The sequence below is a fragment of the Streptomyces sp. NPDC042100 genome (assembly GCF_055582325.1).
Genome location: NZ_JBVJDK010000021.1, coordinates 1 through 90,923 on the forward strand (window position 1 = coordinate 1; position 90,923 = coordinate 90,923).

A 90,923-nucleotide genomic window follows, 5' to 3' on the forward strand; every position below is an offset into this window, starting at 1 on the left:
CGCGGCGGGGGGGGCGGGGCCCGGGCCGGGGGGGGGCCGGGCCCCCCCCGCCCACACAAAAGCCCCCCGCCCGCGCGCCCCCCCCCCCCCCCCCCCCCCCCCCCCCCCCCCCCCCCCCCCCGGCCGGGGTTCAGCCGACGGTCTCGCGGGCGGCGGCCTCGATGAGGTCGCTGACCGCGCCGGGCTGGGAGGCCAGCGAGGCGTGGCTCGCGTCGAGCTCGATCGTCTTGACCGGGTTCATCCGCGCGGCCATCCGGCGCTCGTTGTCCGGGTCGATCATCCGGTCCCGCGTGGAGACCTGGTACCAGCAGGGCTTGGCGCGCCAGGCCGGTGCGGTCACGTTGTCGCCGAAGGTGGAGCCGAGCGGGGCCTTCTGCGTGACGGCCATGACGAGGGCCTCGTCGGCGTCGAGGTCCTGGCAGAAGCTCTCGTGGAACGTGTCCTGCTTGACCCACAGGTAGCCGTCGGAGTCCGGGACGATGTTCTCGAACGCCGCCGGCGGGTGCTCCTGGCTGATCTGCCCGGGGCTCTCGCCCGCGTCCGGCGCGAAGGCGGCGATGTAGACCAGGGCGGCGACGTTCGGCAGGTCCCCCGCCTCGGAGATGACGGCGCCGCCGTAGGAGTGGCCGACCAGCACGACGGGTCCGGCGGCCTGCCGGATCATCTTGCGGGTGCGCTCGGCGTCCTCGGCGAGCGAGGTCAGCGGGTTCTCGACGGCGTGCAGGTCGCCGTAGCCACGCCGGTGCAGTTCGGTGATGACGTGCGACCAGTGGGCCGCTCCGCCCCAGAACCCGTGGACCAGGACGATGGAGGGCTTGTCTGCCATGACAGTGGCACCGTTCTCGGGTGGGGTCCCCCCCTCGGGACCTCCCACGCTAGGCGGAGGGCGACGGGGCCGCCACCGCCCGCGCGGGCCGCGCCAGGGGCGGGCCGGGGCGGCGTTACGGCGTCCGTCCGTGTGACCGGGGGCGTGCGCCGACTGCGCGCCGTGCGCGGGCGACGGACACTTGAGGCGGGACGCACCGCCGCCCGGTCCGAGGAGGCCCGCCATGAGCACCGCCGCACCCAAGGTCAGCACCCTTCCGCCCGAGCACCGGGAACGGCTCATGGCCTTCGCCGAGGACGTGCGCTTCGAGTCGGGGCACCGGCTGTTCGAGGAGCAGGACCACGCGGACCGCTTCTGGATCGTGAAGACCGGCGCGGTCACCCTCGACGCCAAGGTCCCCGGCCGGGGCTCGCCGGTGATCGAGACCCTCCGGCACGGCGAACTGGTCGGTCTCTCCTGGCTGTTCCCGCCCTATCTGTGCCAGTCCGGCGCCGAGGCGATGACGCCGGTGCGGGCCTTCGAGTTCGACGCCACGGCCGTGCGGTCGATGTGCCGCACGGACACGGAGTTCGGCGCCTCGGTGACGTACTGGGTGGGCCGGATCCTCGCCCACCGCCTCCATGTGACGCGGGTCCGGCTGCTCGACCTGTACGCGCCCCACGGCAGCGGCATCCTCGCGTGACCGCTCGGCGCGGCGGCCGGCCGGACGTCAGTCGCGGTCCAGCTCCCGGACGTACCAGTCGACGAGGGTGCCGTCGCGGTGGCTGATCTGGCCCCGGCGGGCGAACCCGGCGCGGCGGGCGACCGCCCCGGCGGCCGGGTCGTCCGCCGGGCTGTGGACCACCGCGCGGCGGGCCCCGGCGCAGCGGGCGTGGGCGCACGCCAGCAGGACGGCGCGGGTGGCGAAGCCTCGGCCCCGGGCCCCCGGGTGGAGCTCGTAGGTCACGTCGACGTCGCCTCGGGCGAGTCCGGCGGCGGCGAACCGGAGGCCGACGCTCCCGACCGGCTGCCCGGCCCGGATGCCGAAGGTCCGGAACCCCTCCCGGGCCTCGGCGTCCGCGTCGTCGAGGGGAGGGTTCGGCACCAGGGTGACGACCCCGTCGGTGAGCTTGGCGGCCTTGGGCGGCTCTGCAGGCATCTGTTCACGCACTCCAGCGATACTTTCGCCTCCGCGCCCGTACCACAATCGGTATCCGGCCGGACCCGTGGACGTGGCCTGCCGAGGCATCACCCGATCGGACCTGTGGGTGCGGTGGGGCGCGGCACGGGGTACGAGGCTGTGATCGACACTTGGGGAGGCTGTGGTGAGTGAGTACGGTACGGGGAGACCTGAGCGGGCCCGGGAGCGCCTGTTCGCCCGCTGCGCGCTGCTGGCGGCGCTGGCGGCGGTCGTCGCGCTGTTCGTCCCGTTCGGGAGCGGCGGGCTGCTGATCGTCTTCAGCGGTCTGGTGGGGCTCGTGCTGTGCGCGGCGGGCACCTGGTGGTTCCTGGCGCACCGGGGGCCGGTGCGGTTCCTGGGCGCGCTGCTCGCGGCCGGGGCGCCGGTCGGGCTCGTCGCGCTCTACGTGGAGGGCGGCCTGTGGCCGACGGCGCTGCTCTCGATCGGGCTGTGGCTGACGGCCCTGCTGTGCGCGCGGGCGGCGCTGCCCCGGCCGCGCTCGCACCGCCCGGCGGCGCCCGCGGCCCGTCCGGCGCGGCCGGTGCTGCTGATGAACCCGAAGTCGGGCGGCGGGAAGGTCGAGCGCTTCCACCTGGTGGAGCGGGCCGAGGCGCTGGGCGCGCGGGTGGTGCTGCTCGGGCCGCCGGAGGAGGGCGGGCAGACCGATGTGGAGGCGCTGGCCCGGGAGGCCGTCGCGGACGGCGCCGACCTGCTCGGGGTCGCGGGCGGCGACGGCACGCAGGCGCTGGTGGCGGCGGTGGCGGCCGAGCACGACCTGCCGTTCCTGGTGATCAGCGCCGGGACCCGCAACCACTTCGCCATGGACCTGGGGCTCGACCGCACCGACCCGGCCCGTTGCCTGGACGCCCTGACGGACGGCGAGGAGCTGCGGGTGGACCTCGGCGACGTGGCCGGGCGCCCCTTCGTGAACACGGTCTCCTTCGGGGTGTACGCGGACGTGGTGCAGCGCCCGGAGTACCGGGACGCGAAGGCGGGCACGGCCCTGGAGGCGATGCCCGACCTGCTGACCGGCGACGAGGGCGCGCGCCTGGACGCCGACGCCGACGACACCGCGCTGCGGGACCAGCAGGCACTGCTGGTCAGCAACAACCCGTACGTCTCGCCCGATCCGCTCGGCGGCGGGCGGCGGCCGCGCCTCGACCGGGGCGAGCTGGGCGTCATCGCCGTGCGGGTGGAAGGCGCCGCGCAGGCCGCCGAGCTCGCGGTGCGCGGCTCCCAGGCGACCGGGCTCAACGTCCTGACCGCCCGGCGGGTCGAGGTCACCTCGGCTGCCGACACCCTGCCCGTGGCGGTGGACGGCGAGGCGCTGACCCTGCCGACGCCCGTCGTGTGCACCCTGCGGCCGCGCGCCCTGCGCGTCCTCGTCCCGCGCGACCGGCCCGGGACCCCGGCGCCCGTCCCCCCGCTGAACTGGGGCAGGATCGTCATCCTGGCCTTCGGCCCCCGAGGAGGAGAGAAACATGCCCGAGACAGACATGACGGCTGAGTCCACGGCGGCCGCCCCGCCGAGGTCCGGGCCGCGGGCCGTGCTCGCCGATCTGCGGGCGGTGGACGGCGCCCTGTACGCGGCGGTCGCCGCCACCCCGACCCCGGCCCTGGACCGGGGGCTGCGCCGGCTGTCGAGCGCGGCCGACCACTCGAAGATCTCGTTCGCCGTGGCCGGGGTGCTCGCCCTGGCCGGCGGCCGGGCCAGGACCGCCGCGTGGGCCGGGCTCGGTGCCATCGCGGTGGCCTCGGCCTCGGCGAACCTGCTCGGCAAGCGGCTGGTGCGGCGCCCGCGCCCGGACCGGGAGGCGGCCCGGGTGACCGTGGACCGGCACGTGCCGATGCCGAGTTCGGCCTCGTTCCCGTCCGGGCACACCGCCTCGGCGGTGGCCTTCGCGGCGGCGGTCGGCACGGCCCTGCCGCCGACGGCGGTCCCGCTGTCCCTGCTGGCCTCGGCGGTGGGCTACTCGCGCGTCCACACGGGCGTCCACTATCCGGGGGACGTGGCCGGGGGCGCGGTGCTCGGGCTGGTCAGCGCCGCCGTGTCGCTCGCGGGCACGCGGGCCTGGGAGCGGCGGCGGCAGGCGGCCAGGTAGCCGGCACAAGGCGATCAATCAGTTGCAGATTTTCGCAATTAACAGGATCGCCATCTACGATCGCGGGGTGAACGAGACGCTTCCCCCCTGCCCCGAGTGCTCCGGCGCCTACACGTACGAGATGGGCGCGCTGCTGGTGTGCCCCGAGTGCGGCCACGAGTGGCCGGCCGGTGCCGCCGACGCGACCGGGACGGCCGACGGCGGCGGTGCCGCCGGGGAGCGGGTGATCCGCGACGCCGTCGGCAACGTGCTCGCCGACGGCGACACGGTGACCGTGGCGAAGACCCTCAAGGTCAAGGGCAACCCGAGCGGCATCAAGGCCGGCACCAAGGTCCGCGGCATCCGGCTGGTGGACGGGGTGGACGGGCACGACATCGACTGCCGGATCGAGGGCTTCGGCCCCATGCAGCTCAAGTCGAGCGTCGTGAAGAAGGCCTGAACCCGGGGAGAGCCGGGAACAAAGCGCCCCCGCACGGGACTTGGAACGGTCATGACGACCACGCGTTTCGATGCCCGCGAGCTGCTCGCGAAGAGCCGGCTCGGTGTCCTGGCCACGATCAAGGCCGACGGCCGCCCCCAGCTCTCCCCCGTCATGCCCTTCTACGACCCCGCCACCGAGACGCTGTACGTGTCGATGACCGAGGGCCGGGCCAAGACGGTGAACCTGCGCCGCGACCCGCGCGCGGCCCTGGAGGTCACCAGCGCCGACGGCTGGTCCTGGGCGACCGCCGAGGGCACGGTCACCCTCACCGGCCCCGGCACCGACCCGCACGGGCCGGAGGTCGAGGCCCTGGTGGACTACTACCGGCTGGCCGCCGGGGAGCACCCCGACTGGGAGGAGTACCGGGCGGCGATGGTGGCCGACGGACGGGTGCTGATGCGCATGTCCGTCGACCACGTGTACGGCCAGAGCGTGCGCTGAGCGCTCAGCCCTTGCGGACCTGGCCCAGCCGCCCGGCGGGGCGCTCGACCGGCTCGTCACGGGCCTCGGCCCACAGCGAGCGCACATGCCCCAGATGGCGGTGCATGCAGTCCTCCGCGCCCCGCACGTCCCCGGCGATCATCAGGTCGAGGAGCTCCAGGTGCTCCTCGGCCGAGGAGACGAGCTTGCCGGCCTCGTCCAGGCCGGTCAGCCCGTAGAGCCGGGACCGCTTGCGCAGGTCGCTCACCGTCTCCACCAGTCTGTCGTTCCCGGCCAGGCCGAGGAGGGTGAGGTGGAAGAGCCGGTCCGCCTCCAGATAGCCGATGAGGTTGTGCTCTCGGGCCTTGGTGACGATCTCCTGCGCCAGCGGGCGCAGCTCCTCCAGCCGCTCGGGCGCGGCCAGCGCGGTGACCCGGCCGATCGTGGGCACCTCGATCAGCATGCGCAGTTCGGTGCACTGGTCGAGCTCGCGCTCGCTGACCTCGGTGATCCGGAAGCCCTTGTTGCGGACCGGCTCGACCAGGCCCTCACGGGCCAGGTCGAGCATGGCCTCGCGCACGGGCGTCGCCGAGACGCCGAGCTCGGCGGCGAGACCGGGCGCCGAATAGACGCTCCCCGGCCGTAGTTCGCCCGCTATCAAGGCGGCCCGCAGGGCATGACCTACCTGGTCACGCAGTCGTTCCTGGGCCTTGATGAGGCTGTGCTGCTTCAGGTCACCCACGCGCTTCCTCCGAGAACTCGCAGGAGGACAGCGTACAATGTCACGTTTCGCTGGCCGAGGCTCGGGGCACCTCCGGCTTCGGTTCCGGATTCGGTTCCGGAACCGGATCAGACTCCCGCTCCTTCTCCGTTCGAGCCGCCTTGTACAGGGCCACCGCGATCGCCAGGTCCTCCCAGGCCATGCCGACGCTCTTGAAGAAGCGCGGCGCCGCCGGGTCCGCCGGGGCGCCGCCCGCGACCAGGTCCGCGAGCGTGCCCGCGATGTGCCCGGGGCCGATCGCGCCCTCCGCCTCGGGGATCAGCAGGTCCCCCGCCTCGCGCAGCGCCGCCGTCCGCGACTCGACGTACACCTCGGCCCGGCGGACCAGGGCGGTGTCGACCTCCCGGGCGTCCGGCTCGTGCGAGCCGACCGCCACCACGGTGGCCCCGGGGCGCACCAGCCGCCCGTCGAACAGCGGCTCGCGGGCCGTGGTGCAGCAGACCACCAGGTCCGCCTCCGCCACGTCCCCCGCCGTGCCCGTGCGGACCTTCGGCACGCCCAGCGCCTCGGCGTGCCGGGCCAGCGCCTCCGCCCCCTCCGGGTTCCGGGCGACGACCACCACCTCGGCGAGCTCCCGCACCTCGGACAGCACGTCCAGGTGCGCGTACGCCTGCGGGCCCGAGCCGAACATGACGAGGCTCAGCGGCCGGTCCGCCGGGGTGAGGTGGCGGACCGCCAGGGCGGAGACCGCCGGGGTGCGCAGCGAGGTGAGCGCGATGCCGTCGAGCAGCGCGACCGGGAGCAGCGAGGCGCCGTCCAGGAGCAGATAGCCGCCGGTGATCCGGGGCAGCCCGAGGGCCGGGTTGCCGGGGGCGATGCCGACGACCTTCACCCCCGCCCAGGCGTCCGAGGCGGCCGGCATCAGCAGCACCTCGCCGGCGGGCACCGGCGTCGAGGTGCGTGGCGGGCCGGACTCCGGGTCGAGTCCCTCGCGGAGTACGTCCGCCAGCGCGTCGACCGCCGCGTTCGGCGACGCCAGCCGGGCCACGGCCCCGGCGTCGATCCAGAGCGGGGCGCCGGAGCCCCGCGGGGTGGCGGTCACAGGGCGAACCCCGAGCCGAGGAGGTCGTACGGGTCGAGCGTGAAGACGTGCTCGCCGGTGCGGTGCGCGGTGCCCGTCACGGTGGTGACCAGTCCTTCCGGTGTGGCTCCGCCGGGGGCGATCCGGCCGGTGAAGACCGTGCCCACGACGGATTCGTGGGTGAGCGTGTCGCCCTCCTTCAGCCGGCCCTCGTCGGCGAGGAGGGCGAGCCTCGCGGAGGTGCCGGAGCCGCAGGGCGAGCGGTCGATCTGGCCGTCGGCGAAGACGGTGACGTTCCGCTGGTGCGGCCCGGCCGGGGTGTCGGGGAGTTCCTCGTACATGATCACCCCATACACCCCGGAGAGCAAAGGCCGGCCCGGGTGGCGGGTCGCCGGGTGCCCGTCGAGCGCGGCGCGGATCTCCCGTCCCGCTGCCACCAGCGCGGGCAGCTCGGCGCGGTCCACCCGCAGGCCGAGCGCGGAGGCGGCGACCGAGGCGTAGCAGGCGCCCGCGTGCGCGATGTCGACCTCGACGGTGCCGAGGCCGGTGGCCACCTCGACGGCCCGGCCGGTCACCTGGGCCGGGACGTTGCGGAAGGTGACGCCCGTGGTGCGGCCTCCCGCGCGGTGGACGGTCGCGGCGACCCGGCCGGACGGGACGTCGATCCGCACTTCGACGTCCCGGCCGTCCCGGCCGTCCCGGCCGGCGCCCCGGTCCTCGGGGACGGGGACCAGGCCGGAGTCCACGGCCCAGGCGCCGAGCGCCATCGCGCCGTGGCCGCAGGCGGTGGAGTAGCCGTCCTTGTGCCAGAACAGGACGCCCAGGTGGGCCCCGTCGTCGTCCGGGGGCACGACGAAGCCGCCGTACATGCCCGCGTGGCCGCGCGGTTCCTGGACGAGCAGCCGGCGCAGCCCGTCCAGCGGGCCGGGCCGGGGCGCCGTGCCGTCGCCGCCGGGGCCGAGGAGGGTGGCCCGGCGCTCGGCGACGGTGTCGCCGGGCAACGGCGGCAGGCCGGCGGCGGCCAGGTCGACGATCCGGAAGGGTTCGCCGGCCGTGTGGTAGTCGGTGGTCCGCACCTCCGTGGAGCTCACAGCAGGAATCCCGCCGGGAAGGGGTCGGTCGGGTCGAGGAAGTACTGCCCGGTGCCGGTGATCCAGGCCCGGCCGGTGACGGTCGGCACGATCGCCGGGAGGCCGCCGACCGTGGTCTCGCCGACGATCCGGCCGGTGAACTCGGTGCCGATGAAGGACTCGTTGACGAAGTCCCGCTCCGGGGCGAGGAGTCCGCGCGCGTGCAGCTGGGCCATCCGCGCGCTGGTGCCCGTACCGCACGGGGAGCGGTCGAACCAGCCCGGGTGGATCGCCATCGCGTGCCGCGAGCGGCGGGCGTCCGAGCCGGGGGCGGCCAGGTAGACGTGCTTCACGCCGCCCTGCCGGGGGTCCTCCGGGTGGACCGGGCGGTCCGGGCCCGCGTTGATCGCGTCCATGAGGGCCAGGCCGAAGGCCAGCAGGTCCTCCTTGCGGTCGCGGTCGAAGGGCAGGCCGATCGCGTCGAGTTCCACGAAGGCGTAGAAGTTGCCGCCGTAGGCGAGGTCATAGGTGACCGTGCCGAAGCCGGGGACCTCGGTCTTGAGGTCGAGGCCGGCACTGAAGGCGGGGACGTTGGTGAGGGTGACGGAGCGGGCGGCGCCGTCCTCCACCCGTACGTCCACGCTGACGAGTCCCGCCGGGGTGTCCAGGCGGACCGTGGTCACCGGCTCGGTGACCGGGACCATGCCGGTCTCGACCAGGACGGTGGCCACGCCGATGGTGCCGTGGCCGCACATCGGGAGCAGGCCGGACACCTCGATGAACAGGACCCCGTAGTCGGCGTCCGGGCGGGTCGGGGGCTGGAGGATGGCGCCGCTCATCGCGGCGTGGCCGCGCGGTTCCAGCATGAGCAGGGTGCGCAGGTGGTCCAGGTGCTCGATGAAGTGGACGCGCTTCTCGGCCATGGTGGCGCCGGGGATCACCCCGACTCCCCCGGTGATCACGCGGGTCGGCATGCCCTCGGTGTGCGAGTTGACCGCGTGGTAGACGTGAGTGGTGCGCATTTTTCCCCTCGGTCGGTGGTGGGCCGGCGGTTGTGGTGTTGGCTTGGGCCGCTGCTCGGGCCGTTGCTCGGGCCGTTGCTCAGGCTTCCGCTTCGGCAGTCGCTTGGGCCGCTGTTTCAGCGGTGGCCTTCCGCGATCGCCTTCTCCGTCGCGGAGCGTACGGCCGCCAGCGTCTCGCCCGCGAGGGGGTGGCGGGGCGGGCGGGTGGCGCCGCCGGGGCGGCCCGCCAGGTCCATCGACAGCTTGATCGCCTGGACGAACTCGGTCTTCGAGTCCCAGCGGAGCAGCGAGTGCAGCGACTTGTAGAGCGGCAGCGCGGTCGTCAGGTCGCCCGCGACGGCGGCGTGGTAGAGCTCGGCGCAGGACGCCGGGAACGCGTTCGGGTAGCCGGCGATCCAGCCGACGGCGCCGGCCAGGGCCAGCTCCAGGAGCACGTCGTCGGCGCCGATCAGCAGGTCGAGCTCCGGGGCCAGTTCGGCGATCTCGTAGGCGCGGCGGACGTCGCCGCTGAACTCCTTGACGGCCACGATGGTGCCGTCGGCGTGCAGCCGCGAGAGCAGGCGGGGGGTCAGGTCCACCTTGGTGTCGATCGGGTTGTTGTACGCCACGATCGGCAGGCCCGCCTTCGCGACGTCCGCGTAGTGGGCGCGGACCGCGTCCTCGTCGGCGCGGAAGGCGTTCGGCGGGAGGAGCAGGACCGATCCGGCGCCCGCCTCGGCCGCCTGCTCGGCCCAGCGCCGGGACTCGGCGCTGCCGTACGCGGCGACGCCCGGCATCACCCGCGCGCCGTCGCCCGCCGCCTCGACGGCGGTGCGGACGACCTGGGCGCGCTCCACGTCGGTCAGGGTCTGGTACTCGCCGAGCGAGCCGTTGGGGACGACGCCGTCGCAGCCGTTGTCGATGAGCCAGCGGACGTGCGCGGCGTAGGCGTCGAAGTCGACGGAGCGGTCCTCACGCAGGGGGAGGGCGGTGGCGACCATGATGCCTCGCCAGGGGCGGGTGGGGGTCCAGGCGCCGATGCCGGGGGTAGACGTGGGGGTCGTCGGGGTCGTCTTGTTCTCGGTCATTTTCTCTCCTTTGTAGTGTGTGACATTTTACTGAGGGGTGTGGGGTGCCCACAAGAGGGTGCGGGCATTCCGTTCCGCCTGATCAGGCCGGGTCGGCGGGGAGTTCCGCCAGGTGGCGGAGCGGGACCGGGCACGCCAGCGGGCGCCGGTCCGGGCCCGCGGCCCCGCCGCACAGCGCCGCCACCGCCGGGCCGCACATCCTGCCCTGGCACCAGCCCATGCCGGCCCGGGTCAGGAGCTTGACCGTGCGGGGATCCGACGCGCCCAGCTCGGTGGTCGCCTCGTGGATCTCCCGCGCCGTCACCTCCTCGCAGCGGCACACGTCCGTGGTCTCGCGCAGCCACGCCGTCCAGCCCTCGCCGGGGCGGTGCGCCGCGCCCATCGCGTCCGCGAAGGACCGCAGGCGGTCCCTCGTGCGGTGCAGACGGGCCGTCGCCTCGCCGTCCGTCTTCCGGCCCAGGCTCGCCGCGATCGTGCGGGCCGCCAGCTCGCCCTCCGTCAGGGCCAGTTGGGCTCCGCCGACGCCGCCCGTCTCGCCTGCCGCCCACAGGCCCGGGACCGAGGTGCGCTGGTCCCGCGTCAGGGCCAGGGCCACCGTGCCGTCCGTCGCCGTCCGGGTCGCGCAGCCCAGGCTCGTCGCCAGCGACAGCTCCGGGACCAGGCCGTGGCCCACCGCGAGGGCGTCGCACGGGATGCGGCGCGCGGTGCCCGGGACGGGGCGCCAGTCGCGGTCCAGGCGGGCGACCGTGACCGCCTCCACGCGGGCCGTGCCGTGCGCCTCGACCACCGCGTGCCGGGTGAGCGGGCGTACGTGGTGACGGGCCAGGGCGGCGCCGTAGCGGGCGCCCTCGATCAGCTTCGCCGGGTTGCGCAGGAGGGTGCCGGTGCTGCGGGCGTAGCCCGTGTATCCGGCGGCCTCCACGACCGCCGGGACGCGGGCGCCCGCCGACGCGAGGGTGGCCGCCACCGCGAGCAGCAGCGGGCCGCTGCCCGCCACGACGACGCGGCGGCCCGGGAGCACCAGGCCGCTCTTCAGCATCGCCTGCGCGCCGCCCGCGCCGACGACGCCGGGCAGCGTCCAGCCGGGAAAGGGGAGTTGGCGCTCGTACGCGCCGGTGGCCAGCAGGACCGTGCGGGCGTGGACCGTGACCGGGGCGTCCGCCTGGGTGCGGGCGTGCAGCGTCCAGCCCTCGTTGTTCGGCAGGACCGTCCAGACGTGGGTCTCCGCCAGGTGCTCGACACCGGATTCCCGCAGGCGCCGCTCGCGGGTCGCGAACGCCTGCCAGTCGTGGTGCAGCGCCTGTGGGCGTTCCGCGCGCAGGCCCGGGGCGGGGCTGCGGTAGAACTGCCCGCCCGGGCGGCTCGCCGCGTCCAGGAGGACCACCGTCAGGCCCAGGTCCGCGGCGGTCACGGCGGCGGCGAGGCCCGCGGGGCCCGCTCCGACGATCGCCAGATCAGCAGCCGAGTTCGGCACGGCCGGTTCCCTCCTGGGTGGTGATCGAGTCGCCCGGGTTCGCCGGGGCGAGGCAGGCCCTGCGGTTGGGCTCGCCGTTGACGGTGACCAGGCAGTCGAAGCACTGGCCGATGCCGCAGAACACGCCCCTCGGCGCGTTCCTCCCCCGGGTCGTGCGCCAGGACATGATCCCCGCGGTCCAGAGGACCGCGGCGATGGACTGGCCTTCTTCCGCCGGGAGTTCGCGGCCGTCGAAGGTGACGGTGTGCGGGGTGGGGGGCGTGCCGCCCACCAGGTCGCGCGGGGTGGTCATCTCGGTGCTCCGTGGGTGGGGGCGTGGGGGCGGCTCACGCCTCGTCCGGGAAAGGGCGGTCCGGACGGAACGGTGCCGGGTCGAGTGGGAGTTGCCCGTCGGTGAGTTGCGCCGCCACCAGGCTTCCCGTCGCCGGGGCCAGGCCGATGCCCGCTCCCTCGTGGCCGCAGGCGTGGTAGAGGCCCGGGACCCTCGGGTCCGCGCCGATCGCCGGCAGGTGGTCCGGGAGGTACGGGCGGAAGCCGTGGTAGACGCGCTGGACGTCCACGTCCGCCAGGAACGGGAAGAGTGCCCGCGCCTGGGTCGCCAGGCGCCTGAGCGCCTCGGTGGACAGGGTGCGGTCGAAGCCCACCCGCTCCCTGGTCGCGCCGATCAGGACCGGGCCCGCCGGGGTGCCCTCGACCACCGCGGACGACTGGAGCGACGCCGCGTCGCTGGCCACGTCCGCCACGTAGTCCGCCGCGTACACCTTGTGGCGCACCACCCTCGGCAGCGGTTCCGTCACCAGGACGAAGCCCTTGCGGGGCAGGACCGGGAGCGTGGTGCCGGCCAGGGCCGCCACCTCACCGCCCCAGGTGCCCGCCGCGTTCACCACCGCCGGGGCCAGGAGGTCCCGGCGGGGTGTGCGGATGCCCCGGATGCCGCCGGCGGGGGTGAGGAGGATTTCCGTGACCTGCTCACCCAGGTACGCCGTCGCCTTCGATGCCTCCAGGAGGCGCGCCGCCGCCTTCGCCGGCTGGACCTGCGCGTCCTGGGGGTAGTGGAAGGCGCCCGCCAGGTCCGGGGCCAGGTGCGGCTCGTAGGCGTGGAGGGTGTCGGCGGGGACTTCGTCGGTCGCCACGCCCGCTGTTCGTTGCGCTTCCGCGTAGGTGCGGAGGGCCTTCAGGGTGGTCTCGTCGGGCGCCACGACGAGACCGCCCTTCGGCTCGTACTCGGTGTCCGGCAGTTCGCCGGCCAGCTCGTGCCACAGTCTTGTGGACAGCAGCGCGAGGTCGAGCTCGGGGCCCGCCTCCTTGTCGGAGACGAGCAGGTTTCCTTCCCCGGCACCCGTGGTGCCGCCCGCGACGGGACCGCGGTCGACTACGGCGACGGAGAGGCCGGCGCGGGCCGCGTAGTAGGCGCAGGCTGCTCCGACCACGCCGGCACCGATGATCACGACGTCCAGGGAGTGTCTCTTGGGCACGGCAGTAATATGTCACATTCTTTAGGCGCTGCCCAGGCCCCTCCGGGCCCGGGCAGCGGTCGGTTCCGTGATCAGGTGCGGAGCGGGCCTTCGCAGGTGAACGACGAGGTGCCCGCCACCCGGTTGGACCAGATGTCCACCGGGCCGAAGGAGCAGTTCATGTCGGCCATGTTGTTCGAGGCCGCGCCGGCGCGGTCGAGGATGAAGTAGTCGACCGTCTCCGACATGTCCTTGAAGACCTGGTCCGGGCTGCCCGCGTCCTTCAGGTTCGCCGTGATCCGGCCCGTACAGACGAAGCGCTTCTTGCCGGGGTCGCCGTTCTCCACGCAGTCCGGGTTGTTGTAGGTGGCGGTGGAGAACGCCGAGCGGACGGCGGCGGCGGACGTGTCGCGGAGCTGGTCGTTGGGGGTGAAGGCGGTGTTCGGCACGTACAACGTGTCGACCTGGGCGATCTGGGCGTCCAGGAAGCGGTCGTAGGCCGCCTGGAGGCCCGGGTCGGCGCTGAGGCGCTCGCGCCAGGCGTCGTAGCCGGCCACGTCGTTGGCCCGCAGGTTGGTGTACATCTCGCGCAGCAGGGACGGGCGCTCGGTCCACAGGAACTCGAAGAAGGTGCCCGCGTAGTTGTAGAAACGGAAGCCGTCGCCGTCGTAGGTGGCGTGCAGGAGCTGGCGGACGCTCATGCGGGGGCCGCCGCCCGCGGTGTCGTTGATGATGCCGCGCACCAGGGACTTGCGGACGGCGATGCCGTTGTCGCGGGTGGCCCCGTCGAAGAACTCGGCGGTGCCCTCGTCCATGGCGGTGGTGCGGTCGTTCTGGTACCAGGGGCCCTGGCCGAAGGTGCCGGGGACCGCCCAGCGGCCGTTCAGGTAGTGGGTGTACTCGTGCCGGAAGAGCTCTTCCAGGGTGAGGCTGGAGTCCTGCGGGACGCGGCGCTGGTACGTGTAGAAGGTGGCGCCGTTCTCGATGTAGATGCCGCCGTTGTTGGTGCTGTAGCCGGTCAGGACCGGGTGGTAGACCTCGTAGTCGGCGCGGGAGGCGTACAGGACGATGTTGAGGGTGCTGTTGGTGTCGCCCGCGAGCGGCTGGTCGGTGCCGAGCACCCGGTGGAACTGGGACTTGACCTGCTTGCTGGCGTAGTAGAGCTGGTCGACGGTGGCCCGGTCCAGGGCGGTGCGGACCTTGATGCCGCCGTTGTCGTACGTGTACGTGTAGGGGAAGAGCTTCTTCTCGATGTCCGCCTTGCAGACGCCGTAGGGCGCGCAGGCGTTGTAGTAGTTCAGCCAGGAGACGATCGAGGCCCACTGGGGGCTGCCGTAGCCGAAGGCGGACTCGACGGAGCCGAGGAGGCTTCCGAGGTCTGCGGAGACGGCGTCCTTCAGGCCGTCGATCTGGCCGAAGCGGCCGTACTCGCTGAGGGCGTCGCGGACCACCCAGGAGTTGGCCGTGCCCTTGAGGTGGGTGTAGCCGGCGAACGCCTTGAAGGCGGCGCGGTAGCCGGGGTCGGCCTTGGCGGCGGCCTGGAAGGCGGCGTCCTGGTTGCCCGGGTAGACGCCCAGGTAGTTGGTGGACAGGGCGGCGAGCGCGGCGCCCGCCCAGTTCGCGTCCTTGTTGGTCGCGGTGTGGGCGGCGTCCATGGTGGCGAGCACCCGGGTGATCAGGCCGAGCTGGTACTGGCGCAGCCCCGGGCCGCTGGCCGCGTAGAGGGCCTCGCGCAGGGTGCGGGCGTTCGCGGCGGTGACGTCGAAGGTGCGGGCGGCGTTGCCGAAGTCGGCTATCGCCCGGCGCATGGCGTCGACGGTCGGGGCGTCCGTCACGTCGATCTCGGAGCGCGAGAAGTCGTGGTACACGACCGCGTGGAGGTACGTGAACATCTCCTCCAGGTTCGAGGAGTTGGTGCCGTCGTGGTTCGCCGCGAGGGACGAGATGCGGCGGGAGACAGCCTGGACGTGGGCGTCCGACATGACGGGGGCCAGGCGGGCGTCCCAGGTCCAGATGAGGCCGCGCAGGCAGACGTCGGCGGTGACGGCCCTGTCGGCGAGGAAGTCCGCGAACTGCTCGGGCGACAGGCGGGTGATGCCGTCCAGGGTGCAGGGCACGCCGCCGGCGAGGGTGGGGGCCTCCGCGGTGCGGGCCGTGGCGGCGGTGGCCTTCGCGGCGCTCTTCGCCGGGCCCGGGACGCGGGCCTCGGGGGCGCCGCCCGGGGCGGGGGCCGGGGCGGGCTTGTGGGGCTTGGCGTCGGCGAGGTGGTCCACCTCGTCGAAGGGGTTCGACGAGGTGGCGGGGGCGGCGGCGAGGGAGGCGGGCACGGCCGCCGGGCGCTGCGGGGCCGGGCTGCCGACGGCCTGGCCGGCGGAGGCGACGAGGGTCACCGCGATCGCGGTGGCGAGGAGGGTGGAACGCACGGCCTTGTGCTGGTTCACCTGGGGACTCCAAGTCGGACGGAAAGTGGGGGTCACACGGCCGGAAAGCCCCTGGCTCACAGGAACTTGACGGAGTACCGTCACCATGTGAGCTGTAACATAGTAATGTGAAATTGCACTGACAAGACCTGTGCACCTGTGAGTTCCCACGAGTTCACGAAGGTGTCGGTCCGGGGCCGGCCGGCGGACGGCGCCTAGGCTCGGCGCGTGAGCGAGGGTGAGCGGTCCGGCGCGGAGCGCGCGATGCTGACGGCGGCCCTGTTCGCCGTCCCCGTACTGAAGCTGTCCTGGACGCTCGGCGGCGGCGAGGCCGCGCGCGAGGCGCTGGACACCATGGGGCCCAAGAACTGGCTCGACGTCATGAGCGGCATGTTCCTCTTCGAGCCGCTGCTCTCCACCGTGCTCGCGGTCACCGCCGCCCGCGCCTGGTACCTCTACCTCGGCGAGCACGGGCGGGGACCGGCCCACCCCGGGCGCGGCTTCAGGGCGACCGCCGCCTCCGCCGCCATCGTGCCGGCCGCGCTCGCCCTCGTGGTCGGCGCGCTCAGCGGCTGGAAGTGGGCCCTGGCGGCCGGGCTCCTCGCGTACGCGCTGCGGCTCGGCGTGCTGGTGGACCACCGGTCCGGACGGTACGCGGGCGGCCACCGGCGGACCCGTGCGGCCGGCCCACTGCACCGCACCGCCGACGCCGTCTGGGCCACCGGCCTGGTCCTCACCCTGCTCGTCCTGCCGCTGCTCGCGCTGGCCGCCGCGCTCGACGGGCGGTCCTGGGCCGGGACCGTGCGGTGCGACGTGGACACCGGTTCCGGCGTCTCGCGGGCGCGCCTGATCGAGTTCGAGCGGCAGGGCGACGGCGTGGTCGGCTGGGACGTCGCGGGCGGCGGGGTCGTCAACGGCTCGCGCTGCGCCTCCGACCCCGACGAGGTGGTCCGCGAGCCCTGGTGGCGCGCCTGAGCCCGAGCGGCGCGGCGGTTACCCTGTCCGCTCCGATCACGAGGAGGAACCATGGCGCGGATGCCGTCGGCGGAACGGCGCCGGCAGCTGGTCGAGGCGGCGGTGCGGGCGATGGCCAGGGACGGCGTCGCACGGACGACGACCCGGTCGATCTGCGCCGAGGCGGGCGTCTCGCTGAGCGTCTTCCACTACTGCTTCGACTCCAAGCAGGCCCTGCTGGAGGCGGCGATCGAGTCGATCACCGACCACTACGTGGCCCGGGTGATGTCGGCGGTCGAGCCTAAGGGGACCCTGCGCGAGACGGTCCGGGGCGCCCTCGGCACGTACTGGGAGCACGTCGCCGCCCATCCGGCCGAGCACATGCTGACGTACGAGCTCACCCAGTACGCGCTGCGCGAGGAGGGCTTCGAGCATCTGGCGCGGGCCCAGTACGAGCAGTACGTGGCCTCGGGAACCACCTTGATAGAGCAGGTCTGCGCGGTGTGCGAAGTCGAGCCGAGGGTGCCGATGCGGCTGCTCGCGCACCTGCTCGCGGCGATGATCGACGGGCTGACCCTGCAGTACCTGGTGCTGGGCGACGAGCGGACGGCGGCGGCGCTGCTGGACGCGACCGCCGACCAGCTGGTGACGCTGATCGGGGACTGATCTTCCGTCAACAGGTCATTTGACCCGGACTATTGACTCACTCGGCGATCCTCGCGATCCTCTGGCCAGTCGCTGTTACCGCAAGAAACATCCGGCGGCCCAGCCCGGTACACCCCCATGACCGAAGGCATCGCTGACCATGAATCGACCAACAAAGCGCAGAGCGGGCGGGCGGTTCGCCCTCGCCTCGCTGCTCATCGCCCTGGCCACCGTCGTCTTCGGTGCGGGGCCGGTCCCCGCGGCCGACGCCGGTTCGTGGTGGGAACCCACCGCGCGGCCCGCCCCCGACTCCCAGATCAACGTGACGGGCGCCCCCTTCAAGGGCACCGACGCCCAGGGCAAGGTGCGCGGCTTCATCGACGCGCACAACCACCTGATGTCCAACGAGGGCTTCGGCGGCCGGATGATCTGCGGCCAGACCTTCTCCGAGGCGGGCGTCGCGGACGCGCTCAAGGACTGTCCGGAGCACTACCCGGACGGTTCCGGCGCCCTCTTCGAGCACCTGACCGGCGGTGACAACGGCAAGCACGACCCGGTCGGCTGGCCCACCTTCAAGGACTGGCCCGCCAACAACTCGCTGAGCCACCAGCAGAACTACTACGCCTGGGTCGAGCGGGCCTGGCGCGGCGGCCAGCGGGTGCTCGTCAACGACCTGGTCACCAACGGGCTGATCTGCTCGCTGCTGCCCCGCGACCGCGGCTGCGACGAGATGGACGCGATCCGCCTGGAGGCCCGCAAGTCGTACGAGATGCAGGCGTACATCGACAAGATGTACGGCGGTCCCGGCAAGGGCTGGTTCCGCATCGTCCTGGACTCCGCCCAGGCCCGCTCGGTCATCGAGCAGGGCAAGCTGGCGGTCGTGCTCGGCGTCGAGACCTCCGAGCCCTTCGGCTGCAAGCAGATCCTGGACGTCGCCCAGTGCGGCAAGGCGGACATCGACAAGGGCCTGGACGAGCTGTACGGGCTCGGCGTGCGCAGCATGTTCCTCTGCCACAAGTTCGACAACGCGCTGTGCGGGGTGCGCTTCGACAGCGGCACCACGGGCGTGGCCGTGAACATCGGGCAGTTCCTGTCCACCGGCACCTTCTGGACCACCGAGAAGTGCGCGGGCCCGCAGCAGGACAACCCGATCGGCCTGGTGGCGCCCGCCGCGATGGCGGAGAAGCTGCCGGCCGGGGTGAGCGTCCCGTCGTACGCCTCGGACGCCAAGTGCAACACGCGCGGTCTGACCAGACTCGGCGAGTACGCGCTGAAGGGCATGATGCAGCGCGGCATGATGCTGGAGCTCGACCACATGAGCGTGAAGGCGGCCGGGCGGGCGCTGGACATGCTGGAGGCCGAGGAGTACCCGGGCGTCATCTCCAGCCACAGCTGGATGGACCTGGACTGGACCGAGCGGGTCTACCGGCTCGGCGGCTTCGTCGCCGAGTACATGCACAACGCCCAGGGCTTCATCGGCGAGGCCGCGCAGAAGGCGGCGCTGCGCCAGAAGTACGGGGTCGGCCTCGGCTACGGCACCGACATGAACGGCGTCGGCGGCTGGCCGGGCCCGGTCGGGGCGGACGCCCCGAACGCGGTGAAGTACCCCTTCCGCAGCTTCGACGGCGGCTCGGTCATCGACCGGCAGGTCACCGGCGAGCGCACCTGGGACCTCAACCTCGACGGCGCCGCGCACAACGGACTGGTGCCCGACTGGGTCGAGCAGATCCGGCTCACCCCGGGCGGTCCGGGGGTCGTGGACGAGCTGTCGCGCGGCGCGGAGACGTACCTGACCACCTGGAAGAAGACCGAGAAGCACGAGCTCGGCGTCAACCTGGCGGCGGGCCGGCCCGCCTCGGCCTCCACCACCCAGTGGTGGAACCCCTTCGTCAACTTCTCCCCCGCGCACACCGTCGACGGCGACACCGGGACCCGCTGGGCCAGCGAGTGGTCGGACGACCAGTGGCTCCAGGTGGACCTGGGCGAGGTGCGCCGGGTCGGCCGGGTCACCCTCGACTGGGAGGCCGCCTACGGGCGGGCGTACCGGATCGAGCTGTCCGAGGACGGGACGAACTGGAAGAGCGCCTGGTCCACGGAGGCCGGTGACGGCGGCTACGACACGGCCGAGTTCGCCTCCCAGCCGGCCCGCTACGTGCGGGTGCAGGGCGTCAAGCGCGGGACGCAGTGGGGCTATTCGCTCTACGAGCTGACCGTCAGCCGGTCGTAGACCGCGCGTCGCAGGGGAAGGGGCCCGCCGGACCGTCCGGCGGGCCCCTTCGCGTGCGGCCCCGGCCCCTCCCCGGGCCTCCGCACAGGGCTGCCCCAGCCTCTTCACCGTCCGCGCAAAACGGCCGGGGGGCGTCCTGTCGGCCGGTTCTCGCTCCGGCAGAATGCGGCCATAGGGCGAATTCGGGCGCGGGAGGGCGTGGTCGTGCAGGTGGGGTCCATGGTGGGGGATCGATTACGGGCGTTGCGGCACTCCACCGTGGCGGGATCCGGCCTCCAACGCGCGCAGTCCTTCCTCGTTCTGGCCACCCTGCTCTACCGGGCGAGCCACCTCACCGTCGGCGTCGCCGCCGTCGCCCAGCACCAGCAGGGCCACCCCGTGCAGTTCCTCGGGCTCGCCGCCGCCCTCGGACTGAGCCTGCTGCTCTTCGGCGCGGCGCTCGGCCGAGGCTGGTTCGACCCCCGGCACGTCTGGGCCGACGTCCTGGTCGTCGGCTGTCTGCTGCCCTTCGCGCTCTACGTCTGGGGCGGCGTGCGCGAGACCCCCGCGCTCGGCTGGGCCATGCTGCTCGGCGGCTCCTCCAGCGGCGTGGTGTCCGTGGCGCTCCCCCGGCTCCAGGCGCTGACCGCGCTGGCCCTGCTCGTGGCGACCCACCTGATCGGCTACGAACTGGTGGGCGCCAGCCGGGCCGTCCTCGGCGGGCACGTCAACTCGCTGCTCTCCTCGGCCGTGATGACCTGGGTCTTCTGGTGGTACCTGCGCCGCCAGGGCCGGATGCTCGACGAGGCCAACGCCCGCGCGCTCGCCGCCGAGACCCAGAAGGCCCGGTACGCCGAGCGGCTCCAGCACCACCGGGCGCTGCACGACACCGTCCTCGCCACCCTCACCACCCTGGCCGCCGGCGGCATCGACGCCAACGCGCCCGAGGTGCGGGAGCGGTGCGCCAAGGAGGCCGCCTATCTGCGCCGGCTGATCCAGCAGACCGCCGACGAGACGCACCACCCGGAGCTGGGCGCCGCCCTGGAGGAGGCCGTCGGCTCCGCCGAGAGCCTGCGGCTGCGGGTCACCGCCCAGTACCACGCGCTGCCCCCGGTGCCGCCCGAGGTCGCCGCCGCCTTCGCCGACGCCGCCCGCGAAGCCCTCAACAACGTGCGCCGGCACGCCGGGACCGGGCACGCCTGGCTCACCGCGACCGCCGCGCCCGACGGGCCCGGCGGCGCCGTCGTCACCGTCGTCGACCGGGGGCCCGGCTTCGACCCCGGCGCCGCGCCGCCGGGGCTCGGGCTGCGCCGCTCGGTGCGCGAGCGGATGGCCGAGGTCGGCGGGCGCGCCACCGTCGACACCGCACCCGGCGAGGGCGTACGGGTGGAGCTGAGATGGCCCGGGTGATCACTGTCGGCGTCGTCGACGACGACCGGATGCTCCTCGACGGGATGCGGGCCTGGCTCGGCGGGGTCCCCGAGCTGCGGGTGGCCGCGATGGCGGCGACCGTCGGGGACCTGCTCGCCGGACCGGCCGGACCGCCCGACGTCGTCCTGCTGGACCTGCTGCTCCGGGACGGCTCCGCGCCCGCCGACAACATCCGGCGGGTGCTGCGCTCCGGCAGCCGGGTCCTGGTGATCAGCACCGTGCCGGACCGCACCCGGGTCATCGAGGCGCTCCGGGCCGGGGCCGACGGCTACCTCACCAAGGACAACGACCTGCCGACGCTGGTCGCCGCGATCAAGGACGTGGCGGCCGGACACGGCGCCCACTCCCCCGAACTGGCCTTCGCCTGCGCCCACGACGACGGCCCGGCGCGCCCGAGGCTCTCGCCGAGAGAACGTCAGGTCCTGGTCGATTACGCCTCCGGGATGACCCTGAAGTCGGCCGCCCGCCGCGCCGGGATCACCGTGCACACCGCCAAGGACTACCTGGACCGGGTGAAGGCCAAATACCAGCAGGCGGGCCGCCCCGCCTACACGAAGATCGACCTCGCCGAGCGGGTCCGCGAGGACCGCATCGACGGGGTCTGACCACGGACGGAGCCCCCGCAAGCCCCCCAAACGGTGGGCTGCTGGGGGCACCCGCCCGCTTCCTATCGTCAAGAGCCGGCGCACGTGGCCGTCGCCCCGTCCGCCGTCCTCCCTCCTCCCCCACGCCCTAGGAGAGGCAGATGACGAACCCCTGCGCCTGTACCGCACCGGCCCGGGACCGCGTCCCGCACGACGAGGGGCCGTTCGTGGGCCGGGGGCCCGAGACGGAACGGGTCACGGCCGCCCTCGCGGCCGCCCGGGACGGCAGGGGCGGGGCGGTCGTCGTCACCGGCGAACCCGGCGTCGGCAAGACCCGGTTCGCCACCGAGGCGCTCACCGCCGCCCGCGCGGCCGGCATGGTCACCGCCCGGGGCCGCGCCGGCACCGTCGGCCCGGCCGTGCCGTACCGGCCACTGGTGGAGGCGCTGCTCGCCCTCTGCCGGGCCGAGCCCGCCCCCGCGCCCGCCGAACTCGGCCGCTGCGGACCGGTCCTGGCCCGGCTCCTCGCCGGACCGGCGGACCCGGCGGCGCCCGCCGTGTCGCCGCTGCCGGTCGCCGAGGCGCTGCTGCGGCTGATCGCGGTCGTCGGGCGGCGGCGCGGCTGCCTGCTGGTCCTGGACGACCTGCACGCGGCCGACGCCGGCACCCTGGCCGTCGTCGAATACCTCCTCGACAACCTCGGGCAGCTGCCCGCCGTGCTGCTGCTCACCGTGGGCCGCGAACCCTGCGGGGCGCACGCGCTCACCGCCCGCGCCCGGCAGGACGGCCTCGCCGCCGTCGTCGACCTCGCCCCGCTCGGCCGCTCGGCGGTGCGCCGGCTGGTGGCGGCCGAACTGGGCGTCGCGCCCGAGGAGGTGAGCCCCGCGCTCGTCCGGCGCGCGGCGGCCGACGGCGCGGGCCTGCCCTTCGTCGTCCGGGAGGTGGTCCACGGCCTCGGCGGCATCGCCCAGAACCTGCGGCTGCGGGCCGCGCGGCTCGGCCCGCGCGGCGAGGAACTGCTGAGCCTCGCCGCGCTCCTCGGCCCCCGCTTCCCGCTGCCGGTGCTGCGCCGGGCGGCCGGCGGCCCGCAGGACGAGCTGACGGCGCTGCTGCGGGCGGCGGCCACCGCCTGCCTGCTGGTGCCGGACGGTCCCGGCACCGACGGGTACGCCTTCCGCTATCCGCTGGCCGCCGAGGCGCTGCGGGACACCCTGGGGCCCGTCGAACACGCCGCGTACGCGCGCCGCGCCGCCGCCGCGCTCGGCGCCCTGCACCCTCGGCTGCCCGGCGCCTGGTGCGCCCGTGCGGCGGAGCTCCACGAGCACGCGGGCGAGCGGGCCGAGGCCGTCCGCCTGTACGCCGAGGCGGCCCGGCGGGCGGGCGCCGAGGACGCCCCCGGCCTGGCGCTGGACCTGCTGGTCCGGGCGCACCGGCTGTCCGGCCCGGGCGCCGCCCCCGAGGCGCACGCCACGGTCCTGGAGCGGCTCCTGGAAGCGGCCGGCGGCTCGGGCCGGCTCGACCGGCTGCCCCCGGCGGTGCTCCCGGGGCGTCCGGGCGCGGGCGGCGGGCGCCCGTGGGAGCCGGGGCCCTCGGTGTCCCCGGAGCGGCGCGCGGGTCTGCGCGCCCGGTCCGCCGAGGTGCTGGCGCTGGCCGGGCGGCCGGCGGAGGGGCTGCGGGAGCTCGATTCGGCCCGGCGGCTGCTCGTGGGGCGGGACGACGCGGCGGCGACGGCCCGCGTCGAGCTGGCGGGGGCGCTCGTCGAACCGGCGCGGCTCGCGCCCGAACGGCTGCGCACCGCCGAGGAGTCGGCGCGGCGGGCGGTGGCGGCGGCCCGGGCGGCGGGGCTGCCGGAGGTGACGGGGCGGGCGCTGGTCGCGCTGGCCGGGCTGGTGCGGGAGCGGGACGAACCGGCCGCGGTGGCCGGCTTCGAGGAGGCGCGGCTGCTCGCCGAGGCGCATGGTCTCGCGGGGGTGCGGCTCGCCGCCGAGCTCGGGCTGGCCCGGGTGGAGGCGGCCCGCGAGGGGCGGACCGGCGCGGTGGAACGGGTGCGGGCGGAGGCGCTGCGGGCGGGGCTGCTGCCGGTCGCGCACGAGGCGGGGCTGGTGCTGGCGCTGGATCTGGTGCGGCGCGGGGCGTTCGACGCGGCCGGGGAGCTGGTCCGCGAGGGGATCGCCGAGGCGGCGCGGTGCGGTCTGGGCGGGGTGCTGGCGCGGTGGCGGCTGCTCGACGCGGTGCGGTGGGCGCAGCGGGGGCGGCGGGCCGAGATGGAGGAGGCGCTGGGGCGGCTGGCTCCGCTGGCGGACGCGGCGCCGGGGCTGCGGCCGGTGGCGTACGGGATGGGGCGGGCGTTCTGCTCGCTGCTGGAGGAGGACCACGAGGGCGTGGAGCGGGAGTTCGCTCGGGCGCTGGCGTACGACGGGGAGAATCCGGCGGCGGCCGATTTCGGCCGGCACGGGATCGTGCTGCTGCTGGGGGTGCTGGCGGGCCGGCTGGGGCGGCGGCACCACGCGGGGGCCGTGGCGGCGAGCGCGGCCGGGGAGCGCTGGAACCGGGTGTTCGTGGGGCTGGCGCACGCGGTGCTGCTGGGCCGGGAGGGCGGGCCCGGGGAGGCGGCGGCCGAGGCGGCGGCGGCGCTGGAGGCCGCGGCGCCGTATCCGGTGGCCCGGCATCTGGGGATGCGGCTGGTGGCGCGCGCGGCGTACGAGGACGGCTGGGGGGCGCCGGTGGAGTGGCTGCGCGAGGCGGAGGAGTTCTTCCACGGTGCCGGGCTGCCCGCGCCCGCGGGGGCCTGCCGGGCGCTGCTGCGCGGGATGGGCGCGCCGGTGCGGCAGCGCCGTTCGGGGGCGGACCGGGTGCCGCCGGTGCTGCGCCGCTGCGGGATCACGGTGCGGGAGTTCGAGGTGGCGCGGCTGCTGGCGGAGCGGTTCGGGAACCGGGACATCGCGGGGCGGCTGCACATCTCGCCCCGGACGGTGGAGAAGCACGTGTCGAGCCTCCTCCAGAAGACGGGGCATCCGACCCGGGCGGCGTTCGCCTCGGCGGCGCGGGAGCTGGTGGGCGGTCCGGTGTAGGGGTGCGGGGGCATGGGGGGGGGACCCGGGGGCCGGGCGGGGAGGGATCCGCTCGGCCCCCGGGTGGTCAGGCGGGGGTCCCGGCGCCGTGCGGGACCTCGGCGGGGGCGGAGAGGTCCACCACCCGGTCGAAGAGGGGGTCGAGTTCGTCGCCGCCCTGGTGGACGACGAGCAGGGCCCGGTCCGCGGTGCGTCGCCGCAGCAGGTCCAGGACGAGGGTGCGGCCGGTGTCGTCGAGGTCGGCGAGGGGTTCGTCGGCGAGGTAGACGTCGGCGTCCTCGGCGAGGAGGGCGGCGACGCCGAGCCGTCGGCGCTGGCCGGAGGAGAGCGTGGCGGGAAGCCGGTCGGCGAGTCCGTCGAGGCCCAGGGCGGTGCGCAGCCGGGGGTCGGCGACGAGGGCGCGGACCGGGAGCGGGGGCAGGCGGACCGGGGAGGTGAGGCTGGCGACGCGGGGCGGCCGGGTGATCTCGCCGTGGTCGGGGGCGAGGGTGCCGTCGACGAGGCGCAGCAGGGTGGTCTTGCCGCAGCCGTGGGGGCCTCGGAGCAGGACGCGTTCGCCGGGGCGGAGGCCGAGGTCGGGAAGGGCGACGGGGGTGTCGGCGGGGGTGCCGTAGCGGACGCGGGCGCCGCGCACCAGGACCAGGGTGCCCTCGTCGTGGTGGCGGGCGGGTGCGGCGGCGCGGAGTGCTTCGACGCGGTCGAGGACGGCGCTCTCGTGGCGGGTCCGCGGGAGCGCGTCGGCGAGGCCGGCGACGGCGGTGACGGCGTGCCGCAGCGCGTACGCGAAGGCGAGGAGGCCGCCGAAGGACAGCCGGCCGCCGAGGACGAGGAGGGCTCCGGCGGCGAGGGACGCGGTGTCGGGGAGGTGCGTCGTGAGGCGGCCGAGGGTCCGCAGGCGCCGGGCGCGGCGGCGGTGGGCGTGGTCGAGGGCGAGGAAGGCGCGCAGGGCGTCCCGGTGGGCGGCGCGTGCCCCGGCCATCAGGGCGGGGAGCCCGCGCAGGGCGTGGAAGGACTCCAGGGTGCGGGTGAGGGCGTCGACGTACCGGGCCTCGGCATCGCGCCGGGGGCCGGTGTCCGCCTCGGCGCGGCGGGCGAGCCGGCCGCCGGCCAGGACCAGCGGCGGGACGGTCGCGAGCAGGAGGAGCGCGGCGGGCCAGGCGAGGTGGAGGAGTACGCCGGTGGAGACGGCGGCGGCGCAGCCGTGGCGGGCGGCGGCGATGCGGGCGCCCACGGCGGGCAGGACGCCTTCGCGGACGTCGTCGTGGACGCGGCCGACGTAGGAGGCGGCGCCCCGCTCGGAGATCCGGCGTCCGTCGAGGCCGAGGGCGCGGCCGAGGAGTTCGGTCTCCAGGGCGAGCACGAGGGCGTTCTCGAAGCGTCCGCGCCACCGGGCGATGCCGTGGCCGGTGAGGTGCAGGGCGAGGCCGAGGAGGAGGTAGCAGCCGCCGAGGACGAGGAGGCGGCGGAGGTCGGCGGTGTGGACGGCCTGGTCGAAGAGGGCCTTGAGGAAGAGCGGGTGGAGCAGGGCTTCGGCGCCGCCGAGGAGGGCTTCGGCGGCGAGGACGCCGGTGAAGGCGCGTCGGTGTCCTCGCAGGGTGTGCCGGAGCCGTCTCACCGGCCGGTCCCGTCGACCTCGTCGAGTTCGTCGAGGAGGAGGTCGGCGGGGCCGCCGTGGTTGGCGCGGTGCAGGACCCGCAGGACGCCGGCGGATCCGGTGAGGTAGTCGGTGGAGCAGCGCAGCAGGCCCTCGCCGGGGACGGCGAGCGGGGTGACGCCGGGGCGGCGCGGGATGCCGAAGTGGGCGGCTGGTTCGAAGAGGAACACCTGGCGCAGGAAGTCGAGCTGCCGCAGGGCGGTCTCGCGGTAGGAGGCGTCGCCGGTGATCCGGGCGGCGTCCAGGAGCGCGTCGGCGGTGCCGCTCATGCCGAAGGAGTAGCCGGGGAGCGGGGAGTGGCCGACGTCGAGGGCGCGCAGGACGGTCCGGGCGGCGTCGAGGTCTCCGTAGCGGAGCAGCACCTGGGCCACTCCGGCGGAGCCGACCTCGATGTAGGGCTCCATGGAGTCCTCGGGTCCGGTCATGCCGGGGCCGCCGTCGGGCGGGGGTGCGGCGTGGGCCGTCTCCCAGTCGAGGGCGGCGCGGCCGAGGGCGCGGTAGTGGTGCTCGCCGGTGACCTGGTGCATCCGGAGCAGGAAGAGGGCGACTCCGGCCTGGCCGAAGCCGAGGCCGGTGAGCGGGCCCTCCTCGGAGAAGTCGTTGAGCCAGTAGGCGTGCCGGCCGTCGCGGTGGACGGTGTCGAGCAGGACGCGGGCGCAGTCCTTGGCGGCGGCGAGGTCGCGGGGGTCGCCGCCGCGCAGGTAGAAGCGCAGGTTGGTCATGCCGACGCCGGACAGGCCGTAGTAGAAGGTGTGGTCGGCGGTCTCGGGGGCGCGCCGGTTGGCGTGGCCGAGGAGGGAGCGGCCCTGGCGGCGCATCCCGAGGGACTCGGCGGCCCAGGCGATGCCGGCGAGGCCGCTCATCAGGCCGTCGGGGTAGGCGTCCAGGTCGATGGCGGTGAGTGCGCCGCGCAGCCATTCGTGCCAGGCGGGGCGGACGGGGACGCCGGAGGCGTTCAGCGCCCAGAGGACGCCGGAGGCGCCGAAGCCGAGGCTGAGGGGGTTGGTGACGTGGGCGAAGGGGTCGACCGGGAAGAGGGTGGCGCGGGCGGGGTCGGCGACGGCCGTCACGAAGGCGGCGACGCCGGTCTCGGTGGTGCGCAGGGCGGCGGGGTCGACGAGGGGGCGGGGGCGGTCGCGGCGGACTCCGGCGATCAGGGCGGTCTCCTGGGCGTCGAGGGCGGCGACGACGTCGGCGGGCCCGAGGCGGGCGGCGGCGAGGTCGGTGACGAGCCGGTGGACGGGTGCGGGCCAGCCGAGGGCGTCGAAGAACACCCGGTAGGTGTCGAGGACGTCCTCGCGCAGGGCGGACAGGGCGGCGACGGGGAAGGCGAAGTAGGCCATGGTGGCGGCCAGGGCGTAGAGGTCGCCTTCCACGCCGGCGGGTCGGGGGCCGCGGCGCGGGAGGCTGAAGCCGGGGGTGTGGAGCTCGACGGGCCGGTCGAGGGTGCCGCCGGGGGCGGTGCCGGTGTTCTCGCCGGTGGCGCCGGTGGCGTCGACGAGCCGGCAGGTCTCCAGGTCGACGAGGGTGACGTCGTACGTGTCGGGGTCGATGAGCAGGTTGGCGGGGGTGAGGTCGCCGAGGACGACGCCTCGGGCGTGGGCGGCGGCGACGGCGCGGGCGAGGCCTCGGAAGACGGTGAGGAAGACGCGCAGGAAGGCGCGGGATCGCTCGGGGTCGAAGCCGGGGCGGACGAGCGGGTTGTGGGCGAGGAGGACGGTGCGCATGTCGGCGCGGTCGACGAACTCCTCGGCGATGTAGTGGTGTTCGCGGTGCCGGAAGCGGGCGATGGGGTCGGGGAAGGCGGCGACGTCGGACAGGCGCTCCAGGAAGCTCCATTCGCGGCCGAGGATGTCGACGGCGTCGTAGTCGAGGCGGAGGTGGGGGCTGGTGTGCGGGCGGGCTTCCTTGAGGACGACGGTCCGGTCGCCGTCCAGGGTGTCCTCGGCGGTGTACACACCGCCGCTGTTGGTGAGGTGGAGGGCGCCGGTGACGCGGAAGCGGCCGCCGAGGAGCCCCTCCCCCTCGGTCTCCTCCGCGGGCTTCCAGTCGGAGAACGGCCACGGCACCCACCAGGGGTGGGTGTTGCCGGGCCGCCGGTCGTCGGGCTCCGGCCGGCCGTCGGGTCCGATGAGCCGCGGGACCCGGCGGCCGAGCACGTCCACGGCGGGGGCGGGGAGGAACTGGCCGTAGCGGAAGGAGAGGGCCTTGCTGTCGCGATATCGCAGATCGGACAGCACGGCGGCGCCTTCCGCGCCCTCCAGGAGTCGGGCCAGGTCGGCGAGGCACGTCCTGAACTCGTCCTCGTCGCGCGGGTAGGCGGTGAGCAGCTTGCCGCCGCTGCCCCGGTCCATGGCCTTGGAGTTGAGCATCTCGAAGACGTCGAGGTCGAGCGCGATCTTGAAGTCGATCCCCCGGGAGACGAGGTGGCCGATCGCCGTGGCCGCTACCTCCCGCACCTGGCGGTGCCGGGAGGACACGTGGATCTTCCAGCCCTGCCGCGGGAGAGCGGGGTCGTGCCGATGGCTCCACCAGATGCCGCTGCGGACGAAACGGGCCCGCGTCCGCTCGTCGAGTCCGGCGAGGAAGTGGTCCTTCCGGGGCTCGTGGTACATGTCGAGCGGATCGAAGAAGAGGGAGTCGTTCCAGGCGAAGAGGAACCGGTGGACCCATCGTTGGTCGCGCATGTCAGCCTCTGTGGTCGTCGAGGTGCCGCCGACGGCATCTTCGGGGCGGGTGCGTCACGGCGCTCGCGGGGGGCGTGGGGCGCCCCCTGTCCGGCCGTGCCGCCCGTGCGGGTGGCGGCCGGCGGTCCGGGCGGGGCGTGGGGCGCCCTCGCCGGGACGGTGCCGGGCCGAGGATGACTGAGGATGACTAGGGCGGGAGGCTCATGTCGTCTCCTCCGGGTCGGGTGCGCGTGGTCGGCGCGCACTGGGGCGGCTTCCGTGCCGTTCGGCGCCGAGCGACATGCGCAAGTCAACGCGATCCGTCCGGTTGGCACATGGGAGCTGCCACCCCATAATCCGGTCGCGGATCCCTCGCGAAAGATGGGGGTGCGGGGGTGACGGGCCGGGCCAGGAGGGGCGAGAGGGCCAGGAGGGGCGGTCAGCCCGCGCAGGTGTCCAGCATCCGGCCGAGGGTGGCCTTCTCCTGGGGCGTCACGGTGAGCCCGTACACCGACTTGACCTCGGTCCAGGAGCGGGCGTACGCGCACCAGTAGGAGCGCGCCGGGGGCTGCCACTCGTCGGGGCCCTGGTCGCCCTTGGAGCGGTTGGAGACGGCCGAGACGGCGAGGAGCTGGGGGTGGGTGAGGTCGTTGGCGAAGGCCTTGCGCTTCTCCTGGGTCCACTTGGCCGCGCCGGAGCGCCAGGCGTTGGCGAGCGGGACCGTGTGGTCGATGTCGAGGCCCGACGCCTTGGTGAAGGTCTTGCCGTCGTAGACGCTGGTCCAGGTGCCGGAGACGGCCTTGCACTGCGCATCGCGGCGCACACCGGCGCCGTCGCGGGCGAGGACGGTCTCGCGGGTGTTGCAGTTGGCGCCCTGTTCCGCCCAGTGCGGGAAGCGGTCGCGGCTGTAGCCGGTCATCGGGCCCTCGGGCGCGACCTTGAGGGCGGCGAGGCTGGTGCGGGCCTCGGCGGCGGCCGGGATCCCGGGGAGCGTGCCGTCGGCCGGGCCCTTGGCGTCGCCGGACGGAGTGCGGGGGGCGGGTGCCGTGGTCCTGCCCTTGGCGTCGCCGGACGCGCCGCCGCCTCCCTGACCGGCACATCCGGTGACCGCGAGCAGCACCGCCGCGACCGCCGTCGAACCCGCTATGTACACACGCTTCTGACGCCCCATGAGCGGAATCTTCCCCTTCGTCCTTCATCGATACGCCTGGCAGCGTACGACGTGGGGGCCTCGGCACCGCGCCGCGGCCCCCACGGGGCGTCAGGCGGGGTACCTGACGTCGGGCGTGTAGGTCGCGCCGGTGAGGCAGTCGCGGATCTCGTGGCGGGGTGCCGCCGTTCCGGTCCAGCGGAGGAAGGCGGTGGAGTCGCCGCCGGTGGACCTGGCCATGTCGATGAAGCGGCAGCCGTCGTAGAGCACCTTGCCGACGGTGGTCGGCGTGCTGCCGGTGCTCACCCGGTGGGAGCCCATCAGGGCGCAGTCGGTGTAGCGGACCATGGGGCCGCTGTTGCCGATGGCGTCGAAGGCGTACGTGTGGGGCACGGCGCCGTTGGTCCAGGACTGGTGGCTGACGGCGGTGTCGTCGCAGGACACGAAGGTGATGGTGCCCTTGTGCCAGCGCGAGTCGATGACCTTCTGGTCGGCGTTGTGCAGCTCGAAGCGGACGCCCTGGACGTAGAGCCGGGCGACGGAGTCGGCGCGGGTGGTGGCCTCGGAGCCGAGCTGGAAGAAGGTGCCGGGGGCCACGGGGTCGGTGAGGATGTAGGAGCCGCCGGTGACGTTCATGGAGCCGCCCCGGTTGTTCTTCACGAACACCCCGGACTTGAACTCCACCTTGCAGTCGCGGAACCAGTAGTTCAGGAACTGGTCCTGCTGGGTGGCCGTCGGCTTCATCCCCATGACCAGGAACGCCTCGGAGTAGCTGCCGCCGATCTGGCAGTGGTCCCAGCCCATCTCGCTGTTGAGGTCGGACTCGGGCAGGGAGTGGTCGGGCGAGTCGACGGGCCCGTCGAGCCCGATGCCGCGCTTCCAGCTTCCGCGCCACTCGACGTCGGTGTACCAGGTGTCCTGGACGCCGTAGCCGCCGTCGGTGGAGTAGGCGTAACAGAAGCTGGACGTGGGGTTGTTACTGGTGAAGGTGAGTCCGGAGATCCGGATGTTCTTGTAGCGGCGGTAGTTGGTCCACAGGGTGGTGTCGTCCGTGGTGGGCGCGTACACGATCCGGGAGAGCCGCTTGCCGTAGCCGGTGATCGAGAGGCCGTCGACGATGCCGCCGTTGCCCTTGCCGTCGATGCCGGGCAGCAGCGAGTCGGGCTGCGTCAGCAGGTAGTTGCCGGGCGGGATGACCAGGACCTTCTTCGGGATCGCTCCCGAGATCGGGCCGCCCTGGAACGAGGCGAGGACTTCGGCGGCGGCCGCGCGGAACGCGGTGTCGCTGGGCGTGGCGCCGGTCGGGTCGGCGCCCTTGGCGATGACGTCGACGCTGTACGGGTCGTCGCCCGCCCCTGCGGCGTACGCCGGGGTGGCGCCCATCGCCACGGCTCCGGCGGCGCCGATGCCCGCGGTCGCCATCCCCCGCATGACGGAACGTCTGTCCATGTTTCCGGTCATTCCCTGCCCCCACGTGTCATGATCGCCCGAAAGAAGGCACATACGATCATGACGCCGGTGCCGGTGCAAGGCCGTTCCGGCCCCCGGCCCGTAGGGTGCCGGAATGATCGCCGTTCCGCAGGAGTTCACCCACGCCACCGTCGCACGCGAGGGCGGTGCGGGCACGGCCTGGATCGACCGCCTGCCGGCCCTCGTCGAATCGTCGCTGGAGCGGTGGGACTGCGTGCCGGACGGGCCGGTGCTGCACGGCGGCGTGGGCCTGATCGTGCCCGTCCGGCGGCCGGGCGGGCAGCCCGCGGTGCTCAAGGTGTCGTTCCCGCACCCGGGCAACACCCATGAACCGGACGCCTTCGCCGTGTGGGCGGGCCGGGGCGCGGTCCACCTGTACGCGCGCGACGACGCGAGCTTCGCGATGCTCCTGGAGCGGGCCGAGCCGACGACCCTGGAAGCGCTGGGCGACCCGGACGAGACGGCCCGGGTGGCGGGCGCGCTCGGGCGCAGGCTCGCCGTACCCGCGCCCGCCGGGCTGCCGAGGCTGAGCGAGCGGGCCGGGGAGTGGGAGGAGGAGCTGCGGCGGGACGCCGGGGAGCTGGCGCACACGATGCCGGACCGGGTGGTGGGCGCCGCGCTGGCCACCGTACGGGAGTTGGCGCGGGCGCAGCCGGACACCCTGGTCCACGGCGACCTGCACGCGCGCAACGTGCTGCGGGCGGAGCGCGAGCCGTGGCTGGCGGTGGACCCCAAGGGCTGCGTGGGCGATCCGGCGTACGACGGGGGCACGTTCCTGAAGACCCGCGCCCTCCACCTCCTCGGCCTCTCCGATCCGCGCGCCGCCGCCTTCCGGACGCTGGCCGTCTACGCGGAGGCCGCCGGTCTCGACCGGGAGCGGGTCCGGCGGTGGGCCCAACTGCTGGTGGTGCGGGTGGCGTTCTGGGGGCGGCGGCACGGGCTGCGGGTCGCGCGGGGCGGGCCGGAGCGGGACGGGCTGATGCTGTTCGCGGACCGGTTCGCGGAGGCCCTCACGGACCCGGAACGGCCCGGCCGGCAGACCCGGAGCAGCCCGGCCGGGGCGCCTCGGCCCCGTCCGTTCTGGGGGTGATCCTCCGCTATCCCGGCGAATCAGCCACTTTGTTGCCTGGGTAAAGTAATTCTCAAGACGCCCGCCTCACGGTCCGTCTTCCTTCATGCTGCCCACCCTCGCCGAGGAGACCCGTCATGCCCGCTGCGCGCATGAGCCGTACACCGCTGCCCGGGATCGGGGTCCGCTACGACCTCACCACGCGCGAGGACCGGCGCCTGTCCGTGGTGGCGGGGCGGGACGGGAGCCGGGTGCTCAACGCGTACCGCGGCGACGACCCCGACGAATGCTCCTTGTCGGTCCGGCTGACCGCCGGGGAGTCCGAAGCACTCATCGACGCGCTGATGCCGTCCCACCACAGCCCCAGCCTGCTCTCCACCACGGACCTGGGCCTGGTCGCCGAGCGGATCGAGCTGGCCGCCGGCTCGCACTGGAGCGGCCGGCTGCTCGGCGAGACCAGGACCCGCACCGAGACCGGCGTCTCCATCGTGGCGGTGCTGCGCCGCGCCGACGCCGTCCCCTCCCCCGGACCGGACTTCCGGCTCGCCGGGGGCGACACCCTCATCGTGATCGGCACCCGCGAAGGCGTCGACGCCGCCGCCCTGATACTCGGAAGGGAGTGATCCATGCACTCGTCCGCCGTCTTCCTCATCGAGTTCGGTGCGATCATCCTCGGTCTCGGCCTGCTGGGCCGGCTCGCCGGACGGCTCAAGTTCTCCCCCATCCCGCTCTACCTCCTGGCCGGTCTCGCCTTCGGCGAGGGCGGGCTGCTGCCGCTGGGCGCCAGTGAGGAGTTCGTGGCGATCGGCGCCGAGATCGGCGTGATCCTCCTGCTGCTGATGCTCGGCCTGGAGTACACGGCGACCGATCTGGTCACCAACCTCAAGACGCAGTACCCCGCCGGCCTGGTCGACGCGGCGTTCAACGCGCTGCCCGGCGCGGTCGCCGCGCTGCTGCTCGGCTGGGGCCCGGTCGCCGCCGTGGTGCTGGCGGGCGTCACCTGGATCTCCTCCTCCGGCGTCATCGCGAAGGTCCTCGGCGACCTGGGCCGGCTCGGCAACCGGGAGACCCCGGTGGTGCTGAGCATCCTGGTCCTGGAGGACCTGGCGATGGCGGTCTACCTGCCGATCGTCACCGCGCTGCTCGCCGGGGTCGGGCTCGCGGCGGGCAGCGTGACCCTCGCCGTGGCGCTGGGCGTCGCCGGGCTCGTGCTCTTCCTCGCCCTGCGGTACGGGCGCCTGATCTCCCGGTTCGTCTCCAGTGACGACCCGGAGAAGCTGCTGCTCGTGGTGCTGGGGCTGACCCTGCTGGTCGCGGGAGTGGCGCAGCAGCTCCAGGTGTCCGCCGCCGTCGGCGCGTTCCTGGTCGGCATCGCGCTCTCGGGCGAGGTCGCCGAGGGCGCCCACAACCTGCTGAGCCCGCTGCGGGACCTGTTCGCCGCGGTCTTCTTCGTCTTCTTCGGCCTGCACACCGACCCGGCGAGCATTCCGCCGGTGCTGCTGCCCGCGCTCGCGCTGGCGGTGGTCACCGCCGCCACGAAGATCGCCACGGGGTACTGGGCGGCCCGCCGGGCCGGGATCTCGGTCAAGGGGCGCTGGCGGGCGGGCGGCACGCTGGTGGCGCGCGGCGAGTTCTCGATCGTCATCGCGGGCCTGGCCGTGTCGGCGGGCATCGAGCCCTCGCTGGGGCCGCTGGCCACCGCGTACGTGCTCATCCTCGTCGTCCTCGGCCCGCTGACCGCCCGCTACACCGAGCCGGTCGCCACCCGCCTGTCCGCGCTGCGGCGCCGGCGCCAGGCCGGGGCCGCAGCCGCGGTGGCCGGGGCCGGGGCCCCGCCGCGCGAGGAGCTGCTGGACCTGGACCCGGTCGGCGACGGGACGTCGGGCCGCCTGCCGTAGCGCCTCGGCGGGGGGGCGGGGCGGGGCGGCCGATGGGCCCGCCCCGCCCCCGCGCCCGATGTCCGACGCCCGGCCGGCCCCCCTCGGACGGCGAGCCGCTCAGTCGCTCAGTCGGCCACGAGGACCACCTTCCCGGTCATGTCGCCCCGCTCCAGCAGCGCGTGGGCCTCGGCCGCCCGGGACAGCGGGAAGGCGGCGGCGACGCGCGGTACCAGGGCCCCCGTCTCCGCGAGGCCGGCGATGGCCCGCATCCCCGCGTGGTCGCTCTGCACCCCGATCATCCGCACCCGGCCGGCGGTGCACTCCGCGCCGAGGATCGGCGTGGGCACGGTCGTGACCATCGTGCCGCCGGGACGCAGCAGGGCCATCGAAGCGGTCCGCACCGGACCTCCGACCAGGTCCAGGACGAAGTCCATGTCACCGGCCACCGCGGCGAAGTCGGTGGTGGCGTTGTCGATGACCACGTCCGCGCCCAGCCCGCGCACGAACTCCTCGTGGTCGCCGAGGGTGGTGGCGGTGACGTGCGCCCCCCGGGCCTTGGCGATCTGCACGGCGAGGTGCCCCACACCACCGGTGGCCGCGTGGATCAGGGCACGCTGCCCGCCGCGCAGGTGCGCCGTGTCCACGATGGCCTGGTAGGCGGTGAGCGAGGCCAGGGGCAGCGCCGCCGCCAGGACGTGGTCGAGCGACTTCGGCTTCAGGGCGAAGGCACGGGCGGGGCCCGTCGCGAACTCGGCGTGCGCGCCCGCCCCGTAGGGGTAGGGGAGCATCCCGAAGACCTCGTCACCCGGCTCGAAGATCGTGACGCCCAGGCCGACCGCGTCGACCACTCCGGAGACGTCCCACCCGAGGGTCAGGGGGAGGTCCTTGAGGAACAGGCCGCCGGCCCGGTGCTGGCAGTCCGTCGGGTTGAGCCCCGCCGCCCGCATGGCCACGCGGATCTCGCCGACCGCCGGCTCCGGCCGCGCCACCTCCCGTATGCGGAGGACCTCGGTGCCGCCGAAGGAGTCCTGCTGTACGGCACGCATCAGCGGTGCCTCTGTGTCGGTGATGTGGAGGTTCATGGCTCCACCGTCCACCGTGGCCGATCCGGCGACCATGGCATACATGCCATGGTTCGATACGATTGCGCCATGGCGCACAAAGTGGTCACTCTCGCCCTGGACGGCGTGTACCCCTTCGATCTCGGCATCCCGAGCCGGATCTTCGGCGTCGCGGACGGCCGGTACGAGGTGTCGACCTGCGGCGTGGACGGCGGGCCGGTCCGCACCAACGCGGACTTCTCCGTCACGCCCACCCACTCGATCGAGGCCCTGTACGAGGCGGACACCGTCGTGGTCCCGCCCATCGACCCCGGCTGCCTGTCGCGCGAGGTGCCGCCCGCCGTGGCGGCGGCGCTGCACGAGGTGCGGACGCGGGCCCGGCTGGTGTCCTTCTGCACCGGCGCCTTCGTGCTGGCCGCCGTCGGCTTGCTGGACGGGCGCCGGGCGACGACCCACTGGGAGCTGAGCGGGCCGTTCCGCGCGCGGTTCCCCCGGGTGCTCCTGGATCCCACCGTGCTCTTCGTCGACGACGGCGACGTGCTGACGGCGGCGGGGGCCACGGCGGGCATCGACCTGTCCCTGCACATGGTCCGCGAGGACCACGGGAGCGAGGTGGCGAACGCCGTGGCCCGCCACTGCGTGGTGCCTCCCTGGCGCGAGGGGGGACAGGCCCAGTTCATCGTCCAGCCGGTGCCCGGGCCGACGGCGCAGAGCACCTCGGGAGCACGCCAGTGGGCCCTGGAGAACCTCCAGGCCCCGCTGACCCTCGACGACCTCGCGGCCCGCGCGCGGATGAGCCGGCGCACCTTCATCCGCCGCTTCCAGAACGAGGTGGGCGTCAGCCCCGGCCAGTGGGTCATCCAGCAGCGCCTCGCGCACGCGAGGCACCTGCTGGAGTCGACCGACTACCCGGTCGACACGATCGCGGCGAAGGCCGGGTTCGGCACCGACACCTCCCTCCGACGGCACCTGCACACGGCCGTCGGCGTCTCCCCCGCGGCCTACCGCAGGACCTTCCGCGGCCCCGGCCCGGCGGCGTAGCCCGCCTCGGCGGGCGCGGTGAGGGGCAGGTCCGGCAGGGCCTGCCAGCGCACCGGGACCTGGCGCATGACCAGGACGGAGTCCAGGACCGCGGTGCCCGGCGGGAAGCGCTCGGGGTCGTCGAAGTAGCTGGAGCGGGCCGAGACGATCCGGCCCGGCTCGATGCGCCAGGCGTCCGTCCGGAGCCGCATCCCGTCCAGGGCGCGACCCGAGCGGGTCTCCGACCAGCCCCGGTCGCCCGCGCGGAAGAAGGCGGACGCCTCGTCGAGGCCGGCGAACAGGGCGCTGCCCTCCAGGCGGTCGGCGATCCGCGCGGTGACGTCGACGCCGGTCAGCCCGTCGCGGGTCGCGTACGCCACCCGCAGGGTGTCGGGGGTCTCCCGGACCGTGAAGTCGGCATGGCCGTGCTCGCCGGGGAAGACCCGGCCCCCGGCCAGCCGGTTGACCAGCGAGGCGGTGTCGCGGCGCGGGATGTAGACGCCGGTCTCCACGCCGTCGGGGCCGTCCCATTCGACGGCGATGCGGTGGGCCGCGTTCTCGCTGCGCAGCCCGAGCGCGGCGGGCGCCCACGCGGGGCGCACCGAGCCGAGCCGGAGCAGGCAGATCCCGGCGACGGCGTGCCCGCGCACGAGCTGCGGGCGCAGCGGCGCGGGCAGCAGCGGGGCGACGGCCTCGGGCGCGACCCGGTAGTTGACGAGCAGCCGGCGCTCGATGACGGAGGCGAGGTGCGGGGGTCTCATGCCGGGTGCTCCTGCCCGTGGGGCTGGTGGGACTGGTGGGGCTCCTGGGCGTCGCCGCCGGGGCCGGGGCGCCATTTGGTGTGACGCAGGACGATCTGCTCGGGGCACACGGCGCTGAGGAAGCGCCCCACGCTGGTGGCGAGCCGGTCCTCGACGAGGGAGTAGAGGATCCGGTTGCCGTCCCGCCGCTCGGTGACGAGTCCGGCGCCCTTGAGGACGCCGAGGTGCCGGGAGATCGAGGGGGCGCTGATGGCGAAGCGGCCCGCGATCTCGCCGGCGGGCAGTTCACCGGCGGCGCGGAGGTCTTCGAGGATCTGGCGCCGGGTGGGGTCGGCGAGGGCGCGGAACACGCCGGCGTCGTCGTCTGGTTCGCTCACGGAGATCTTTTTAGCACCATGGCTAAGTAGCTAACAACGGAAGCCCTTGCCGATGTCCGGATCTGCAAGTCGCATGACATTGCGGCCATCGGGTGCACGTTCGTAACGTGGAGACACGGCGCCGGGAGCTCCCCCGGCCCCACTCCCATCCCACCCACCGAAAGGGCGCCCCATGTCCGCCTCCTCCCCCTCCACCACGCTGCGCGAGCTCGACGGCTTCGACGCCGCCCCCGCCTCGCTCGCCGGGGCCACGCTGCTCCTGATCGACTACCAGAACACCTACACGCGGGGCGTGATGGAGCTGGACGGCTGGGAGGCGGCGCTCGACTCCGCCGCCGAGCTGCTGGCCCGGGCGCGGGCGGCCGGCGCCAAGGTCGTCCACGTCGTCAACGACGGCGGCGAGGGCACTCCGTACGACATCCGCGCCGAGATCGGGGCGATCCACCCCCGGGTCGCCCCGGTCGAGGGCGAGCCCGTCGTGGTGAAGACCGCGCCGGACGGCTTCGTCGGCACCGACCTGGCCGAGCACCTGGACGCCGCCGGGAACAAGGACCTCGTCGTCGCCGGGTTCATGACCCACATGTGCGTGGCGTTCACGACCGCGGGCGCCTTCCTGCGCGGCGACCGGCCCACCGTCGTCGCCGACGCCTGCGCCACCCGCCCCCTGGGCACCGCCGCGGGCGAGGTGACGGCCGATGAGCTGCACCGGGGCGCGCTCGCGACCATCGGGGACCTGTACGGGGTCGTCGTCCCGACCGTCGCGTCGCTGCGCTGAGCCGGGCCCCCGCCCCGGCTCCGGGGGCGGCACGGGGGTGCGCCCCCGGGGACCGGGGCGGGGACCACGCGCCCCGGCCCCCGGGCCCCGGCCCCCGGCCGGCTCAGGGCCGGTGGAACCTGACCTCCGGGTGCAGCGGGCTCGGCCCCGCGAGGAGGGGTTCGGAGCGGCCGCGCAGGTGCCGGTCGAAGAAGGCGCCGACGTAGACGCGGGTGAGGGCCAGCGCCCGTTCGGCCTCGATGCCGCCGGTGGGCAGCCCGAAGCGGCGCTGGAGCACCGGCCCGTCCGAGAAGCTGAAGTGGTCCGTCCCAGCCACGGTCAGCCAGCGCTTCCAGCCGCCGAGCTGCGGCCAGGTGGCGTCCCAGGTGGCGTCCTGGCCGCCCGGCAGGTGCACCGCGTCGCCTGTGCCGAGCAGCAGGAACGGCCGCCCGCCCAGCCCCCCGGCGGGCAGGGTGTCCCAGAACGCGCCGTCCATGTTCACCCCGGCGTCGACGCGCCGGTCCGCGAGCATCGCGGTGGCCGCGCTCGCGCCGCCGATGGAGTGCCCGGCCATGCCGATCCTGCTCCGGTCGATGGCGCCCGCGTACCGCCAGGCGGGGCGCGGGCCGGTCAGCCGGTCGAGCAGGAAGCGCGTGTCCGCCGCGCGGGCGGCGGTGACGGTGCTCGGGGGCACGCCGTCCTCGTCGAGCGCCTCGCACGCCACACAGGTGAGGATCCGGCCGTCGGGCACGGCCGTGCCGTAGGACTCGTAGGCGTGGTCGACGGACGCCACGACGTAGCCGCGCGAGGCCAGGTCCTCGGCGAGGTGGGTGAGGGTGAACCGCGACACGCTGAAGCCGGGCGAGAGGACCACCAGGGGGTGACGGCCCGGCGCGGGCCGCACCCCGGTCTCGCTGTGCGTGGGCATCGCGGCCAGCGCGTGGGCCGCCGCCGGGTCCCCGACGCCGATGCCGCCCAGCAGCAGCCGGGCCTCCCCCTCGGTCGCGTACGGGGCGGGGGCGCCGTGCGAGCGGCGGGCCGCCGGGTAGTGGAGGGTCACCATCAGCTCGCGCCCGTCGGCCGTGGGCACCCAGGGGTCGCGGCGGGAGCGGTCGACGAGGTGCAGGACCGTGCTGCCGACGCGCTCCGGGCCGGTGGGCGCGGGCAGTTCGAGCGGGGCGGGCGTCGAGGCGCGGGCGGACGCGGCGGGCGCGGGCGCGGCGGCGGACGGCACCGCCGCCGGTAAGGCGAGGGCGCAGGCGAGGAGGGCGGCGGCGGCCGCCCGGGTCGTTGTGAGCATGGGGGCGACGCTACGGCGCCGGCACCGCCCGGCACGTCACCCCACGGTCGGACCCCGTGGCGGGGGCGTACACCGGAAGTCTGAGCGTTCCGCGTACGCTCGGCCCCGCTGCCCCATGCGCGACGAGGAGGACCCATGAACGCCCACGACGAAGGACGGCAGCAACTGGACGCGGCCAGCGTCGGCAACGCCCGCACCACGCTCGTCCAGCTGCTCGCCAGGGCCGGGGTCTACTCCGGCGACGCGGAGGAGCTGATCGGACTCGTCGAGGCCGGCGCCCTCGCGTTGGCCCACCAGGAGGTGGACGCGCTCGCGCGCCGGACGCCGCCGGGGGCGGACCCCGGCTACGGCTCGGGCTGGCGCGACGGGGCGAGGAGCGCGGCCGACGGGCTCGGCGGGATCGCCGAGGACGCCCTGCGCCGGGCCGTCGCGGCGGGCGTGCCGGAGCGGTCCGCCGACGAACGGCCGCCGGTCGGGCGGATGGAGCTGGAGCGGGCGAAGGTCGCGGTGCTGCCGCTGTACCTGTCGTTCACCGAGGTGTCCGACCTCGACCCCGAGGCGACCGACCAGGTCCTGAAGGCCGTCCTCGCCACCCGCACCTCACGCCAGCGGGCCGGGTATCCGGGGCGGCTCACGGAGTTCACGGACCGTCACCGGGCCCGCCTTGAGCGCCTGTTCGAGGCGTACGGGGCGGGCAGCGCCATCGCGGTCCACGGCCGCTACTCGCTCGTCCACTCCCCCACCAGCATCGCCGTCCTGGAGCGCCTGCTGGACGATCCGGAGCCGCTGCGGGCGGAGTGGGACGCCGCCGAGCTGCCGCCCGCCTGGCTCGACGGGCTGACGACGGCCTGGGAGCGGTCGGCCCCGGCGGAGTCGGCGGCCTGAAGGGCGACCTGAAGGACGGCCGGGGCACAGTCGAAGGACGGCCGAAGCCCGGCCGGAGCACGGCCGGAGCACGGCCGGAGGACGCTCAGCCGAAGCGGCCCTCCACGTAGTCGGCGGTACGGGGGTCGGCGGGGGCCGAGAACATGGCCGGGGTGGGGCCGTGCTCGACGATCGCGCCCGGGGTGCCCTGCTCGGCGAGGAAGAAGGCGCACTGGTCGGAGACCCGGGCGGCCTGCTGCATGTTGTGGGTGACGATCACGATGGTCACCTCGCGCGCGAGCTCGCGGATGGTCTCCTCGATCCGGCGGGTCGAGGTGGGGTCCAGGGCGGAGCAGGGCTCGTCCATGAGGAGCACCTTGGGCCGCACGGCGAGCGAGCGGGCGATGCACAGGCGCTGCTGCTGGCCGCCGGAGAGCGCGCCGCCGGGCTGCCGCAGCCGGTCCCTGACCTCCTTCCACAGGCCCGCCTTGGCCAGGCATTCCTCGACGAGGGCGTCCTTGGCCGCGCCACCGAGGCGGGTGCCGGTGAGCTTGAGGCCGGCGGTGACGTTGTCGTAGATCGACATGGCGGGGAACGGGTTGGGCTTCTGGAAGACCATGCCCACCGTCCGCCGCGCGTCGGTCAGCCGCTGCCCCGCCGCGTACACGTCCGCGCCGTCGACGAGGACCTCCCCGGCGAGGGAGGCGGCGGGGACGAGCTCGTGCATCCGGTTGAGGATCCGCAGGAAGGTCGACTTGCCGCAGCCGGACGGGCCGATGAGGGCGGTGACCAGCCCGGCGGGCATGGTCAGCGACACCCGGTCGAGGACCTTCCGCTCGCCGAACCAGGCCGAGATCAGGCGTGCTTCGAGCGTCGCCCCGGTCGCCCCGTCCCGGACATCCGGGAGCGCCGGGAGCGCCGGGAGCGGGAGCGTGGTCTCGGTGGGGAGGGTCGTCTGTTCGGTCACGGCACGTCCTTCGGTCGGGTCGCACAGGTCGTACGCATCGGGCTGGTCGTACGCGTCGGGCCGGTCGTCCCGGTCACAGCAGGCCGGGCAGGAGCAGGAGCAGGTGGTCGGCGGTGGCCAGGCCGAGGGCGCCGAGCAGCGGGACGCCCACGACCCAGGCGTGCCGGCGGCCCCAGCGGGCGTGGGCCCAGGCGAGGGCGGCGGCCGCGAGGAGCAGGGCCTGGCCCCACAGGACGAGCGGCAGCCACGCGGACCGCTGGGCGGCCATCGGCTTCTCGTCCTCGGGCAGCGCGCCGGGCCGCACGGCGGGCGCCGGGGTGGGCTGCGGGTCCGAGACCAGGTCGGCGTCCACCCGCAGCACGCCGTGGGGCATGTACGGCGTGCCGTCGGCGGTGACGAGGGTGAGCCGGCCCCGGCCCGCCGCCGGGGCGGGCGGCTGGGGGTCGCCGGCCCGGCGCGGGCCGATGACCCGGTAGCGGTGGGTGCCCTGGCCGGTGATGACGGTGATCGTGTCGCCGGTGCTCAGTTCGCCGAGCCGCCGGAAGGGACCCCCGTAGGCGGCCTGGCGGCCCATGACGACGCTGGTCCCGGCCTGGCCCGGCAGGGGGGTGTCCCGGCGGTGGCCCGGGCCCCTGGTCAGGCCCTCGGCGGTGGTGCCCTCGCCGATCACCTCGCGCAGCCGCAGCGCCGGGATCTCCAGGACGGCCACTGGTTCGCCGGGCTCGGGGGCCCGGCCGCCGCCCGCCGACGCGCCCACCGGGGCGACGCCGTTGGCGAGGGCGGCGCGGAAGGCGGCGTAGTCGACCTGCCGGTCGCGGGCCTGCCGCAGGTCGCTGACGAGGCCCGCGTCGACGACGAGCCCGAGCAGCAGGGCGGCGAGGATGCCGAGCGCGGCCCCGGCGACGCGCAGCCGGGGCCCGGCCCCCGGGGGTGCCGGGCGGGCCGCCCCGCCCCCGGGGGCCGCCCGGGGGCCGGCCGCCGGGGGCGGGGTGGGAACGGGCGCCGTGGCCGTGGTCATCCGATCCTCACCGCGGCGGAGGTGGCGGTGCCCTTGGCGTAGCCGGGGCGGGCGGCGGTGACGGTCACGGTGAGGCGGTGGCCCCGGTCGGCGCGGGTCGCGGTGTAGGTGGCGCGGGTGGCGCCGCCGATGACCCGGCCGTCGCGCTTCCACACGTAGGTGTACGTGGTGGCGGCGGGCGTCCAGCCGCCGGGCTTGGCCGTCTGCCGGTACCCGGCCTTGTGGGTGCCGGCGACGCTCGGCTTCGTGACGTTGCGCGGGGCCGGGCCGAGGGCCACGAGCGGGGCGGGGCTGGTGGAGAGGGTGCTGCCGGTGGTGTTGACGGCCTTGGCGCGGCAGGCGACGCGGTGCGGCTGGTCGGCGGCGACGAGGGCGCGGGTGCGTCCGGTGGCGCCCGCGACGGGCACGCCGTCGCGCAGCCAGGCGTAGCTCACGGAGGCGGCGCCGCCGAAGATGACGGCGCAGGTGACGGTGGAGCCGACCCGTGCGGTGCCGGTGACCTTGGCGGGGGTGAGCAGCGCCGGGGGCTTGATCGTGACGGTGAGGGCGAGCGGGGCGGTCGTGGAGGGCGCGTGGACCGCCGGGTCGGCCGGGGTGAACTCGGCCTTCAGGGCGTGGGCTCCGACGGCGAGGGCGGCGGTGGTGAGGGCGGCCGTGCCCGCGGTGACGGGCACCGGGGCGCCGAGCGCGGTGGTGCCGTCGAGGAAGCGGACGGTGCCGGTCGCGGCGGCGGGGGCGACGGTCGCGGTCAGCTTGACGGGCGTGCCCTGGACGACCGCTCCGGCCGGGTTCGCCGCGAGGGTGGTGGTGGTCGCGGTGACCGGCGCGGTGCTGCGGTAGGCGGTGTTGGAGGTGAACCAGATCGGGGCGGCGAAGTCGCCGTACGTCGCGGAGCCGAACGCCGCCCGGCAGGTGAGGGTGAAGTCGTAGCGGCCCTGGAGGGTGGTGAACCCGGCGGTGGCGGCGTAGTCCCGCATGGTCTGCGTCAGGGGGACGACGATGCCGCCGCCGGGGGCCGTCGCGTACGTGGCGATGGGCGAGTTGCTGACGACGATCTGGCCGTCGGCGGGGAAGCCCGAGCCCTTCACGCCCACGATGAGGTGGGTGGCGGCGTCGGGGCAGGGGGCGCCTGTGGTGAGGGTGATGCCGCTGGTGTCCGTGCCGGTGGCGGGGGTCACCTCCAGCGTGCCGGGGGCGTCGGCGTGGGCGGCGGCGCCCGTGCCGAGGCCGAGGGCCCCGGCCGCGAGGACGGCGACGAGGCCGGCCGTCAGGGGGCGGCGTACCGCCTGGGGGATGCGCATGGTGTCGTCCTTCGCTTCCGTGGTGCGGGCGGCTCAGGCCTGGGGCAGGTCGGTGGCGGGGAAGTCCTCGTGGCGGCGGGCGCGGCGGACCAGGACGACTCCGGCGAGGACGAGGGCGGCGGACAGGGCGCCGAGCGCCCCGGCCTGCGCGCCGGTGCTGGCGAGGGTGCCTCGGCCGCCGGAGGAGCCGCCGGCGACCTGGGTGGAGACGTCCTGGGAGCCGCCGCCCGTGGCGCCGCCGTCGGCGGAGGCGGTGGCGGTCGGGGAGGCCGTGTCGGTGGGCGAGGCGGTGTCGGTGGGCGTGGGGCTGTCGGTGGGCGTCGCCGTGTCCGTCGGGGAGGCGGTGGCGGTGGGCGAGGCGGTGTCGGTCGGCGTGGTCGTGGCCGTCGGCGTGGGGGTGTCCGAGGGGGTGGCGGTGGTGGTGGGCGGGGTGGTCGGCAGGGCCGGGTCGGTGTTCCTGTAGGCGGTGTCGGAGGTGAACCAGACCGGGGCGGCGAAGTCGCCGAGGCTGGTGCCGTTGAACGCCTTGCGGCAGGTGAGGGTGAAGTCGTAGCGGCCCTGGAGGGTGGTGAACCCGGCGGTGCTGGCGTAGTCCCGCATGGTCTGCGTCAGCGGCACGACGATGCCGCCGTTCGGCACGGTGGAGTACGCGGTGATCGGCGAGTTGCTGACCACGTTCTGGCCGTCGGCCGGGAAGCCGGAGCCCTTGACGGCCACGATGAGGTGGGTGGCGTCGGCCGGGCAGGCCCCGGCGGTGGTGAGCGTGATCCCGCTGGTGTCGGTGCCGGTCGCGGGCGTCACCGTGAGGACGCCGGGGGCGTCGGCGGCGTGGGCGGACTGCGCCTGGGCGAGGAGCCCGGCGCTGACGAGCAGTCCGGCGGTGCCGAAGGCGGCGACGAGGGTGCCGACGCGGGCGCCGGTCCTGGCGGACCCGCGCGGGGTCCGGGTGGTGGTGGACACGTTCTCTCCCTGGAGGACGGAGGGGGTGGTGGGCTGGATCGGTGGTTCAGGTGGCGGCGGGTGCGTCGCCGGCGGGCCGCCGTCGGCCGCGCGCCCACAGCGCCGCGCCCGCGACGAGCGCGAGCAGCGCGACGCCGAAGCCGGTCGCCGACCAGGCGGTGAGGGCGCCGCCTGACGCCGGGGCGGCGGGGGCGGGCGCGGCGGCCGGGCGGGGGACGGGCGGCGGGACGGCGCCGGTCGCGGCGGGGAGCGGGGCCACGGCGGGTCCGGTGGGCGTGCGGATCGCGGTGCCGTCCTGGTAGGAGCTCGCCGTGGTGAACCGCAGGGTGCCGGTGAACTCGCGCGCTCCGGTGGCCTGGAAGGCTCCCTGGAGGCAGCTGACGGTGAAGGAGTAGCCGCCGCGCAGGGTGGTGAACCCGGCGGTGGCGGCGTAGTCCCGCAGGGTGGCGAGGAGCGGCACGGACAGGCCGCCGCCGGGGACGCGCGCGTAGGTGCCGACCGGGGCGTTGCCGACGACGATCTGTCCGCCGCGCGCGAACCCGGCGCCGGAGACGCGGGCGATGACGTGGGTGGTGCGGGCGGGGCAGGGCGCGTCGGTGACGAGGGTGAGGGGCTGGGTGTCCGCCCCGCTCGGCGGCAGCACGGCGAGCGCGCCCGCGGCGGCAGGGGCCGGGGCGGCGTCGGCCGCGCGGGCCGGGGCGGCGGACGTCCCGGTCGCGGCCGTCGCGGCGGCCAGCAGCACCGCCGCCGTGGCGACGGCCGGCCGCCGGGGGCGCGGCGGGGTGCGGGCCGGTTCGTCCCGGGCGGCGCGCGCCCGGCGCCGGCGGCGCACGGTCAGCGCGGCGGTGGCGGCGGCGAGCAGGAGCAGCAGCGCCAGGGAGGCCCAGGGCACGGCGGTGAAGCCGGCGGTGCGGGTGACGCGGGGCAGGATCCGGTGCCGGACGTCGCCGCGTACGGGCGCGGGGTCGACCGTGACGGTCGTCGTGTCCGAGAAGGCGGGCAGCACGCCGGTGGCCGTGGTGGTGACCTTCAGGCTGTCGCCGGGCAGGAGTTCGGGGACGTCGCGGAGCTTCGGCACGTCGGCCGTGCCGCCGAGCGGGTCGCGGACCTCGACGCTCTGCCGGGCGGCGAGCCGCACGTTGCCGGTGTTGCGCAGGGTGTACGTGACGGTCGCCTCGCCCGTGCCGAAGGGGTTGGGCGTGCCGTGGTAGCCGGTGGTGAGGTCCTCGACGGCGAGCCGGGGGGCGAGTTCGCCGGCGACGCGGACGTAGATCCGGGCGCCGACCCGCTGGTCGACGGCGACCTCGCTGCCCTTGCGGTCGGTCGTGAGCGCCGACAGGGAGGCGACGATGCCGCCGGTGTGGTCGCCGGGGGTCGCCCCGGGGGGCACGGTCAGCGTGAACGGGACGATGGTGCGGGAGCGGGCGGGCACGGTGACCTGGCCGGCGCGCGGCCGGACCCAGGCGCCGACGCCGGTGGGCCGCCGGGCCGCCGCGTACAGGTCGAAGCCGCCGTCGGCGGTGGTGAAGGCGTCCTGGGCGTAGACGCGCAGGGTGAGCGGTGCGGTGCCGTAGTTGAAGACGGCGATGTGGTCCTCGACGACGGCGCCGGGGGTGGCTCCGTACGAGAAGTGGGGCCGCGCGTCGGGCTTCTTCGCGGTCGAGGGCTGGACGCCGAAGGTGGTGCGCCCGGTGCCCTTGCCGGGTGTCGCGTCGCCGGGCAGGGCGGGGTACGCGGGCGCGGCGGCCGGGGTGTGGGCCGCCGGTGCCACGGCGGGCTCGGCCGCGGCGGGGGCGGCCGGCAGGGCTGCGAGGAGGCAGGCCGCGAGGGCGGCGGCGAGGCGGCGGGCCGGGATGGTGGTCATGTCGGGGCGTCCGTTCGAGCGCGGGCGGGACCGGTGCGCGGAGGGGCCGGTGGCCGGGACGGGCTGGGGGCCCGTCCCGGCCGGCGGGTCAGATGGCCGTCAGGGTGAGGGTCGCGGTGTAGGTGCCGGCCGCGGTCGAGGTCGGCGCGTTGAGGGCCAGGTCGGCGCCGAGGTGGGCGGTGCCGAGCCCGGTGCCGGTGGCGAGGGAGCGGGAGGACTTGAGTCCGGCGGTGCCGGGGTCGCCCGGGGCGAGGCCCGCTCCGGCGGCGACCGGCGCCCCGGGCGTCACGCTCTGCGCGGCGCCCTTGTCGACGACCTTGGGCGTCCAGCCGAGGTTCTGGCCGTTGACGCGGTGGGTGCCGCCGTCGGAGAAGTCGGTGACCTGTCCGCTGACGGACCAGCCGGGGTTGCCCGCCCGGGTGTCGGTGAGCGTCACCGGGTTGATCGCGCCGGTGGTGGCGAGGAGGTCGCCGCCGCTGGTGAGCGCCGGGGACGGCAGGGTGACGTTCGGGTTGTCGACGCTGATGACGAGGGCGCCGGACTGGACGGTGGTGGTGATGTTCTGGGAGGCGGTGACGCCCTTGAAGGAGCCGATCACATAGGGCACGGCGCCGGAGGCGGAGGTGGTGAAGGCGGCGCTGTCGGCCGGGACGAAGACGGCCGTGAGGGAGTGGTCGCCGGAGGGCAGGGCGCTGGTGGTGAACGCGGCCCGGCCGCCGGAGACGGGCACGGTGGCGAGCGTGGTGGTGGCGGCGCCGACGGTGTCCTGGAACTTCACGGAGCCGGCCGCGGCGGCGGGCGACACCGTGGCGGTGAGGGCGACCGGGCTGTACTGGTCCGCCGTACCGGCCGGGGAGACGGCGAGCGCGGTGGTGGTGGCGGTCGCCGGGGCCGCGTCGACGGTGTAGGAGACACCGGCGGAGACGGAGGCGTTGTAGGCGGTGCTCGCCGGGGTGAACGCGGCGGTGAGGGTGTGGCCGCCTCGGGTCAGGGCGCTGGTGGTGAGCGCGGCCCGGCCGCCGGTGACCGAGACGGGGGCGCCGAGCGCGGTGCCGTTGTCGCGGAACTGGACGGTGCCGGCGGCTCCGGCGGGGCCGACGGTCGCGGTGAGGGTCACCGGGGTGGCCTCGGTGACGGGACCGGCCGGGGAGAGGGCCAGGGAGGTCGTGGTGTCGGTCTTCACGGCCGGATCGGTGTTCTGGTAGGCCGTGTTGGAGGTGAACCAGACCGCGCTGGAGAAGTCGCCGAGGCTGGTGCCGTTGAACGCCGTGCGGCAGGTGACGAGGAAGCCGTACTTGCCCGTCAGGTTGGTGAAGCCGGCCGTGTTGGCGTAGTCGCGCATGGTCTGCGAGAGCGGGATGACGAGCCCGCCGTCGGCGGTGGTGCCGTAGGCGGCGATCGGCGAGTTGCCGACCACGTTCTGACCGCTCGCCGGGAAGCCCGAACCGGTCACGGCGACGATGATGTTCGTGGCGCTCGGCGGGCAGGCGGCCGAGGTCGTCAGCGTCATGCTGGAGGTGTCGGCGCCGGTGGCCGGGGTGACGGCCGCGGTGCCGGTCTCGGCGGCCCGCGCCGAGGGGGCGAGGGCGAGGCCGCCCGCCAGTACCGCCACGAGACTCGCGAGGCCCCCTGCGAGGGTCCGCGAGAACGTTCTGTTCCGCACAGTCGTGCGCTCCTTCTCGGAAGGTCCGGAAGTTCCGGGAGTTACGGGGATTCCGGGAGTTGCGGGAGTTGCGGGAGTGGACGGACGGGTCAGGGGGTCTGCTTGGTGGTGTCGCCGCAGTTCGGGTTGGTGGCGAAGCCGTAGGTGTTGATCACGCCCTGCTGCTGGCAGACGAGGGAGCCGGAGCCGACGAAGACGGTGCTCCAGGGCGCGGTGCCCAGCTTGCTGGTGGGGATGACGTTGTAGACGTCGCGCTTCACGCCGAAGCCGTTGTTGAGGACGGTCGGGGCGATGCCGTCGACGCTGCCGAGGAGGGCCCGGCCGCGCAGGTCGGCGATGGTCTGCGAGCTCTGCGCGTTGTACTGGGCGATGGAGAACGGCACGATCGACTTGTCGTCGAGGACGCGGCCGTCGTGCTCCTGGACCGGGGCGCCGTTCTTGGTGTCCTTGATGCACGGGTAGACGCCGGCGACGACGTCGGCCTCGGTGATGCCCATCTGGGACTCCCAGAAGCTGCGGGTACCGGAACCGGCCTGCGGCAGGTAGACGGTGAGCCCGAAGTTGGGCGCGGTGCCCACGTAGTCGGGGTTACAGTGGTAGATCGCCTTGAGGTCGTTCAGGGTGAGCTTGCGCGGCACGGTGCTGGTGGGGGTGACCGCGTAGCTGACGGCGTCCACGGCGAACGGCACGTAGGTGAGGCCGGGGCTGGCCGCGCCGAGGTTGAGGCTGGAGGAGCGGGCGAAGTCCAGGCAGCCGTTGTTCGCCTGGAGGGAGTTGAGCAGCGCGGTGCGGCCGGCGCCGGAGCCGTTGGGGCGGGCGATGGTGCAGCCGGGGGTGGTGGCGGGGTCCTTGGTGGTGATCTGGGCCGAGCCGGTGGCGTCGTAGGAGCCGATGACCTTGGTGCCGTTGATGGTGATGGCGTTGGCCAGGCCGTTCATCACGTCCTGGGTGGTGTCGGAGCCGACGCCGGAGAGCTGGCGGTAGGCGGGCGTGCCGGAGGGGTCGGCGGCGGCCTGGGTGGCGGTGACGATGCCGGTGAGCAGACCGGCGATGCCGACGGCGGCGACTGCGGTCAGGGACTTGTTCACGTGCGGTACCTCTCGGGTTAGGCTTCCGCCCGGGCGGTGGTGCCCGGCGCGGTGGATCGGACAGTTCGTTGGCGCGGACCTGTCGTGGGATTCGCTAAGGCGCTGCGGGCATCACCTCCCTTGCTCTCCGGGCGACTTGGCGGCCTCGCGCCGGTGCCGGAGGGCGGCGGCGAGACGGGGGGCGACCCTCGGCAGGAGCGGCCCGCAGACGGCCGCGGCGAGCCCCGCGACGAGGGCGATCAGGAGGGCGTAGCGGACCGCGCCGAGGGCCTGTTCCGGGGTGATCCCGAGCGCTCCGCCGGAGGCGGCGACGGGGACCGGCGCGCCGGACGAGGGGCGGGCGGCGGGCGGGGCGGCGGACGCGGACGTCCCGCCGGTGGCGCCGGTGTTCGCGCCCCGCGCCTGGTCGCCGCCGGAGGAGCCGGAGCCGCCGGACGAGCCGCCGCCGGAGCTCGTGCCGCCGCTGCCGCCGGACGAGCCGCCGGTGGTGGTGCCGCCGACCGGCGGGGGGACGGCGCGGGAGGCGACGGCCGCCGCGGCGGTGCGGGTCTCGGCGCGCAGGGCGGCGGGCAGCGGGGCGTATCCCTCGGGCAGGGTGCCGGCCGCGACGCCGGGCCGCTGCCCGTCGCCCGCCGCGTACCGCAGCAGGGCCGCGTAGTCCTGGCCCGCGCGCGCGGTGAGGCGTTCGGGGACGGTCGCCGCGTAGGTGAGCAGGGTGAGCGGGTAGGCGTCGCGGACGCGGGCGGCCGGGTCGGGCAGCCGGACGCCGCTGGCGGGGTCGCGGCGCATGGCGGCCTGCCCGGCGAGCAGTCCCTTGGCGTCGGGTCCGACGAACTCCCCGGCGGCGTTGCGCAGTCGGGCGGTCACGAGGCCGTAGCGGGCCGCGGTGGCGGTGTCGGCGAGGGCGAGGACGGCGCGGCGTCCGGCGGGCTGCGGCGGGTTCTTCTTGTAGCCGGGCGGGCTGGCGGTGCCGTCCCAGGTCGCGCGGGCGAGCGTGTCGCCGCGGGCGGCGGCGCGGGCCGCGGTCCGCATGTCGACGGTGTACGGGTGCTTGTCCTGGATGCACAGCGGCTGGGCGGGGTGGTCGTCGAAGTGCTGGCAGAACGGGTCGCTCTTGGGGTACGCGTTGCGCGGCAGCTTCAGCCCGCGGTAGTGCGGGTTGACCTTCATGCCCGCGTTGCCGGCCTCGCCGTACCGCCCCCGGTCGTCGGGGGTGCCGTCGAGGAACTCGCGGGCAGCCGGGTCCTGGTCGATCCAGTTCCACAGCTCCCAGGCGGCGTCGGACAGGGCCTCGGGGACGAGGATGTCGCCGAGGGAGCCGCCGAAGTCGAGGTTCCGGTAGGTCGGGTTGAGGCGCAGGAACTCCGGGTCGTGGCCGAGGTTGGCGGGGTTGCCCTCGGTGCTGGGGGCGAAGCGGGAGTTGCCGTCCGGGTAGGACTCGGTGAGGAGTTTGGCGACCAGCCGGGGGGTGAGGTCCAGCGAGGTGAGCCGGGTGCCGTCGCGGTCCTTGACCTGGTCGGGGGCGTTGTAGCCGGCCTGGCTCTCGATGAAGAAGCCGATGGTGAGGCCGGACAGGGCGACGGGGGCGTAGACGGGCTGGTGGACGGGCTGGGCGCCGGTGCGGATCTGGTTGGCGGAGGCGGGGCGGCCGACGAAGACCAGGCCGGGGCTGCCGGAGACGAGTTTGGCGCGGGCGGTGTCGTCGGTGACCTGGGCGTAGCCGTAGATGGTGCGGCCGCCGGACTGGCAGAGCGCGGGCTGCCAGCGGGAGACGGCCTCGGCGACGGGTTCGTGGCCGAGGGTGCCGCGTTCGGAGGCGCCGATCGGGCAGAAGCTGCCGGTGGGTTCGAAGCGCAGGGGGACGACGAGGCGGTGGGTCCAGTTGCTCGCGCTGAGCGGGGAGGACTGGAGCATCCCGCTGGGCTGCGCGGTGTAGGCGGAGCCGTCGACCTCGGTCCGGCCGCGCGGCACGACGACCAGCCAGCAGGAGCGCCCCTCGGTGGCGCCGGAGGTCCCGGCGCGGACCTCGCCGCAGCCGAGACCGGGGGCCTCGACGCCGGTCTGGGTCTCGAACCAGACCTCGCCGGTGCCGTCGGGGCCGCTGCGGGCGTAGGGGACCTCGTTGCTGGTGGTCACGTCGTAGAAGTCGTTCCAGTTGCCCTTGGTGCTGGTGTCGCCGGTGACCGAGCGGAAGGGGACGTAGGCGATGCCCGTGCCGGTGGCCGGGGGCAGGGTCTGCGCCGGGTCCCGGAGCCGGCCGTAGGAGAGCTGGCGGGTGTTGGTGTAGGCCCCGGCGGCCTGGCTGCCGGCGCCCGCGCCGAGCGCGGAGGAGCCGCCGAACTGGCACTGGTCGGGCTCGGGGCCGGTGGCCGCGTCGCCCCAGCACTGCATGAGCTGGAGGTAGTCGGCGGCGTAGGTGGTGTCGGAGACGGTGGGGGCGGCGCCCCGCCAGCCGACCTTGACGACCTGGTCGACCAGGTTGCGGGTCTGGCCGACCGTCACCTTCAGTCCCGCGAAGGGGCCGGAGCCGGTGACGGTGACGGCGGAGCGGGTCTCGGCGGCCTGGGCGGGCGGCGGCGCGGAGAAGAGCACGGCGGTGCCCGCGAGGGTGAGCAGCACGAGGGCGAAGGCGGCGGCGGAGGCGGCCGCGAAGCGGCGCAGCGCGGCGGTCACGGGCGGTCTCGCTTCAGGCGGCGGGTGAGCAGCGGGGGGCCGACGGTGACGGCGAGCAGCAGCACCCCGGCCATGGCCATCAGGGCGGTGCGCAGGCCGCTGCCGATGTCCTGGGAGCTGGTGACGGGGACGGCGAAGGCGTCGGCGCCGCCGGGGCCCGCGGCCGGGCCGCCGGTGGTGGCGGCCTGTCCGGTGTCGGGGTCGACCGCTCCCCCGCCGGTCGCCGTGCCGCCGGTGCCGCCGCCCGCGGTGGAGCCGGTCCCGGTGGAGCCGGTGGTGCCGCCCGTGCCCGCGCCGCCGGTCCCGGATCCGGTGCCGCCGGTGGTGGTGCCGCCCGTGCCGGAGGCCGAGCCGGAGCCGCCGGTGCCGCCGGTGGCGGAGCCGCCGCCGACGTGGGTGGGGGTCTTGGCGCCGCCGGTGCCGGTGGCGCACTGGGCGGTGCCCTGCTTGTCGCAGGCGGGCGGGTAGGGGGCCTGCTTCACCAGGGTGTTGGTGCCGTCGGCGGAGAAGGTGGGGTTGTGGCAGTCCTTGAGGCTGATCCGTTCGACGTCGACGCCGGGGACGCGGCGGACCTGGTCGAGACCGGCCTTCACGAGGTTCACGGGCAGCGGCGAGTAGCCGAGGCTGTCGACGCTCTGCTGTCCCTGGCAGAGGAAGTAGTAGGCGAAGGCGCCGAGCGTCTTGCCCTTCTGGGCGTTGAAGTTCGACTCCAGCCTCGTCGGGATGATCATGTAGCTGTAGCTGGAGAGCGGATAGGCGCGCGGGTCGCGGTCGTTGTAGACGTCGTCGAGGATCTGGGTGAGGTAGCGGGGCGAGGAGGGGTTCTCGTCGATCCGCGCCTTGGTGAGGGCCACGGCGACGTTCTTCGCGGTGGGCTCGGTGTAGTACCCGGCCTTGTTCAGCACCTTGGCGACCGGGAAGCCGGTGGTGTAGACGGCGAAGGAGTACTCGACGTAGGTGAGGGTGCCGATGTGGCTCTCCTCGGCGACGTAGCCGGAGACGCCGTTGGAGCCGGACTGCCCGACGAAGCCGCTGCCCGCGACGAGCGGGTAGTTGGAGGTGGCGCCGCAGGGCGTGGAGCGGCCGGCGCGGGCGCAGTAGGTGTCCCAGAGGGCGGGGTACTGGCGGCTGAGCCAGGTGGTGAACTGCGCGGTGGTGCCGGAGCCGTCGGAGCGGACGACGGGGACGACCGGGCGGGCGGGCAGCGCGGCGGCGAGCGCCGGGTTGTCGGCCTTGATCGCGGGGTCGTTCCAGGTCTTGATCTGCCCGGTGAACATCTTGGCGACGACCTCGCCGGACAGGCGCAGGTTGGTGACCCGCTTGCCGCCGATGACGAGGTTGTACATGAAGGAGGTGCCGCCGGCGACGATCGGCATGTACGCGAAGTTCCGGGAGGGCGGCGAGTCGACGACGCCCGAGTCCTTGATGCCGTACGGGATCTCGGACACGGCGTAGTCGACGGTGCCGTTGCGGAACTGGTTGCGGCCGTCGGAGGAGCCGTTGCCGGTGTAGTTCACGGTCATGCCGTACTGCTTGACGTTGGCCCGCCACTGGTCGAGCGCGTTCTGGCTCCAGGTGGACCCGGCGCCCGAGACCGGCACGTACGTCGCGGCGGCGGCGGGCCGGGCGCCGGGCAGCGCGACACCGAGCAGCAGGGCGGTCAGGAGGACGAGGGCTGCCGCCGCACGCGTACGGAGGCGTGCGGGGGCGGCCGGAGGCGATCCGGGCATGACGGGGAACTCCTGGTCGGTGTCGGTGCGTCGCGGGGGACGGGCGGGGCGTACGGACAGGGGCGTACGGACAGGGGCGTACGGACAGGGGCGTACGGACAGGGGCGTACGGACAGGGGCGTACGGACAGGGGCGTACGGGCGGGGCGTGCGGGCGGGGCGGCTAGTCGGGCGGCGGTGCTCCGGCGGCGCGCGGTGCTCCGGCGGCGCCCGGGTCCGCCGGGTCCCCCGGGCCCGCGAGCGGCCGGGCACGGGCGGCCATGCGGGCGGCGTCGCGCCGGGAGGCCAGCACGCGGCGGTGCCGCTGGCCTCGGGTGAGCTCGCCGGGGGCGCGACCGCCGATCACCCGGGCGGCCACGAACAGCAGCAGCACCAGGGCCATCAGCAGGGCCGCCGCACCGAAGCCGCGGGCGATGAGCTGCGGCTGGGGCGAGCCGACGAGCTGGAAGGTGGCGAGCGGCAGCGAGACCTGGGGGCCGCTGAACGCGTTCAGGTTCAGGTCGGCGGTGGCGCCGGAGGTCAGCAGCACCGGCGAGGTCTCGCCGATGCCGCGCGCGGTGCCGAGGATGACGGCGGTGGTGAGTCCGGAGCGCGAGGTCGGCAGCACCACCGTCCACACCGTGCGCCACTGGCTCGCGCCCAGGGCGTAGGAGGCTTCGCGCAGCGAGCCCGGCACGAGCCGCAGGACCACGTCGGCGGCGCGGATGACGATGGGCAGCATCATCACGCCGAGCGCGAGGGAGGCGGCGGCGCCGGACTTGTCGAAGCCGAGCGCGAGGATGACGGTGGCGTAGACGAAGAGCCCGGCGACGATGGACGGTAGGGCCGTCATCGCCTCGACGACGGTCCGCACGAAGCGGGCGTAGCGGCCGGGCACCTCGTTGAGGAAGACGGCGCAGCCGAGGCCGAGCGGCACGGTGATGACGAGCGCGAGGGCGATCTGCTCCAGGGTGCCGACGACCGCGTGCAGCACGCCGCCGTCGGAGAGCGGCTGGAGCGGTCCGGTGCCGCTCATGTCCTCGGTGAGGAAGTTGAGGTGGACGAGGGCGGACCGGCCGCGCCACAGGGTGTAGCCGACGACGAGCAGCAGCGCGCCGAGCAGCAGCGCGGCGAGGCTCTGCCAGAGGACGGCGGCGACCTTGTCCCGTACCAGGGCGCCGGGTTCGTCGAGGGAGACGAGGACCGCGTACAGGCCGAGGAAGAGCAGGTAGGCGACGACGGCGAAGCCGAGGAGGGTGTCGAAGGGGGCGATCCAGACGAACAGCAGGGCGGTCAGGGCGAGCGAGCCCACGGCCGCGCCGGCGAGCGCGAGGAGGTCGGGGGCGCGGACGGCGGAGGTCGCGCGGCGGACCTCGGGGGTCCGGTCGGCGGGGCCGGGCGGGACGGGGCGGACGGTCGCGGGGGCGGCCGGGGGCGCGGCGGACAGGAGGTCGGACGTCATGTTCAGGCCTCCGTTCCCGCGCCGGACCGGCTGCGGGCGGCGATCGAGGACGCGAGGAAGTTGACGACGAGGGTCATCAGGAAGAGGGCGAGTCCGGCCGCCATCAGCGCCGACATGCCGAACGTGCTGGCGGAGCCGTAGCGCAGGGCGATGAGGGCGGAGACGGAGTTGGCGCCGTTCTGGAGGAGGTGCGGCTGTACGGCGAAGACCGGCGAGATGATCATGTAGACGGCGATGGTCTCGCCGAGCGCCCGGCCGAGGCCGAGCATGGTGCCGCCGATCACGCCGCCCCAGCCGTACGGGAGGACGACGGCGCGGATCATGCCCCAGCGGGTCCCGCCGAGGGCGAGCGCGCCCTCCCGTTCGCCGGCCGGGGCGCGGGAGAAGGTCTCCCGCATGACCGAGCAGGCGATGGGGGTGACCATGAGGGCGACGACGATCCCGGCCACGAAGGTCGAGGAGGTGTACACGGTGGTGGTCTGGAGCGGGTCGGCCGGGTCGGCGCCGTCGACCTCGAAGAGCGGGATCCAGGAGAGGTAGGTGGCCATCCAGCGGGACAGCCCGACGATCTCCTCCTGGAGGAAGAAGGCGCCCCAGAGGCCGAAGACGACGCTGGGGACGGCCGCCATCAGGTCCACCAGGCTGACCAGGGTCCGCTTCAGCCGGCGGGGCGCGTACTCGGAGATGTAGAGCGCGGTGCCGAGCGCCAGCGGCACGGCGAGGCCGATGGCGACCAGGCCGATGAGGACGGTGCCGGTGAGGACGGCGGCGATGCCGAAGCGGTGCGAGTCGGGCTCCCACACGGAGGTGGTGAGGAAGGAGCCGCCGGCGACGTCCAGGGCCTGGGCGGCGCGGTAGGCGAGGAAGACGCCGACGAGGAGCATCACGGCCAGCACCAGGGCCCCGCTGCCGCGGGCCGCGCCCCGGAAGATCCGGTCGGCGGGGGTGGCCTTGCCGCGCGGCGCCCGCTTCGTGTCGGTGCCCGCCTCGGGGACGAGGGCGCTCATCGCACCGCCGTCCGGGCGCCGGTGCCGCCGCCGGGCCTCGGCCGTCCGGGCGCCGGTTCGGCGAGCTCGGCGACGGGGAGTGCGTGGAGGAACCGCCCGAGGTTGGACTGGCAGTCCCGCTGGCGCTGGTAGGTGCGCCCGGCGACCGCCACGGGCCGTCCGTCGAGCTCCAGCCGCCAGGCCCAGCCGCCGCCCCCGCCGGTGGTGTCCGCGGTGCCGAGCGTCGCGCGGGCGTCCGCCACCCGCTCGCGCAGCCGCAGCAGCGCGGCCCGGCACTCCGCCGGGTCGGCGTACTCCTGGGCGCCTCGGCCCAGTTCGCGGTGGTTGGCCCCGACGAGCCGCCAGCCGAACCGCTGCGCCTCCCCCGCGGGTCTCTGGCGCGCTCCGGGCGTCACGTACAGGAATCGTGCCGGAACCATGGAAGACCACCCCCCTTTCTCTCTGAAAGCGCACTGAGAGTCCCGGACTTGTGTACGACCTGTGTGCACGGATGCGTGAAGGCCGAACGGAGGGCACATGAACGGAAAACGCCGGTGATCAAGGGGCCCCGGACGCCCCGGTCCGGCCGGGGAGAACGGGACGTCCCAAGCCGGCGGAGCGGCTTGGGACGTCCGTGTCGCGGTGTGGCCCCGGGCGGGGCCGGGTGGGTCAGATGGCCTGCCAGAGGGCGGGCACGTTCGGCGGCTCCCAGCCCTGGTAGGCGGTGTGCCCCTGGATGCACCGGTAGCGCACGCCGTTGTACGTGACGATGTCACCGGCCTTGTAGGTCGCCCCGAGCTGCCAGGTGGTCTCGCCGCCGCCCCCGCTCACCGTGAGCGTGTAGGTGGTGGTGTGGATGGCCGTGCCCGTGCCGGTGAGGGTCAGCGTGTACGTGCCGGCGGCGGTGCCGGCCGCGACCTGAACGGTGGCCGTGGCGGACTGCCCGGAGGTCACCGTGGCGGGCGAGAAGGACACGCTCACCCCGCTCGGCGCCCCCGAGGCGGACAGCCGCACGCTCTGCGCGGAGCCGCTGACGGTGGCGGTGCGGACGGTCACCGTGGCGGAGGAGCCGGGGGCGACGGTGCCCGAGGCCGGGTCGGCGGTGACGGAGAAGTCGTCCGTCGGCACCGACACGTCGCCGACCGAGGTCTTCCACACGGTGTAGGCGATGCCGTCCGCGCTGCGGTCCAGGGCGGTGGCGTTGATGTTCGACGTGGTGTCGCAGGCCGAGTGGTAGCAGGAGTCGTAGGCACGGCCCGCGGTGCCGCCCCACTTCGCGGCCTCGGCGGCGGACTTCACCGCGGAGGCGCCGGTCGCGTAGCCGGAGGTGGCGATGCCCGCCTGCTGGAAGGAGTAGTCGTCCGAGCGGCCCTGGCCCTCGACGTTCTCCTGCGGGGCGAGCCCGAGGGAGGCCCAGTACTCCTTCATGGGCGCGGCGGCGGCGGAGTTCAGGTTGTTGATGAAGTAGCCGCCGTTGAGCGAGGCCACCATGTCGAAGTTGTAGTACGCCTTGATCCGGGCGCGCTCGGCGGTGGGGAGCGTCCGGGTGTAGAAGGCGGAGCCGTTCAGGCCCTGCTCCTCGTCGGTCCACCAGGCGAAGCGCACCCGGTTCTTCATGGCGGGGTTGGTCCGGGCCAGGGTCAGCGCCGCCTCCAGGACGGCGGCGGAGCCGGAGCCGTTGTCGTTGATGCCGGGACCGGCGGAGACGCCGTCGAGGTGGGCGCCGAACATGTAGACGCTGTTGGCGTCGCCCTTGGGCCACTCGGCGACCAGGTTGTTGCCCGCCCCGGCGGTGCAGCCGGAGGTGCAGCTCTGCTCGGTGACGGTGAAGCCGGCCGCCGTGAGCTTGCCCTTCACATAGGCGAGCGAGTCGCGGTAACCGGTGCCGGTGGAGCGGCGGTTGCCGCCGTTCTGCGCGGCGATCGTGCCGAGCTGCGCCAGGTGGGCCTGGATCTGGGCCACGTCGACGTCCGGCGGGGTGGTGGGCGTGGTGCCGCCGCCGACGGTCAGCGTGTACTGGACGGTGTGGGTCTTGCCGCCCGCCGCGCCCTGGACCGTGATCGGGTACGTGCCGGCGGCGGTGCCCGTCGTGGTGGCGATCCGCAGCGTGGAGCTGGAGCCCGAGGTGACGGTGGCCGGGCTGAGGGTGACGGTCACCCCGGTGGGGGCGCCGGTGGCGGTCAGCGCGATCTGCTGGGCGGCGCCGGTGACGGTCGTGGTGTTGACCGTGGCGGTGGCGGCGGCCCCGGGGTCGACGCTGCCGGACGCGGGGACGAGCGCGAGGGAGAAGTCGCTCTGCTGGCCGGAACAGCTCGGGTCACCGGGCTGGGCGGGCACGCTGATCGCGTTCCAGGCGGCCTTCGTCGCGTCGAACAGGCCGCAGGAGGCGTCCAGGTTCTTCGCCGAGGTGAGGGTGGCGGTGCGGTACTGCTTGTAGGTCATGCCGCTGGTCTTGAGCAGCATCCCGCCGTAGAAGATCTTGCCGGCGTTCCGGATGCCCACGCCGGTCACCGTCGAGTTGTCGCAGGTGGGGCTGGTGGGCTTGCCGCCGCCGGGGTTGGAGCCCTCGGAGAGCAGGTAGAACCAGTGGTTGAGCGGTCCGGCCGCCGCGTGCTCCTCGGTGCTGGGGATCGAGGCCGAGTAGCAGTTGGGGTTGTTGCTGATCAGCGAGGGGTTGTACATGTTGCGGATCGGGCCGCGCCCCTGGAGGTTGATCATCTCGCCGACGGTGAAGTCGGGGGTGTCGTAGGGGGCGGGCTCGTTCGCGTACGCCTCGGTCAGGGCGCCCATGATGTCGCCGGTGCCCTCGCCCAGGCCGCTCTCGTGGTTGGCGCCGCCGGGGGTGAAGGAGTCGAGGCCGTGGCCGTACTCGTGGGCGACGACGTCGATGCCGGCGATCCACTTGTTGGCGGTGTTGCGGCCGATGGTGACGGTGGAGCCGTCCCAGTATGCGTTGAGGTCGTTGAGGCCGACCTTGGCGGGCCAGCTGCCGCCGTTGCCGTTGTGCCCGTTGCGGCCGAGCCAGTCGCGCAGCATGTCGGAGTTCTTCTGCGCGGCGAACATGACGTCGACGCAGCCGGTCTCCTTGCTGGTGGCGCTGCCGGTGCCCCAGTCGTCGGTGGCCTTGGTGAACAGGCCGCCGCTGTAGTCCGAGCACTGGAGTCCGGGCCGGGTGGTGTCGCGGAGCACGTAGTTGCTGCCCGAGCGGGAGGTGTCGATGGTCAGCGGGCTCGGGCCGTTCCACTCGCTGCGGCCGGTGCCGGCGCGCACCTCGTCGTAGCTGTCGACGATCTTGCCGGTGAGGGCGTTCACGAAGACGTGCAGCCTGCTGGGGCGCCGGTCGGCGGTGCTGCCGGTGACGACGGTCTCCCAGGCGAGGGCCTGCGCGCCGTCCTTGATCCGGACGACCAGGCGCGGCGTGCTCGCGCCCGTGACGGCGGCGACGCGGGCGCGGCTGAGCCGCTCGGCGCGGTCGGCGGTGACCTTGGCGGTGGTGGGCACGGCGACGGCGGAGCCGTCGGCGGACCGCACGGCCCGGACCTTGCCCTCGCCGTCCGCGAGGACGACCGCGTCGCCGCCGACCACGGGCAGGCCCCGGTAGGTGCGCTCGTAGGCGACGGAGAACAGGTCCCCGCCGCCCCAGGGGGTGACCCCCCGGCGGTCGTACCGCTCCTCGGAGTCGCCGGCGACGAGGGCGTCGAGGCCGCTGTTCACGGCCTGGTCGGCGGCGGCGACGGCCCGCGCGGCGGGCGAGGGTCCGGCCGCGGCGGGCCGGGGCGCGGCCTCGGCGAGGGTGACCGGAACCACCACCCCGAGGGTCAGGGCCAGGGAGGACATCCCGGCCACAGCGGCTTGTCTGAGCATCGTGGCTCCTTGTGAGAGGTGGGGGCTCCATCGACACCGCCGGTGACCGTTGCATGTCACCTGACGGGCGGCTGAACCCTCACACCGCCCCGCGCCCGGGTCAACGGCCCCACCGGCACCGTCCACTGCCGGCAAAAACCGGCAAGTCCCCTACGGGCCGGGCCCCTCAGCCGCCCGAGTCCAGCAGCAGCTCCCGGTAGGCCCGGACCTCCGGGACGTCCCGCCAGCGCCCGCTGAGCCTGCTGTGCAGCCCCCGCAGCTCGGCGCTGACCATGGACTCCCCCGCGCGCAGGGCGTCCCCGAGCACCTCGCCGGCCAGCACCGCGGCGGCGGCCGGGTCGCCCGCGCAGGCCCAGCTGTCGGCGAGCCGCAGGGTGAGCAGCAGCCGGGTGGCGGGCATCTGCGCGGGGACCTGGGCACAGGAGTGGGCGGTGACGGCGACCGCGCGGCGGGCCGTGGACCGGTCGCCGGTGACGACGGCCAGGTCGCGCAGCGCGCCGCCGATCGCGGAGTCCACCCGCATCTCGCCCTCGGTCCCCGCGAGCCAGGGCGCCTCCAGTAAGTCGCGGCCGCCGAGCCGGGCGAAGGTGCGGCGGGCCCGGGCGATCTGGCGGCGGCACTCGGCCGCGTCGCCCGCGAGCGCGTGGCCTCGGGCCTGGTAGAGCCCGGAGAGGGTGGCCATCCAGCGCCGCCCGGTGTCCACGGCGCCGACACCAGCGGCGTACGAGAGGAGCGAGCCGGCGTCGCCGTCGAGGCGGACCAGCGTGCACAGGTCGCTGAGCAGGGTGGCGCGCGCCGGGGCGTCCTGGACGGCGTCCGCCCACAGCAGCCCGTGGCCGAACCAGGCCATGGCCACGGCGCTCTGTCCGCGGGCCATCCGCAGCCGCCCGGCGACCTGGGCGTACTGGGCGGCGAGCCGGAGCTGTCCGTAGGGCAGCCGTCCGGCGGCGTCGACGGACTCGGCCCAGCGGACGAGGGCCCGCAGCAGCCCGTCGACGACGGTCACGACCCCGGCGTCGGGCGGCTGCCGGAAGGCCTCGCGGATCAGGGCGGCCAGCAGGGCGGTGAGCCCGTGCAGGACCTCCGGTTCGGCCGCCACCCGGCCCTGGGAGAGGGCGCCGACGGAGCCGGCGGAGAGGACGGACGGGCCACCGAGCAGTCCCGCCAGCTCCGCCGGTCCGGGGGCGGCGCAGCCGGCGGTGCCGTGCAGCGGGCAGACCAGTCCCTCGGCGGGCAGCCGCGCGGGCCACAGAGCCGGGTCGGGGGCGGGGTGACCGCCGGGGGTGTCGGTGCCGGGCAGGGGCGCGAAGAGCGCGGGATCGGCCCGGTTCCGGCCGGACACCCCGGACACCTCGCGGGGCGCGGCCAGCACCACGGCCAGTTCGCCGCCGGTCTCCAGGACGGCGTCGAGGCGGCGCACCAGCCCGAGGGGCGGCTCACGCAGCCCCGCCTCCAGCTTGCTGATCACCGAGTGGTGGTAGCCCACCCGCAGGCCGAGCTGCAGCTGGGTGAGTCCCGCGGCCCGGCGCCAGTGGCGCAGCCTCCGCCCGAACTCCGCCCACCGCGCCTCTCCGGTCCGCGCCGCTGATCCGCTCATGGGGGCTCCCTCCACCCGGCCACGCCTCGTGGCCCGCTCAGGGACAGCACAGGGGAGGGCGGGGGCGGCGTCAATGAGTTCGCCGAGGAAAGGTCTGGACCAAATTCGGCCTTCGCGCGGCCGGGTCGCGGAAGAGCCTCGCCTTCCGGCCCGGAAACGCAAAAAACCCCAGATCGACTGGGGTTCCCGCTGGTGTCCGAGGGGGGACTTGAACCCCCACGCCCGATAAAGGGCACTAGCACCTCAAGCTAGCGCGTCTGCCATTCCGCCACCCGGACGGGTGTATGTCGGCCGTGGGGTGTTCCCCGCGGCGACAGAGATCAATCTACCAGGTGTACGGAGTACCCCGGCGCGTTCCCCGTGGTCAGCCCCATCGACCCGAGGGGTGTGTTAGGCTCGGAGGCGTTGCAGTTGTGGTACCCATGAACCTCTTGCGTCTGACGGGAATACTTCTCTCATCAGGCGCATTTTGTTTTCCGGCATCTCCGGATGGGGCCTCTGCCTACAGAAGGAGAGTGTCATGGCACAGGGAACCGTGAAGTGGTTCAACTCGGAAAAGGGCTTCGGCTTCATCGAGCAGGACGGCGGCGGCCCGGACGTCTTCGCCCACTACTCGAACATCGCCACCCAGGGCTTCCGTGAGCTCCTCGAGGGCCAGCGCGTGTCCTTCGACGTCACGCAGGGCCAGAAGGGCCCGCAGGCGGAGAACATCGTCCCCGCCTGATCGCGCAGGTCGATATCTGCATCACCGGGGTCCGCACCGTTCGGTGCGGACCCCGGTTTTGCGCTGTTCTCCAGGAAGGTAGCCCCCACATGTCCCGCAAGGCCCCGAAGCCGAACCGGCGTGCCAAGTCGTCCCCCGCCCCCGTGGCGCCGCCGAGGGAGTTCCGGCTGCCGGAGAACACCACCCCCGGTCTTCCCCCCGTCGAGGACTTCGCCGACCTCGACATGCCCGCCGCGCTGCTGAAGACCCTCGCCGCGCAGGGCGTGACCGCCCCGTTCCCCATCCAGGCAGCCTCCCTGCCCGACTCGCTGACCGGCCGCGACCTGCTGGGCCGGGGCCGTACGGGCTCGGGCAAGACGCTCGCCTTCGGGCTCGCGCTGCTCGCGCGCACCGCCGGGCTGCGGGCCGAGCCGAAGGCGCCGCTGGCCCTGGTCATGGTGCCCACCCGGGAGCTCGCCCAGCAGGTGACCGACTCCCTCACCCCGTACGCGACGGCGGTCAACCTGCGGCTCACCACCGTGGTCGGCGGCCTGTCCGTGACCAAGCAGGCCAACGCGCTGCGGCGCGGCGCCGAGGTCCTGGTGGCCACCCCCGGGCGGCTGAACGACCTCGTCGAGCGGGGCGACTGCGTCCTGGACGACGTGCGGATCACGGTCCTCGACGAGGCCGACCAGATGACCGACATGGGCTTCCTGCCGCAGATCACCCGGCTGATCCAGCAGGTGCGGCCCGGCGGTCAGCACATGCTGTTCTCGGCGACCCTGGACGGCAACATCGACCGCCTGGTCCAGCGCTTCCTCAAGGACCCGGTCGTTCACTCCACCGACCCGTCCGCGGCCACGGTGACCTCCATGGAGCACCACGTGCTGCACGTGCCGGACGAGACCGACAAGAAGGCCGTCACGACGCGGATCGCGGCCCGCGACGGCCGGGTGATCCTCTTCATCGACACCAAGCGGGCCGCCGACCGGCTCGCCAAGCGGCTGCTGACGGCGGGCGTCCCGGCCGCCGCGCTGCACGGCGGGCGCTCGCAGAACCAGCGCACCCGGACCCTGGACCAGTTCAAGAACGGCCAGGTCACCGCGCTGGTCGCCACCAACGTGGCGGCCCGGGGCATCCACATCGACGACCTCGACCTCGTGGTCAACGTCGATCCCCCGACCGACCACAAGGACTACCTGCACCGGGGCGGGCGCACCGCCCGCGCCGGCACCTCCGGCAGCGTGGTCACCCTCGTCCTGCCGGAGCAGAAGCGGGACGTCCAGCAGCTCATGACGCACGCGGGCATCCGCCCGCTGACCACCCGCGTCACGTCCAGCGACCCGCAGCTCGCGGAGATCACCGGCGCCCGCGAGCCCTCCGGCGTGCCCGTCGTCCTCGACGTGCCGCAGCCGACGCCGCCGAAGACGGCGCGGCCGGCCCGCAGGTCCGGTCCGAAGAACGGCTCGCGCGGCGCCGCCGCCCCGGCGGCGGACGCCCCGGCCGAGGGCCGGCGGACCCGCGCGGCGGGCGGCGGGCGCTCCGGCGCCGCGGCGGCGCCCGCCGAGGGCTCCGGCACCCGGTCCCGGCGTCGCCGCCCGGCCGGCGGCGGCACGACCACCGCGGCGGGCGCGGGCACCCGGCGCGGCGGCCAGGGCGGCGGCGGTTCCCAGACCGGCGAGCGCCGGACCGGCGGCCGCTCCTCCGGCCGAGGCGCGGGCACGGGCGCGTCCGGCGGCGGCTCCGGCCGCGGCCGGGGCGACTCCGCCCGCGGCGGTGGCGGCGGACGGCGCGGCACGGCGGGCTGAGCCGGCCCGTACGACGACGAAGCCCCCGGCGGCACGGGACCTCCTCGGAGGCCTCCCGTGGCGCCGGGGGCTTCGGCATGCCGGCTACGGCTTGGGCAGCGTGCAGCCGGGCCGGTTGAGGTCGATCACGTTGCCCGCGCCGACGCACGGGACGATCGTGTAGGTCTCCTGGGCGTAGTTGATGCCCTGGCGGACCGTCACGGCGCCGTTCTGGTCGACCTCGCAGGGGTTGTTCAGGGTGCAGCTCTGGCCGCTCTCGTTGCCGGTGTTGTTGACGGCGACGACCTTGCCGGTGGTGGTGTCGACGACCGGCGAGCCGGAGGTGCCGCCGATGGTGTTGCAGGCGGAGGTGTAGCGGACCGAGTCCTTCCAGGTCCACTCGCCTTCCTTGAGGCGGTAGGCGAAGCCGTCGACGTTGCAGCTGTAGATCCGCTTCCAGTAGCCGGACACCACCTTGATCGACGAACCCTGGGCCGGGTGGGCGTCGTTGAGGGTGAGGGCCGCGATGCCGTACTGGCTCTGGATCTGGGCGTACGTCTTGGTGAGCTGGTAGATCGAGATGTCCGTGTCGGTCATCGTGGCGTACGAGATCTTGCTGGCGCGCAGCGTGGCGACCTTGGTCCCGGCCGAGTTGAGCAGCGAGAAGGAGCGGCTGGAGCTCACGTCCTTGACGACCTGTCCGGCGGCCGGCATCCCGGACTCCAGACAGTGCCCGTTGGAGAGGATCAGTCCGGGGTCGGAGGGCTGCGAGTTCGGCATCCGGACCAGGGAGCCGGAGCAGTTGCTGAGCGCGACGGTGCCCGCGAAGTCGACGGCGAGGGCCGCCGTGGCCTTGGGTGCGGCCGCCGGGGCCTCGGGGGCGGACGCCAGGGCCGGGGCCGCGCCCGCTCCGGTCAGGAGCAGCGCGAGCAGAGCGCCGACGAGAGGCTTCTTCATGTGGGGGTTCCCCTCTGGACATGCAACCGAAGACCCTCCGGTTGTCATGTGCATTCTTAGAACAGCGGCCCCAACCCACAAGAGGGCCTCACGAATCGAGCCACCCCCCGCACCCGCCCCCGGCTCAGCCGCCCAGCACCTCCACGTGGTCCCCCACCGCCACCACCAGCACCCGCGTCCCCGGCGCGGCGGTGCGCCAGCGGTGCCGGACGCCACCGGACATCAGCAGGGAGTCGCCTCGTCCCAGCCGGTGGATCCGGCCCTCGGCCTCCACCTCCACCGCGCCCTCCGCCACGTACATCAGCTCGTCGTTGCGGTGCCGGAACTCCCGGTCCGCCTCCTGCTCCCCGGTGAACTCCAGCGCGTGCAGCTGGTGCCGCCCGCGCACCAGCGGCCGGACCCGCGCGGCGCCCGGTCCGTCCCCGCCCGGCCCGCCGGCGCTCAGCCCGTCGCCGTCGCCCGCCCGGACCACCTCGACCGTGCGGGTCTCGTCGGAGGCGGCCAGCAGTTGCACGGCGGTCGTGTCGAGCGCGTCCGCGATCCGCTGCAGCGAGCGCATGCTCGGCCGCGCCCGGTCGTTCTCGATCTGGCTGAGGAACGGCGAGGACAGCCCGCTCCGCCCCGCGAGGTCGGCGAGCGTCAGCCCCAGCGCGCGCCGCCGTCGGCGCACGGCCGCCCCGACCCTCGGCGTGTTCGCACCGTCCATGTCCGCCTCCGCCCGCCCTTTCCCCACCCCCGCGCCGCCCGGCGCGCGGCGCGCGCTCCCGCCGCCCAACGGCACCCTACGCCGCCCGCGCCGCCGATCCGGAGACGGTTTCGCACTCCCGACACACGCCCGTCACATGACACCTCTAGCTTCAAAGTCGGTTGCTCTCATCAAAGAAACTTTGACGACTCGACGCCCAGGAGGCGCGCCCCGCCATGCCCGTGATCGACCAGAACTCCCGCCGCCGACGCCCCACCGGACTCATCGCCCTCGACGAGGACGCCGCCTCCCCCGGCTACACCCTCTACGCCCCGCTCACCGGCACCGGCCAGGTCCACCTCGTCGACCTGCACGGCCGCGAGGCGCACCGCTGGGAGCTGCCCTACCGCCCCGGCCGGCACGCCCGGCTGCTCACCGACGGGACCCTCGCCTACAACGGCGTACTCCCCGGCGAGCGCGCCCTGTTCCCGATGTGGCACAAGTACCGAGGCGGCGTGATGCTGAAGGCCGCGCCCGACGGCACGGTCCTGGGCGAGCACCGCGACCCCCTCCAGCACCACGACGCCCACCACCTCGACGACGGGCGCGTCCTCTACACCGCGCTCGAAGCCCTCACCGGCGAGGACGCCTCGGCCGTCCGGGGCGGGGTGCCCGGCTCCGAGGCCGCCGACGGCACCGTCTGGGCCGACACCATCCGCGAAGTCGGCCCGGACGGCGAGCTCCTGTGGTCCTGGCGCGCCGCCGAACACCTCGACCGCGCGGAGTTCCCGCTGCACGAGGCGTACGCCCGCGAGCACTGGCCGCTGATCAACAGCGTCACCCCGCTGCGCGACGGCAACATCCTGGCCAGCCTGCGCAGCGTCTCCGCCGTCGTCGTCATCAGCCGCGCGACGGGCGCGATCCTGTGGCGCAGCCTCCCCGGCACCGTCAGCCAGCAGCACGCCCCCACCGAACTCGCCGACGGCCGCCTGCTCGTCTTCGACAACGGCGTCTTCCGCCCCGGTCACGACGTCCCCCACTCCCGGATCGTGGAGCTCGACCGGGACACCGGCGAGGTCGTCTGGGACTACCGCGACCCGGCCCGCGAGTTCTTCTTCGCGCCCTTCATGGGCTCCGCCCAGCGCCTGCCCAACGGCAACACCCTCGTCACCGACTCCCCCTCCGGGCGCCTCTTCGAGGTCACCAGGGACGGCTACCTGTGCTGGGAGTACGTCGTGCCGTACTTCGCCGGCTACGCGGAGAGCGAGGTCCGCGGGCTGTTCCCGGCCGAGCCCAACGCCGTCTTCCGCGCCTACCGTTACACCGCCGAGGAGATCCCCTGGCTGGAGGCCACGGCATGAGCGCCGCCCCCGCGCGCGACGCCGCGACCCCGACCACGACCGCCCCGGCACCGGCACCGGACCCCGCCGACGCCCCCGTACCGGCGCACCGGCTGCTGCCGCTCGCCGCGCAGCACGTGCTGGCGATGATCGCCGCGCCCGTGTCGACCGTCTTCCTCGTCGCCGGCACCCTGCGGCTCTCCCCCGGCGCCGCCGCCTCGCTGCTCAGCGCCGTGCTGCTGCTCTGCGGCGCGGGCGCCCTGCTCCAGTCCCTCGGTGTGTGGCGGATCGGCGGCCGGCTCCCGTTCGTCATGCTGCCCGGCGGCGCGGCGACCGCCCTCTTCCTCCAGATCGCCCAGGACCACGGCGCCGCCACCGCCACCGGCTCCGTGCTCCTCGCGGCGGCCCTCCTGGTGGCCGTCCTCCCGCTCTACGGGCGGATCGTGCGGCTCTTCCCGCCCCTGGTCATGGGCGTGACCGTGCTGCTCATCGGCGTCGCGATGATCCGCGTCGCCGCCCGGCTCGTCACCGGACCCGACGGCACCGGCGAGCCGCGCGCGGTGCTCCTCGCCGCGCTCACCGTCGCCGCGACCGTCACCGCCTACGTACTGCTGCGCGGGGTCTGGCGGCAGACCGCCGTCCTCATCGGCATGGCCGCCGGGACGCTCGTCGCCGTCGTCACCGGACTCGGCGCCTTCACCCCCGCGGCGGGCGACGGCTTCGCGCTGCCCGCCCTCCTGCCGTACGGGACGCCCCGCTTCGACCTGATCGCCGCCCTGCCGCTGCTGATCTTCAGCCTGACCACGCTGGCCGAGATCACCGGCCAGACCGTCCTCAACAGCGAGACCGTCGGCCGGACCCCCGACCCGGGACGCGACGTGCCCCGGGTCGCCCGCGCCGACGCCCTGGTCTCGCTCGCCGGCGGCCTGTTCGGCACCTCCCTCATGGTCACCAGCGCGGAGAACATCGGCATCGGGCGCCTCACCGGGGTCCGCAGCCGCTTCGTCACGGCGGGCGCGGGCGTGCTCCTGATCGTCCTCGGCGTGGCCACCCCCGTCTCCCGCGCCCTCGCCGGGATCCCCGAGGCCGTCGTCGGCGGCTCCGCGCTCGTCGTGTACGCCGTGATCGCGGTGATGGGCGTCGAGATGCTCCGCCGCGCGGACCTCTCCGGCACCGGCACGGGCTCGCTGACCGCCGCCCTCGCCCTCACGGTGGGCCTGCTCCCCCTGCTCGTCCCCGACCTGTACGCGGGCTTCCCCGGCTGGGCCCGCACCGTCCTCGGCAGCGGCGTCGTGGCCGGCACCCTCACCGCCGTCCTCCTGACCGCGCTCCTGGGCCGGGCGCGGGGTCCGGCGCCGGAGCGGGGGGAGGGTCCGTGACAGGGGCCCCGGGCCGCGTGGGGAGCCATACCGAAAGACCCGGGGGCCGGAGCGGTGGTGTGCCGCTGCGGCCCCCGGGCCGGGGCGTTTCGGTGGGGCGGTCAGGACTGCTCGTCCTCCGGGATGCTGACCAGCCAGCGGGTGTCGCGGCGCGGGCGCAGGTAGAAGGCCCAGTAGAGGGTGGCGACGGCGGTGATGCCGCCGGTCCACAGCAGGTACTCGGTGTCCTGCATGTACAGGACGTACGCGAGGACGCCGATGAGGAGGACCGGTACGGCCGGCCACAGCGGCATCCGCCAGGCCGGGACCTCGCGGTGCGCGCCCCGGCGGCTGAACAGGGCGGCGACCGCGACCAGCAGGTACATGCCGGTGACGGAGACGCCCGTCACGCCGTACAGGGTGTCGAGGTTGACGAAGCAGAGGGCCGCGCCGGGGACGCCGACGGCGAGGGTGGCCACCCAGGGGGAGCCGAAGCGGCCGAGCCGGGAGAGGGCGTTGTTCACGGGCTCCGGCCACGCCTTGTCGCGGGCGGAGGCGAACAGGACGCGGGAGTTCTGGATGACCATGACGATGCCGGCGTTGACGATGGCCAGCGCGACGCAGAGGCTGATGAAGGTGCCGACGGCGGAGTTGGACCAGGCGGTGATCATGCCGCTGATGTCGCCGCCGGTGAGGGTCTCCAGGTCGCCGGCGCCGAGGGTGATGGCGATGACGGGGACCAGGATGACGGCGGTGGAGATGGCCAGCGTGGCGAGGACGGTGCGGGCCACGTTGCGGCGCGGGTTCTCCAGCTCCTCGGAGAGGTAGACGGCCGTCGAGAAGCCCTGGGTGACGAAGAGGGCGATGGCGAGGCCGGAGACCACCATGGCGCCGGTGACCAGCGAGTGCCCGCCGCCCGCCGAGGCGACCTCGCCGTGGACGAGGGCGCCGGCGCCGCGCTGCGTGTGGGAGAAGCCGAGGACCGCGACGATGCCCGCGGCGACGACCTCCAGGACCAGGAAGATGCCGGTGATCCAGGCGTTGGCCCGCAGGTCGAGCAGGCCCGCGAGGGTGGCGAGGATCATCACGCCGGCCCCCGCGACCGGGGCCGGGATGTGGACCAGGGGCGCGAGGTAGTCGGCGGTCCCCATGGCGATCACCGGGGGAACGATCATCACCACCAGCAGCGACAGCACGAACACCAGCCAGCCGGCGAGCCGGCCCGAGAGGGTGGAGACGATGGCGTACTCGCCGCCCGCGCTCGGGATCAGGGTGCCCAGCTCGGAGTAGCAGAACGCCACGCCGATGCAGAGCAGCGAGCCGATGGCGATGGTGAGCGCCGCGTAGGTGCCGACGCCGTCGAAGAGGTCGGGGACGACCACGAAGAGGGTCGAGGCGGGTGTCACGCACGAGAGCGTGAGCAGGGTGCCGCCCACGACACCGATGGAACGCTTGAGTTTCCGCGGCACGGGTTCGGTCTGGGGGGCCAACGCGTGCGGGGCGCTGAGGGTGTCCGTCATCAGGCGGTTCCGATCGGTGCGAGCGGTGTTTCCGAGCGGGAGCGGTATCGCCTCCGAGGCGTCCGGTGTCAGATGGGTCCGTGGCTCCCGGGCTGAATGGAAGCTCGGGCGGAACCGCCGGTCAATGGGTGTCCCGCTGCGGAATCCGTTGTTCCAGGATGCCCGAGGACCCACCGGGGGCGCTAAGAACGCGCTAAGACGCCGTCATCGGCGCGTACGGGAACCGCAGCCCTCGCACCAGGACTTTTCCCGCGCTTTACCCCGGGTACGGCCGCGCCGGTCCCTCCGGGCCCTGCTCCGCGCTACTCGGGGCGGCCGAAGCGGTGGGCGGCCCAGAGCAGGGTGAGCGTGCCCAGCGCGAGCAGCAGCCCGGCCTCCAGCGGCAGCGGGGGCGGGCCGCCCGCCCACTCGGGGCCGCCGACGGCCGTCTGCCCGGGGACGCGCAGGGAGACGCAGCGGCGCAGCAGGTCCACGCCGTACGCGAGGGGGTTCACGGTGGCCAGGGCGCGGGCCCAGCCCGGCAGGGAGTCCAGCGGGAAGAAGGCACCGGACAGGAAGAGCAGCGGCATCATCAGCAGGCTGAGCAGGGTGTGGAAGGTCTCCGGGGCGCGCAGCGTGACCGCGAGCGCCAGGGCGAGGGCGGTGATCGCGAAGGAGGCGAGCAGCATCCCGCCGAGGAGCAGCAGCAGGAGGACCGGGTCGTACGGCAGGCCGACCGGGCCGGCCAGGCAGAGCAGCACGGCGCCCTGGGCGGCGGCGACGACGGTGCCGCCCGCGCAGCTGCCGAGGAGCAGGGTGGAACGGCTGACCGGGGCCATGAGGAGCTCGCGGAGGTAGCCGCTCTGGCGGTCGGTGATCAGCCGGATGCCGACCATGATCGCGGGGGTCTGCACCGTCATGATGAGCATGCCGGGGAAGAGGTACGTCTGGTAGCCGGTGCCCAGGGACGCCTGCGGGATCAGGGCGGCGAGGCCGCCGCCGAGGGCGAAGAGGTAGAGCACCGGCTGGAGCAGGACGAGCGCGGTGTGGGAGCGCTGGCAGGCCAGCCGCAGGAGGTCGCGCTGGACCAGGGCGTGCACCGCCCGCAGCTCCTGGCGCAGCCGGGGCGCGTCGCCCCGGCCGGTGGCGGCGGGCCGCAGGGTGACGGCGCTCATCGGGCTCCTCCGGGGGCGGCCGGGGCGGGCTGCATGCTGCGGCCGGTGTGGTGGAAGAACACGTCGTCCAGCGTGGGCGGGGTGGCGGAGGCGGCGTGCACGGCGATGCCGTGGGCCGCGAGGGCGGCGCACAGGCGCGGGATCCAGGTGCTGCCGTCGGGGACCCGCAGCCAGGTCCCCTCGGCGTCCGCGGTGACCGGGCGGTCCGGCGGGACGGCCGCCGCGACGATCTCGCGGGCGCGGGTGTCGTCGCCGGTGCGCAGCACCACCCGGTCGTCGCCGATGGCGGCCTTGAGCGCGTGCGGGGTGCCCTGGGCGACGAGCCGCCCCTGGTCGATGATCGCGATGCGGTCGCAGTTCTCCGCCTCGTCCAGGTAGTGCGTGGTGACGAAGAGGGTGCTGCCCTGCCGGTCGCGGAGCTCCCGCAGGTGCTCCCAGATCTGCGCGCGGGCGTGCGGGTCGAGCCCGGTGGTCGGCTCGTCCAGGAACAGCACGCTCGGGGAGTGCAGCAGCTGGCGGGCGATCTCCAGGCGGCGCCTCATGCCGCCGGACAGGGCGCGTACGGGGGAACGGCGCCGGTCGGCGAGGCCGGCGGGTTCGAGCACCTCGGCGGTGCGACGGCGGACCTCGCGGCGGCTCAGCCCGTAGAGGCGGGCGTGTACGCGCAGGTTCTGCTCGACCGTCAGGTCCGGGTCGAGGGCGCTGTGCTGGAAGAGGATGCCGACCTGGCGGCGCACGTCGTGCGGCCGGGTGGACACGTCGAAGCCGGCCACGGTGGCATGACCGGAGGTGGGGCGGGCGAGCGCGCACAGCAGGGAGATGGTCGTGGACTTCCCGGCTCCGTTGGGGCCGAGGAAGGCGAAGATCTCGCCCTTGCGCACGTCGAGGTCGAGGCCGCGCACGGCGTCGACGGCGGTGCCGTCGGGGCCGGGGTAGCTCTTGACGAGGCCGCGGGTCCGGACGGCCGGCTCGGTGCCGGGCTCCGGGGGGCGGCCGGGGGTGCGGGCGGCGGCGGGGGCTCCGGTCAGGAGGGCGGTCGCCGCGCCGTCGTCGTCACCGGCGGTTGGCTGCATGGGGTCTCGTCCTCACCGTCGGCTGCGTCGGGCTCGTGGGGTCCGTCGGGTTCCGCGCGCGGATCCCGCTCCGGCCGGCGGCTGCCACGGGGCGCCGCCGGCCGGAGGGGAGAGGCCGCTACGCGCAGCTGATGCCGATACAGATGGTGTTGAGCACCGTCAGCAGGCCGACGCACGCGCACGTTCCGCTGAACGAGTCGCCGTCGACGCCGACCGGCTCGGTCTCCGGAAGGGCGTGCAGGTGGGCCAGCAGCTCGAAGTCCTGGTTCTCCATGACATTCTCCTTCTCTTCTGACTCTTCTGAGGTGGGCGGCGGGGTGTCCCCCGTCGCTCAGACCGGCTGCTGGATCATCCAGTGCCGGGGCTCGGTGTGGCGGGTCCTCAGGAGGAACGCGAGGATTCCCGCGGACCCGTCGCTCCAGCTCGTCGAGACGTCCCCGTACTCGTTGGGGAAGACGACGTGGCTGCCGCGGTGGGTGCGTTCGGACACGATCAGGCGGGCCAGCTCGCCGGCCATCACCCGGTAGGCGGGGTCGCCGGTGGCCTCGGCCAGATCGAGGAGGTAGTCGCCGTTGCCGGCGAGGCCGTGACACTGGGTCAGGGCGGCGCGGGAGGCGCGCTCGGTCACGGCCTGGGCGCCGGCCCGGACGAGGGCGCCGTAGCGCTCGTCGCCGGTGGACCGCCAGAGGCGGACGAGGAAGGAGCCGATGCCGGCGGAGCCGTGGCACCAGTACGGCGCGGTGGGCACGTCCGTCTCCTGGGCCGGCCACTGGGCGGCGCCGCCGATGGTGACGGCGTGGGCCACCAGGTGTTCGCCGGCCGCGACCGCGTACGCGTGGTGCTCGGGGCTCTTGGTGACGGCGGCGGCCTCCAGCAGGAAGCAGCCGATGCCGGAGCTGCCGTGGGCGAAGCCCAGATACCGCTTTCCGGCCTCCGCGACGACGGCTTCGGCGGGCACCGGCCAGCTCGCCCCGGACGGCGTCGTCCGGGCGGCGGCGACCAGCCGGTCGGCGGCCTCGGCGACCCGCTCCGCGAACCGGGGGTCGCCGGTGCGGTGCCACAGGTGGGCGGCGGCCATGCCGCTGCCGGCCGAGCCGTGGGTGATGTCGTGGCTGGGGGTCAGGTCCTGGGGGGCGAGCGCCAGGGCCAGGGCGTGGTCGACCAGCGCGGGCTCGTCGACGGCGCGGCCGGCCTCGTACAGCGCCCAGGCGGTGCCGCGTCCGCCGAAGTGGAGGCCGGGGCGGGTGGAGCGGGTGTGGGTGCGGTCGGCGATCCAGCGGCCGGCGGCGGAGATCACCCCCGGCAGGCGGTCGTCGCCAGTGACCTCGAAGTACCGGGTGAGCACGGCCAGGACACCGGCCGCGCCCTGCTGCACGGTGCAGGCGTCGGTCTCCCCCGCCTTGGTGGACACGGGCCACAGGCGTACGTCGTCGTCCGGGTCCATGGTGTCGACGAGGTGCCGCACGATCCCGGCGATGACGGCGTCCGTCGCCTCGTCGTCGGAGGCCGAGGAAGCCGAGGACGCCGAGGAAGCGGCGGGGGCCGCGGAGGCCCGGGCGGCCGTGGCCGGGAGGGCCGGGCCGTCGGCGGTCGCCTCGGCCCCGCCCGTACAGCTCTCGCGGAGCGCGTCACGGGCCCCGGCCGGGGTCCAGCGGGCGGCCGGTTCGTCGCGCATCAGGCCGAGGACCGCGGCGCGCAGGGACTCGGAGAGTCCGAGCGGTGCGGCGCAGGCGTCGAGCCAGGCGGCGAGCCGGGTCTCGGCCGGGCGGTCGGCGGGCTCCTCCTCCAGCAGGTTCGGGACCTTGCCGGTGAGGACGAAGCAGAGGGTGGCGCCGAGGCTGTAGTAGTCGCCGGTCGGGGAGACCGGTGCGTCGGCGAGGCGCTCGGGCGGGCTGAAGCCGGGGGTGCCGACCCGGGTGGGCAGGGCCTCGTCGTCGGCGAGGACGGCGAGCTCCAGGTCGATGAGGCGCAGCGCGCCGTCGGGGCGGACCATCACGTTGGCCGGGGTGAAGTCGCGGAGCACGCAGCCCTGGGCGTGGGCGGCCTCGACGAGCTCGACGAGCCGTCCGGCCTGGGCGAGGGCGTCCTCGTGGTAGCGGGCGGCGCCGACGTCGCGGAAGTGCTCGGCGACCCAGGTGCGCAGCGGGATCCCCGGCACCTCCTCCTGGGCGAGGAACAGGTGCCCGCCGACCTCGAACATCGCCAGCGGCTCCGGCGCGAGGCCGGTGCCCCTGAGCTTCTCCAGGGTGCGGGCCTCGGCGCGCAGCCAGTCGCGGACGTCGCCGCCGGCGGCGTCGGCCTCCACGTGCGGCCGGGTCTCCTTGAGGACGACGGGGGCGCCGGTCCCGGTGTCGGTGCCTCGGTAGACGCCGCCCTTGTTGGTCTGCCGGATGGCCTCGTGGACCGAGAACCGGCCGCCGAGGAGCACCGGGCGCTTCGCCGCCTCCTCCTTGGGGGGCGCGACCGGCACGGTGTCGGGGAAGGGGCTGACGGCCCAGTCCGGCGGGGCGTACTCCCCGCTGCGCCGGTCCTCCACGGGGTTGCCGTCCGGGTCCTCGATGTACCACACCATCAGGCCCTCGTCGGAGAGCCGCCGTCGGCCGACGAAGGCGCCGTAGCGGTAGTGGACCAGGCTGTTCGGGGCGTAGGGCCGGTCGGAGAGGATCCGGGGACCGGCGAGGCCCTCGGTGGCCGTGTGGAGGTCCTGGGCGAGGCGGGCCGCGTCGGCGTCGGAGGCGGGGTAGACGGTGATGAACTTGCCCGAGCTGCCGCGGGGCGTGGCGCGGGTGTTGAGCGCGCCGACCTGCTCCAGGGAGCGGGCGAACTTGAACACGGAGGTCTCGCGCAGCAGCACCTCCAGGGCCTTCGCGAGCACGGCCGGCGCGGAGGCGGCCGTCGCCGACACGTGCAGCTTCCAGCCCTGGGCGCGTCCGGTGGCCGAGAGCGGTGCCACCCGGCACCAGTTCTCGTCGGACTCGCTCGTCCAGCTCTCGTTCCGCTCCATGGCGCTCAGCGCGCCATGGAGCAGGAGCTCCAGCTCGGACTCGGTGGCCTGCGTCGTCATGCCCATCCCTCTCAACGGGTGAGAACCGCTGGGAGGGAGCGTGCCCCGACGTTCTTGTCATACCAACACACTCGCCACTGGATTCACTTGATTCGACGAGCGCACGCGTTTCCTGTGCCACCTTGTGGTGCGACCGCGTGAAGAGAGCGCGCGACAGCGCACTATGGGGCGCACTTGGTTCAGCGCACTCCCTCCCAGAGGGCGCGTTCGCGGGCGCGCGGGTCCTCCACCTGCACGGCTCCCCGGGCGCCGAACTCCATCGTCGTGCGGCGCTCGGGGGTGTACGGGGCCCAGCCGGGGTCCCCGGTCTCCGCGAAGCGGACCCACGCCCCGTGCACGGCGTCCGCGAGCTCCTGGGGCGGCCGGTCGCCGAGCAGAGCGGCGTAGGCCGGGTCGTGGAGGCGGTCGAAGACGAAGGGCAGTTCGAGAGCGTGGCAGGCTCCGAGCGTCCCGCCGAACCGGGGCGAGCGCCAGGCGAACTCGTACAGGTACGAGCCGGGGACGGCCTCGGCGAGCCGGACGGCGGGGATCCGGTAGAACCAGTCCGTCGCGACGGCGTCGAGGAGCGCGCCCGGGGAGGCGCCGGGCCGCCGGGCCGCGTAGACGGGCAGGGCGGTGTCAGGGTCGAGCCCGTAGGCCCTGGTCAGGGCGGTGAGCGTGGCCCCGGGCAGGACGTCGAGGCGTCCGGTGGGGACCAGGAAGAGCCGGTACTCCTCGCGGTTGGAGCCGATCAGCAGGTCGATCCCGAGCTCGGGCCCGGGGAGCGCGGGCGCGGCCCCGACCGGCTCGAACGGCATCATGTCGAGCGCCGCCTCGCCCCACAGGGCCGGGTCGGGGCGGGCGTTCACCTCGCCTCTCAACTCGGCCTGGGCGGGCAGGAGTTCGTCAAGGGGGACGGCGGCGAAGGAGGCCGGGTCCGGGGTGATGCCGAGCTTGTGGGCGAGGCGGGCGGCGATCAGCTCGGCGGAGGCCGGGCGCAGGCGGTGGTGGCAGGCCCCGGACTGGAGGACGGCGCGCCGGAACAGGCCCCGGGCGGCCGGTTCGGTGAGCAGCGTGCCGATGCTCATGGCGCCGGCCGACTCGCCGAAGACGGTGACCCGGTCCGGGTCGCCGCCGAAGCCCGCGATGTTGTCCCGGACCCAGCTCAGGGCGGCGATCTGGTCGAGCAGGCCTCGGTTGTCGGGGTGGCCGGGGAGCCGCAGGAAGCCGTCGGCGCCGAGCCGGTAGTTGAGGGTGACGCAGACGACGCCGTCGCGGGCGAAGGCGGCGCCGTCGTACGCCGGGAGCGAGCCGGCCCCGTTGGTGAACGCCCCGCCGTGCAGCCACACCATGACGGGCAGTCCGGCGCCGCGCTCGGGTGCGGGGGTCCACACGTTCAGGTTGAGGCAGTCCTCACCGGTCGCGGTGGAGTCCGGGATGAGCGCGTCGAAGGGGGGCGCGTAGGGGGCGTGCGGCGGAGTCGGGCCGAAGGCGGTGGCGTCGCGCACGCCCGTCCAGGACGCGGGCGGGGCGGGCGGGCGGAAGCGGAGGGCGCCGAAGGGCGGGGCCGCGTAGGGCAGGCCGAGGAAGGCGGTCACCCCGTCGGGCAGGGAGCGGCCCCGGACCGCCCCCTGCCGGGTGGTGCGTACGGTCATGCCGACAGGACCTCGGTGAGCGCCGCGCCGAACTCCTCGGGGCGTTCGAGGTGGACGGCGTGGCCGGCGCCCGCGACGGCGACCTCGCGGACGCTGCCGCCGGCCGCCGCGTACCGGTCGAGGACGTGCCGGGTCTGGGCGATCATCGGCTGCGCGGGGGTGCCGTCCCAGCCGGGCACGGCGCCGACGGAGCCGAGGTGGGCGAGGTCGAACAGGGAGGCGTCGGCGACGATCACGTCGTCCTCGCCCCGGATCCACAGCACCGGCGGCTTCGGTTCGACCAGGTGCAGGTCGTCGACGCGGAAGTGGACGGGGGCCAGGCAGTTGAGCACCCCCCGGCCACCGGGCGCGACACCGGGCCAGGAGGCGGACGGGGTGCTGTCGCCGGGGTAGTGGTCGTCGCCGGTGCGGGTGGTCAGCATGGCCTCGACATAGGTGTCCTCGTGCGCGGGGCGCAGCGGCGGCCTGACGTAGCAGCTCGCGAGGACGGCGCGCGGGGAGAGCGGGGAGTCCTCGCCCCGGTCGCCCTCGGCGAGCAGGCGCACGAACTCGGGGTTAGCGGTGCCGCCGCCCGATCCGGCGCCGTCCGGGGAGTTGAGGGTGCCCTCGGGGCCGCTGGTGCCGCCGAAGCCGTACGGGGAGACGGGGTTGACCAGGGACAGCGAGCGGACGGCGGCCGGGCGGTCGCGCAGGAACTGCATGACCACCCCGCCGCCCATGGACCAGCCGACCAGGTGGGCGCTGTCGAGGCCGAGGGCGGCGAGGAGCGCGGCGAGGTCGTCGGCGTAGTCCCGGACGCCCCGGGTGGCGTCGACGGGCAGCGGGTCGGTGCCGCCGAAGCCGCGCAGGTCCACGGCGATGGGGCGGTAGCGGTCGGGGAGCGCGGTGAGGCTGGTGTGCCAGAAAGCGGAGGTGGAGACGTTGCCGTGGACGAAGAGGACGGGTTCGCCCTCGTCGCGGAGGTCGGTGATCTGCTGGGTGAGCCGCGCGGTGGCGACGCGGCGGGTGCGGAGCGCGTTCATGTCGGGTCCTTCAGGAGAGCCAGGCGGCGATCTGGGCGGCGGCCGTGGTGTGCCATCCCAGTTCGAGGTGGTTGGCGGCGGCGACGGTGGCCTTGCCGCCGACGGTGGGGATGCCGGTGGTGTCGAGGGCGCTCGCGGTGAAGACGACTCCGTCGCTCGGGCCCCGGTTCTCGTTGAAGATGCCGACGATGTCGGCGGAGCCGCCCGCCAGCAGGTACGTGGTGACGGAGGCGGGCACGCCCGCGCTGTGCAGCGGGGCGATGAGCGACCCCGCGTCGATGGCCGCCTGGATGCCGCCGCCGGCGGTGTAGAAGCCCTGGCCGCCGTAGTAGGTCGTGTACCAGTCCTGGGCGGCGCCGTCGACTCCGTAGACGCCGTCCCAGCGGGCCAGCATCTGGCGCTGGCCGGGGTAGTCGTCCCGGCCGCCGGAGGGGGTGAACGAGAACTCCGGGTGGGCGGTGTAGAGGCCGTAGCAGGTCATGTGGGAGTGCGGGGAGGGCGCGTTGACCTTGCCGCCGCACTCGGGCCAGATGGAGAAGTCGTGGGCCCAGCCGTGCGCGTACGGGTAGTCGTAGCCGCCGTTCGGGCCGCCGACCGTGATCAGGCGGCGCACGTCACCGGCGTACGCGCGCCCCCAGGCCGGCTTGACGGACGACACGTACGCCCGGGTGGACATCTCGCCCTTGCTCCAGCCGACCAGGTCCACCTGGGTGACGCCGAGCCTGGCCTTGACGAGGGCGACGGCGTCGCCGACGACCTGCGCCTGCATCAGGTTGTCGCCCTGCTTGTGGGCGAAGCCGACGGCGAAGACGCGGTGGCCGCGCGCGGAGAGGTACTGCATGAGGCCGGTGGACGGGCAGCTCGCGGCGCCGCAGCCGTAGCCGCCGGACTCGCCGGGGTTGGCCCAGGCGCGGTCGGCGGTGTCGTTCGCGCCGTGCACGAGGAGGACGGGGGTGGTGCGGTCGCCGGTGTCCCAGCCGGGCGCGGAGTAGAGGAGGAACCTCCCGGACGAGGGGCGGGCGGCGCCGCCGAAGTAGGTGACGCGCACCCCGTCCTGGTCGCCCCGGCCGTCCGCCGGGAAGCCCTCGGCGCGGAAGCCGGGGGTGGTGTCGGCGTAGCGCTCGACCCGGCTCCAGCCGTTGGTGACGGTCCCGGCGCCGTAGCTCGCCTCCAGGGTGAGGTACGCGGGCGGGGCGGCGGCACCCGCCGTCCGCCCGGCCGCGGTGGCGGCGACGGCTCCCGCTCCGTTTCCGGCGGCGGGTGCCCCCGCCGGGGCGGCTCCGGCGGTGGCGGGTGGTCCCGCCCATGCCGCCGCGAGGACCCCCGCCACCGCCATGGCGCGCGCGGCCCGCGCCCACCGGCCCTGCCCCAGGCTCCGTCTTCCGGCCATGTCCGGCCTCTTCCCCGGTCGTGCGCCCGCGGCGCGTCCGCCCGGTGCCGCCCCGGCACCGGGTGGGGACACGCTAGGCGGGCGCCACGACACGCGGGCATGGCGCCGCCCCACACAAAGGGAGCCGCCGGCATGGCGGCTCCCTCCACCTTCCGGTCCTCAGACGAGCCAGGGCCGCCACACCGGGGGCCGCCCGGTCATCCCGCCCCAGAACTCGGCCTCCGCCTTCCACGCGGTCACGGCGAGCGCGAGCCGCCCGTCCTGCTCCCGGCGCCGCGCGTGGGCCCCGGTCTCCTCCTTGATCCGGTTGTGGTTCCGCTCCCGCAGCTCCTGCACGGTGTCCTCCGTGAAGCGGTCCCGGGGGAACTTCGCGGAGGACTCGGTGCCGTCCGCCCGCACGAAGACCAGGGAGAGGAACCTCCGCGGCGCGTCGATGCGGACCTCCGTCAGCCCGACCAGCCGCAGCCGCAGCTCGACCACGTCGGGCCCGTCGGCGGACGGACCGTCGGGCCCCTCCGGCCCGCCCGCTCCCCCGGGCCGCCGCTTGTACAGCCGCACCCGCGCGGGGCGTCCGTACGGAGTGTCCCGGCTCAGCCGCCGGACCGGAACACCCTCAGATCGCGGACCTCGTACGCCATCTCGCGGGTGCCCGGGTCGGGGGCCGGGTGGTAGCGGCCGGCGCAGACCGAGAGGTTGACGATCAGGTACGCGTGCCAGCTCCGGCCCACGCCCCGCCGGTCGTCGAAGACCTCCTCGGCGTCGAGCGCCCAGGTGACCGAGCGGGCCCCGAAGTCGACGCGCAGGTCGATCCAGCCGCCCGGCCGGACGGCGGCGGAGCGGTGGTAGCGGTGGGTGTTGCGGACGTGGTTGGTGAGTTCGAGGAGGTCGGGATTGTCGGGGTGGTACTCGAAGACGTCCACCTCCTGGCCGCCGTCGCGCCAGGTCCAGATCGCCGGCCAGGCGCCCGTCTCCTCGGGGAGCCGGACCCGCGCCTCCAGGGTGTCGCCGGTGCGGACCTGAAAGCCCTCGCGGCTGCCCTCCGTGGTCAGCAGGCCGGTGTCCCAGAGCCCGTCGCGCCGCCGGGTGGCGCGGAACACCCCGCCTCGGCTGTACGCCGGGTCGTCGACCAGGTGGTCCAGTTTGTTGTCGCCCGGGTTCACCGGGCCCCCGTTGGGATAGGCCCAGCTCCGGCCGGCGACCCATTGGTCGGGCGAGCTGAAGTCCGCGGTGAAGACGGGTTCCTCGGGCGACGGCCAGGTGGACATGCGCGCTCCCTCACATCGGCTGCCGGTGGTTCTGCCGCAGTTGTGCCCAGCGGACCCGGACCGATGCGGAATCGCTCACTCCTGTCCGGTAGTCGCCACGCCCGGCGCCTCGGACCGGCGGTCCCGGGGCGTCCTCGCCGGGGCGACGACGATCAGGACGTCCTGCCGCGACCAGCTCCGCACGCCGTCCTTCGGCGGGTTGAGCAGCGGGACCCGGGTGTCGCCCGGCCGGTAGCCGAGCGCGGTGGCGCCCCGCCGCCCGGCGGCCTCGACGAGCGCGGCGAACGACGCCTCCGTCCCGGCGGGCACGTAGTCGGTGACGGGGCGGAGCCGGACCGCGTCGCCGTCCGGGGAGAACAGCTCGCCGAAGGCCGCGGCCAGTTCGGCGGTGCCCGAGATCTGGGCCAGCAGCAGTCCGACGAGCCGGCCGCCGACGACGAGGTCGGTACCGGGGCCGACCGGGGCGAGCGGCCGGTGCCGGGACTCGGTCAGCTCGGCCACGACCGGGACCGCCGGCCCCGGCCCTCGCGCGGCGGCCCGCAGCCGCAGCAGGGAGACCAGGGCGTGCTCGTCGGGATCGGGGTGCCCGTCGGGCCCGCCGAGCACGAGCACGGCGTCGGCCGAGGGGAGCGCCGCGACGGGCTCCGCCGGGGCGGCCTCGCGGTCGAGGGCGCGGTCCGGGTCCAGGTCCCCGTCGGGGTAACGGTCGTGGTCTGGGTCCGGGTCCCGGTCCAGGCCCCGGTCGTGGTCCGGGTCCCGGTCCCGGCCCAGGCCCAGGCCCCGGTCCAGGTCCCGGTCCAGGTCCCGGTCCCGGTCCCGATCCCGGTCCGCCGGACCGTCCTCGCGGAGCGGCTCCCAGCCCTGCCGGGCGAGGGCGGCGACGATCTCCGGGCCCCGCCGGTTCCAGCCGAGGACCAGGACGCGGCGGGACGCTCGGGCCCGGTTCCGCGCGCGCGGCACCGGAGGCGGGGGCGGGGCCGGTGCGGGGGCCGCCGTCCAGGTCGGCGGGGCGGCGTCCTCGGCGAGGACGACGACGGCGTCGCCGGGGCGCAGCACCGTACGCGGCGGCGGATTGAGGAGCGGGGTGCCGTCCGGGCGTACGACACCGAGGACGCAGGCGTCCGCGCAGGCCGCCCGGAGCTCGGCGAAGGTGCGCCCGACGAGCCCGGGAACGCGGTGGACGTGCAGCTCGGCGCCGGCGAAGTCGAGCAGGTCCTCCAGGACGGGCGCGAGACCGGGTTCCGCCACGCACTGCACGAGGGCGCGGGCGGCGATGCCGTCGACGTCGAGGACGACCGCGCCCGGCCCGGCGGCGAGCCGCGCGGTGCCGAGGTGGCGGGTCCGCCGGACCGCCGCCACGATCCGCACCGGGCGCGCGTCGCCGACCACGGCCCGTACCGCCAGCAGTGTCTTCACCACCTGGGCGTCGCCCTCGGGGGTGTCCAGCGGCAGCACCACGACCGTCCCGGCGGCGGCCGGTCCGACCCGGGCCAGGGCCGCCGGGTCGCCGGGGCGGCCCCGGCGGCAGAGCAGCCGGACCCGGCGGGCCCCGGCCGCGGTGGCCACCGCCCGTAACTCCCGTTCCATCTCGGGCTTGTCGCGGTCCGCGAGGACGACGACGGCGCCCCGGCGCCGCTGGGCGTGCGAGGCGAGGAGTTCGGCGACCAGCGTCGGGGTCTGCTCGGACCAGCCGAGGACGAGGGTGTGGCCGCGCTCGACGACGGTGGACTGGCCCCGGTGGAGCTCGGTCAGCCGGTCGGTGAAGGCGGTGGTGACCAGCCCGACGAGGGTGGAGACGTACAGCAGGGAGACCAGAGCGAGCAGGACGGAGAGCGCGATCCGCAGCGGCGGGCCGACCTCGCCGCCGAGCCGGAGGGTCTGGCCCACGGTGCGCCACACGCTCGCGAGCTTGCCCTGGAAGGTGACGGGCGAGCCGGCGTCGGTCCAGACGAGGAGGGCGCTCGCCGGAGCCACGACGGCGAGGCAGACCAGCGCCAGCCAGCCCGCGGCGGCGGTCATGCCCTTCACCACGGTCCGGTCGATCCAGTACCGCGTCCGGTCCCGCAACGGCGGGTCGGGCCGGGCCCGGGCGGGGGCAGACGGGGGCGGGACGGCCGCGGGGCGGCTCGTCCGCTGGGGCGGGACCGTGGACCGGCGCTCCTTACGCACCCCAGCAGGGTGACGCCGGCACCGGGGCGAAACGCCATCGTCGGCCGCCATTCATCCTTTCGGGCAGGCGGCCGGGTGTCAGGCGTTCGAGCCGTGTGCGCCGGGGCGCTCCCCCGGCGCCGCCGGGCCGGTCCGGCCGCTCCGCCGGTGGGCGGGGCGGGGCCGGCCGGCCCGGAGCGGGGGTCACCGGCGGAGGGCGACCGCCGCCTGGTGGCCGGAGGGTACGGCGACGTCGGCGAGGTACCAGCCCGCCGGGGCGGCCGGGACGGCGCCGGAGCCGACGTACTCGGCCGAGGGGTCGGCGCCGAGCCCGACGCCGGTGCCCTTCAGATACGCCTCCTTGCGGGTCCACACCCGGGCGAAGGCGGCCGGGCGCAGCTCGGCGGCGAGGGCGTCCAGTTCGGCGGACTCGTCGGGGTGCAGGACCTCGGCGAGCTCGCCGACCAGGTGCGGGGCGGGGACGCGTTCGATGTCCACGCCGACCGGGGTGGTGGCGACGGCGATCAGGCTCAGCCCCTCGCAGTGGGAGAGCGAGAAGTGCAGCCGCCCGTCCGGGAGCACCGGCCGCCCGTGCGGCTCGCCGCAGCAGGGGCAGGGCGCCCGTTCGACGGTGACGCCCCGGGGCGCGACGCCGAGGTGGGCGCCGAGCAGCCGGCGCAGCCCGACGTGCGCGCAGAGGTAGGTGGCCCGGTCCCCCGGCCGCCGGAACTCCCCGGCCTTGGCGAGCTCCTGCGCGTCGAGGACGAGGGAGGCGTAGCGGGCGGCGCTGTCCTCGTGGGTCTCGGTGGCGACCAGCCAGAGCTCGGGCCGGCCGGCCCGTGGCCCGGGGGGCAGCACCGGCGCCGAGGGCAGCACCGGGAGCGGGGAGGGACGGAGGAGTACGGGCCCGGGGGCGGCCGGCAGACCGGCTGGGGGTACGTACAGGTGAACGGAGGGGACGGAGGGGGCGGCCGGTTCGGGCCCGGGCCCGGGGGCGTACAGGGTGGGCGGTGGTGCGGGGGTCTGCGGGGTCATGTCTGCCTGCCTCACACGGACGTGGCGGTGGTCTCCGGTGCGGTACGGACGCGGTCCTCGGCGCGCTCCTCGGCGGCCTTCCCGGTGGTGCCGGCGCGCAGGGCGAAGGCGGCGGCGATCGGGGAGACGAGGGCGAGGCAGGCGCACAGGAGCCAGGTCCCGGTCACCCCGAGGTGGAGCGAGAGCGGGGTGAAGACGGCCAGGGAGAGCGGCGCGGCGCCGACCCCGGACAGGGCGAAGGTGGACATCGCGGCGCCCATCCGGCCCTCGGGGACGGCCTGCTGATAGGCCGTCACCAGGGCGGGGCCGTTGAGGCCGGCGAGCAGGCCGACGACGGCGGCGGCCGCGGCCAGCAGGCCCGGCGAGGGCACGAGGGCCATCGCGCCCATGCCGAGGCCGAGGCCGGTGCCGGTCACCACGAGCTTGAGGTGGGTGGGGATGCGGTGGGCGAGCGCGGCGCCGAGCGCGGCCGAGGCGAGCGCGCCGGCGCTGAAGGCGGCGAGGACGAAGGCGACGGCGCCGACACCCCAGCCCTGGTCGGAGGCGCGCAGCGGCAGCGCGACCTCGGCGGGCCACAGGAAGGCGAGGTCCATCGCGAAGCAGGCCACGAACATCCAGCGCAGCCTCGGGTGGGCGGCCAGCAGCCGGAAGCCGTCGCCGGAGCGGCGCAGCAGCGAGGGGCCGCCGGGGGCCTGGGTCTCGGGCCGCTTCATGCCGTGGGTGACGTGGGCGGCGCAGCCGAGCCAGAGGGCGCAGCAGAGGGCGGCGGCGGTCATCGCGCCGGGCAGTCCGCCGACGACGACGAGCCAGGCGCCGAGCGGGGAGCCGGCGATCGGGGCGAGGCGCAGCACCATGGAGAAGAGGGAGTTGGCGCGGCCCAGGTGCTCCTGCGGGGCCAGGTGGGGCAGCAGGACGCCCGAGGCGGGTCCGGTGAGGCCGAGCAGCACGCCGTCGACGAGGGCGATGACGATCAGCGGCCACAGGGTGGGGGTGGTGGCGGTGACGGCGACGCCCGCGACGAGGACGAGGACGCGCAGGCTGGTGGCGCGCAGCAGGAGGGCGCGCGGGCCGAGGAGGTCGGTCAGGGCGCCGCCGAAGAGGAGGAGCAGGGCGCGCGGCAGGGTCGCGGAGAGGGTGACGGCGGTGACGGCGCCTCGGCCGCCGAGCTGGACGGCGGTCCAGCTCATGGCGATGAGGAGCGCGAAGCTGCCCGCCTGGACGGCGGCCTGGCCGACGACGAGGCTGCTGATGCGGCGCCAGTCGACGGCGGGGGCGGGCGGATCGGCGAGGGGCGTGGCCATGGGGTCGGCTTTCTGTGGGCGGGTACGGGGCGGATGCCGGGCGCGTGCGGGGCGGATGCCGGGTTGGGTGTCGGCTGGGGGCGCGCTGGTGCCGGGTGGGGTGCGGGCCGGGTGGGTGGCGCCGTCGTGGGCGGGGGCCGGGCGGGCCCCCTGCGGCTGCGGTGGGTCAGCGGTGCGGGCGGGCGGTACGCGGTGCGGACGGGCGGTCGGTCGGTCGCGGGCGGTACGCGGTGCGGGCGGGCGGTGGTCCGGGCGGTCAGTGGTGCGGGTGGACGCGGGGGTGGGTGGTGAGGGTGCGGGGGGTGCCGTGGAGGGTGGCGGCGACCGCGAGGGCGACCGCGCGGCCGGTGGCCCGGCGCAGGGCGCGGGGGGCGAGGCCCCGGGGCGCGTGGAGTTCGACGTGGCCGCCCAGGTAGCCGCGGCCCGCCTCGGCGAGGACGCGCTGCGCGGTGGTCCGGACGGCGCCGTCGAGCCCGTACGGCAGCGGGGCGCGGCCGGCGGCGGCGCCGACGGTGACGCCGGGGGTCTCCCGCACCGAGAAGCGGGCGCGCACGGTGCGGGAGGCCCGGCGGCGGGGCGGCCTCAGCACGGGACCGCTCCCTGGGCCGGGTCCCAGAGGTCGTCCGGGGCCAGGGCGGCGGGCGCGTACTTGCCGAGGGCGCTGATCAGCAGCCGGAGTTCGAGGGCGAGGGCCTCGGCGAGGCGCTCCAGGCCGTGCTCGGGGTCCTCGTCGACGGCGACGAGCGCGGCGCGGCCGAGCCCGACGGCGCCGGCCCCGAGGGCGAGGGCGCGGAGGGCCCGGCCGCCCTCCCAGACGCCGCCGCTGGCGAGCAGGCAGCCTTCGGGGCGTCCGATCCTGCGCAGGCACTCGGCGAGCGGCAGGCCGACCTGGTCCATGAAGACCCCGGGCGCCCAGCCGGTGCCGCCCTCGGCGCCGTCGACGGTGACGGCGTCGGCGCCGGCCGCCCAGGCGGTGCGGGCGGCGTGCGCGACGTCCCGGCCGGGGTGGAACTTCACCCAGGTGCGGGCCTTGGGGAAGTTGTTGCGCATGAAGCGGAGCTGCTGACGGAGGATCTCCTCGGTGAAGGTGCCGGGGGTGGCGCAGCGCAGCACCTTCGGCGCGTCGGCGCCGAAGACCTCGCGGACGGTGAAGCGGCGGGCGAGCTGCTCGCCCTCGGCGCGGCCGACGACGGTCATGCCGCCGAGTCCGGGCTTGGCGCCCTGACCGGTCTTCAGTTCGAAGGCGAGCCGCCCGGTCTCCAGGAGGGGACGGAAGGCGGGGTCGCTGTAGAGGAGGTTCCACACCTCGGAGTCGGCGTCCTCGGTGGACTGCTGGACGACGATGCCGCCGACGCCGTCGGGCGCGGCCTCCAGGTAGGCCTCGACGCGGGCGCGCAGCGCGGAGCGGGTGGCTTCGCCGGCCTTGCGGTAGCCGTGGACGGGGACCATGTTCTCGCCGATGACCATCGGGATGCCGAGGCGGGCGGCCTGGCGGCTGGCGTGGACGGCGAGGTCGCCGCTGCCGGCCCGGGTGGAGCCGAAGGCGGAGAGGTAGAGCGGCAGCCGGGCGGTGAAGCCGCCGACCCGGGAGGTGAGGTCGACGTCGCCGAACTCGGGCTCGCGGGCCAGGTCGATCAGCTTTTCGAGCCGCTCCGGCATGAAGACGGGCGGGACGATCCGGGTGCGGTCCAGGGCGTCCCCGCCGGGGGCGGCGGGGGCCGGGCCGAAGAGCCGGGCGCCGTAGGCGGCGGGGTCCGGGAAGACGGCGGCGGTGCCGGTCCTGGCCCGGGCCCGTACCTGCTCCTCGGGGAAGCCGGGAGCGGCGAGGGCGGCGGCTCCGGCGGGACCCGGGGCCATCGCCGGGGCGGTCGCGGGGACCGGGACCGGGAGCTGCGGGGTGCGCGGGGCGGGGGCCGGGGCGAAGGGGCCGGCCGGCTCCACGGCGGCGAGCACGTCGGGAATCATCGTGGTCACGGGGTCACCACACCGGGGAGCTTCGGGTAGGCGCTGACCTGCCACAGGGCGTCGAAGCCGGTGAGGAAGCGCACCAGCCGCTGGAGGCCCATGCCGAAGCCGGCGCTGGCCGGGATGCCCTCGCGGGCCTCCTTCAGGTACCAGGCGTACTTGGCGGGGTTCTCGCCGCTCTCGCGCATCCGGGTGACGAGGGTGGCGTAGTCGGCCTCGCGCTCGCTGCCGGAGACCAGCTCGCCGTAGCCGTGCGGCGCGATCAGGTCGAAGTTGCGGAGCACGCCGGGACGTTCGGGGTCCTCGCGGTCGTAGAAGCCGCGCGAGCCCTTGGGGTAGTCGTCGACGAAGAAGGGGCGGTCGCTCTCCAGGGACAGGATGCGCTCACCGGTCCAGTCGATCTCGCCGTCGGGGTTCTGCGGGTGCCCGAGGGACAGCAGCCGGGAGACGGCCTCGTCGTGGGTGCGCACGTCGTACTTCCCGGCGCGGATGTCGGCGAAGTCGGCCTCCATGCGGCCGAGTCCGGTGAGGACGTCGGGGATCGTGGTCCAGACGTGCTCGGTGACGTGGCTGAGGAGCCCGGCGGCGATCTCCTGCGCCTGCTCGCGGCTCGCGTCGGCGATCTCGACGTCGATCTGGTGGAACTCGACCAGGTGCCGGCCGGTGGTGGCGGTCTCCTCGGGCTCCACGCGGACGTTGGGGGCGATGTAGAAGAGCCGGGGGAAGCCGCGCAGGGACGCCTGCTTGTAGAGGATGGCGCTGGTCATCAGCTTGTACGGGTGCCCGTAGTAGTCGACGTCGAGCGCCTTGGCGCCCCGGCCGCCCGGGTCGGTGACGGGACCGACGAGCGGCGGCAGCAGCTCGGTGAAGCCCTGGCCGCGCAGGTAGTCGCGGGCGCCCTGGAGGGCCTCCTGCTGGACGGTCATGGCGGCCCGCAGCCCGGACGAGCGCAGGTGCTCGCCGAGCGGGGGCGGGGTGGCCGGGGCGGCGGCGGAGGGTGCGGGCAGATCCATGGCGGGGCTCCTGGTCTCGTGGCGACGGAGGGTGCGGGTGTGCGAAGCGATCGGGGAGAGGGGGCGTACGGGACGTACGGGACGGGGTGCGGCTCGGGGCCGTCAGACCGGCAGCGGGCGGGGCTCCTCCCGGCCGGGTCCGGCCGCGTCGGTGCCGAGGGCGTCGCCCGGGGGGCGGTCGTAGCGGTCGGCGACGTGGCGGAGGGCGGTCAGCAGGCCCGCCGAGGTGAGCGGGCTCGCGTCGGCGGCGCGGTCGGGGCGCAGCGGCATGGCGCCGGTGTGCGACCAGCCGAGGCGCCCCGAGGGGTCGATGAAGCCTCGGGAGCCGCCGGCGTTGTCGGGGTGGAGGCAGAAGGGGACGTCGAGCAGGCCGCGGGCGAAGGCGGCGGGCAGGGCGCGGGCGAGGTCGGTGTCGAGGTCGAGGACGGTCTCGACGAGGGCGCGGGCCTCCCGGTAGACCTCGCCGTCCCCGGGGGCCGCGTCCGGGTCGGGGGCGCCCGCGAGCGCGGCGGCGGCAGCGGCGGTCTCCAGGGCGCGCACGTTCTCGTCGACGGTGGGGATCCGGTGGGCCTCGGCGGCGGTCTTGACGATGAGGCGGCCGGCTCCGGAGCGGACGGCGAGACGGGCGGAGGCTTCCAGGAGGCGCAGGGCGCCGCTCTCGGTGCGGGGGTAGACGCCCATGTACGTGTAGAGGACGACGTGGCGTTCGACGTCGGCGGGCAGGAGTTCGGCGGCGAGCCGGCGCAGGGCGCGCACGGCCTCCTCGTCCTGGGCGGCGTCGGTCTGCTGGGCGTAGCTGAGCGAGACGCTGCGCAGGCCGTGCTGGGCGAAGAAGAGGCATTCGAGGACGCTCATGGCGACGAGCAGCGAGGGCGGGCAGAGCTGCCCGAGCAGGCAGCCGCCGAAGCTCTCCAGGTGGGTGGCCGGGCCGTGCTCGGCGAGGAGTTCGCAGGCGCGGACCCAGGCGTCGACGGAGTCGCGCAGCGGGGTGCGTCCGTAGGGCAGGCAGTAGGAGACGGGGCCGCCCTCGGTGGCGTCGAGTCCGGCGGCGGTGAGGGCGCGGATGATGGGCTCGGGGCGGGCGGAGCCGTGCCGGACCTGGACCGGGAAGTCGGGGCCGCGCAGTCCGGCGAGGACGGCGCGGGTGGTGTCCGCGGAGTGGGCGGCGATGGGGTAGCCGTTGAGGCGTGCGCCGCCGTCGGCGACGGCGGCGCGGGCGGCGGCGAGGGCGCCGACCCGGGTGTAGCTGTCGACGGTGAGGGTGCCGGCGGTGTGGGCGGTGGCGGCGCGGACGCGGGAGAGGCCGGAGCGCATCAGCTCCGGGTCGCCGACGCCCATGCGGGGCTGGACGACGAGCCGGCCGGCCGCGGAGGCGGCGGCGACGAAGGCCCCGAATCCGGCGGGGGCGGGGGCGGTCACGCCGGGACCTCCTTGCGGGCGCCCGCGGCGAGGAAGACGCGCAGGGCGTCGAGGTCGTCGCCGAGGACGGCGTCGCAGCCGGCGTCCAGCAGGCGGCGGACCTCCTCGTCCTGGCGGCGGCCGACGACGCCCAGCTTGCCGCCGAGCGCCACCGGCAGGGCGGCGAGGGCGGGTTCGGCGCGGAGCGCGCGGACGGCGTCCAGGCCGTCGCGGTAACCGTGCCCGTTGACGCTGCTGAGCACGACCGCGTCGGGGGCGTGCCGCCGGCAGGCGTCGGCGAGCAGCTCGGGGTCGACGCAGGGGCCGAGTCCGACGACCTCGTGGCCGTGCTCCTCCAGGAAGAGCCGGAGGTACACGAGATTCCAGGTATGGGAATCCGAGGCGGTTCCGCTCAGGAGAATCTTCATGTCTGAAGAATAGATTTTCGGAGGTTCCGGAAGGGGAAGTCAGAGCGGCAGCAACGACCGGCACTTTCCCTTTCGGTTGGGGCTCTAAAAAGGGCATGGAAAAGGCGCCGCGCCCCGCTGCGGATGCGGGGCGCGGCGCCTTCGGGGCGGGCGGTCTCAGGGTCAGGCGTACTGCGCGACGAGGCTGCGCGGACGGATGTCGGTCCAGTTCACCGTGATGAACTCCAGGGCCTCGCCCCGCTCACCGGGGCCCCACTGGCTGGTCCAGCCGGCCGGGACGGCGGCGAAGGACGGCCACAGGGAGTGCTGGCCCTCGTCGTTGACGACGACGTGGAAGGTGCCTTCGGCGTTGTCGAACGGGTTGACGGAATCGCTCATGACTGAGTCCTCATTTCCTTCTTCTGGAGCGCGGAGAGCTTCTCCGCGAGAATGTTTCCGATGTGTGCGAGTGGTTCCGGTTCGGCCATCTGGAGATGTCCGCATTCAACGGTGTGGTTTTCGATGATTCCTTCGGTGAAGGGAATCCAGGTGGCGGCGAGGGCGCCTTCCGGCTCGCCGCTCCTGCGGGCGGTGAAGAACAGCAGGTCGGTGTCGGCGACGCCGGGCACGTGCCGGGACATGAGGCCCGCGTGGGTTTCCGAGGCGCGCAGCACGGCCCGCAGCTCGGTGGCGGTGAAGCCGGCCAGGACGGGGTCCTCGCGGCGGACGCGCTCCATCGCCTCGGCGAGGTCGGCGGGCGGTTCCCCGGCCGCGCGCTCCCCGGCGGCGCGCTCCTCGGGCGGCAGGACGGAGACGCTGCCGGGCCCGGTCTGGTGGACGTCCATGAGGGCGAGCAGTTCGACCCGCTCCCCCGCCTCCCGGAGGCGTACGGCGACGGTGTGGGCGACGATGCCGCCGAAGGACCAGCCGAGCAGCCGGTAGGGGCCCCAGGGCTGGATCTCGCGGATCCGCTCCAGGTAGGCGTCGGCCATCTCCCCGACGTCGGCGGGCCGGTGGCCGGGGTCGCTGAGCGAGCGGGCCTGGAGGGCGTAGAGCGGCTGGTCGTCGCCGAGGTGCCGGGCGAGGCCCGCGTAGGCCCAGCCGACGCCGGTGCCGGGGTGGACGCAGAACAGCGGGCGGCGGGTGCCCCGGGTGGCGAGCGGGAGCAGCACCCCGAGCGCGGAGGCGTCGCCGCCGCCGTCGCCGTCGTCGGCCGAGCCGAGGAGCCCGGCGGGGGTGGGTGTGCGGAACAGGTCGCGGACGGTGCGCTCGACGCCGAGGACGCCGCGCATCCGGTTGACCAGGCGGACGCCGAGGAGGGAGTGGCCGCCGAGGGTGA

Annotated in this window: 76 protein-coding genes and 1 tRNA gene; 21 read left to right on the forward strand and 56 right to left on the reverse strand. The window is 75.0% G+C overall.

Translation table 11 applies throughout. The features are described from left to right. Positions 1–130 precede the first annotated feature (130 nt). Positions 131–826, reverse strand: coding sequence for an alpha/beta hydrolase (locus tag ACZ6J5_RS32780; RefSeq protein ID WP_469397541.1), 696 nt, complete (start codon positions 824–826; stop codon positions 131–133). 223 nt (positions 827–1,049) lie between these two features. Here ACZ6J5_RS32780 and ACZ6J5_RS32785 point away from each other — a divergent pair, with 223 nt between their 5' ends. Next, positions 1,050–1,508, forward strand: a complete 459-nt coding sequence (locus ACZ6J5_RS32785) for a Crp/Fnr family transcriptional regulator (protein WP_469397543.1) — start codon at positions 1,050–1,052, stop codon at positions 1,506–1,508. Positions 1,509–1,535: 27 nt separating this feature from the next. Here ACZ6J5_RS32785 and ACZ6J5_RS32790 read toward each other — a convergent pair whose 3' ends face one another. Beyond that, entirely contained in the window at positions 1,536–1,964 is a 429-nt protein-coding gene (locus tag ACZ6J5_RS32790) for a GNAT family N-acetyltransferase (protein WP_469397544.1), read from the reverse strand. A 166-nt stretch (positions 1,965–2,130) separates the two neighbouring features. On the opposite strand from ACZ6J5_RS32790, the gene ACZ6J5_RS32795 reads away from it, so the two are divergent. From ACZ6J5_RS32795 to ACZ6J5_RS32810, 4 genes are all read left to right on the forward strand, one after another. After that, entirely contained in the window at positions 2,131–3,492 is a 1,362-nt protein-coding gene (locus ACZ6J5_RS32795; RefSeq protein ID WP_469397546.1) for a diacylglycerol/lipid kinase family protein, read from the forward strand. Next, positions 3,467–4,087: a phosphatase PAP2 family protein gene (locus ACZ6J5_RS32800; protein ID WP_469397547.1), complete on the forward strand. Its 621-nt coding sequence runs from the start codon at positions 3,467–3,469 to the stop codon at positions 4,085–4,087. Before ACZ6J5_RS32795 ends, ACZ6J5_RS32800 begins: the two co-directional genes overlap by 26 nt. Positions 4,088–4,154: 67 nt before the next feature. After that, positions 4,155–4,526 carry a zinc ribbon domain-containing protein YjdM gene (locus ACZ6J5_RS32805; RefSeq protein WP_469397549.1) on the forward strand — a complete coding sequence of 124 codons (372 nt, stop codon included), beginning with the start codon at positions 4,155–4,157 and terminating at the stop codon, positions 4,524–4,526. A gap of 51 nt (positions 4,527–4,577) precedes the next feature. Beyond that, on the forward strand, positions 4,578–5,009 hold the full coding sequence (locus tag ACZ6J5_RS32810) for a PPOX class F420-dependent oxidoreductase (RefSeq protein WP_469397550.1): 432 nt from the start codon (positions 4,578–4,580) through the stop codon (positions 5,007–5,009). A 4-nt stretch (positions 5,010–5,013) separates the two neighbouring features. Here the strand turns inward: ACZ6J5_RS32810 and ACZ6J5_RS32815 are convergent, their stop codons facing one another. The 9 genes from ACZ6J5_RS32815 to ACZ6J5_RS32855 all read right to left on the reverse strand — a co-directional run bounded on the left by ACZ6J5_RS32815 (position 5,014) and on the right by ACZ6J5_RS32855 (position 15,318). Further along, complete coding sequence (locus ACZ6J5_RS32815) at positions 5,014–5,730, reverse strand: GntR family transcriptional regulator (protein WP_469397551.1); 717 nt, start codon at positions 5,728–5,730, stop codon at positions 5,014–5,016. Positions 5,731–5,770: 40 nt separating this feature from the next. Continuing rightward, entirely contained in the window at positions 5,771–6,811 is a 1,041-nt protein-coding gene (locus tag ACZ6J5_RS32820) for an ornithine cyclodeaminase family protein (protein ID WP_469397553.1), read from the reverse strand. Next, the gene (locus ACZ6J5_RS32825; RefSeq protein ID WP_469397555.1) at positions 6,808–7,881 is read right to left on the reverse strand and encodes a proline racemase family protein; all 1,074 of its coding nucleotides are present in this window, start codon (positions 7,879–7,881) and stop codon (positions 6,808–6,810) included. The genes ACZ6J5_RS32820 and ACZ6J5_RS32825 overlap by 4 nt, the downstream gene beginning before the upstream one ends. After that, positions 7,878–8,882, reverse strand: coding sequence for a proline racemase family protein (locus ACZ6J5_RS32830; protein ID WP_469397556.1), 1,005 nt, complete (start codon positions 8,880–8,882; stop codon positions 7,878–7,880). Before ACZ6J5_RS32830 ends, ACZ6J5_RS32825 begins: the two co-directional genes overlap by 4 nt. Before the next feature lie 116 nt (positions 8,883–8,998). Continuing rightward, complete coding sequence (locus tag ACZ6J5_RS32835; RefSeq protein WP_469397558.1) at positions 8,999–9,949, reverse strand: dihydrodipicolinate synthase family protein; 951 nt, start codon at positions 9,947–9,949, stop codon at positions 8,999–9,001. Between the two features lie 82 nt (positions 9,950–10,031). Beyond that, the gene (locus ACZ6J5_RS32840) at positions 10,032–11,423 is read right to left on the reverse strand and encodes an FAD-dependent oxidoreductase (protein WP_469397559.1); all 1,392 of its coding nucleotides are present in this window, start codon (positions 11,421–11,423) and stop codon (positions 10,032–10,034) included. Then, positions 11,404–11,715, reverse strand: a complete 312-nt coding sequence (locus ACZ6J5_RS32845; RefSeq protein ID WP_469397561.1) for a (2Fe-2S)-binding protein — start codon at positions 11,713–11,715, stop codon at positions 11,404–11,406. Before ACZ6J5_RS32845 ends, ACZ6J5_RS32840 begins: the two co-directional genes overlap by 20 nt. Before the next feature lie 34 nt (positions 11,716–11,749). Beyond that, positions 11,750–12,898: an NAD(P)/FAD-dependent oxidoreductase gene (locus tag ACZ6J5_RS32850; RefSeq protein ID WP_469397562.1), complete on the reverse strand. Its 1,149-nt coding sequence runs from the start codon at positions 12,896–12,898 to the stop codon at positions 11,750–11,752. A 71-nt stretch (positions 12,899–12,969) separates the two neighbouring features. Then, a complete protein-coding gene (locus ACZ6J5_RS32855; protein WP_469397563.1) occupies positions 12,970–15,318 on the reverse strand; it encodes a collagenase in 2,349 nt (782 codons plus the stop codon). Positions 15,319–15,525: 207 nt separating this feature from the next. Here ACZ6J5_RS32855 and ACZ6J5_RS32860 point away from each other — a divergent pair, with 207 nt between their 5' ends. From ACZ6J5_RS32860 to ACZ6J5_RS32885, 6 genes are all read left to right on the forward strand, one after another. Then, positions 15,526–16,272 (forward strand): hypothetical protein, encoded by a 747-nt coding sequence (locus ACZ6J5_RS32860; protein WP_469397565.1) that lies wholly within the window; start codon positions 15,526–15,528, stop codon positions 16,270–16,272. A 51-nt stretch (positions 16,273–16,323) separates the two neighbouring features. Further along, the gene (locus tag ACZ6J5_RS32865) at positions 16,324–16,917 is read left to right on the forward strand and encodes a TetR/AcrR family transcriptional regulator (RefSeq protein ID WP_469397566.1); all 594 of its coding nucleotides are present in this window, start codon (positions 16,324–16,326) and stop codon (positions 16,915–16,917) included. A 139-nt stretch (positions 16,918–17,056) separates the two neighbouring features. Further along, a complete protein-coding gene (locus ACZ6J5_RS32870; protein ID WP_469397568.1) occupies positions 17,057–19,123 on the forward strand; it encodes a galactose-binding domain-containing protein in 2,067 nt (688 codons plus the stop codon). Between the two features lie 219 nt (positions 19,124–19,342). Next, the gene (locus ACZ6J5_RS32875) at positions 19,343–20,512 is read left to right on the forward strand and encodes a sensor histidine kinase (RefSeq protein ID WP_469397570.1); all 1,170 of its coding nucleotides are present in this window, start codon (positions 19,343–19,345) and stop codon (positions 20,510–20,512) included. Further along, positions 20,500–21,138: a response regulator gene (locus ACZ6J5_RS32880; protein WP_469397572.1), complete on the forward strand. Its 639-nt coding sequence runs from the start codon at positions 20,500–20,502 to the stop codon at positions 21,136–21,138. Before ACZ6J5_RS32875 ends, ACZ6J5_RS32880 begins: the two co-directional genes overlap by 13 nt. A gap of 140 nt (positions 21,139–21,278) precedes the next feature. Further along, the gene (locus ACZ6J5_RS32885; RefSeq protein ID WP_469397573.1) at positions 21,279–24,188 is read left to right on the forward strand and encodes a helix-turn-helix transcriptional regulator; all 2,910 of its coding nucleotides are present in this window, start codon (positions 21,279–21,281) and stop codon (positions 24,186–24,188) included. 67 nt (positions 24,189–24,255) lie between these two features. On the opposite strand, the gene ACZ6J5_RS32890 is transcribed toward ACZ6J5_RS32885, so the two are convergent. The 4 genes from ACZ6J5_RS32890 to ACZ6J5_RS32905 all read right to left on the reverse strand — a co-directional run bounded on the left by ACZ6J5_RS32890 (position 24,256) and on the right by ACZ6J5_RS32905 (position 31,107). Continuing rightward, positions 24,256–25,803, reverse strand: a complete 1,548-nt coding sequence (locus ACZ6J5_RS32890; RefSeq protein WP_469397574.1) for an ATP-binding cassette domain-containing protein — start codon at positions 25,801–25,803, stop codon at positions 24,256–24,258. After that, positions 25,800–28,529: a class III lanthionine synthetase LanKC N-terminal domain-containing protein gene (locus ACZ6J5_RS32895; RefSeq protein ID WP_469397575.1), complete on the reverse strand. Its 2,730-nt coding sequence runs from the start codon at positions 28,527–28,529 to the stop codon at positions 25,800–25,802. The genes ACZ6J5_RS32890 and ACZ6J5_RS32895 overlap by 4 nt, the downstream gene beginning before the upstream one ends. A 418-nt stretch (positions 28,530–28,947) precedes the next feature. Further along, a complete protein-coding gene (locus ACZ6J5_RS32900; protein WP_469397577.1) occupies positions 28,948–29,679 on the reverse strand; it encodes a GmrSD restriction endonuclease domain-containing protein in 732 nt (243 codons plus the stop codon). Between the two features lie 90 nt (positions 29,680–29,769). After that, complete coding sequence (locus ACZ6J5_RS32905) at positions 29,770–31,107, reverse strand: hypothetical protein (RefSeq protein WP_469397578.1); 1,338 nt, start codon at positions 31,105–31,107, stop codon at positions 29,770–29,772. A gap of 115 nt (positions 31,108–31,222) precedes the next feature. Between ACZ6J5_RS32905 and ACZ6J5_RS32910 the strand changes: the two genes are divergently transcribed. From ACZ6J5_RS32910 to ACZ6J5_RS32920, 3 genes are all read left to right on the forward strand, one after another. After that, the gene (locus tag ACZ6J5_RS32910; RefSeq protein WP_469397580.1) at positions 31,223–32,218 is read left to right on the forward strand and encodes an aminoglycoside phosphotransferase family protein; all 996 of its coding nucleotides are present in this window, start codon (positions 31,223–31,225) and stop codon (positions 32,216–32,218) included. A 116-nt stretch (positions 32,219–32,334) separates the two neighbouring features. Continuing rightward, entirely contained in the window at positions 32,335–32,820 is a 486-nt protein-coding gene (locus ACZ6J5_RS32915) for a cation:proton antiporter regulatory subunit (protein ID WP_469397581.1), read from the forward strand. 3 nt (positions 32,821–32,823) lie between these two features. Continuing rightward, positions 32,824–34,095 (forward strand): cation:proton antiporter, encoded by a 1,272-nt coding sequence (locus ACZ6J5_RS32920; RefSeq protein WP_469397582.1) that lies wholly within the window; start codon positions 32,824–32,826, stop codon positions 34,093–34,095. A gap of 107 nt (positions 34,096–34,202) precedes the next feature. On the opposite strand, the gene ACZ6J5_RS32925 is transcribed toward ACZ6J5_RS32920, so the two are convergent. Then, positions 34,203–35,159 (reverse strand): NADP-dependent oxidoreductase, encoded by a 957-nt coding sequence (locus ACZ6J5_RS32925; protein ID WP_469397584.1) that lies wholly within the window; start codon positions 35,157–35,159, stop codon positions 34,203–34,205. Positions 35,160–35,228: 69 nt separating this feature from the next. Between ACZ6J5_RS32925 and ACZ6J5_RS32930 the strand changes: the two genes are divergently transcribed. Further along, positions 35,229–36,179 carry a GlxA family transcriptional regulator gene (locus ACZ6J5_RS32930; protein WP_469397586.1) on the forward strand — a complete coding sequence of 317 codons (951 nt, stop codon included), beginning with the start codon at positions 35,229–35,231 and terminating at the stop codon, positions 36,177–36,179. On the opposite strand, the gene ACZ6J5_RS32935 is transcribed toward ACZ6J5_RS32930, so the two are convergent. Together ACZ6J5_RS32935 and ACZ6J5_RS32940 are read right to left on the reverse strand one after the other, a co-directional pair. Beyond that, complete coding sequence (locus ACZ6J5_RS32935; RefSeq protein ID WP_469397587.1) at positions 36,140–36,919, reverse strand: DUF2071 domain-containing protein; 780 nt, start codon at positions 36,917–36,919, stop codon at positions 36,140–36,142. The two genes, ACZ6J5_RS32930 and ACZ6J5_RS32935, sit on opposite strands and share 40 nt — an antisense overlap. Next, positions 36,916–37,296 carry a metalloregulator ArsR/SmtB family transcription factor gene (locus ACZ6J5_RS32940; protein ID WP_469397589.1) on the reverse strand — a complete coding sequence of 127 codons (381 nt, stop codon included), beginning with the start codon at positions 37,294–37,296 and terminating at the stop codon, positions 36,916–36,918. Before ACZ6J5_RS32940 ends, ACZ6J5_RS32935 begins: the two co-directional genes overlap by 4 nt. 172 nt (positions 37,297–37,468) lie before the next feature. Here ACZ6J5_RS32940 and ACZ6J5_RS32945 point away from each other — a divergent pair, with 172 nt between their 5' ends. Continuing rightward, complete coding sequence (locus ACZ6J5_RS32945) at positions 37,469–38,071, forward strand: cysteine hydrolase family protein (protein ID WP_469397591.1); 603 nt, start codon at positions 37,469–37,471, stop codon at positions 38,069–38,071. Between the two features lie 103 nt (positions 38,072–38,174). Here the strand turns inward: ACZ6J5_RS32945 and ACZ6J5_RS32950 are convergent, their stop codons facing one another. Further along, positions 38,175–39,350, reverse strand: a complete 1,176-nt coding sequence (locus ACZ6J5_RS32950; RefSeq protein WP_469397592.1) for an alpha/beta hydrolase family protein — start codon at positions 39,348–39,350, stop codon at positions 38,175–38,177. Between the two features lie 135 nt (positions 39,351–39,485). Between ACZ6J5_RS32950 and ACZ6J5_RS32955 the strand changes: the two genes are divergently transcribed. Then, positions 39,486–40,235, forward strand: coding sequence for a hypothetical protein (locus ACZ6J5_RS32955; RefSeq protein WP_469397593.1), 750 nt, complete (start codon positions 39,486–39,488; stop codon positions 40,233–40,235). A gap of 85 nt (positions 40,236–40,320) precedes the next feature. Here ACZ6J5_RS32955 and ACZ6J5_RS32960 read toward each other — a convergent pair whose 3' ends face one another. From ACZ6J5_RS32960 to ACZ6J5_RS33030, 15 genes are all read right to left on the reverse strand, one after another. After that, positions 40,321–41,073: a phosphate ABC transporter ATP-binding protein gene (locus ACZ6J5_RS32960; protein WP_469397639.1), complete on the reverse strand. Its 753-nt coding sequence runs from the start codon at positions 41,071–41,073 to the stop codon at positions 40,321–40,323. Between the two features lie 181 nt (positions 41,074–41,254). Beyond that, the gene (locus ACZ6J5_RS32965; RefSeq protein WP_469397595.1) at positions 41,255–42,199 is read right to left on the reverse strand and encodes a sortase; all 945 of its coding nucleotides are present in this window, start codon (positions 42,197–42,199) and stop codon (positions 41,255–41,257) included. Beyond that, on the reverse strand, positions 42,196–43,500 hold the full coding sequence (locus tag ACZ6J5_RS32970) for an Ig-like domain repeat protein (protein WP_469397597.1): 1,305 nt from the start codon (positions 43,498–43,500) through the stop codon (positions 42,196–42,198). The genes ACZ6J5_RS32965 and ACZ6J5_RS32970 overlap by 4 nt, the downstream gene beginning before the upstream one ends. Before the next feature lie 33 nt (positions 43,501–43,533). Continuing rightward, positions 43,534–44,460, reverse strand: a complete 927-nt coding sequence (locus tag ACZ6J5_RS32975; RefSeq protein ID WP_469397599.1) for a hypothetical protein — start codon at positions 44,458–44,460, stop codon at positions 43,534–43,536. A 46-nt stretch (positions 44,461–44,506) separates the two neighbouring features. Further along, a complete protein-coding gene (locus ACZ6J5_RS32980) occupies positions 44,507–46,324 on the reverse strand; it encodes a hypothetical protein (RefSeq protein ID WP_469397600.1) in 1,818 nt (605 codons plus the stop codon). Positions 46,325–46,412: 88 nt separating this feature from the next. Continuing rightward, positions 46,413–47,987, reverse strand: coding sequence for an Ig-like domain-containing protein (locus ACZ6J5_RS32985; protein WP_469397601.1), 1,575 nt, complete (start codon positions 47,985–47,987; stop codon positions 46,413–46,415). 89 nt (positions 47,988–48,076) lie between these two features. After that, complete coding sequence (locus ACZ6J5_RS32990) at positions 48,077–49,075, reverse strand: substrate-binding domain-containing protein (RefSeq protein WP_469397603.1); 999 nt, start codon at positions 49,073–49,075, stop codon at positions 48,077–48,079. A 111-nt stretch (positions 49,076–49,186) separates the two neighbouring features. Beyond that, positions 49,187–51,748, reverse strand: coding sequence for a hypothetical protein (locus ACZ6J5_RS32995; protein WP_469397604.1), 2,562 nt, complete (start codon positions 51,746–51,748; stop codon positions 49,187–49,189). Further along, positions 51,745–53,478, reverse strand: coding sequence for a phosphate ABC transporter substrate-binding protein PstS (gene pstS / locus ACZ6J5_RS33000; protein WP_469397606.1), 1,734 nt, complete (start codon positions 53,476–53,478; stop codon positions 51,745–51,747). Before pstS ends, ACZ6J5_RS32995 begins: the two co-directional genes overlap by 4 nt. Before the next feature lie 162 nt (positions 53,479–53,640). Beyond that, positions 53,641–54,918, reverse strand: coding sequence for a phosphate ABC transporter permease PstA (pstA, locus tag ACZ6J5_RS33005; RefSeq protein WP_469397608.1), 1,278 nt, complete (start codon positions 54,916–54,918; stop codon positions 53,641–53,643). Positions 54,919–54,920: 2 nt separating this feature from the next. Beyond that, positions 54,921–55,925 carry a phosphate ABC transporter permease subunit PstC gene (pstC, locus tag ACZ6J5_RS33010; protein WP_469397609.1) on the reverse strand — a complete coding sequence of 335 codons (1,005 nt, stop codon included), beginning with the start codon at positions 55,923–55,925 and terminating at the stop codon, positions 54,921–54,923. Beyond that, on the reverse strand, positions 55,922–56,344 hold the full coding sequence (locus ACZ6J5_RS33015; RefSeq protein ID WP_469397611.1) for a YegP family protein: 423 nt from the start codon (positions 56,342–56,344) through the stop codon (positions 55,922–55,924). Before ACZ6J5_RS33015 ends, pstC begins: the two co-directional genes overlap by 4 nt. Before the next feature lie 229 nt (positions 56,345–56,573). Continuing rightward, positions 56,574–59,768: a M20/M25/M40 family metallo-hydrolase gene (locus ACZ6J5_RS33020; protein WP_469397612.1), complete on the reverse strand. Its 3,195-nt coding sequence runs from the start codon at positions 59,766–59,768 to the stop codon at positions 56,574–56,576. 166 nt (positions 59,769–59,934) lie between these two features. Continuing rightward, positions 59,935–61,365, reverse strand: coding sequence for a helix-turn-helix domain-containing protein (locus ACZ6J5_RS33025; protein WP_469397613.1), 1,431 nt, complete (start codon positions 61,363–61,365; stop codon positions 59,935–59,937). A 190-nt stretch (positions 61,366–61,555) separates the two neighbouring features. Next, positions 61,556–61,643: transfer RNA gene (locus tag ACZ6J5_RS33030), tRNA-Leu, on the reverse strand. Between the two features lie 242 nt (positions 61,644–61,885). Here ACZ6J5_RS33030 and ACZ6J5_RS33035 point away from each other — a divergent pair. Next, positions 61,886–62,089, forward strand: coding sequence for a cold-shock protein (locus tag ACZ6J5_RS33035; protein WP_360247276.1), 204 nt, complete (start codon positions 61,886–61,888; stop codon positions 62,087–62,089). Positions 62,090–62,178: 89 nt separating this feature from the next. Then, positions 62,179–63,876, forward strand: coding sequence for a DEAD/DEAH box helicase (locus tag ACZ6J5_RS33040; RefSeq protein WP_469397615.1), 1,698 nt, complete (start codon positions 62,179–62,181; stop codon positions 63,874–63,876). 84 nt (positions 63,877–63,960) lie between these two features. Here ACZ6J5_RS33040 and ACZ6J5_RS33045 read toward each other — a convergent pair whose 3' ends face one another. Together ACZ6J5_RS33045 and ACZ6J5_RS33050 are read right to left on the reverse strand one after the other, a co-directional pair. After that, a complete protein-coding gene (locus ACZ6J5_RS33045) occupies positions 63,961–64,812 on the reverse strand; it encodes a S1 family peptidase (RefSeq protein WP_469397616.1) in 852 nt (283 codons plus the stop codon). Between the two features lie 124 nt (positions 64,813–64,936). After that, the gene (locus ACZ6J5_RS33050; protein ID WP_469397617.1) at positions 64,937–65,518 is read right to left on the reverse strand and encodes a helix-turn-helix domain-containing protein; all 582 of its coding nucleotides are present in this window, start codon (positions 65,516–65,518) and stop codon (positions 64,937–64,939) included. A gap of 215 nt (positions 65,519–65,733) precedes the next feature. On the opposite strand from ACZ6J5_RS33050, the gene ACZ6J5_RS33055 reads away from it, so the two are divergent. Together ACZ6J5_RS33055 and ACZ6J5_RS33060 are read left to right on the forward strand one after the other, a co-directional pair. Further along, positions 65,734–66,858, forward strand: a complete 1,125-nt coding sequence (locus tag ACZ6J5_RS33055) for an arylsulfotransferase family protein (protein ID WP_469397618.1) — start codon at positions 65,734–65,736, stop codon at positions 66,856–66,858. Further along, a complete protein-coding gene (locus ACZ6J5_RS33060) occupies positions 66,855–68,216 on the forward strand; it encodes a uracil-xanthine permease family protein (protein ID WP_469397619.1) in 1,362 nt (453 codons plus the stop codon). The genes ACZ6J5_RS33055 and ACZ6J5_RS33060 overlap by 4 nt, the downstream gene beginning before the upstream one ends. Positions 68,217–68,317: 101 nt before the next feature. On the opposite strand, the gene ACZ6J5_RS33065 is transcribed toward ACZ6J5_RS33060, so the two are convergent. The 20 genes from ACZ6J5_RS33065 to ACZ6J5_RS33160 form a co-directional block, all read right to left on the reverse strand. Next, on the reverse strand, positions 68,318–69,715 hold the full coding sequence (locus ACZ6J5_RS33065; RefSeq protein ID WP_469397620.1) for an APC family permease: 1,398 nt from the start codon (positions 69,713–69,715) through the stop codon (positions 68,318–68,320). Between the two features lie 302 nt (positions 69,716–70,017). Then, positions 70,018–70,869, reverse strand: a complete 852-nt coding sequence (locus tag ACZ6J5_RS33070; protein WP_469397621.1) for an ABC transporter permease — start codon at positions 70,867–70,869, stop codon at positions 70,018–70,020. Then, complete coding sequence (locus ACZ6J5_RS33075) at positions 70,866–71,942, reverse strand: ABC transporter ATP-binding protein (RefSeq protein WP_469397622.1); 1,077 nt, start codon at positions 71,940–71,942, stop codon at positions 70,866–70,868. The genes ACZ6J5_RS33070 and ACZ6J5_RS33075 overlap by 4 nt, the downstream gene beginning before the upstream one ends. A 118-nt stretch (positions 71,943–72,060) precedes the next feature. After that, a complete protein-coding gene (locus ACZ6J5_RS33080) occupies positions 72,061–72,216 on the reverse strand; it encodes a VenA family class IV lanthipeptide (protein ID WP_362484325.1) in 156 nt (51 codons plus the stop codon). Positions 72,217–72,273: 57 nt separating this feature from the next. Next, the gene (gene lanL, locus ACZ6J5_RS33085; protein WP_469397623.1) at positions 72,274–75,006 is read right to left on the reverse strand and encodes a class IV lanthionine synthetase LanL; all 2,733 of its coding nucleotides are present in this window, start codon (positions 75,004–75,006) and stop codon (positions 72,274–72,276) included. Between the two features lie 179 nt (positions 75,007–75,185). Next, on the reverse strand, positions 75,186–76,640 hold the full coding sequence (locus ACZ6J5_RS33090) for a carboxylesterase/lipase family protein (RefSeq protein ID WP_469397624.1): 1,455 nt from the start codon (positions 76,638–76,640) through the stop codon (positions 75,186–75,188). Then, positions 76,637–77,662, reverse strand: a complete 1,026-nt coding sequence (locus tag ACZ6J5_RS33095; protein WP_469397625.1) for an alpha/beta fold hydrolase — start codon at positions 77,660–77,662, stop codon at positions 76,637–76,639. Before ACZ6J5_RS33095 ends, ACZ6J5_RS33090 begins: the two co-directional genes overlap by 4 nt. A 10-nt stretch (positions 77,663–77,672) precedes the next feature. After that, the gene (locus ACZ6J5_RS33100) at positions 77,673–79,052 is read right to left on the reverse strand and encodes an esterase/lipase family protein (protein WP_469397626.1); all 1,380 of its coding nucleotides are present in this window, start codon (positions 79,050–79,052) and stop codon (positions 77,673–77,675) included. A 159-nt stretch (positions 79,053–79,211) separates the two neighbouring features. Next, positions 79,212–79,610, reverse strand: a complete 399-nt coding sequence (locus ACZ6J5_RS33105) for a hypothetical protein (protein WP_469397627.1) — start codon at positions 79,608–79,610, stop codon at positions 79,212–79,214. 32 nt (positions 79,611–79,642) lie between these two features. After that, positions 79,643–80,317, reverse strand: coding sequence for a LamG domain-containing protein (locus tag ACZ6J5_RS33110; RefSeq protein WP_469397629.1), 675 nt, complete (start codon positions 80,315–80,317; stop codon positions 79,643–79,645). A 75-nt stretch (positions 80,318–80,392) separates the two neighbouring features. Continuing rightward, on the reverse strand, positions 80,393–82,486 hold the full coding sequence (locus tag ACZ6J5_RS33115; protein ID WP_469397631.1) for a CASTOR/POLLUX-related putative ion channel: 2,094 nt from the start codon (positions 82,484–82,486) through the stop codon (positions 80,393–80,395). A gap of 183 nt (positions 82,487–82,669) precedes the next feature. Continuing rightward, entirely contained in the window at positions 82,670–83,500 is an 831-nt protein-coding gene (locus ACZ6J5_RS33120; RefSeq protein ID WP_469397632.1) for a 4'-phosphopantetheinyl transferase family protein, read from the reverse strand. A gap of 11 nt (positions 83,501–83,511) precedes the next feature. Then, on the reverse strand, positions 83,512–84,801 hold the full coding sequence (locus ACZ6J5_RS33125) for an MFS transporter (RefSeq protein ID WP_469397633.1): 1,290 nt from the start codon (positions 84,799–84,801) through the stop codon (positions 83,512–83,514). A 256-nt stretch (positions 84,802–85,057) separates the two neighbouring features. Then, entirely contained in the window at positions 85,058–85,390 is a 333-nt protein-coding gene (locus ACZ6J5_RS33130) for a hypothetical protein (protein ID WP_469397634.1), read from the reverse strand. Next, a complete protein-coding gene (locus ACZ6J5_RS33135; RefSeq protein ID WP_469397640.1) occupies positions 85,384–86,658 on the reverse strand; it encodes a glutamate synthase-related protein in 1,275 nt (424 codons plus the stop codon). The genes ACZ6J5_RS33130 and ACZ6J5_RS33135 overlap by 7 nt, the downstream gene beginning before the upstream one ends. Positions 86,659–86,771: 113 nt before the next feature. Next, positions 86,772–87,779 (reverse strand): asparagine synthetase A, encoded by a 1,008-nt coding sequence (locus ACZ6J5_RS33140; RefSeq protein ID WP_469397635.1) that lies wholly within the window; start codon positions 87,777–87,779, stop codon positions 86,772–86,774. A gap of 102 nt (positions 87,780–87,881) precedes the next feature. Then, positions 87,882–89,198: a methylaspartate mutase gene (locus ACZ6J5_RS33145; protein ID WP_469397636.1), complete on the reverse strand. Its 1,317-nt coding sequence runs from the start codon at positions 89,196–89,198 to the stop codon at positions 87,882–87,884. Further along, positions 89,195–89,605 (reverse strand): cobalamin B12-binding domain-containing protein, encoded by a 411-nt coding sequence (locus ACZ6J5_RS33150; protein WP_469397637.1) that lies wholly within the window; start codon positions 89,603–89,605, stop codon positions 89,195–89,197. The genes ACZ6J5_RS33145 and ACZ6J5_RS33150 overlap by 4 nt, the downstream gene beginning before the upstream one ends. Before the next feature lie 162 nt (positions 89,606–89,767). Then, positions 89,768–89,983, reverse strand: coding sequence for an MbtH family protein (locus ACZ6J5_RS33155; RefSeq protein ID WP_362473981.1), 216 nt, complete (start codon positions 89,981–89,983; stop codon positions 89,768–89,770). Next, on the reverse strand, positions 89,980–90,923 hold a 944-nt coding region (locus ACZ6J5_RS33160), incomplete at its 5' end, for a thioesterase domain-containing protein (RefSeq protein ID WP_469397638.1). The genes ACZ6J5_RS33155 and ACZ6J5_RS33160, both read right to left, overlap by 4 nt.

Excerpts from the sequence above, each read along its gene's own strand:
- ACZ6J5_RS32780 (WP_469397541.1), bottom strand. The coding sequence starts at position 826 with ATGGCAGACAAGCCCTCCATCGTCCTGGTCCACGGGTTCTGGGGCGGA.
- ACZ6J5_RS32785 (WP_469397543.1), top strand. The coding sequence starts at position 1,050 with ATGAGCACCGCCGCACCCAAGGTCAGCACCCTTCCGCCCGAGCACCGG.
- ACZ6J5_RS32790 (WP_469397544.1), bottom strand. The coding sequence starts at position 1,964 with ATGCCTGCAGAGCCGCCCAAGGCCGCCAAGCTCACCGACGGGGTCGTC.
- ACZ6J5_RS32800 (WP_469397547.1), top strand. The coding sequence starts at position 3,467 with ATGCCCGAGACAGACATGACGGCTGAGTCCACGGCGGCCGCCCCGCCG.
- ACZ6J5_RS32810 (WP_469397550.1), top strand. The coding sequence starts at position 4,578 with ATGACGACCACGCGTTTCGATGCCCGCGAGCTGCTCGCGAAGAGCCGG.
- ACZ6J5_RS32830 (WP_469397556.1), bottom strand. The coding sequence starts at position 8,882 with ATGCGCACCACTCACGTCTACCACGCGGTCAACTCGCACACCGAGGGC.
- ACZ6J5_RS32835 (WP_469397558.1), bottom strand. The coding sequence starts at position 9,949 with ATGACCGAGAACAAGACGACCCCGACGACCCCCACGTCTACCCCCGGC.
- ACZ6J5_RS32845 (WP_469397561.1), bottom strand. The coding sequence starts at position 11,715 with ATGACCACCCCGCGCGACCTGGTGGGCGGCACGCCCCCCACCCCGCAC.
- ACZ6J5_RS32865 (WP_469397566.1), top strand. The coding sequence starts at position 16,324 with ATGGCGCGGATGCCGTCGGCGGAACGGCGCCGGCAGCTGGTCGAGGCG.
- ACZ6J5_RS32870 (WP_469397568.1), top strand. The coding sequence starts at position 17,057 with ATGAATCGACCAACAAAGCGCAGAGCGGGCGGGCGGTTCGCCCTCGCC.
- ACZ6J5_RS32875 (WP_469397570.1), top strand. The coding sequence starts at position 19,343 with ATGGTGGGGGATCGATTACGGGCGTTGCGGCACTCCACCGTGGCGGGA.
- ACZ6J5_RS32880 (WP_469397572.1), top strand. The coding sequence starts at position 20,500 with ATGGCCCGGGTGATCACTGTCGGCGTCGTCGACGACGACCGGATGCTC.
- ACZ6J5_RS32885 (WP_469397573.1), top strand. The coding sequence starts at position 21,279 with ATGACGAACCCCTGCGCCTGTACCGCACCGGCCCGGGACCGCGTCCCG.
- ACZ6J5_RS32895 (WP_469397575.1), bottom strand. The coding sequence starts at position 28,529 with ATGCGCGACCAACGATGGGTCCACCGGTTCCTCTTCGCCTGGAACGAC.
- ACZ6J5_RS32900 (WP_469397577.1), bottom strand. The coding sequence starts at position 29,679 with ATGGGGCGTCAGAAGCGTGTGTACATAGCGGGTTCGACGGCGGTCGCG.
- ACZ6J5_RS32905 (WP_469397578.1), bottom strand. The coding sequence starts at position 31,107 with ATGGACAGACGTTCCGTCATGCGGGGGATGGCGACCGCGGGCATCGGC.
- ACZ6J5_RS32910 (WP_469397580.1), top strand. The coding sequence starts at position 31,223 with ATGATCGCCGTTCCGCAGGAGTTCACCCACGCCACCGTCGCACGCGAG.
- ACZ6J5_RS32915 (WP_469397581.1), top strand. The coding sequence starts at position 32,335 with ATGCCCGCTGCGCGCATGAGCCGTACACCGCTGCCCGGGATCGGGGTC.
- ACZ6J5_RS32920 (WP_469397582.1), top strand. The coding sequence starts at position 32,824 with ATGCACTCGTCCGCCGTCTTCCTCATCGAGTTCGGTGCGATCATCCTC.
- ACZ6J5_RS32925 (WP_469397584.1), bottom strand. The coding sequence starts at position 35,159 with ATGAACCTCCACATCACCGACACAGAGGCACCGCTGATGCGTGCCGTA.
- ACZ6J5_RS32930 (WP_469397586.1), top strand. The coding sequence starts at position 35,229 with ATGGCGCACAAAGTGGTCACTCTCGCCCTGGACGGCGTGTACCCCTTC.
- ACZ6J5_RS32935 (WP_469397587.1), bottom strand. The coding sequence starts at position 36,919 with ATGAGACCCCCGCACCTCGCCTCCGTCATCGAGCGCCGGCTGCTCGTC.
- ACZ6J5_RS32945 (WP_469397591.1), top strand. The coding sequence starts at position 37,469 with ATGTCCGCCTCCTCCCCCTCCACCACGCTGCGCGAGCTCGACGGCTTC.
- ACZ6J5_RS32950 (WP_469397592.1), bottom strand. The coding sequence starts at position 39,350 with ATGCTCACAACGACCCGGGCGGCCGCCGCCGCCCTCCTCGCCTGCGCC.
- ACZ6J5_RS32955 (WP_469397593.1), top strand. The coding sequence starts at position 39,486 with ATGAACGCCCACGACGAAGGACGGCAGCAACTGGACGCGGCCAGCGTC.
- ACZ6J5_RS32965 (WP_469397595.1), bottom strand. The coding sequence starts at position 42,199 with ATGACCACGGCCACGGCGCCCGTTCCCACCCCGCCCCCGGCGGCCGGC.
- ACZ6J5_RS32970 (WP_469397597.1), bottom strand. The coding sequence starts at position 43,500 with ATGCGCATCCCCCAGGCGGTACGCCGCCCCCTGACGGCCGGCCTCGTC.
- ACZ6J5_RS32980 (WP_469397600.1), bottom strand. The coding sequence starts at position 46,324 with ATGACCACCATCCCGGCCCGCCGCCTCGCCGCCGCCCTCGCGGCCTGC.
- pstS (WP_469397606.1), bottom strand. The coding sequence starts at position 53,478 with ATGCCCGGATCGCCTCCGGCCGCCCCCGCACGCCTCCGTACGCGTGCG.
- pstA (WP_469397608.1), bottom strand. The coding sequence starts at position 54,918 with ATGACGTCCGACCTCCTGTCCGCCGCGCCCCCGGCCGCCCCCGCGACC.
- pstC (WP_469397609.1), bottom strand. The coding sequence starts at position 55,925 with ATGAGCGCCCTCGTCCCCGAGGCGGGCACCGACACGAAGCGGGCGCCG.
- ACZ6J5_RS33015 (WP_469397611.1), bottom strand. The coding sequence starts at position 56,344 with ATGGTTCCGGCACGATTCCTGTACGTGACGCCCGGAGCGCGCCAGAGA.
- ACZ6J5_RS33020 (WP_469397612.1), bottom strand. The coding sequence starts at position 59,768 with ATGCTCAGACAAGCCGCTGTGGCCGGGATGTCCTCCCTGGCCCTGACC.
- ACZ6J5_RS33025 (WP_469397613.1), bottom strand. The coding sequence starts at position 61,365 with ATGAGCGGATCAGCGGCGCGGACCGGAGAGGCGCGGTGGGCGGAGTTC.
- ACZ6J5_RS33035 (WP_360247276.1), top strand. The coding sequence starts at position 61,886 with ATGGCACAGGGAACCGTGAAGTGGTTCAACTCGGAAAAGGGCTTCGGC.
- ACZ6J5_RS33040 (WP_469397615.1), top strand. The coding sequence starts at position 62,179 with ATGTCCCGCAAGGCCCCGAAGCCGAACCGGCGTGCCAAGTCGTCCCCC.
- ACZ6J5_RS33045 (WP_469397616.1), bottom strand. The coding sequence starts at position 64,812 with ATGAAGAAGCCTCTCGTCGGCGCTCTGCTCGCGCTGCTCCTGACCGGA.
- ACZ6J5_RS33050 (WP_469397617.1), bottom strand. The coding sequence starts at position 65,518 with ATGGACGGTGCGAACACGCCGAGGGTCGGGGCGGCCGTGCGCCGACGG.
- ACZ6J5_RS33055 (WP_469397618.1), top strand. The coding sequence starts at position 65,734 with ATGCCCGTGATCGACCAGAACTCCCGCCGCCGACGCCCCACCGGACTC.
- ACZ6J5_RS33060 (WP_469397619.1), top strand. The coding sequence starts at position 66,855 with ATGAGCGCCGCCCCCGCGCGCGACGCCGCGACCCCGACCACGACCGCC.
- ACZ6J5_RS33065 (WP_469397620.1), bottom strand. The coding sequence starts at position 69,715 with ATGACGGACACCCTCAGCGCCCCGCACGCGTTGGCCCCCCAGACCGAA.
- ACZ6J5_RS33070 (WP_469397621.1), bottom strand. The coding sequence starts at position 70,869 with ATGAGCGCCGTCACCCTGCGGCCCGCCGCCACCGGCCGGGGCGACGCG.
- ACZ6J5_RS33075 (WP_469397622.1), bottom strand. The coding sequence starts at position 71,942 with ATGCAGCCAACCGCCGGTGACGACGACGGCGCGGCGACCGCCCTCCTG.
- ACZ6J5_RS33080 (WP_362484325.1), bottom strand. The coding sequence starts at position 72,216 with ATGGAGAACCAGGACTTCGAGCTGCTGGCCCACCTGCACGCCCTTCCG.
- lanL (WP_469397623.1), bottom strand. The coding sequence starts at position 75,006 with ATGACGACGCAGGCCACCGAGTCCGAGCTGGAGCTCCTGCTCCATGGC.
- ACZ6J5_RS33090 (WP_469397624.1), bottom strand. The coding sequence starts at position 76,640 with ATGACCGTACGCACCACCCGGCAGGGGGCGGTCCGGGGCCGCTCCCTG.
- ACZ6J5_RS33095 (WP_469397625.1), bottom strand. The coding sequence starts at position 77,662 with ATGAACGCGCTCCGCACCCGCCGCGTCGCCACCGCGCGGCTCACCCAG.
- ACZ6J5_RS33100 (WP_469397626.1), bottom strand. The coding sequence starts at position 79,052 with ATGGCCGGAAGACGGAGCCTGGGGCAGGGCCGGTGGGCGCGGGCCGCG.
- ACZ6J5_RS33110 (WP_469397629.1), bottom strand. The coding sequence starts at position 80,317 with ATGTCCACCTGGCCGTCGCCCGAGGAACCCGTCTTCACCGCGGACTTC.
- ACZ6J5_RS33120 (WP_469397632.1), bottom strand. The coding sequence starts at position 83,500 with ATGACCCCGCAGACCCCCGCACCACCGCCCACCCTGTACGCCCCCGGG.
- ACZ6J5_RS33125 (WP_469397633.1), bottom strand. The coding sequence starts at position 84,801 with ATGGCCACGCCCCTCGCCGATCCGCCCGCCCCCGCCGTCGACTGGCGC.
- ACZ6J5_RS33135 (WP_469397640.1), bottom strand. The coding sequence starts at position 86,658 with ATGGCCCCGGGTCCCGCCGGAGCCGCCGCCCTCGCCGCTCCCGGCTTC.
- ACZ6J5_RS33140 (WP_469397635.1), bottom strand. The coding sequence starts at position 87,779 with ATGGATCTGCCCGCACCCTCCGCCGCCGCCCCGGCCACCCCGCCCCCG.
- ACZ6J5_RS33150 (WP_469397637.1), bottom strand. The coding sequence starts at position 89,605 with ATGAAGATTCTCCTGAGCGGAACCGCCTCGGATTCCCATACCTGGAAT.
- ACZ6J5_RS33155 (WP_362473981.1), bottom strand. The coding sequence starts at position 89,983 with ATGAGCGATTCCGTCAACCCGTTCGACAACGCCGAAGGCACCTTCCAC.